The organism is Rhodonellum sp. (genome assembly GCF_030656585.1).
In the GTDB taxonomy this organism is placed as follows: domain Bacteria; phylum Bacteroidota; class Bacteroidia; order Cytophagales; family Cyclobacteriaceae; genus Rhodonellum; species Rhodonellum psychrophilum.
On sequence record NZ_JAUSPP010000066.1, the window covers coordinates 57,672 to 166,437 of the forward strand.

99 protein-coding genes, 1 tRNA gene, 1 other RNA gene and 1 pseudogene (1 of these 102 running past the window's edge) are annotated in these 108,766 nt (G+C 43.0%); 44 read left to right on the forward strand and 58 right to left on the reverse strand.

Annotated elements, in window-relative coordinates; all coding sequences use genetic code 11:
* The 4 genes from Q7J63_RS16620 to Q7J63_RS16630 all read right to left on the reverse strand — a co-directional run.
* Positions 1 to 611 carry the 5' end (the start) of an ABC transporter permease gene (locus tag Q7J63_RS16620; protein WP_304887751.1) on the reverse strand. Its footprint begins 1,687 nt before the window's first position, so 611 of the gene's 2,298 nt are visible here — the first part of the coding sequence; the start codon lies at positions 609 to 611; the stop codon falls past the left edge of the window.
* Between the two features lie 169 nt (positions 612 to 780).
* A complete protein-coding gene (locus tag Q7J63_RS16625) occupies positions 781 to 1,479 on the reverse strand; it encodes an ABC transporter ATP-binding protein (protein ID WP_019597707.1) in 699 nt (232 codons plus the stop codon).
* A gap of 150 nt (positions 1,480 to 1,629) precedes the next feature.
* Positions 1,630 to 1,983, reverse strand: coding sequence for a four helix bundle protein (locus Q7J63_RS20900; protein WP_019597708.1), 354 nt, complete (start codon positions 1,981 to 1,983; stop codon positions 1,630 to 1,632).
* A 260-nt stretch (positions 1,984 to 2,243) separates the two neighbouring features.
* The gene (locus Q7J63_RS16630; RefSeq protein WP_026333619.1) at positions 2,244 to 3,494 is read right to left on the reverse strand and encodes an efflux RND transporter periplasmic adaptor subunit; all 1,251 of its coding nucleotides are present in this window, start codon (positions 3,492 to 3,494) and stop codon (positions 2,244 to 2,246) included.
* A 588-nt stretch (positions 3,495 to 4,082) separates the two neighbouring features.
* On the opposite strand from Q7J63_RS16630, the gene Q7J63_RS16635 reads away from it, so the two are divergent.
* From Q7J63_RS16635 to Q7J63_RS16645, 3 genes are all read left to right on the forward strand, one after another.
* A complete protein-coding gene (locus tag Q7J63_RS16635) occupies positions 4,083 to 5,471 on the forward strand; it encodes a sigma-54 dependent transcriptional regulator (RefSeq protein WP_304887754.1) in 1,389 nt (462 codons plus the stop codon).
* Positions 5,389 to 6,813, forward strand: a complete 1,425-nt coding sequence (locus tag Q7J63_RS16640; RefSeq protein ID WP_304887756.1) for a PAS domain-containing sensor histidine kinase — start codon at positions 5,389 to 5,391, stop codon at positions 6,811 to 6,813. Before Q7J63_RS16635 ends, Q7J63_RS16640 begins: the two co-directional genes overlap by 83 nt.
* 645 nt (positions 6,814 to 7,458) lie before the next feature.
* A complete protein-coding gene (locus Q7J63_RS16645; protein ID WP_019597717.1) occupies positions 7,459 to 8,010 on the forward strand; it encodes an N-acetyltransferase in 552 nt (183 codons plus the stop codon).
* Between the two features lie 44 nt (positions 8,011 to 8,054).
* Here the strand turns inward: Q7J63_RS16645 and hisIE are convergent, their stop codons facing one another.
* From hisIE to Q7J63_RS16710, 13 genes are all read right to left on the reverse strand, one after another.
* Positions 8,055 to 8,663, reverse strand: a complete 609-nt coding sequence (hisIE, locus tag Q7J63_RS16650; RefSeq protein ID WP_304887758.1) for a bifunctional phosphoribosyl-AMP cyclohydrolase/phosphoribosyl-ATP diphosphatase HisIE — start codon at positions 8,661 to 8,663, stop codon at positions 8,055 to 8,057.
* Between the two features lie 272 nt (positions 8,664 to 8,935).
* Complete coding sequence (gene hisF / locus Q7J63_RS16655) at positions 8,936 to 9,694, reverse strand: imidazole glycerol phosphate synthase subunit HisF (RefSeq protein ID WP_304887760.1); 759 nt, start codon at positions 9,692 to 9,694, stop codon at positions 8,936 to 8,938.
* Between the two features lie 85 nt (positions 9,695 to 9,779).
* Positions 9,780 to 10,505 carry a 1-(5-phosphoribosyl)-5-[(5-phosphoribosylamino)methylideneamino]imidazole-4-carboxamide isomerase gene (gene hisA / locus Q7J63_RS16660; RefSeq protein WP_019597720.1) on the reverse strand — a complete coding sequence of 242 codons (726 nt, stop codon included), beginning with the start codon at positions 10,503 to 10,505 and terminating at the stop codon, positions 9,780 to 9,782.
* A 96-nt stretch (positions 10,506 to 10,601) separates the two neighbouring features.
* Positions 10,602 to 11,195: an imidazole glycerol phosphate synthase subunit HisH gene (hisH, locus tag Q7J63_RS16665; protein ID WP_304887762.1), complete on the reverse strand. Its 594-nt coding sequence runs from the start codon at positions 11,193 to 11,195 to the stop codon at positions 10,602 to 10,604.
* Positions 11,196 to 11,332: 137 nt separating this feature from the next.
* Positions 11,333 to 12,130, reverse strand: a complete 798-nt coding sequence (locus Q7J63_RS16670; protein ID WP_304887764.1) for a phenylalanine 4-monooxygenase — start codon at positions 12,128 to 12,130, stop codon at positions 11,333 to 11,335.
* A gap of 363 nt (positions 12,131 to 12,493) precedes the next feature.
* Entirely contained in the window at positions 12,494 to 13,513 is a 1,020-nt protein-coding gene (aroF, locus tag Q7J63_RS16675) for a 3-deoxy-7-phosphoheptulonate synthase (RefSeq protein WP_019597723.1), read from the reverse strand.
* Between the two features lie 4 nt (positions 13,514 to 13,517).
* Entirely contained in the window at positions 13,518 to 14,291 is a 774-nt protein-coding gene (gene trpA, locus Q7J63_RS16680) for a tryptophan synthase subunit alpha (protein ID WP_019597724.1), read from the reverse strand.
* Between the two features lie 60 nt (positions 14,292 to 14,351).
* Complete coding sequence (trpB, locus tag Q7J63_RS16685; RefSeq protein WP_304887880.1) at positions 14,352 to 15,530, reverse strand: tryptophan synthase subunit beta; 1,179 nt, start codon at positions 15,528 to 15,530, stop codon at positions 14,352 to 14,354.
* Positions 15,531 to 15,680: 150 nt separating this feature from the next.
* A complete protein-coding gene (locus Q7J63_RS16690) occupies positions 15,681 to 16,301 on the reverse strand; it encodes a phosphoribosylanthranilate isomerase (protein WP_304887767.1) in 621 nt (206 codons plus the stop codon).
* Positions 16,298 to 17,122 (reverse strand): indole-3-glycerol phosphate synthase TrpC, encoded by an 825-nt coding sequence (gene trpC, locus Q7J63_RS16695; RefSeq protein ID WP_304887768.1) that lies wholly within the window; start codon positions 17,120 to 17,122, stop codon positions 16,298 to 16,300. Before trpC ends, Q7J63_RS16690 begins: the two co-directional genes overlap by 4 nt.
* A 13-nt stretch (positions 17,123 to 17,135) precedes the next feature.
* Positions 17,136 to 18,146 (reverse strand): anthranilate phosphoribosyltransferase, encoded by a 1,011-nt coding sequence (gene trpD, locus Q7J63_RS16700; RefSeq protein ID WP_304887770.1) that lies wholly within the window; start codon positions 18,144 to 18,146, stop codon positions 17,136 to 17,138.
* Between the two features lie 102 nt (positions 18,147 to 18,248).
* Positions 18,249 to 18,815 carry an aminodeoxychorismate/anthranilate synthase component II gene (locus Q7J63_RS16705; RefSeq protein WP_019597730.1) on the reverse strand — a complete coding sequence of 189 codons (567 nt, stop codon included), beginning with the start codon at positions 18,813 to 18,815 and terminating at the stop codon, positions 18,249 to 18,251.
* Positions 18,816 to 18,870: 55 nt separating this feature from the next.
* Positions 18,871 to 20,286 carry an anthranilate synthase component I family protein gene (locus Q7J63_RS16710; RefSeq protein WP_304887773.1) on the reverse strand — a complete coding sequence of 472 codons (1,416 nt, stop codon included), beginning with the start codon at positions 20,284 to 20,286 and terminating at the stop codon, positions 18,871 to 18,873.
* A gap of 256 nt (positions 20,287 to 20,542) precedes the next feature.
* On the opposite strand from Q7J63_RS16710, the gene Q7J63_RS16715 reads away from it, so the two are divergent.
* Positions 20,543 to 20,773 (forward strand): hypothetical protein, encoded by a 231-nt coding sequence (locus tag Q7J63_RS16715; protein WP_304887774.1) that lies wholly within the window; start codon positions 20,543 to 20,545, stop codon positions 20,771 to 20,773.
* A gap of 131 nt (positions 20,774 to 20,904) precedes the next feature.
* Here the strand turns inward: Q7J63_RS16715 and Q7J63_RS16720 are convergent, their stop codons facing one another.
* The gene (locus Q7J63_RS16720; protein WP_304887776.1) at positions 20,905 to 21,228 is read right to left on the reverse strand and encodes a hypothetical protein; all 324 of its coding nucleotides are present in this window, start codon (positions 21,226 to 21,228) and stop codon (positions 20,905 to 20,907) included.
* Positions 21,229 to 21,369: 141 nt separating this feature from the next.
* On the opposite strand from Q7J63_RS16720, the gene ffs reads away from it, so the two are divergent.
* From ffs to Q7J63_RS16760, 8 genes are all read left to right on the forward strand, one after another.
* Positions 21,370 to 21,456: signal recognition particle sRNA small type (ffs, locus tag Q7J63_RS16725), an RNA gene on the forward strand.
* Positions 21,457 to 21,621: 165 nt separating this feature from the next.
* Positions 21,622 to 22,281 carry a fructose-6-phosphate aldolase gene (gene fsa, locus Q7J63_RS16730; protein WP_019597736.1) on the forward strand — a complete coding sequence of 220 codons (660 nt, stop codon included), beginning with the start codon at positions 21,622 to 21,624 and terminating at the stop codon, positions 22,279 to 22,281.
* Positions 22,282 to 22,392: 111 nt separating this feature from the next.
* Positions 22,393 to 22,596 (forward strand): hypothetical protein, encoded by a 204-nt coding sequence (locus tag Q7J63_RS16735; RefSeq protein ID WP_019597738.1) that lies wholly within the window; start codon positions 22,393 to 22,395, stop codon positions 22,594 to 22,596.
* Position 22,597: 1 nt separating this feature from the next.
* Entirely contained in the window at positions 22,598 to 23,308 is a 711-nt protein-coding gene (locus Q7J63_RS16740) for a cell division ATP-binding protein FtsE (protein WP_019597739.1), read from the forward strand.
* Between the two features lie 568 nt (positions 23,309 to 23,876).
* Positions 23,877 to 25,289 (forward strand): S41 family peptidase, encoded by a 1,413-nt coding sequence (locus Q7J63_RS16745; RefSeq protein ID WP_304887779.1) that lies wholly within the window; start codon positions 23,877 to 23,879, stop codon positions 25,287 to 25,289.
* A 515-nt stretch (positions 25,290 to 25,804) separates the two neighbouring features.
* Positions 25,805 to 28,357 (forward strand): TonB-dependent receptor, encoded by a 2,553-nt coding sequence (locus Q7J63_RS16750; RefSeq protein WP_304887781.1) that lies wholly within the window; start codon positions 25,805 to 25,807, stop codon positions 28,355 to 28,357.
* Positions 28,358 to 28,867: 510 nt separating this feature from the next.
* Complete coding sequence (locus Q7J63_RS16755; protein ID WP_304887783.1) at positions 28,868 to 29,317, forward strand: GNAT family N-acetyltransferase; 450 nt, start codon at positions 28,868 to 28,870, stop codon at positions 29,315 to 29,317.
* Positions 29,318 to 29,943: 626 nt separating this feature from the next.
* Positions 29,944 to 30,453, forward strand: a complete 510-nt coding sequence (locus Q7J63_RS16760) for a flavodoxin domain-containing protein (protein ID WP_304887785.1) — start codon at positions 29,944 to 29,946, stop codon at positions 30,451 to 30,453.
* Positions 30,454 to 30,532: 79 nt separating this feature from the next.
* Here Q7J63_RS16760 and Q7J63_RS16765 read toward each other — a convergent pair whose 3' ends face one another.
* Genes Q7J63_RS16765 through Q7J63_RS16775 form a run of 3 tightly spaced genes read right to left on the reverse strand, consistent with a single transcriptional unit; the run spans position 30,533 to position 33,138 of the window.
* Positions 30,533 to 31,231 carry a tetratricopeptide repeat protein gene (locus Q7J63_RS16765; RefSeq protein WP_370691925.1) on the reverse strand — a complete coding sequence of 233 codons (699 nt, stop codon included), beginning with the start codon at positions 31,229 to 31,231 and terminating at the stop codon, positions 30,533 to 30,535.
* A 27-nt stretch (positions 31,232 to 31,258) separates the two neighbouring features.
* Positions 31,259 to 32,668 carry a CCA tRNA nucleotidyltransferase gene (locus Q7J63_RS16770; protein ID WP_304887787.1) on the reverse strand — a complete coding sequence of 470 codons (1,410 nt, stop codon included), beginning with the start codon at positions 32,666 to 32,668 and terminating at the stop codon, positions 31,259 to 31,261.
* Entirely contained in the window at positions 32,665 to 33,138 is a 474-nt protein-coding gene (locus Q7J63_RS16775; protein ID WP_304887789.1) for a hypothetical protein, read from the reverse strand. The genes Q7J63_RS16770 and Q7J63_RS16775 overlap by 4 nt, the downstream gene beginning before the upstream one ends.
* 634 nt (positions 33,139 to 33,772) lie before the next feature.
* On the opposite strand from Q7J63_RS16775, the gene Q7J63_RS16780 reads away from it, so the two are divergent.
* From Q7J63_RS16780 to lepB, 9 genes are all read left to right on the forward strand, one after another.
* Positions 33,773 to 35,221: a M48 family metalloprotease gene (locus Q7J63_RS16780; protein WP_304887790.1), complete on the forward strand. Its 1,449-nt coding sequence runs from the start codon at positions 33,773 to 33,775 to the stop codon at positions 35,219 to 35,221.
* 357 nt (positions 35,222 to 35,578) lie between these two features.
* Positions 35,579 to 37,198: a CTP synthase gene (locus Q7J63_RS16785; protein ID WP_019597754.1), complete on the forward strand. Its 1,620-nt coding sequence runs from the start codon at positions 35,579 to 35,581 to the stop codon at positions 37,196 to 37,198.
* 112 nt (positions 37,199 to 37,310) lie between these two features.
* Positions 37,311 to 39,110 carry a membrane protein insertase YidC gene (gene yidC, locus Q7J63_RS16790; RefSeq protein WP_019597755.1) on the forward strand — a complete coding sequence of 600 codons (1,800 nt, stop codon included), beginning with the start codon at positions 37,311 to 37,313 and terminating at the stop codon, positions 39,108 to 39,110.
* 186 nt (positions 39,111 to 39,296) lie between these two features.
* Positions 39,297 to 39,980, forward strand: coding sequence for a metal-dependent hydrolase (locus Q7J63_RS16795; protein WP_304887792.1), 684 nt, complete (start codon positions 39,297 to 39,299; stop codon positions 39,978 to 39,980).
* Between the two features lie 9 nt (positions 39,981 to 39,989).
* The gene (locus Q7J63_RS16800; protein ID WP_019597757.1) at positions 39,990 to 40,769 is read left to right on the forward strand and encodes a ParA family protein; all 780 of its coding nucleotides are present in this window, start codon (positions 39,990 to 39,992) and stop codon (positions 40,767 to 40,769) included.
* Between the two features lie 10 nt (positions 40,770 to 40,779).
* Positions 40,780 to 41,697 (forward strand): ParB/RepB/Spo0J family partition protein, encoded by a 918-nt coding sequence (locus tag Q7J63_RS16805; RefSeq protein ID WP_304887795.1) that lies wholly within the window; start codon positions 40,780 to 40,782, stop codon positions 41,695 to 41,697.
* Between the two features lie 54 nt (positions 41,698 to 41,751).
* Positions 41,752 to 42,303 carry a DUF5683 domain-containing protein gene (locus tag Q7J63_RS16810; protein WP_304887796.1) on the forward strand — a complete coding sequence of 184 codons (552 nt, stop codon included), beginning with the start codon at positions 41,752 to 41,754 and terminating at the stop codon, positions 42,301 to 42,303.
* A 3-nt stretch (positions 42,304 to 42,306) separates the two neighbouring features.
* Positions 42,307 to 43,038: a 4-hydroxy-tetrahydrodipicolinate reductase gene (gene dapB / locus Q7J63_RS16815; protein ID WP_304887798.1), complete on the forward strand. Its 732-nt coding sequence runs from the start codon at positions 42,307 to 42,309 to the stop codon at positions 43,036 to 43,038.
* Positions 43,039 to 43,043: 5 nt separating this feature from the next.
* A complete protein-coding gene (gene lepB, locus Q7J63_RS16820; protein ID WP_019597761.1) occupies positions 43,044 to 44,120 on the forward strand; it encodes a signal peptidase I in 1,077 nt (358 codons plus the stop codon).
* Between the two features lie 159 nt (positions 44,121 to 44,279).
* Here lepB and Q7J63_RS16825 read toward each other — a convergent pair whose 3' ends face one another.
* Positions 44,280 to 45,077: a TerB family tellurite resistance protein gene (locus Q7J63_RS16825; protein ID WP_304887800.1), complete on the reverse strand. Its 798-nt coding sequence runs from the start codon at positions 45,075 to 45,077 to the stop codon at positions 44,280 to 44,282.
* 320 nt (positions 45,078 to 45,397) lie between these two features.
* Positions 45,398 to 46,060 (reverse strand): uracil-DNA glycosylase, encoded by a 663-nt coding sequence (gene ung / locus Q7J63_RS16830; RefSeq protein WP_304887802.1) that lies wholly within the window; start codon positions 46,058 to 46,060, stop codon positions 45,398 to 45,400.
* A gap of 75 nt (positions 46,061 to 46,135) precedes the next feature.
* On the opposite strand from ung, the gene apaG reads away from it, so the two are divergent.
* Together apaG and Q7J63_RS16840 are read left to right on the forward strand one after the other, a co-directional pair.
* Complete coding sequence (gene apaG / locus Q7J63_RS16835) at positions 46,136 to 46,522, forward strand: Co2+/Mg2+ efflux protein ApaG (protein ID WP_304887804.1); 387 nt, start codon at positions 46,136 to 46,138, stop codon at positions 46,520 to 46,522.
* A gap of 1 nt (position 46,523) precedes the next feature.
* A complete protein-coding gene (locus Q7J63_RS16840; protein WP_304887806.1) occupies positions 46,524 to 47,303 on the forward strand; it encodes an O-methyltransferase in 780 nt (259 codons plus the stop codon).
* Here the strand turns inward: Q7J63_RS16840 and Q7J63_RS16845 are convergent.
* Positions 47,297 to 47,896, reverse strand: a complete 600-nt coding sequence (locus Q7J63_RS16845) for a methyltransferase domain-containing protein (RefSeq protein WP_304887808.1) — start codon at positions 47,894 to 47,896, stop codon at positions 47,297 to 47,299. The two genes, Q7J63_RS16840 and Q7J63_RS16845, sit on opposite strands and share 7 nt — an antisense overlap.
* A gap of 30 nt (positions 47,897 to 47,926) precedes the next feature.
* On the opposite strand from Q7J63_RS16845, the gene Q7J63_RS16850 reads away from it, so the two are divergent.
* From Q7J63_RS16850 to rplI, 4 genes are all read left to right on the forward strand, one after another.
* Complete coding sequence (locus Q7J63_RS16850) at positions 47,927 to 48,847, forward strand: hypothetical protein (protein WP_026333624.1); 921 nt, start codon at positions 47,927 to 47,929, stop codon at positions 48,845 to 48,847.
* 102 nt (positions 48,848 to 48,949) lie between these two features.
* A complete protein-coding gene (rpsF, locus tag Q7J63_RS16855) occupies positions 48,950 to 49,321 on the forward strand; it encodes a 30S ribosomal protein S6 (RefSeq protein WP_019597770.1) in 372 nt (123 codons plus the stop codon).
* A complete protein-coding gene (gene rpsR / locus Q7J63_RS16860; RefSeq protein ID WP_019597771.1) occupies positions 49,318 to 49,569 on the forward strand; it encodes a 30S ribosomal protein S18 in 252 nt (83 codons plus the stop codon). Before rpsF ends, rpsR begins: the two co-directional genes overlap by 4 nt.
* A gap of 41 nt (positions 49,570 to 49,610) precedes the next feature.
* Positions 49,611 to 50,054, forward strand: a complete 444-nt coding sequence (gene rplI, locus Q7J63_RS16865) for a 50S ribosomal protein L9 (protein ID WP_019597772.1) — start codon at positions 49,611 to 49,613, stop codon at positions 50,052 to 50,054.
* 69 nt (positions 50,055 to 50,123) lie between these two features.
* Here rplI and Q7J63_RS16870 read toward each other — a convergent pair whose 3' ends face one another.
* Positions 50,124 to 50,372 carry a hypothetical protein gene (locus tag Q7J63_RS16870; RefSeq protein WP_019597773.1) on the reverse strand — a complete coding sequence of 83 codons (249 nt, stop codon included), beginning with the start codon at positions 50,370 to 50,372 and terminating at the stop codon, positions 50,124 to 50,126.
* Positions 50,373 to 50,563: 191 nt separating this feature from the next.
* On the opposite strand from Q7J63_RS16870, the gene Q7J63_RS16875 reads away from it, so the two are divergent.
* On the forward strand, positions 50,564 to 51,202 hold the full coding sequence (locus Q7J63_RS16875; RefSeq protein WP_019597774.1) for a hemolysin III family protein: 639 nt from the start codon (positions 50,564 to 50,566) through the stop codon (positions 51,200 to 51,202).
* A 165-nt stretch (positions 51,203 to 51,367) separates the two neighbouring features.
* A tRNA-Gln gene (locus Q7J63_RS16880) sits at positions 51,368 to 51,440 on the forward strand.
* A 641-nt stretch (positions 51,441 to 52,081) separates the two neighbouring features.
* Here Q7J63_RS16880 and Q7J63_RS16885 read toward each other — a convergent pair.
* The gene (locus Q7J63_RS16885; RefSeq protein ID WP_304887813.1) at positions 52,082 to 53,551 is read right to left on the reverse strand and encodes a cryptochrome/deoxyribodipyrimidine photo-lyase family protein; all 1,470 of its coding nucleotides are present in this window, start codon (positions 53,549 to 53,551) and stop codon (positions 52,082 to 52,084) included.
* 41 nt (positions 53,552 to 53,592) lie between these two features.
* Between Q7J63_RS16885 and Q7J63_RS16890 the strand changes: the two genes are divergently transcribed.
* The gene (locus Q7J63_RS16890) at positions 53,593 to 53,880 is read left to right on the forward strand and encodes a TIGR03643 family protein (RefSeq protein ID WP_304887815.1); all 288 of its coding nucleotides are present in this window, start codon (positions 53,593 to 53,595) and stop codon (positions 53,878 to 53,880) included.
* A 158-nt stretch (positions 53,881 to 54,038) separates the two neighbouring features.
* On the opposite strand, the gene Q7J63_RS16895 is transcribed toward Q7J63_RS16890, so the two are convergent.
* From Q7J63_RS16895 to Q7J63_RS16905, 3 genes are all read right to left on the reverse strand, one after another.
* Positions 54,039 to 54,374, reverse strand: a complete 336-nt coding sequence (locus tag Q7J63_RS16895) for a rhodanese-like domain-containing protein (protein ID WP_019597779.1) — start codon at positions 54,372 to 54,374, stop codon at positions 54,039 to 54,041.
* A gap of 82 nt (positions 54,375 to 54,456) precedes the next feature.
* Positions 54,457 to 54,699, reverse strand: coding sequence for a hypothetical protein (locus Q7J63_RS16900; protein WP_033405290.1), 243 nt, complete (start codon positions 54,697 to 54,699; stop codon positions 54,457 to 54,459).
* 167 nt (positions 54,700 to 54,866) lie between these two features.
* Positions 54,867 to 56,306, reverse strand: a complete 1,440-nt coding sequence (locus tag Q7J63_RS16905; protein ID WP_304887818.1) for an MBL fold metallo-hydrolase — start codon at positions 56,304 to 56,306, stop codon at positions 54,867 to 54,869.
* Positions 56,307 to 56,474: 168 nt separating this feature from the next.
* On the opposite strand from Q7J63_RS16905, the gene Q7J63_RS16910 reads away from it, so the two are divergent.
* Together Q7J63_RS16910 and Q7J63_RS16915 are read left to right on the forward strand one after the other, a co-directional pair.
* Positions 56,475 to 57,071 (forward strand): class I SAM-dependent methyltransferase, encoded by a 597-nt coding sequence (locus tag Q7J63_RS16910; RefSeq protein ID WP_304887820.1) that lies wholly within the window; start codon positions 56,475 to 56,477, stop codon positions 57,069 to 57,071.
* Between the two features lie 84 nt (positions 57,072 to 57,155).
* The gene (locus Q7J63_RS16915; protein ID WP_304887822.1) at positions 57,156 to 57,968 is read left to right on the forward strand and encodes a universal stress protein; all 813 of its coding nucleotides are present in this window, start codon (positions 57,156 to 57,158) and stop codon (positions 57,966 to 57,968) included.
* Here Q7J63_RS16915 and Q7J63_RS16920 read toward each other — a convergent pair.
* Entirely contained in the window at positions 57,965 to 58,804 is an 840-nt protein-coding gene (locus Q7J63_RS16920) for an alpha/beta hydrolase (RefSeq protein ID WP_304887824.1), read from the reverse strand. The two genes, Q7J63_RS16915 and Q7J63_RS16920, sit on opposite strands and share 4 nt — an antisense overlap.
* A 482-nt stretch (positions 58,805 to 59,286) precedes the next feature.
* Entirely contained in the window at positions 59,287 to 60,120 is an 834-nt protein-coding gene (locus Q7J63_RS16925; RefSeq protein WP_019597787.1) for a 1,4-dihydroxy-2-naphthoyl-CoA synthase, read from the reverse strand.
* 168 nt (positions 60,121 to 60,288) lie between these two features.
* On the opposite strand from Q7J63_RS16925, the gene Q7J63_RS16930 reads away from it, so the two are divergent.
* Both Q7J63_RS16930 and Q7J63_RS16935 read left to right on the forward strand, forming a co-directional pair.
* Positions 60,289 to 61,365 carry an AMP-binding protein gene (locus Q7J63_RS16930; protein ID WP_304887827.1) on the forward strand — a complete coding sequence of 359 codons (1,077 nt, stop codon included), beginning with the start codon at positions 60,289 to 60,291 and terminating at the stop codon, positions 61,363 to 61,365.
* Complete coding sequence (locus tag Q7J63_RS16935) at positions 61,362 to 61,778, forward strand: DUF2141 domain-containing protein (RefSeq protein WP_304887828.1); 417 nt, start codon at positions 61,362 to 61,364, stop codon at positions 61,776 to 61,778. The genes Q7J63_RS16930 and Q7J63_RS16935 overlap by 4 nt, the downstream gene beginning before the upstream one ends.
* Before the next feature lie 500 nt (positions 61,779 to 62,278).
* Here the strand turns inward: Q7J63_RS16935 and Q7J63_RS16940 are convergent, their stop codons facing one another.
* The 17 genes from Q7J63_RS16940 to Q7J63_RS17020 form a co-directional block, all read right to left on the reverse strand.
* Positions 62,279 to 63,040 (reverse strand): hypothetical protein, encoded by a 762-nt coding sequence (locus Q7J63_RS16940; protein ID WP_304887830.1) that lies wholly within the window; start codon positions 63,038 to 63,040, stop codon positions 62,279 to 62,281.
* Positions 63,041 to 63,045: 5 nt separating this feature from the next.
* Complete coding sequence (locus Q7J63_RS16945; protein WP_019597795.1) at positions 63,046 to 63,699, reverse strand: glycosyltransferase family A protein; 654 nt, start codon at positions 63,697 to 63,699, stop codon at positions 63,046 to 63,048.
* Positions 63,700 to 64,470: 771 nt separating this feature from the next.
* A complete protein-coding gene (locus tag Q7J63_RS16950) occupies positions 64,471 to 65,211 on the reverse strand; it encodes an SDR family NAD(P)-dependent oxidoreductase (protein ID WP_019597797.1) in 741 nt (246 codons plus the stop codon).
* A gap of 520 nt (positions 65,212 to 65,731) precedes the next feature.
* Positions 65,732 to 66,163: a hypothetical protein gene (locus Q7J63_RS16955; protein WP_304887832.1), complete on the reverse strand. Its 432-nt coding sequence runs from the start codon at positions 66,161 to 66,163 to the stop codon at positions 65,732 to 65,734.
* 120 nt (positions 66,164 to 66,283) lie between these two features.
* Positions 66,284 to 67,039, reverse strand: coding sequence for an SDR family oxidoreductase (locus Q7J63_RS16960; RefSeq protein ID WP_304887834.1), 756 nt, complete (start codon positions 67,037 to 67,039; stop codon positions 66,284 to 66,286).
* A gap of 196 nt (positions 67,040 to 67,235) precedes the next feature.
* Complete coding sequence (locus tag Q7J63_RS16965; RefSeq protein ID WP_019597801.1) at positions 67,236 to 67,481, reverse strand: acyl carrier protein; 246 nt, start codon at positions 67,479 to 67,481, stop codon at positions 67,236 to 67,238.
* On the reverse strand, positions 67,478 to 68,764 hold the full coding sequence (locus Q7J63_RS16970; protein ID WP_304887837.1) for a dihydrolipoamide acetyltransferase family protein: 1,287 nt from the start codon (positions 68,762 to 68,764) through the stop codon (positions 67,478 to 67,480). The genes Q7J63_RS16965 and Q7J63_RS16970 overlap by 4 nt, the downstream gene beginning before the upstream one ends.
* Entirely contained in the window at positions 68,761 to 69,753 is a 993-nt protein-coding gene (locus tag Q7J63_RS16975) for an alpha-ketoacid dehydrogenase subunit beta (RefSeq protein WP_304887839.1), read from the reverse strand. Before Q7J63_RS16975 ends, Q7J63_RS16970 begins: the two co-directional genes overlap by 4 nt.
* 12 nt (positions 69,754 to 69,765) lie before the next feature.
* Positions 69,766 to 69,987, reverse strand: coding sequence for a hypothetical protein (locus tag Q7J63_RS16980; protein WP_304887841.1), 222 nt, complete (start codon positions 69,985 to 69,987; stop codon positions 69,766 to 69,768).
* 45 nt (positions 69,988 to 70,032) lie between these two features.
* Positions 70,033 to 71,022 (reverse strand): pyruvate dehydrogenase (acetyl-transferring) E1 component subunit alpha, encoded by a 990-nt coding sequence (gene pdhA, locus Q7J63_RS16985; protein ID WP_304887843.1) that lies wholly within the window; start codon positions 71,020 to 71,022, stop codon positions 70,033 to 70,035.
* A 29-nt stretch (positions 71,023 to 71,051) separates the two neighbouring features.
* A complete protein-coding gene (locus tag Q7J63_RS16990) occupies positions 71,052 to 72,575 on the reverse strand; it encodes a trypsin-like peptidase domain-containing protein (protein WP_304887845.1) in 1,524 nt (507 codons plus the stop codon).
* A 53-nt stretch (positions 72,576 to 72,628) separates the two neighbouring features.
* Entirely contained in the window at positions 72,629 to 74,362 is a 1,734-nt protein-coding gene (acsA, locus tag Q7J63_RS16995; protein WP_304887846.1) for an acetate--CoA ligase, read from the reverse strand.
* Positions 74,363 to 74,365: 3 nt separating this feature from the next.
* A complete protein-coding gene (ppsA, locus tag Q7J63_RS17000) occupies positions 74,366 to 76,771 on the reverse strand; it encodes a phosphoenolpyruvate synthase (RefSeq protein ID WP_051107558.1) in 2,406 nt (801 codons plus the stop codon).
* A 90-nt stretch (positions 76,772 to 76,861) separates the two neighbouring features.
* Entirely contained in the window at positions 76,862 to 77,323 is a 462-nt protein-coding gene (locus Q7J63_RS17005; protein ID WP_019597809.1) for a DUF2267 domain-containing protein, read from the reverse strand.
* A 36-nt stretch (positions 77,324 to 77,359) separates the two neighbouring features.
* Positions 77,360 to 79,681, reverse strand: coding sequence for a glycosyltransferase (locus tag Q7J63_RS17010; RefSeq protein WP_304887848.1), 2,322 nt, complete (start codon positions 79,679 to 79,681; stop codon positions 77,360 to 77,362).
* The gene (locus Q7J63_RS17015; RefSeq protein WP_304887884.1) at positions 79,656 to 79,871 is read right to left on the reverse strand and encodes a hypothetical protein; all 216 of its coding nucleotides are present in this window, start codon (positions 79,869 to 79,871) and stop codon (positions 79,656 to 79,658) included. The genes Q7J63_RS17010 and Q7J63_RS17015 overlap by 26 nt, the downstream gene beginning before the upstream one ends.
* Before the next feature lie 12 nt (positions 79,872 to 79,883).
* Positions 79,884 to 80,195, reverse strand: a complete 312-nt coding sequence (locus tag Q7J63_RS17020; protein ID WP_304887850.1) for a hypothetical protein — start codon at positions 80,193 to 80,195, stop codon at positions 79,884 to 79,886.
* A 235-nt stretch (positions 80,196 to 80,430) separates the two neighbouring features.
* Between Q7J63_RS17020 and rluF the strand changes: the two genes are divergently transcribed.
* The 4 genes from rluF (at position 80,431) to Q7J63_RS17040 (ending at position 83,937) form a co-directional block, all read left to right on the forward strand.
* Positions 80,431 to 81,171, forward strand: coding sequence for a 23S rRNA pseudouridine(2604) synthase RluF (gene rluF / locus Q7J63_RS17025; protein WP_019597813.1), 741 nt, complete (start codon positions 80,431 to 80,433; stop codon positions 81,169 to 81,171).
* Positions 81,172 to 81,282: 111 nt separating this feature from the next.
* Positions 81,283 to 82,047, forward strand: a complete 765-nt coding sequence (locus Q7J63_RS17030; protein ID WP_019597814.1) for a hypothetical protein — start codon at positions 81,283 to 81,285, stop codon at positions 82,045 to 82,047.
* A 240-nt stretch (positions 82,048 to 82,287) separates the two neighbouring features.
* On the forward strand, positions 82,288 to 82,962 hold the full coding sequence (locus Q7J63_RS17035) for an OmpA family protein (RefSeq protein ID WP_139189778.1): 675 nt from the start codon (positions 82,288 to 82,290) through the stop codon (positions 82,960 to 82,962).
* Positions 82,963 to 83,334: 372 nt separating this feature from the next.
* Positions 83,335 to 83,937, forward strand: a complete 603-nt coding sequence (locus Q7J63_RS17040) for a hypothetical protein (protein ID WP_304887855.1) — start codon at positions 83,335 to 83,337, stop codon at positions 83,935 to 83,937.
* A gap of 184 nt (positions 83,938 to 84,121) precedes the next feature.
* On the opposite strand, the gene Q7J63_RS17045 is transcribed toward Q7J63_RS17040, so the two are convergent.
* From Q7J63_RS17045 to Q7J63_RS17055, 3 genes are all read right to left on the reverse strand, one after another.
* Positions 84,122 to 84,889 carry a LexA family transcriptional regulator gene (locus Q7J63_RS17045; protein WP_019597819.1) on the reverse strand — a complete coding sequence of 256 codons (768 nt, stop codon included), beginning with the start codon at positions 84,887 to 84,889 and terminating at the stop codon, positions 84,122 to 84,124.
* A gap of 9 nt (positions 84,890 to 84,898) precedes the next feature.
* The gene (locus Q7J63_RS17050; RefSeq protein WP_304887857.1) at positions 84,899 to 85,156 is read right to left on the reverse strand and encodes a hypothetical protein; all 258 of its coding nucleotides are present in this window, start codon (positions 85,154 to 85,156) and stop codon (positions 84,899 to 84,901) included.
* 649 nt (positions 85,157 to 85,805) lie between these two features.
* On the reverse strand, positions 85,806 to 88,049 hold the full coding sequence (locus Q7J63_RS17055; protein WP_304887859.1) for a Tex family protein: 2,244 nt from the start codon (positions 88,047 to 88,049) through the stop codon (positions 85,806 to 85,808).
* Positions 88,050 to 88,464: 415 nt separating this feature from the next.
* On the opposite strand from Q7J63_RS17055, the gene Q7J63_RS17060 reads away from it, so the two are divergent.
* The 3 genes from Q7J63_RS17060 to Q7J63_RS17070 all read left to right on the forward strand — a co-directional run bounded on the left by Q7J63_RS17060 (position 88,465) and on the right by Q7J63_RS17070 (position 92,106).
* A complete protein-coding gene (locus tag Q7J63_RS17060; RefSeq protein ID WP_019597823.1) occupies positions 88,465 to 89,040 on the forward strand; it encodes a TlpA disulfide reductase family protein in 576 nt (191 codons plus the stop codon).
* Positions 89,041 to 89,138: 98 nt separating this feature from the next.
* Positions 89,139 to 89,681 carry a GNAT family N-acetyltransferase gene (locus Q7J63_RS17065; RefSeq protein ID WP_304887861.1) on the forward strand — a complete coding sequence of 181 codons (543 nt, stop codon included), beginning with the start codon at positions 89,139 to 89,141 and terminating at the stop codon, positions 89,679 to 89,681.
* A gap of 82 nt (positions 89,682 to 89,763) precedes the next feature.
* Entirely contained in the window at positions 89,764 to 92,106 is a 2,343-nt protein-coding gene (locus Q7J63_RS17070; RefSeq protein WP_304887863.1) for a glycoside hydrolase family 95 protein, read from the forward strand.
* A gap of 487 nt (positions 92,107 to 92,593) precedes the next feature.
* On the opposite strand, the gene Q7J63_RS17075 is transcribed toward Q7J63_RS17070, so the two are convergent.
* From Q7J63_RS17075 to Q7J63_RS17105, 7 genes are all read right to left on the reverse strand, one after another.
* On the reverse strand, positions 92,594 to 94,690 hold the full coding sequence (locus Q7J63_RS17075) for a prolyl oligopeptidase family serine peptidase (RefSeq protein ID WP_304887865.1): 2,097 nt from the start codon (positions 94,688 to 94,690) through the stop codon (positions 92,594 to 92,596).
* Positions 94,687 to 95,595, reverse strand: a complete 909-nt coding sequence (locus tag Q7J63_RS17080; protein ID WP_304887867.1) for a serine hydrolase — start codon at positions 95,593 to 95,595, stop codon at positions 94,687 to 94,689. The genes Q7J63_RS17075 and Q7J63_RS17080 overlap by 4 nt, the downstream gene beginning before the upstream one ends.
* A 140-nt stretch (positions 95,596 to 95,735) precedes the next feature.
* Positions 95,736 to 97,040: a D-alanyl-D-alanine carboxypeptidase gene (locus Q7J63_RS17085; protein ID WP_304887869.1), complete on the reverse strand. Its 1,305-nt coding sequence runs from the start codon at positions 97,038 to 97,040 to the stop codon at positions 95,736 to 95,738.
* Positions 97,041 to 97,295: 255 nt separating this feature from the next.
* The gene (locus Q7J63_RS17090; protein ID WP_019597830.1) at positions 97,296 to 98,708 is read right to left on the reverse strand and encodes a SusD/RagB family nutrient-binding outer membrane lipoprotein; all 1,413 of its coding nucleotides are present in this window, start codon (positions 98,706 to 98,708) and stop codon (positions 97,296 to 97,298) included.
* A 15-nt stretch (positions 98,709 to 98,723) separates the two neighbouring features.
* On the reverse strand, positions 98,724 to 101,831 hold the full coding sequence (locus tag Q7J63_RS17095) for a SusC/RagA family TonB-linked outer membrane protein (RefSeq protein WP_304887871.1): 3,108 nt from the start codon (positions 101,829 to 101,831) through the stop codon (positions 98,724 to 98,726).
* A gap of 602 nt (positions 101,832 to 102,433) precedes the next feature.
* Positions 102,434 to 104,653, reverse strand: a complete 2,220-nt coding sequence (locus Q7J63_RS17100) for a sodium-translocating pyrophosphatase (protein ID WP_304887873.1) — start codon at positions 104,651 to 104,653, stop codon at positions 102,434 to 102,436.
* A gap of 130 nt (positions 104,654 to 104,783) precedes the next feature.
* Positions 104,784 to 105,788, reverse strand: coding sequence for a Gfo/Idh/MocA family protein (locus Q7J63_RS17105; protein ID WP_304887875.1), 1,005 nt, complete (start codon positions 105,786 to 105,788; stop codon positions 104,784 to 104,786).
* A 323-nt stretch (positions 105,789 to 106,111) separates the two neighbouring features.
* Here Q7J63_RS17105 and Q7J63_RS17110 point away from each other — a divergent pair.
* The 3 genes and pseudogenes from Q7J63_RS17110 to Q7J63_RS17120 all read left to right on the forward strand — a co-directional run.
* Positions 106,112 to 106,249: pseudogene (locus tag Q7J63_RS17110) on the forward strand (tyrosine-type recombinase/integrase); the annotation flags it as partial.
* Positions 106,250 to 106,498: 249 nt separating this feature from the next.
* Positions 106,499 to 107,308: a tyrosine-type recombinase/integrase gene (locus tag Q7J63_RS17115; RefSeq protein WP_019598316.1), complete on the forward strand. Its 810-nt coding sequence runs from the start codon at positions 106,499 to 106,501 to the stop codon at positions 107,306 to 107,308.
* Positions 107,308 to 108,480 (forward strand): IS91 family transposase, encoded by a 1,173-nt coding sequence (locus Q7J63_RS17120; protein WP_304887877.1) that lies wholly within the window; start codon positions 107,308 to 107,310, stop codon positions 108,478 to 108,480. Before Q7J63_RS17115 ends, Q7J63_RS17120 begins: the two co-directional genes overlap by 1 nt.
* The last annotated feature ends 286 nt before the right edge of the window (positions 108,481 to 108,766 follow it).

Here is a 108,766-nt window from a genome sequence, read left to right on the forward strand (position 1 = left end):
AGATAGGTTTCTGTATTGTGGTTGTCCCAATGGATCCCCTGACCAAGCATTTTTCTGAAGTAGTCAAAAGGAAGCAAAAACCCAGGTTTATGGATCGATTGATTTGAAAAGTCTTTGTAAACTGCATCCACCTGCACATAATTGGTAAAGTCAAACACTTTCCAATCTAGTGATTTCCCCAACGCTGCCGAAACAGACCCAAATAATTGGACTGCCATTGATTCCGAAAGAGCAATGGAATTGATGTCAGTAAGAGGATGTTCATTGCCTTCCAAAACCTCCAAACTGAAGATTTCAAAGTAATTGGGATCAACAAATTTTCCGCTTTGGATTATTTCCTTTTCATCTAATTTGAATGAAACGTCCGGTATAAAGGATGATGCAGCAGCCGCCATTTTCACTTGCGAAAAATTCTTTTCCAACGATTCGGGAAGCAAACCAGGACCTGAATCCCAAGTTACCATACCACCGGAATTGTCGTGGTTGGTCATGATCTGCACGATTTCCGATCCATTTGGAAAACCCCGGTTGACCTGCCATTCATCCGCTACCCAAAGGAGAATAAGAATCAAAGAAGCCATTCCAAAAGCCAAACCAAATAAATTGATCAAAAAGATGTGCTTTTGCCTCTTAAAGCCCCTTAATGCGATTTTTAGATAGTTGGTGAACATAGTGGTCTGGAAACGGTGAAGAAATGACAGATGTAAATTAAAAGACAGATGACCGATGGGGAATTTGGAAAAAACCTATTCCCCCTCATTTGCCATTTGTCTATCTCAATCAAATATGAAATTGCTCCCTGATATTTTCCGTCACCACTTTCCCATCAAACAGGTTGATGATGCGGTGGGCATAGTTGGCGTCGTGGGGAGAATGGGTCACCATCACGATGGTGGTCCCTTCGTTGTTCAGTTCCTCCAAAAGCCTCATCACTTCTTCGCCGTTTGCAGAATCCAGGTTACCCGTAGGTTCATCGGCCAGGATTACGGAAGGTTTGGCCACAATGGCACGGGCAATGGCAACTCTTTGCTGCTGTCCGCCGGATAGTTGCTGGGGAAAATGGTCCTTCCGATGCATGATGTTCATGCGGGTGAGGACTGCTTCCACCTTTTGCTTCCTTTCGTCAGCCGGAACTTTCAGGTAGAGAAGCGGAAGTTCCACATTTTCGAAGCAGGTCAGTTCATCGATCAGGTTAAAGCTCTGGAACACAAATCCGATATTGCCTTTTCGGAGTTGAGACCGTTGTCTTTCTGAAAACCGGGCCACTTCCTTTTCAAGGAAATAATACTCCCCCGAATCCGGGTTGTCGAGTAAACCAATGATGTTGAGCAAAGTTGATTTGCCACAACCCGAGGGTCCCATAATGGCCACAAATTCCCCTTTTTTGATTTCGATTTGGATATCATCCAAAGCTGTGGTTTCTACTTCCTCAGTGGTGTAGAGCTTACGGAGATTGACGGTTTTGATGATGTTTTGCATGGAATGCTGATTTAGGATTTTAATTGTTTAGGACGGAAGACAGGAGACGGAAGACGGAATAACATTGCCTGATTTTAGTTGACACTTTTTGTCTCGTTCCAGTTTAAATTGGCGTTTTGATAACATTTATTCTTCCAAGGAATTGATTATTTATTTGATACTTCTTTTAAAACTTACCATCATATTCATGAGATTAAAGGCTTCCTCATAAATGCATTCAAATTCATCCTCAGTAATATAATTTCGCCTTTTGGACTTGTGTAAACATGTGATTACTTCAGCCAATGACCTAATGGAATATGCCACAAATCTTTTTTGTTCGGGATTAGACTGATCAATGGAACCTTCCGCAAGATTCAAAGCAATGGAATCTGCGGCACGCCGTGATTGAGATGATAATCCGAACATTTCATAATTCGGAAATTTCAGCACCAATTGATGGATATGCTCCCCGAAATCCATGGCCTTCTGCCAAATGATTAATTTCTCAAATTTAAATTTCATAAGTATCAGCTTGTTGTTTTGAAAATGGTTTTAGATAATCAATCTACCATTTACTACAAACTCTTTATGCTGAAGCAATTAACTTAAACGTTTATTTATATATAAACTGTAATCAGAATTCTAAAATGAAAACACCACTTATTCCATGTACAATCCCTTATTCAGTAACTCGGTCATCCCAAATTCATCACCTATCTCCCGTCTCCCGTTTCCAGTCTTCCGTCTCCAGTCTTCCGTCTTCCAACTCCCGTCTCCCCCCCCTACTTCAAATTCAACACCTCATTCTTCCCGAAATTCTCATAGCCTGAGACGATCACTTTTTCTCCTGCGCTGAGTCCTTCTAGGACTTCATAGTGTTCGGGGTTTTTGCGGCCGAGTCTGATGTTTCTTCTTTCCGCTTTTCCGGTTTGGGGATTGACTACGAAAACCCAATTCCCCCCTGTGTCTTTGTAAAATCCTCCGGTCGGCAAGAGCAATGCCTGCTCGCTTTCACCAAGTTCCAAGCGGATCCTAACGGTCTGTCCCCTTCTGATTCCTGTCGGGACATCTCCTGTAAATATCATGTCGACTTCGAATCTCCCGGCACTTACGGTTGGATAGATTTTGTTGATTTCAAGTTCATAATTGTTTCCGGAAAAGGTGAAAGTGCCCCTCAGACCCAAATTGATCCGAGGCAAGTACAGTTCGTCGATTGGAACGCGGACTTTAAACCGATCCAAAATATCAATTTGTCCATACCGCTGTCCTGCACTGATGGATTGTCCTACTTCGATCTGCTCGGTTGAAAGTTGTCCATTAATCGGCGCCCTAACCACCAAATTATCCAAAATATGCCCCACTCCGGAAAGGGATTGTTCCATTCTTGCCTCAGAATCCCGCAGTTGTCGCTTCTGGATGGACCGAGCCATGGAATCATTTCTGAAGGATTCATAGGTAAGTTTTTGCCTTTTCACATTGTATTCATATTGCTCCTTTACCTCTTCCAATTCCCGATCTGAAATCAATTTTTTCGAATGAAGGGTTTTAAAACGTTCATATTGGGGTTTCAGCAGGTTGATTTGGTAATCGATTTCCGCCAATTGCCCTTGTTGTTGGAGATTGTTTTGGTCCAAAAGCAATCTGGTTTGCCTAAGGTTGTTGATCTGAAAATAAAGGTCGGTTTCGCGCTGCATCACGTCCAGTTGAAGATTGGAATTGTTCATGATCAAAATGGTATCTCCAATGTTGACCATGGCTCCAGACTCTCTTACCACTTTCTGGATATTCCCACCTTCCAGTGCATCCAGGAAAAAAACCTCACCAGGTTCTATGTTCCCGCTCACCGGAATATAATCCGTGAACTCAGATTCAATTACTGTCGCAATCGTGATCCTCTCCATGCTTACGTTCATGGATGACCGGCCATCTGCAAAAACCAATTGGTACACGACAAAACCCAGCAGAAGGAAACCCGCTGCGACCAAGGCGATGAATTTAGGTGTCCAAATCTTCTTCTCTATTTTTCGATCCATTTTATTCAAGCTGATTAATTCAGATGATATCCCATTGCCAATTAATATGCCATGCCAAAAACCATGAATTTGACCTGAATAAGAACTATTTCCATATTTAGCCCCGTTTTTTTCGAACAAATTTGTCCGCCAGCGACCAAAATTTTGTTTACATGGACAATTCAAAAATCGGGGCGTCCAATATTTAGCACCAAAAAAGGGTTAAATTAAGCCTCTTGGCGTCATTTGGTATTATTTTCTCCAATTGGATCATTTCGGTATAGGAATTGGCAAAATGAAGGGAGAATGGTAAAAGAAATCTTTCCATCAAGCAAATCAAAAAGCAGTATCCATAATGACCGATGCAAGGAATCCGAAAACATTAAACCCGTATATGCATAACCAATTCTATTCCATCCAAAAATTGATTAAAAACCAGTCCGTTATCTACAAGTATTTCCTTCACCACATCGGTGAAATGCGTTATTCTCCAAATAGTCTGATTTTCTTTCAACTTCAAACCTATTTGGAAACCCATTGCCTATTTCGGGTTAATTCAAGGAACATTTTCGGTCTAAGGTCTTCCATTTCCCCCTTTTCAATGCACCTATGAAAGAACAAAAATCAGGTAAAATACTTGTTGTCGATGACAATGAGGACTTGTTGAAAGCTGCCAAAATCTTTTTGAAAAGGCATTTTGGCCAAGTCGATACGGAGACGAATCCGGATTTATTGCCCATCCTGATGGTGAATGAGCAATATGATGTAATCCTGTTGGATATGAATTTTACCAAGGATGTCAGCAGCGGTCAGGAAGGTTTCTATTGGCTGGACAGAATATTGACCTTGGATTCGTCCGCCGTCGTTGTGCTGATCACGGCATATGGCGACGTCAATACAGCGGTAAAAGCAATCAAGGAAGGGGCCACTGACTTTGTGCTCAAGCCTTGGGAAAACGAAAAGCTTTTGGCCACCTTGAATGCTGCCTTGCAGTTGCGGCAATCCAAAATGGAGGTCCATGAGTTGAGAAACCAGAACCAACAACTGTATCAAGACATTGACCGCAAGTTCAAAGACATCATCGGGCAAAGTGCCGTCATGCAAAAGGTTTTCGAAACCATTGAACGCGTTGCAGGAACGGATGCCAATGTATTGATTTTGGGAGAAAACGGAACAGGAAAGGAACTCATTGCCAGGGCAATCCACAGACATTCCAAAAGGCACCGAGAAGCATTCGTCGGCGTGGATTTGGGATCTATCACAAGCACTTTGTTTGAATCCGAACTTTTTGGACATAAAAAAGGGGCCTTTACCGATGCCAAAGAAGACCGTACAGGTCGATTTGAACAGGCCAACAAAGGAACCTTGTTCCTGGATGAAATAGGGAATTTACCCTTGCCCCTGCAGGCAAAACTTTTGGCAGCGCTCCAAAACAGAGAAGTGACACGGGTAGGATCCAACAAACCCGTGCAGATAAATATCAGGCTGATTTCGGCCACCAATATGCCTATCAATAGTATGATCTTTGAAAACACTTTTAGGCAGGATCTTCTCTATAGGATCAACACGATTGAAATCCGTTTGCCTTCGCTCAAAGAACGCTTGGAAGACATTCCATTATTGGCCAATCATTTTATTGAGCTCTATTCAAAAAAATACAACAAGGACATTCGAAAGGCAAGTGAAGCCCTGATCAAAAGAATGCAAAAATACCATTGGCCCGGGAATATCAGGGAGCTGCAGCACAGCATAGAGCGTGCAGTCATCATGACCAACCACAGTGTACTCCAGCCGGAGGATCTTTTTATCCAAAAAGCAATAATGATGGAGAAACAGGAGGATTTGGTCAGCCTGGACCATCTGAATATAGAGGACGTGGAAAAGATCCTGATTCGAAAGGCACTTCACAAACACAATGGACATATCACACGTGCCGCAGAAGAATTGGGACTTACACGGTCATCATTGTACCGAAGACTGGAAAGATATGGGCTTTAAGTCGTTTGCTTTTGGTATCATTTCACGGATCATTCTGATCTGCGCCATGGTATATATCGGAATGTATTTTTTTATCAAAGAGCAATCCATTGTTCAGGCGACACTTTTTTCTGTTATTGTCATTTTCCAGGTGATCAATTTGATCTCCTACGGAAATACCACCAACAGAAAAATCACCAGGTTTTTGGAATCCATTCGCTACTCTGATTTTTCTTCCTCCTTTACAAAGGACAGCAAACTCGGAAGTTCCTTCAAGGAGATGAATGTGTCCTTCAATGAGGTGATCGAGGCTTTCAAAAAAACGCGGGCAGAAAAGGAGGAAAATATGCTTTTCCTCCAAATCATGATCCAACATATCAATACTGGAATCCTTTCATTTGATAGTGAAGGGAAAATCGGCGTCATCAACGGGGCAGCCAAGCAGCTGTTGCAGATCCATCAATTCAAGGACATTGGGGATTTGGGGAAATTGTCTGTGGACTTGTTGAACAGTGTCTTGCAACTCAAGCCCGAGGGTTCATTTTCCATGAAAATCAATTCTGATCTCCATCTCAATGTCCAATCTGCAGCCTTCAAAAAAGAGGGTACAAGTTGGACGCTCCTCTCCTTTCAGAACATCAAATCTGAATTGCAGAAAAACGAATTACAGGCCTGGCAAAACCTGACGAAGGTATTGCGTCACGAGATCATGAACTCCATGACCCCCATTGCCAGTCTGGCCAATTCTTTGGGAACCATATTGGAAGAAGATGTGGTCGAGGAAGAAGATGCTTTGAAACTGAACAAAGAGAGTTATTTAGACCTCAGTGAAGGTCTGGAAACCATCTCCAAAAGAAGTGCGGGACTCGTTGATTTTGTAAATGCTTACCGGGATTACACGAATATTCCAGTGCCTATCTTAGCGAAATTCCGGGCAAAGGCGCTCTTTGAAAAGCTTTATGTATTGCTGAAAGAAGATCTGGCAAATGCCAATATCAAATTAAGTTGTACGGTAAATCCCGCCGAATTGGAAATAATGGCAGATTTGGAACTTATACAGATGATCTTGATCAACCTCATCAAGAATGCCAAGGAAGCAATGGAAAAGGCCGAAAACAGAAATATCATGCTAATCGCTGGGATTGACAACCATTCCATTCCATATATCCAGGTCATCGACCATGGAGAAGGAATCGTACCTGAGGCTTTGGAAAGAATTTTTGTTCCATTTTACACCACCAAAAAATCCGGTAGCGGCATTGGACTTGCCATTTCCAGACAAATCATGAACCTGCACAAAGGAAACCTTGAAGTGGTTTCAGAGCCCAACGTAAAAACTGTTTTTGTGCTGAAGTTTGGCTAGAATCGAATATTCAATTTATTTGCCTGAAACAGGACAATGGATGTCCGCTACCTTGCCAATAAACCAATGGACCTTTGAAAACTCAGAATCTTGGATTTCTTCAGCCTGCCGGCCCATTTCTTTGAAAAAAATATCACTTCCACAATTGGGCATAATTAAAAACAGGTTTTTTTTAAAGAACATTTATGTCCATCAATTCCAAACAGGTATCGCTTTAGTACTCGTAATGAAAAGATCCTTAAACCCGTTTTATGCAATATCAATTCTATTCCGGTCTGAGATTGCTTAATAATCAGTCGGTTGTTTTCTGTTTTTGACTTCACCATATTGGATGATACATTTTTACCACAATATTCTGATTTTCTTTTAGTTACAATCCTAACAGGAAGTCTAATGCATGTTTCGGGTTAAACGGTCCTCTCCTTTTGCCCAATACTGGGGAATTTGGTCTTTCAACCCAATTCTTACAAAATCAATACTGCTTGTACAAAATCGGGAAATCATAATTCTGAAATTTCAGCCCTGTGGTAAATCGGCTTTTTTATAAAAAATAAAATTCAATTCCACCCCTCAAATGACAGAATAAAATTCCAAATTTATCTGCTAAATTGGACAGTAGAAACCTCATTGATCGATTACACTTTCATGGATCCCATCAACTTCAAAACCGCCCTGTCCGATTCAGATTTGTTGGGCATCCTGAAACTCCAGCAGGAAAACCATATCCACAGTCTAAATTCCCTGGATCAGGGATTCCTCTATGTCTTGCACAGTTTCGAAGACCTCAAGAAAATGAATGATTTTGCCCCGCATGTCATCGGTATGGGTGGTGATGCTGTGGCCGCATATGTGTTGGCGATGACCGTAGATTGTAAGGAAGATGTCCCAGTCCTTATCCCGATGTTTGATCTTTTTGAAAAAATTGATTTCAAAGGTAAAAAAATCTCCGAATACCAATATCTGGTTGTAGGACAAGTTTGTGTAGGCCAACACTACCGGGGCAATGGGATCTTTGACAAGGGTTACCAATACTATCGGGATACCTTCAAACAGGACTATGATTTTGCCATTACCGAAGTCAGTACCCGCAACCACCGTTCACTCAAAGCCCATCAGCGGGTAGGTTTCACTGAAATCCATCGCTACACCGATCCCCTGAGTGAAGAATGGAGCATTGTCCTTTGGGATTGGAAATGATTTGGTGAATTCTATCCAGCTAGCGGAAATCCAATCCCTGATTTCTATTTCTTTTTGTGCCGCTCAATCAATACTTCCATCACCTCATCCAGTTCAATATTCTTGGCTTCCAGCAGAATCAGGTAGTGAAACATCAAGTCTGCCGCTTCACCGAGAAACAAATCTTTGTTGTCGTCCTTGGCTTCAATGACAATTTCCACCGCTTCCTCCCCCACTTTCTGGGCGATTTTGTTGATGCCTTTGGCAAAAAGCGAAGCGGTATAAGATTTGTCTGTGGGATTGTTTTTCCTGTCCTTGATGATGGTTCTCAAATCATCGATGAAAAAGGTCTTGGAACGATTGGTCTCCTCAAAACAGGTATCGTCACCTTTGTGACAAACCGGTCCCAGTGGCTCCGCTTTGATCAAAAGGGTATCCTGATCACAGTCGATTTTGATGGATTTCACCATCAGGAAATTCCCGGAAGTCTCTCCCTTGGTCCAAATCCGCTGTTTGGTCCTGCTGAAAAAAGTCACTTTTCCGGTTTCTATCGTTTTGTCGATGGCTTCTTGGTTCATGTACCCAAGCATCAAGACCTTTTGGGAGGACTCATCTTGGATGATACAAGGCACGAGGCCGTCTACTTTTTTGAAATCTATCGTTAAATTATTCATTCGGATTGTAAGAAGAAATGCGTCTATTGATACTATTTGCTTTTGGCATGAATTATAGGGATTGTGCCTTCGGCAAATATTGAATTGTGGTTTTGCTCCGCAAGATAGAAATGAATCAGAATACGAAGGTCAATTCCGGTTGTTTTTCAGGGTATTTTTGCGGTGACTATTTTCAATTTGTTGGTTTGGGTTAAGAAATCCAGAAATTAATTTCCCTATTCAAACCTTCACCAACTGAAAAAGCCGTCCCGAAAACCGGGGAAAGCGCCAACCTATTGGCTTCTGATGGGCAGACCTTCTTTGTCGAGGTATTTTTTCAACTCCGGTATCGGGATTTCCTTGAAATGGAAAATGCTGGCAGCCAAGGCGGCATCTGCTTTTCCAAAGGTAAATACATCCTTGAAGTCGGCCATATTGCCCGCGCCTCCGGAAGCGATGACGGGAATGGACAGCATCGCCGAAATCTCGGCAGTGATTTCATTGGCAAAACCTGACTTGGTTCCGTCATGATCCATGGATGTCAAAAGGATCTCTCCTGCTCCCCGATCACAAACTTCCTGCGCCCATTTCTGGGTGACCAGAAGAGTTGGCGTTCTTCCTCCATGGGTATGGACAAAGTCGATCCCATCTACATTTCGGGTATCGATGGCAACCACAATACACTGACTGCCGAACTCCCGCGCCATTTCATTGATGATTCCCGGGTTTTTGACAGCGGCTGAGTTGATCGATATTTTGTCCGCGCCGGCGTTGAGCAAAACCTTGACATCCTCCACGGTGGAAATTCCTCCGCCAACTGTAAACGGAATGTTGATGGCCTTGGCCACTTTCGTCACCAGCTCCACCAATGTTTTCCGCTTGTCCACTGTAGCGGTGATGTCCAGGAAAACCAACTCATCTGCTCCTTCGTCGGAGTAGATTTTGGCCAACTCGACCGGATCCCCCGCATCCCTCAATTGGATGAAATTGACTCCTTTTACGGTTCTGCCTTCCTTGATATCCAAGCAGGGGATGATTCTTTTTGTCAACATATTTTTGTAAATGCAAAATCTGAACAAAGGGTACAAAGTCTTAAGTACAAGATCCTAAGAGGGAACTGGACTTATTTTGTGCTTTTTAATTGTTTTTCTGAAAGGATGCCAATTCTTCCAAACTTATGCGGCCTTCATAGTAGGCTTTTCCCACAATGGTTCCGAAAACGCCCATTTTTTCCAATTCCTCCAAATCCGAAACACTGGCAACTCCTCCACTGGCGATGAGTTTGATCCCGGGAATTTCCTGAAGAATGTCCCTGTAGAGTTCCATAGAGGGCCCTTGAAGCAAGCCATCCTTGGCAACATCTGTGCAGATCACATATTGAATCCCCTTGGCATGGTAGGCTTTGATGAAATCGATCAGGTCCTCCTGTGTCGTCTCTTCCCAACCGGAAATGGCTATTTTTCGGTCCTTGGCATCTGCCCCGAGAATGATTTTATCGCCGCCATGAACGCTGATCCATGAATTGAACAATTCGGGATTCTTCACCGCGACACTTCCACCCGTGACTTGTTTGGCACCAAGCTGAAAAGCCAATGCGATATCCACATCGGACTGAACGCCACCGCCAAAATCAATCTGAAGGCTGGTATTCTCCGCAATTGTTTTTAGAACTTCCCGGTTGATGATTTTTTTGGCTTTGGCCCCATCGAGGTCCACGAGGTGTAGTCTTTTGATCCCGACATCCTCAAACCTTCTGGCCATAAGCAGAGGACTATCCGAATATTCCTTTTTCTGTAAATAATCTCCTTGCGTAAGACGGACACATTTGCCGTCGATGATATCTATTGCGGGTATGATTTCCATTGAGTAGAATGTATGTTTTTTCGAAAGACAGACAAGTCAAAACGCCGAGGATTCCCCCAGCCTTTAAATGGGTCCTTCTGATTTTCGAATGTTCTGTTATAGTTTTAGAAAGTTGCTCAGAATCTTTTCTCCCACCAAGCCACTTTTCTCGGGGTGTGCCTGCATGGCATAGAAATTATCCCGATGAAGCAATGCCGAGAAATCTTTGATATAGTGGGTTTGGGCAATGGTAAATTCACTCAGTTCTGCATAAAAACTATGGACATAATACACAAAGGATTCGTCATCCAAGCCCTTCAACAAAGGTGACTTCAAGTCAAAAAGATTGTTCCAGCCGACGTGAGGCACTTTGGATTCTGCATAGCTTTCGGGAAGGAATTTTTTGACCTTCACCGGAAATACTCCCAGACATGGGGTATTGTTTTCCTCCGAATGCGAACAAAGCAATTGAAGTCCCAGACAAACCCCGAAAAAAGGTTGTTTCAAATTAGGGATAAGTTTGTCAAGGTTCCTTTCCTTGAGATAATGCATCGCGGTGCTGGCTTCTCCCTGACCGGGAAAAATGACCTTGTCTGCCTTGGTGATCTCATCCACCTCATCGGTAAGTACAGCTTCTGCCCCCAAACGTTCCAAAGCATATAGGACGGATTGCACATTCCCTGAATTGTATTTTATGACTGCTACTTTCATTTAATCGGGCAAGTATTGATAAATATCAAAGGAGAAAATCTCCTGTCTGTTAAAGTTTAAGTTGTATTGGTAAAATAAATCGTTTGGAATTTTCAATCCAAACGATTTATTTTTGAAAAACCCATAGGTTGCTTGACTCAATTGATTTTCTGTTCCTTGTTTGTCAACTCTTCCAGCATTTCCTCCAACGCAGATTCTATTTCGGGCAATGAGGCAAACAATTGCTCATAGCTTTCTATGATGAAATATTTGTCTTGGAATTTATTTTTCCAATAAGGTGTATTCAATATTTTTCGGACATCGTACTGATAATGGGCGGGCTCCTCCGAAAGACTGAATTTGGTTTCTCCAGCAGAACTCAAAATTCCGGCACCGTAGATTTTCAATTCCCCCTCTTCTCTGATCAAGCCAAACTCAATGGTAAACCAGTAAATCCTGGAGATCAATTCGATTGCCATTTTATTGTCAATGTGCTTCAATGCTATTCCACTCAATTGCTGGAGAAAATCAACATAAGGCTGATTGGTAAGCATGGGCATATGGGCAAAAGCATCATGAAACATGTCCGGCTCTTCCAGATAATCCAACTGCTCCATTTTCCTCAACCAAGTGGAAGAAGGGAAACGCTTGTTGAACATCAAGCCAAAAAACAGGTCATCATCGATCAAACCAGGGACAACCTGTATGGCCCAACCCGTAGTATTGGCCAATTTTTGGTTCACCTCCTCAAAATCAGCGATACGATCCGAAGAAAAATTGATTTCTTTGATCCCTTCCAGATAGGCTTTTGTTGCTGCGTCGGGAAGATTGACAATCTGTCTTTCAAACAAAATTTTCCAGACTTTAAAATCCTCTTCCGTGTAGGCCTCGTATTCCTGTTTCATTTCTTTTAGTCTTGGGTCACTGAAGACCCAGTCATTTGGTTTTGCTATCATTACTATTTGGGTTTAATTCTTTCAATAGTCAAACGAGGTGAAGGAGGTCGGGTTCGTCATTCCCCAGAATCCATCGGAACACCCAAGCAAATCTCAGGAATTCATTTTCACACTCTAAAACAAAAAAGCCTAATCCAAAAATGGGTTAGGCTTTTTTGTAAGCATATACATACAACAGCGACCTATCCCTTAGGAAATTAAATGATAATGGAAATAGGAAATGCTGCTTTTGCTTTGATTCATGTTGCTAAGATACTATTTACTTGGCGACTTGCCAATTTATTTTTCTTGCGGAAATCCAGTGTTTCACATTGGAATTGGATATGAATTGCTAGAAAATCATCCAGCAGGTCAATTCGGTTTTTACAACAGGGAAAATGTTTTCCTTAAGGCAAAAGTTTTGCGGATCTGATCTGCCAATAGTGCACTTTGAGCAAAATCCAAGGTTTGTTGACCGTCAGAATATGCCAATTCAGGTACTTGGTGCGTTTCATAAATGATGCCGTCAGCACCGGCCATCACTCCAGCAAGGGCCATTTGAGGGACATAAGCCCGTATGCCCATCCCATGTGAAGGATCCACAATCACTGGCAAATGTGATTTGGCTTTCAATATTGGTACTGCATTCAAATCCAAGGTATTCCTGCTGGCCCTTTCATACGTTCTGATTCCTCGTTCGCAAAGGATCAGTTTTTCATTGCCCCCTGAAAACACATATTCGGCAGATTGCAGCAATTCCTCTATGGTGCCAGAAATCCCTCTTTTGATCATAACGGCCTTGTCCACTTTACCCAATTCATCCAAAAGATTGAAATTTTGGGTGTTTCGCGCACCTACTTGGTAGATGTCTACATAAGGGTACATTTCCTCGATCTGGGAAACCTGCATCACTTCGGTTACGATTTTGATACCCGCTTCTCTTGCGAGGTTGTACCACAATATCAAGCCTTCCAAACCAAGTCCCCTAAAGGCGTAAGGACTGCTTCTGGGTTTGAAAACCCCTCCACGCATCATGGTAATCCCATTGTCCTTCAAGTGTTGGATCACGCTTTTGATCTGTTCTTCTGATTCAATCGAGCAGGGCCCTGCAATAATGGCCATGTCTCCATCTTTGATCAAAATCCCATCTCCCAAATCAATGGAAGTAGGCTTGGCTTTCCATTTTTTGGAAACCATTTTGTACTCGTCGGAAACAATATGGATATCCTGAATCCCTTCCTTGTGACCAATGCGCCTGATGTCAATTTCCTTGGATCCGATGCCTACCAAATATTCGCCCAATTGGGTTTTAACTTCGGTAATTTTATAGCCCATCTGATTGATTTCCAATATGATGGATTCTTTTTGTGGCTCGGTAATGTCTAACTTAAGTTGAATGATCATATCCTTATCGAATTACTTCCTGAATGTAGGTCTTGATGTCCTCCTTCAGGTTTTTACTGTCCTTGATTTTTTTGATGAATGAACTGCCAATAATGGCTCCATTGCTGTATTGGGAAACTTTGGAGAAAGACTCGGCATCCGAGATGCCAAAACCGATCAATCTGGGATTTTTCAAATCCATGGCAGCCACCCTTTCAAAGTACGTTACCTGCTCATCCGAAATCCCTGTTTTGGCGCCTGTGATGCTGTGGGAGGAAACCATGTAGATAAAGCCATTGGAATGTTGATCGATTTCCCGGATTCTTTTTTCGCTGGTCTGAGGAGAAATCAAAAATGTATTTCTCAACTCATATTTGTCGAAAAGACCCTTGAACTCATCCAGGAATTGCTGCATCGGAAGGTCGGGTAAAATCAGTCCATCGACACCAACTTCCTTGCACTTCGCACAAAAATTCTCCATTCCATATTGAATGATAGGGTTCAAATACCCCATAAAAACGACAGGTATGGAAACCGTCTTTCGCATTTCTTTGAGTTGCTCAAAAAGAACCTTTAGACTCATGCCATTCTCTAAAGCGATCATATTGCTGTCCTGAATCGTGGGACCATCAGCAATCGGATCTGAATAAGGAATCCCAATCTCAATGATATCCGCCCCCGCTGCTTCGATTGCTTCCATGATAGGCAAGGTGTCCTCTAGCTTGGGAAAGCCCGCCGTAAAATAAATGGACAGTACCCGTTCTTTTTTTTGTTGAAATAATTGATCTATTCGGTTCATGAATGCTGGTTGGTTTTTGGTTTGATTGGAATTTTTCTGAACAAACGAGGAATATTGCGATCAATATCCCCCCCACTTGATGTAGGTGTCCAGATCCTTGTCCCCTCTACCGGATAGATTGATCACGATCACATCGTCTTTTTTGAATTCAATCATACTCAGCGCGTGCAAGGCGTGGGCCGTCTCTATGGCTGGAATAATCCCTTCCGTTCGACTCAAGGCTATTCCTGCATTCATGGCATCTTCATCTTCCACGGCCACGAATTCGGCCCTTCCGATGTCGAACAAATGTGCATGCACGGGACCGATGCCCGGATAATCCAGTCCCGCAGAAATGGAGTGCGGTTCGATTACCTGACCATCCGCAGTCTGCATCAGCAAGGTTTTACTGCCGTGCAAAATCCCTGAAGTGCCCAAAACAGTTGTTGCTGCTGATTTTCCGGAACTGATGCCCAATCCTGCTGCTTCTACCGCAACCAATCTCACTTTGGGAACATTGTAATAATGGTAAAATGCCCCAGCCGCATTGCTACCGCCACCGACACAAGCCACGACGATATCAGGATTTTCATTGCCTTCTTTTTCCAGCAACTGCCATTTCATTTCTTCACTGATCACGGATTGGAACCTTGCCACCATTTCCGGATAAGGATGCGGTCCTACGACCGATCCTATGATATAATGCGTGTCAACAGGATTGTTGATCCACTGCCGCATGGCTTCGTTGGTTGCATCTTTGAGCGTTTGGCTTCCTGAAGTAGCAGGAACCACTTTTGCTCCGAGAATCCTCATTCTTTCTACATTGGGGCGCTGACGCTGAATGTCGATGGATCCCATGTAAATGGTACAATCCATTCCCATCAACGCACAGACCGTGGCTGTGGCGACACCATGTTGGCCTGCTCCGGTTTCGGCAATGATCCGCTTTTTGCCCAGTTTCTTGGCCAAAATGATCTGACCGATCGTGTTGTTGATCTTATGGGCTCCCGTGTGGCAAAGGTCTTCCCTTTTCAGGTAAATTTTGGCGCCGAATTTTTCCGAAAGCCTTGTTGCAAAATAGAGCGGGGTTGGCCTTCCGACATAATCTTTTAGCAACAACTTGAATTCCTTTTGAAATTCTTCCGTTGCCACTATGCTTTCGTAATTTTCCCTCAATTCTTCAATATTGGGATGAAGCATCTCGGGGATATAAGCTCCTCCAAATTTTCCGTAAAATCCTTTTTCGTCAACTCTTATCATCATTTTATGAGACATGAAACCCATCACTCCTGTCATTTCCAAAAGGAAAGGGTCTCGGCTATTGTTCTTGTTTTTGAGGGATAAAATTGAATTGCCTAAAATTTTATCCTACCAATCTTTTTTTTGTATTCCTAAGAAGGAATCTTTCTTTTAAATATCCCTTCTGAACCTACTGATCAAATCCAAATTTTTCATTCCGGGTTCCATTTCAAACTTTGAATTGATATCCACACCTGCCATTTGGGGGATTTTCGAATCCAATGCCTTGATGGCAGCGATGTTTTCCAAACCGAGGCCCCCACTCAGAAGAAATGGTTTTTCAAAAGGATAATCCAATAAGATTTCCCAGTTGAACGTCTTCCCAGATCCTCCATAGGCTTCGGTAAAGGTGTCAAAGAGGAAATAATCAATGTTTTCCAAATAGGGCTCCATGGATTTCCAGTCGATTTCTTCATTGACCGAAAAGACTTTGAAGATGAGAACATTGGTTTTCTGCCTCAATTCCTCAACAAATGCTACACTTTCCCCACCATGAAGCTGGACGGCTTTCAAACCGAAAAGCACAATTTTATGCAAGATTTCAGTCAAAGAGGCATTTACGAAAACGCCCACTTTATCCACTGGTAGGGCTTTGATGGCAGGAGCAGAATGGTCATCCACAAACCTTGGTGACTTTGGGTAGAAGATCAAACCCATCCAATCGGGATGGATTCCTTCGACCATTTCCCTTGCGTTGTCCGGGTCACGCATCCCACAGACTTTCAGTTTCATTTTTCCAGCACCAAGCCTTTGGACTCCCTCAAGAGTTTTCTGTATTCATTCATAAAATTATAGGCTGCCTGATGGGGACGACTGGATTTCATGAAGGTTTCCCCGATCAGAAAACCGTCAAATCCTGCGTTTTTCAATTCCACCAAAGTCTCCGGTTTGGAAATGCCGCTTTCTGATATTTTCACAAATTCATTGGGGATGCTATTGACCAAGTCAAAAGAAGTTTTCAAGTCAACCTCAAAAGTCTTCAAACTTCTGTTGTTGATCCCGACCAGATCCAAGTGTTCATTCAGCGATTCATCCAACTCTTGGGCATCATGGACTTCCATCAAAACCTCCATCCCAAGAGATTTGGCAAATGCCGCCAATTCCTTCAAACGTTTGGGATCCAAAGCTGCCGCTATCAGAAGGATACAATCCGCTCCGATGGATTTTGACTCCAATATTTGGTATTCGTCCACGATAAAATCTTTCCTTAGGATAGGACAGAAATTGAACTTTCTGGCCATTTTAAGGTCTTCGATACTTCCTCCAAAAAACTCTTTATCTGTCAAAACAGAAAGTGCTGACGCACCCGCTTGCATGTAACCAATACTTGTTTTTTCAATGGAAGCGGTCACATTGATGGCGCCTTTGGAAGGTGATTTCCGTTTGAATTCGGCAATGATGCCAGTTTTCTCAGGATCGGCCACGTACTTTTTCATCGAGACCACTTTGCTTTGAAAATAAATGCTTTGCTCCAATAATTTTACCGGAACCAAGCTACTTTTCTCTGCAACCTCAATATGTTTGAATGCAATTATTTTTTCTAGAATATTCATATCAATCTACACTTTAAGCGAATGAAACTGTTGTTTTGGGTTTTACCAAGGCATCAAAGACCTGAAGGGCCTTACCACTCATCAAGGCTTCCTCTGCCTCAGCGATAGCTTCCACAAAGGTCAATGAAGATTTGGCTGTTTGTAAGGCAGCTGCAGCATTTGCGATCACCACTGAGTTTTGGGCAAGAGTCCCTTTTCCCCTCAAAATATTCTCAAATATCGCTGCAGATTCTTTCACAGTTTCTCCGCCTGTAATTTCGGAAGCATTGATCTTCGGCAATCCAAGATCCCCGGGACTGACCAACTTTTCTCCCTGATTGGAAATCATTTTGAAATCCCCGGTGAGGGAGATCTCATCATAGCCCCCGAGGGAATGGAGAATGGTAAAGTCAATTTTTTGCTCTTGGTAAAGGTACGCGTATAGCCTTGCCAACTCAAGACTAAAAACACCCACCAATTGTTTCTTTGGAAAGCTGGGATTTACCATGGGGCCGAGCATGTTGAAGAAGGTTTTTACGCCCAAATCCTTTCTGATGGGACCCACATTTTTCATGGCTGGATGAAACAAGGGCGCATGGAGAAAAGAAATACCCGCTTCGTCCATACTCCTTCTGATTTTGTCGATGTCATTCGTGAATTCATAACCAAAATAAGCCAAGAGATTTGAAGAGCCACAAATCGAAGAAACTCCTGTATTGCCATGCTTGGCAACTGGCTGGCCTGCCGCGGCCACGATAAAAGAGGCTAGCGTGGAAATATTGAAAGTATCCTTACCGTCTCCACCTGTACCGCATAGGTCAATGGCATCGTATTCAGATATTTCCACGGGGATACAAAGTTCAAGCATGGCCTCCCTAAATCCGCTCAACTCCTCCACCGTAATGCTCCGCATCAGATAGACAGTAAGAAAGGCAGCGATCTGGCTTTGGTTATATTGACCTGTGGTTATTTTTTTAAGCACTTCCTTTGCCTGATCCTTGTTCAGGGTCCGGTGTTCAAAAAGTTGATTGAGAATATCTTTCATGGTTGGATGAATAGTTGGTGTGTAAATGGTCTATCAGTGGGGGTTGTGGTTCGATAGTCTAAGATTTTTTTTAATGTTAAGCTTTGGCGTGAAACATTGGGATTAGCTTTCAAGCCAGTTTTTCATCATCTGCTCTCCATGTTCGGTGAGCACACTTTCAGGATGAAATTGTAATCCACGGACCTTTTGGTCCTTGTGCCTGACACCCATGATCTGTCCATCCGGCGTCCTTGCAATGACTTCAAGATTAGGAGACAAGGTCTGCTCGTTGATCACCCAAGAATGATATCGGCCAATTTTAAATTTATCGGGAAGTCCTTGAAAAAGCAAGTCTTCCTCCACTTTCACTTCTGAGGCCAGGCCATGGACCACTTCTTTTAAGTTGATCAAATCTCCTCCAAAAGCCTCTCCTATGGCTTGGTGTCCCAGGCATATTCCCAAAATATCCTTTGTTTCAGAATATGTTTTCAGCAAATCGGGCATCACGCCTGCCTCTGCCGGCAAACCAGGCCCTGGGGACAGCAGGATTTTATCATACTCCTTTATTTTTTCCAGGGAGATCATGTCATTCCTGAAAATATCCATTTGTGGACCATAGCCAAGTTTTCGAATGATGTAAACAAGATTATAGGTAAAGGAATCGTAATTGTCGAGTACCAGTATTTTCATTTTTTTGAAAGATTCGTGTTTTTGATAGCAAAGGATTCAAGATTCCGTGTCTTGCTTAAATATTTTCTGCCGTCTTGAGTGCCACCCGTAGGGCTTCAAGTTTGTTGGTGACTTCTTGGAGCTCAGAGGCAATCGAAGATTTGGCAACAACGCCAGCACCAGCTTGAAAACGAAGTTGGTTTCCTTCCGAAACAAAGGATCGGATCAAGATGGCATGGTTGAAATCCCCATTGAAACCCAGGTACCCGATTGCTCCTCCGTAGAATCCCCTTGAAGTATTTTCAAGTCCATCGATCAATTCCATTGCCCTGTATTTGGGCGCTCCAGAAAGCGTCCCTGCTGGAAACGTATCCGCCACCAATTGGAGCGGATTGGTATTTTCCGGCAAGATTCCCGTCACTTTGGATACCAAATGGATGACGTGGGAATAGTATTGGATTTCTTTGAATACCTCTACCTCCACTTTTTCCGAGGAGCGGCTCAAATCGTTTCGAGCCAAATCCACGAGCATTACATGTTCTGAATTTTCTTTGGGATCATCATACAATGCCGTGGCCAGTTTGGCATCTGCCAAATCGTTACCCGTTCTCTTGAAAGTCCCTGCAATCGGGAAAATTGTCGCTTTTTGGTCCTTGATGACAATTTGGGCTTCGGGTGAACTCCCAAAAACCTTGAAAGAGCCATAATCGAAATAGAACAAATAAGGCGATGGGTTCACCGATCTCAGCGCCCTGTACACATTGAATTCATCCCCCTTAAAACGTGTGGTATAATTTCTGGAAAGCACAATTTGGAATACATCTCCCCTAAAGCAATGTTCCTGGCCCTTTTTCAGGATTTCCAAAAACTCCTCATCACTATAATTGGAAGATTCGTTTCCTTCCTGCCTGAAGGAATAGGCAGGGATATTTTTATTGTTCAGCAAGGTTTCAAGCTGGGACAATGTTTCCTCTGAAGCATCACCTTCCAAAAAGTGCTCGAAAAGGTACATTTCATTCTTGAAATGATCCACCACGATCACGTTCTTATAAACGGAATATTGCATGATGGGAATTGCAGACGATTTGGTTTTAGACAAGTGAATATCCTCAAAATACGCCAAGGTATCATATTGCATGTACCCAAAAAGGCCATTGCTGATGAATTTGAATTTACTGTCCTCGTCTTTGAACCTCTTGGAAAAATCGCGAAGTGCATCTATCAGCTTTAGGTTGTCATCAACCGGGTAGGATTGGATTTCTCCAGATGGCAATTCTTCTTTCACCTCACCATTGTTAAAGGAAAAAGAGGCCAATGGATTAAAACAAATGTAGGAGTAACTGTTTTCCTGACCATGGTAATCCGAGCTTTCCAACAGTATGGGATTGGCGAATCGATCCCTGATTTGTAAATAAATACTAACAGGAGTAATCGTATCGGCCAACAATTTTTTGTATCGGGTGATGATTTTAAATTTGTCTTTGGTGTTCATGGTTTGGGTTAGATTTTTTATATAAAAAAAGGCCTACCAGGGAAAACCGGTAAGCCTTTATGTATATTTTACACAACCTATAAATTAGGCAACAGCAAACGGTCTTTTCCCGGAAAGAAAATGATTTTGCCACCACCAATATTGATTCTGTATTTTTTCCATATTTCTATTGGGACAAATATAAAGATGCATTCCTTGTAACAAAAAATTATTGTGAAAAAATTCCATTAATTTTGTGACCTAAACATTGACAAATATGAAATCAGCATTGCCACAATATTTCAAGAAGATTTTTGATGATTATAAAGTCTTGGTAAAAGTAGATCCTACAGATTATACAGGAATTGAATTGATCATCCATCCGGATGGAAAGGTCGAGAAAACGGAAATTGAATTTGATGAGGAAATTTTTGAAGACCTTGAAGAAGATGCATTCGAAAACTGCAGCCCTTTGGAATTCAACCTGCATCTCAATGGAATTGGGTAGTCCATTGCTTTAGGTTTTCAGGTCTTCGTTCAATTCCGGAAAAACCAAAGCTGGCTGCTTCACAGTAGGCAAAAAAAATCTTGGCACTTTTAGGTGCCAAGAAGTCAAATTTTTCTATTCAACAACCCGAATTATTTATCTAATGGGATGTTGTTGTTGTTGTTGTTGTTTTGAATTGGCATCTGAGGCTGGTTAGGCATCCAGGCAGGAGCCAATTCTCTTTCCTCCAATTTCACCAAAACTCCTTTCTCGAAAGTAGCCAAAACATAAAATTTATTGTCCCTTACCACTCTATAGGTTACGATCCCTCCATCGAGACCACTCAGGACAGCTTCTTTATTCTGTCTTAAAAACTTCTTCTCTGTCATTCCTTGTGAATATTCTGGGTTTGGACCAAACAAAGTGCAAGAGCCAAGCAATAAAAGGGTGAATAAAACAATCGAAGATTTTTTCATAATAATATTTTTATTTGTACTTGAAAGTTACGCAAAAATTTTGCCAAAAAATATGCCTCTGATCAACAGGGACTTAAAAAAACACCTTCGAAAAAACATCGATTTTTTTGCAATGGATAGATTTTCCAGTACATTTGTGACCTAGCGGCACGACCAGCTCCTGCTTAATCCCCCAGGTCCGGAAGGAAGCAAGGGTAGGCAGTCGTAGCGGTGCGATGCCGCTTCTTTTTTTTTTATTATTGCTAGATTAATTTATCAAGGCCACATCAAGGCCTTTTTTTTGTTTTATCACCTATGTTCTTTTTACATTTCGTAATCTTTCGTTTTTTAAAACTTCCAATTTCTGATTAATCGTTTAACTTTGTCCAATCTTTAAACCATAAACCAACTTAGATGAAATTCTTTATTGACACTGCAAATCTTGACGAAATCAGGGAAGCGTATGACCTGGGCATATTGGATGGTGTAACCACCAATCCTTCATTGATGGCCAAAGAAGGCATCACCGGAGAAGAAAATGTAAGGGCCCATTACAAAACAATCTGTGATATTGTCGATGACAAAGTGAGTGCGGAAGTCATTTCCACTGACTACGAAGGCATGATCAGAGAAGGAAAAGAACTTGCGAAGATCGATGATAAAATCGTCGTTAAAATACCGATGACAAAAGATGGCATCAAAGCCATCAAGTATTTTAGCAATGCCGGAATCAGAACGAACTGCACCTTGGTGTTTTCCGCGGGACAAGCAATTTTAGCAGCAAAAGCCGGAGCAACCTACCTCTCTCCCTTTGTTGGAAGATTGGATGACATTTCCTTCGACGGCTTGCAATTGATTGAGCAAATTGTACATATCTATCGCACATATGAATTTGAGACACAAGTGCTAGCCGCTTCGGTGAGACATTCCATGCACCTGATCAAATGTGCCGAAATCGGTGCGGATGTGGTGACCTGTCCACTAAAAGTCATCACGGGTTTATTGAATCACCCCTTGACCGATTCGGGATTGGCTCAGTTTCTTGCCGACCATGCCAAAGCTGCAGGCAAATAAACCATTCATGCAACTTTGATCATTTTGGGAAATCCTTTGGGGTTTCCCAAATTTGTGAGATCAAAAATACTTCTCTGACTTACCTTGCGTTCATCTCTAAACACCTTTCCAATGTACATCATCAAAGTAAAGGGCAAAGCTAAAATACCAAACTACATCCAGATCAGGGACGAAAACTTTGTATTGGTTGCTTATTTCCGAGCGGATAGGCCGATGAAAAACATGGAGAAATTTGGTCTGGAAGGAAAAGAAGAGGCTTTGGAAGCGTTGATACTTGGCCTTCCATTTGGTAAACTTCAAAAACTAGAACTTTAAAATGGATTTTTCCAGCGAACCCGTAATCCGTGTTAAAGATGCCTGCATCTTTCAGGGATTCAACGCCATACTTCAAAACGTTAATTTCTCCATAGCCAAAGATGAGTTTGTCTTCCTTATCGGAAGAACCGGAAGCGGAAAAAGCTCCTTGCTCAAAACCTTGTATGCAGACCTTGACCTTAAAATGGGCGAGGCAGAAATCGTAGGCTTCAACCTACAGAAAATCAAAAAAAACGAAGTCCCCTACCTGAGGAGAAAACTAGGCATCGTTTTTCAGGACTTTCAACTCTTTCCGGATCGATCCATCGCTGAAAACATCTTCTTTGTCATGAAAGCTACTGGCTGGAAAGACAAAATGAAAATGAAAAGCCGAATGGCAGAAGTCCTGATGCAAGTCAATCTAGGCGACTCTGCCACCAAAATGCCACACCAGCTTTCGGGCGGTGAACAACAAAGGGTTGTGATCGCACGGGCTTTGATCAACCAACCTTCAATTCTGCTGGCCGATGAGCCTACGGGAAATCTGGATCCGGAGGTAGCAGATGGGGTTTTCAAGCTTTTTCAGGAAATTAACAGTCAAGGTACTGCGATCCTCATGGCCACACACAACCATGACCTATTGCGGAAGTACCCTTACCGGGTATTGAAATGCGAAAAAGGGCAACTTCTTGACAGCAAGACTTCAGATATCACCATCAACACCTCTTTTTGAGGTGTTTTTTTTTACGGTTATACCCATTCCCTTTTTTTATCCAGAATTCTAAGACATCGAAAAAGTTACGTGAAGCATCAAACTTGATTAAGTTAGATGGAATATACAGTTGATTTCCCAATAGGATTGAAACTTTAAGAAAATCAGGTTGCTTGGAAAATAAGCCATTCTACCTATTCGGTGATGTCAAAACCAATCTTCAAATGACTGATTATTATTCATTTATATCCTGAAATTGAATTGACATTGCACAATACGGGTTTGATCTAATGGTGAGGTTTCACCAAATATCCATAAACCTAAAATATGCATCCCGTTTCCCAAGAGGATCGAAATTTCAGGAAAATCAGACTATTTGAAGGATGTGGCATAGTACCGATATGAAGAAATCAAAAATAGGGCACACCAGACTGATGATCAGGCAATAATTAAGTGGGAATGGAATTGGTTGCGCATAAAACAGGATAAAGATTTAATTAATAAAAATTCATTTATTTTTTTGTAAGATTTCGTTAATATTAAACCCTGGTTATGAAAAATTGGTTGAATAGAAAAATGGAATAAGAATATGAAAGTTTACTTTAGAAATTCCCTAAAAGCGCTGGTTTTGCTCAGCATTATTTTCAGCTTAAATTCCTGTAAGGACAAGGAAGAAGTGGAGCCGCCGATCGTTGCAGAAGATTCCCCGAATGTGGCCGTCAATAAATGGATAAAAGATGTAATGGACGAAGTCTATTTCTGGTTGGACGATATGAAAACCCCAATTGCATCGAGCTCCGATCCAGAAGATTATTACGAATCCCTACTCTTTAGACCCACGGATAGGTTTTCGGCAATCTACCCTGATTATCAGGAGTTGATCAATAGCCTACAAGGAATCAACAAGGAAGCTGGGTATGAGTTTTCCTTGGTAAGGGAAAGCAATGAAAATGAAAATGTTTTGGCTTTTGTCACCTACATCAAAAAAGGCAGTCCGGCTGCTTCAAAAGATGTCAGACGCGGTGATGTGATCAACCAGATCAATGGCCAATCCATGAACCTCAACAATTACCGAACGCTACTTGGACAGATTGGAGATTCCCACAGCATCACTTTCCTGAGATACAACGCCGTTACCGGACAGTATTCAGCCCAGGCTCCGGTTTCTTTAGAGACGGTTTCTCTTGCTGAAAACCCTAATTTTCTGGATACGGTTTATACCATCAACAATCAAAAAATAGGCTATGCGGTGTACCATTTCTTTGCACCAGGCATCGATGGACAACCCACTCGATATGATGACCAGGCCGACGAAATTTTCGCGAAATTCAAAGCAGAAGGAATCAACCATTTGATCTTGGATTTCAGATACAACGGAGGTGGATTTGTATCCAGCGCTGTGAACTTGGCAAGTCTTATTGCGCCCAATGTGAAATCAACAGATGTTTTTTCCAAGACGAAATACAACAGCTTTCTGATGAGCTTTTCCCAATTTCAAAACAACAACACTCCTTTCAAAAACAAATCCCAAAATTTGGGGCCAATTTTATCCGGAAACAAAATTTACATCATCACCTCAAGCCGAACTGCTTCAGCCAGTGAATTGATCATCAATGGATTGAAACCTTACATGGACGTGGTTGTGATCGGTGGAAGGACTGTTGGGAAAAACGTAGGATCAATAGCACTGGAGGATGAGGAAAACCCAAAAAACAACTACGGGATCTTACCGATTGTCACCAGAAGTTTCAACAGCCTTGACCAATCTGATTATGGAAACGGATTTCCTGCCGATGTAGAAGGAAACGAATTGAGCCAGCCTGTACTCCTACCTCTTGGCGACACCAATGAATACTTGTTGAAGTTGGCCATTGGAAAAATCACCGCGCAACCTAGTGGCAGGATGAATTTGGTGGACAGACTGGATATCGGAAGTTCAATGGAATCAAAAGTGAGGTTTGGAAGGATGATCGAAGAGAACATCGAGCTTTTCGACAAATAATCAGAAGCAAGTTATTATTTTTCTCCCGTCGTAAAGAAATTTATGGCGGGAGTTTTTTTTTGTCACTTCAAACCGTTTTTATACAATGCCAATTCAATTCCAGCCTTAAATCCGAAATATGCATTGGCCTTTTTTAGGATATTGAAACCGAAAGAAAATCAGACAATTGGGAGACTAATTCCTGACACCGATATGGTGAAGCCTATAAAAGCCGACAACTAACTAATCAACAGATAAATACAGTATTGATTGGCATTCGTAATGCATAAAACGGGTTGTAGCACGTAATAATCAGTCTTTGTTTGCTACTTTTAACTTTGCCATATCAGGCCTCTACCCTATTATCCAAATAGTCTTATTTTCTTGCCGTTTCATTTTCATTGGAGAATCTGATGCAGATTTCCGATTTTAATCCTCCAATATCATTTCCTTTTCATTAATTTTCGACGATAATTCTACGTCTTTGCCTCAACTTGATTGAGTGTCTGATTGTAATAAAAATTTTACCTCCGTTTATGAAAATTCACTTTGCTGCATTCCTCATTTTTTTGTTTGGCATTGGGTTTTCTTCCGCGGCTCAAAATCATGGCGGCATCAGTGGTTCCATAAAAGACAAAAATGGGGACAGTGTTGCCGGAGCAACGATAGCAATTGCCCAATCTAAGAAAGGAACCATAAGCGATGCCAAAGGACATTTTTCAATCCAAAACATTGCGCCAGGTTCCCACGAAATCTCCATTAGGTATATTGGGTTCCAAACTCAAGCCATCTCATTTACAGCCGTTCCAGGAAAATCAATCACTATTGAAGTGATTTTGGAAGAATCCGTTTACTCTTTGGAGGGAACGACTGTCACAGCCCAACGAAGAGAACAATCCATCTTAAATGTCCCTATTGCTGTTTCATCCACTGAGGGTAAATTTTTTGATGATTTAAACATTAGAGACCTTGATGCCTTTGCTGAATTTGTCCCCGGGCTTCAAGTCCAATTACAGAGCCCAAACAATCCCGGTTTTGTCATCAGAGGAATCACTTCGGATAATGGGGATTCAAGAGTCGAGCCGAGGGTCTCCGTTTTTCAGGATGGGGTTTCCATTTCCAAATCCCGAGGATCGGTTATCGAGTTATTTGACATGGAAAGAGTCGAGGTCCTCAAAGGTCCACAGGGAACCCTCTTTGGGCGAGGGGCACAAATTGGGGCCGTCCATTTTATCCAAAACAAACCAACGAATGATTTTGGTGGTAAGATTACCGCTGGATATGGCAATTTCAATCAAAATCTGATTTCGGGATACCTCAATTTTCCTGTTTCCGAAAAGGCTTTTTTCCGAGCCTCCGGCCAATACAACAAAAGGGACGGCTATGTAGAAAATCTTGCCGGCGGAACACTCAACGGCAAAAATACCACCGCCTTGAGGGGAGCATTCCGGTATTTGCCCTCGGGTAAAACCACTATTGACATCATCACCAATTGGCAAAAGGATGATTATCCAGGAACTGGATTTGTGAGTGGTAGCTTGATTTCTCCAAACGAAAACATAAGCCCATTTGGTCCGGCCCATCTTGAAAAGGGAAGGGATCTTTTCTCCCTTCGGACAGTTTGGGGAAGCACGGTATTGATCGAGCATTCGCTTGGAAACGGCTGGTCTTTTAATAGCACAAGTGCATTTAGGGAGTTTTCTACCCAGGAAAGTCTTGATGCAGATGGGTCAGATATACCCGCTCTATTTTTTGGAGAGAATGCCTATGGCCGCCAGTTCAGTCAGGAAATCCGATTCAGTACCGATGCTTCGCAAAAGCTTACTGGTTTTTTGGGCGGTAGTTTTTTCCATGAAAAAGGCAATCAGATGCTGAATTTTCAGACCAATGAAAATGCCATGATCGCCTTGCTGAGCCCTTTGGTCAGGGTCGCATCGGGAGGTAAATTTCCGACAATCCCTCTTTATGGACCAGATGGAAAGCCGTTTTTAGGCGCAAATGAAATGCTCTCTACCAATTTATCCGCTCTCGGACTTCCTCCTTTCAAATCATTTCATGAGGAAAATTTTCAAAACTATGGACAAGTAAACGCCCTTGAAATCTTCGGTGATGGCACTTATCAAATCACCGATAAATTATCTCTGACAGCTGGTCTTCGGGGGACTTTTGAAAGCGTGAAAAATGGCTATGCGGGCAGGTATCTGGGAAGCCCTTCCACAGTAGGCTTACTCCTCGATGGGGCATTTGGTTCAGCGCCAAACCTGCTCATCGCCCCTACCGATGGAAGAATCGTCGGAGAGGGTGAATTTCTATCCTGGGTGGGAAGATTCATTGCTGGATACAAGATCAATGCATTCTCAAATGGCTACCTGTCGGTGTCCAGAGGGAGAAGACCCAATGTCATCCAGGTGACTGCAGAGGGCTCGGAAGAACTGGAGCAGGAAATTGTCGTTTCCTATGAAATGGGCTATAAATTGATGAGCGATAACCAAAGATTACAGTTTGATATCGCTGGTTTCCGGTATCACTATAGCAATTTCCAAACGCAGGTGATAGAAATCCAAGATGGAACGCTGCGTGCACTCGTCCGGGATGGGGGAAATGCCAGCGCACTGGGACTTGAAACTTCCGTTAAATTCGCTTTAACAGAAAAAATTGGTCTTTTTTCCAATTATGGGTGGATCGATGCGGCTTTCGACGAAAAAGATTCAGAAGGAAGACCACAAATATTGGCCGGAAACAGGTTCAGATTGACACCCAAACACAGCTTTTCATTAGGGGGTGCCGTGGAAATCCCAATTTGGAAAAATCACCATTTCTTTTTTAGACCCTCCTATACTTACAAGTCTCAAGTGTTTTTTGAAGAGGAAAATCAACCTGGAATCGAGCAAAAAGCTTTTGGTTTATTGAATTGCCGGTTGGGGCTGAACTTGGAAAATGGGAAATATGAAATCGCCCTTTACGGAAACAATCTCTTGGGAGAACAATATCTGATTGATGCCGGAAACACCGGATTGGCTTTTGGTTTTCCGACATTTATTTCTGGTCCCCCTCGATTCCTTGGAGGACAGTTTACCGTTCGCTTTTGATTTTTTGACAAAGTATACACCCCGATTTAATTGTCCCGAAGTCAATATTTGACAAAAAAAAGGGCTCGATAGAGGTTAGTATTACCATTTCGTTAAGCCTTTATTATGAATCATTTATGCTTTTAATCTATCTTCCTATCTTGGACTATTTGTCATATTTTTGACTATCCCTACTTAATCCAATGAAATGGAATCTTTCTTCAGCCTGTTGTTTCTTATTGGCGCTTATTTCCTGACCTCTCTTGCTTTGGTTCAGGGATATATTCCATTTACAAATAGAATGGAACTGACAAGAGCCAAAAAAAGCTATCCCCTTTCATATCTAAGAAAAATCATGGGAATCAGCATATTGATTGCGTCATTCCTAGCTTTGATCATGTTTTATTTTTTCATTTATTCATCTGAAGCAATTTCTTAGAAGTTTTTCACCAACAATTTTTAGAGAAATCATTTTTTTTGGCCTAATTTCAGGCTTTAACAACTATTGACAAACCTCAAGCCGAAAACACTATGGATTATTTGATCAGACCTTGTGAAGAAAAAGACTTACCCGAATTGGTGCAACTTTGCGCAGCCCATGCGGCCCATGAAAAAGCCCAGTATTCTCCAGAAGGGAAATTGGAAGGACTGAGGAAAGCCATTTTTGGGGAAAATAAAAAATTGAATTGTTGGGTAGTGGACATCAAGGGAAAACTGGAAGGTTTCACCACCTACACCATTGATTTTTCCACTTGGGATGCCGCACCCTTTTTGTACATGGATTGTCTTTATCTCAATGAAAACTGCAGGGGAAAGGGAATTGGGCAAGAGATCATGAGGCGCATCCAAAAAATCGCCAGAGAAGAAAAATGCGTGAATATCCAATGGCAGACCCCCGAATTCAATGTCCGAGCGATCAAATTCTATGTGGGTTTGGGAAGTACCGGAAAACAAAAAATGAGATTCTTTTTAAAGCCTTAACGCAATTCAGTTATTTAAATAATTCTCAATAAAAACATAAAGCCACATTGGGTTTATATCAAGAATTCACTCCCCTAAAATTTAGAAGGAGTGATTTTTTTTTTATGGTTGAGAAGGAGTGACTACACAAAATCAGATTTTAACCCAAAATAGGGATTCATATTCCTAATGGGGATTGAAACTGCTTAAAAACCGACTATTTGGAGAAAAATCTATTGTCCAATGTTATGAAGTCAAAAACAATAAACAACCAATTGATAATTGGCCAATTTCAGGCTGGGATAAAATGAGCTTTGCATAAAATGGGTTTAAACACAAATTGAAAGCGAAGGAAAAATAAAAAATGTCCTCCCAAAATATTTTTGAGCAATAAATCAATAGATTCAATTGAATTGAAAGCTTCTTAGCAAAAAATTTACCTTCAAAACAATACTTGAATCATTCATATTCATTGAAGAAAAACCAGAATATTGACTTTTTTGATTGACAAAATTCCCTGCAAATTCAAATTGTTCGGATAGCCATCCTTTGTGTGTATTTTTTATTGATTTTTTTTGAAAAGCTGATAGGAATCATTCCTAAAACGCTGCTAAATCCCCAGATTCAACCTACCAAATAAACAGACGATGAAGACACTACTCATTTTTGGCTCCAAAACAGGTGGCACCACCAAGATCGTCAAGACCATTCAAAAAAAGATCGGAATGGAAAATTGTGACCTGGTGGATTTGAATGACAACCCAAAACCAAGCCTTGAAAAATACAATATCATTGTCATCGGAGGTCCAATCTATGCCGGTAAACTTTTGGCTTCGGTCCAAAAATACATCTCCGAAAACTCAAGGGAGCTGTTGACCAAACCTTTGGCCTTATTTACCTGCGGAATGAATGAACCCAATTATCAATCGCAATTGGAAAATGCTTTTCCCGAGAATCTAAAAAGCCATAGCTTTTACCGCGGGACTCTTGGCGGAGAATATGATTTTGAAAAATTGAATTGGTTCGAACGTTTTATGGTCAAGAGCATAAGCGGTACCAAAACATCCATGCAACATTATAAAATGGAGGAAATCGACCGTCTGGTGAATCAAATTTCTGAAATTGAAAAATCCCACAAAAACATTGAGAACACCTAGTTTCATCACGAAACCATCTGATCAGCATGTATTTGTGGGAATTGAAAATCTTTGGACATCCTTGGAAGTCAGCCCAGAATTATAATCCCTTCAGGTTTAATACTGCCAATTCAAAATCCGGGCTAAGCTCCAATGCCTGTTCAAAAGCCGTCTTGGCCTCCGCCTTGCTGCCTTGATCCAAATACACCAAACCCTTTAAATTCAAAGCTGCAGCTTTGACAGACACCTCTTGGGTGGAATCATCCTCTTTGGGGAAGCCCAATTTCTGCTCATTGGATTTTGTGTTTTTGACCAACATGTTGATGGAATTCAAAGCCTCCTCATATCTTTTTAGGGAATACTGCAAATAGGCAGTTTTGTAAAGGCTGAAAATATCATCATTCAAAAGATACAATCTTTCAAACTGTGGCAAGGCGCGGTCCAATGCCCCCAATTGTTCCAAGGAATAAGCAGCCACTTCCAATGCCGGAATGCTTTTGTCATTTTTCTCCAAGGCATCCAATGCCGCCACTGCTGCGGAACCATATTGGTTGGTTTCGAAATAGAGAGAAGCCAGCAATTCAGGGTAGCGGGCATTCGTTGGATTTCTATCCATCAACTCAAACAACTTCACTCTCGCGACCACAATATCATTGTAACGGAGCGCCATTTGGTAGATTTTCTGGTCTGTTTCATTGCGCTTGCGCGATGACTCCGGCTCATCAGCCGGGACTTGTTGTGCCATTACAGTTGATCCTGTTATGAAAAACAACAGGATCAAGGTTTTCATTGTATTCATCGGGTTTCGGTTTAGCATTTGTTAATCTTATTTCAGTTTTTTCAGAACGGCTAATTTATGCAATAAGTCCATTGCTTCCTCTTTATTATTTTGGATTTGCCCCTCCAAAATGGCTTCTTTTATTTCTTCTTTAAGTTCACCCACGATTTTGGAAGGTTCCAAGCCAAACATCTGCATGATTTCTTCTCCGGAGACTGGAGGTTGGAAATTCCGGACGTGATCCGAGGACTCCACTTCGATGATCTTCTGCTCTACTTTATCAAAATTCGCCAGGTATTTGACGACCTTATTGTTGTTTTTGGAAGTCACATCAGCGCGGCACAATTTCATCAGGTCATCGATGTCATCTCCCGCATCGAAAAGCAATCTGCGGATGGCAGAATCGGTCACTTTATCACTGACCAAAGCGATGGGTCTGAGGTGTAACCTGACCAACTTTTGGACGTACTTCATCCGTTCATCCATTGGCAATTTCATTCTTCTGAAAATTCCCGGGGTCAATCTGGCGCCTTTGTCTTCGTGTCCATGAAAAGTCCATCCCACTTTTTCGTTGAAACGTTTGGTAGCAGGCTTGGCGATATCGTGCATGATGGCCGCCCACCTGAGCCAGAGGTTGTCCGTGGTGGTGGAGATATTGTCCAGCACTTGGAGGGTATGGTAGAAATTGTCCTTATGGGATTTATCCCCTACTGAATCCACACCTTGGAGCGCCACCATTTCCGGGAAAAACTGGTGCAGCAAGTTACTGGCAAAAAGCAATTTAAATCCATAGGACGGCTTGTCCACCAGGATCATTTTATTCAACTCATCGATGATTCGCTCTGCCGAAATAATGGAAAGCCTTTCCGCATTTTTAATGATGCTGTCGAAGGTATCAGGATCAATGTCAAAATTCAATTGGGAGGCAAATCTTATCGCCCGCATCATCCGCAAGGGATCATCCGAAAAAGTGACGTTGGGATCCGTAGGGGTTTTAATCACTTTCCTTTTGATGTCTTTCATCCCCTCAAAAGGATCGATCATTTCCCCGAAATTATGTGCGTTGACCGAAATGGCCATGGCGTTGATCGTGAAATCCCTACGTTCCTGATCCTCCTGAAGTGTCCCATCCTCAACAAGAGGCTTTCTTGAATCGGCTCTGTAGGATTCCTTTCGGGCTCCGACAAATTCAACCTCCCAATCATCCAATTTGATCATGGCAGTGCCGAAGTTCTTGAAAACCGACAGGGGAACATGTTGCTCAAAGCTTTCAGCAACCTTGGTAGCCAGTGCGATTCCGCTGCCAACACAGACAAAATCGATGTCCTTGCTTTCCCTTTTGAGGATCAAATCCCGAACATACCCGCCCACTACATAAGTCTCCAGACCCAATTCATCCGCACATCTTCCGACGCGATGAAAAATATCAACCTGGTCCAGCTTGTCTTTTAAATTCATCCTTTCAATATTTTGATATCCCCATCAGGGCTCAAAAAAATCTCCTTGGTCCCACCGCTCAGGAGCGGAAAATATTCCTCGGTTTCAAAATCAAATTCCTTTGCCTTCGATTTCTGAACGACCATAGGTTGGCCAAAAGCAAATAGCAATTTGTTCCAGTAGGATTGCTTGATCATTGAAAACTTTACTTTCCCATCCTTTATGGGTCCATTTTTCAAAACCCTATTGACAGGGGTGTGGTAGATGGTGGGTTTGCTGGCAAATTCTATCACATCTAAGGAAACCTCCGAAAACTGTTCTGCCAAAGTCCTGATCTGGAAAAGATCAAAAATAAGAAAAGTACCATCCGTCTGATCCAGGTCTTCCTTCCACTGCGATGGGACAATCAGTTCAATACCTTCTCCGTGACCTTCCTTGATGGTGACACGACCCTTTTCCTTCAATACTTTGACAACTGCGCTAATTTCCACTTTTCTGATTTTTTGCCAAAAATACGGGAGATAATCGAGAGGATCGCATTTTTGGGAAGATAGTTATCGATAAGATGGTTTTTTTTCATGTTGCAAAGTCTTTTAAAGGGGCTTGTCTTTCACTTTAAAAAAATAAATTGACTAAGCCGCAAAGGAAAAATTGTTGTTGGCGAAAAATTTGAAATCTTTAACTGATACTGGGCGCAGTATTCCACCACGCCTTCCTATCCTTCGGATTTGTAATTCGAATCTCAAAAACATTCTCTTGAAGTCGTTATTCGATTTTGCCTTAACCATTGGAAATGGCTTATTGCATGAAGCATTCCAGGATGAATTCACCAATATTTGGGTGTAGTAGAAACCATACCCAGCGGCGGATTAAAAGAAATTGGTTTTGGGAATTGTCCGACAGGCCTAGGTCAACTTTCTTTTTTAGAACAACTTTTATGTTCTGGACCAAAAATTGTAACGCACCTGATAAGGAATCAAAATAATAATAAACCATCCCGTAGCAATCATTGGTAAATTGAGTGAAATTAGCAAGATTCCTTCCTCATTGGGAAGTCCCTTTTTCAAAAACCTACGACCCGAAAACCTTTTGCAAGAAACTGAAAACCTTATTTATGAAAATCATATGAAAACGCATACCCTCAAAATTTCATTTACCATGCTTTTGGGCTTGGTCCTCATCTCTGGATGTGCGCGTAATCCTGTCACGGGCAAGCGGCAAATCGTCTTGATGTCCGAGGCACAGGAAATCAGTATGGGGCAGCAATCCGATCCTGAAATCGTTGCTTTCTTTGGTGTCTACAATGACCCCGAATTGCAAAAATTCATCACCGAAAAAGGCTTGGAAATGGCGGCAGTTTCACACCGTCCCAATCTGGCCTATGAGTTTAAAATCGTGGATTCTCCGGTAATCAATGCCTTTGCGGTCCCAGGAGGATTTGTTTATTTTACCCGGGGCATCATGGCCCATTTCAACAATGAGGCTGAATTTGCAGGGGTATTGGGACATGAAATTGGTCATATTACCGCCCGCCATTCCGTTATTCAGCAAAGAAACACCCTTTTGGGACAAATTGGAATGATGGCAGGCATCATTTTCATTCCCCAATTGGGTGAATTCATCGAGCCGATGTCGCAAGGAATGCAAATCGCCTTACTGAGTTTTGGAAGAGATGCTGAGCGACAATCGGATAAGCTTGGCGTAGAATATTCCTCGCGTATCGGATATGATGCGACCGAAATGGCTGGCTTTTTTGAGACCCTTGAGCGGAAACAAGCTGAAGGTGGCGGAAGCGAAATCCCTGAGTTTTTGTCGACACACCCCTCTCCGGTAGAGCGTAACGCAACAGTTGCCAAACTGGCCGAGGATTGGAAGAAAAAACTGGATTTGGAAGACCCAAAAATCAATCGTGAAAGCTACTTAAGAAGAATTGAAGGCTTGGTCTTTGGAGAAGACCCAAAGCAGGGTTTTGTGGAAGCAAACGTTTTTTATCATCCTGTCTTGAAATTCCAATTCCCGATCCCAACAGGCTGGAATCACCAAAACACACCCCAACAAGTACAGATGGCACCAAAAAGCGGTGATGCCATCATGATGCTAAGCCTCGCGGCAGGAAAATCACTGGATGAAGCAGCAAGACAAATATTGGAACAATACAAACTGGAAGTGGTGGAATCGAAAAAAGAAACCGTCAATGGACTTTCCGCAATCACAATGATTGCGGATCAAAAACAAGAAGATGGCAACACCATAAGAGTGCTTTCCTATTTGATCCAATTTGAAAATTACATCTACAACATCATGGGCGTATCCGAACTTGGGAAATTCTCAAATTACCAGCAGGCCTTTACCGGCACGATGCGTAACTTCAAAGAACTGAAGGATTCGGAAAAATTAAACAGAAAACCAGATGTGGTGAGAATCAAAACAGTAGTCAATCCAATGACTTTGGAAGCGGCTTTGCTCAGCTTCAGAATGCCAAAAGAAAAGTTAAACGAGCTGGCTATTCTGAATGGAATGGATCTGAATGACAGATTGACAAAAGGAACTTTGATCAAGGTAATTGATAAATAAGATTGTATAAAGAATCATCAGAAATAAAATCAGCCTCCTTCTAATCTTATTAGAAGGAGGTATTTTTTTTAAATGAATCCTTGTTTTACGCCAAATGTGTGGTCTATCAACCAAATCACTCTTCATTTTCACTGGCAGGAAATTCGATCGATAAAATTCAAAGGAAAGAAAACCATCAAATTTCAGCCATCAATACTTCAATAATAAGAGCTAAACTTCAAGAATCTTTGGAACTTGAAAACTAGACCTTTGCCATGGCAAACAAAATTTTAATCCAAATCACCGACCTCAAACCAATAATTTTACCTAATTTTGTATCCCATAAGAATTTAAACAAAATCTTATCTCTCCATTCTTATGGCATCATCCACCAAATACATCTTTATTACCGGAGGCGTAACCTCCTCACTTGGAAAAGGCATAATTGCCGCTTCTTTGGCCAAATTACTACAAGCCAAAGGTTTTCGGGTAACCATCCAGAAATTCGATCCGTATCTGAACATCGACCCGGGAACACTCAATCCTTATGAACATGGGGAATGTTATGTCACCGAAGATGGCGCTGAAACCGATTTGGATTTGGGCCACTACGAAAGATTCCTAAATACCCCAACTTCCCAGGCGAACAACGTCACCACGGGGAAGATCTACAACAATGTCATCACCAAGGAAAGAAAAGGTGAATATTTGGGCAAAACCGTTCAAGTAATCCCTCATATCACAGACGAAATCAAACATAATTTTTTCAAATTGGGTGAAGAGGGCAAATACGATGTCATCCTTACCGAAATCGGTGGATGTGTAGGAGATATCGAATCCCTTCCATTCATCGAGGCCGTAAGACAAGCGAAATGGGAATTGGGCCCCAGTAATTTTTTGGTCGTCCACCTGACGCTAATCCCCTATTTGTCTGCGGCAAAAGAACTCAAAACCAAACCAACCCAGCATTCAGTAAAACAACTGTTGGAAGCGGGCATTCAGCCCGACATCTTGGTGTGCAGGACAGAACATCATTTGCCACTTGAAGTCAAAAAGAAACTTTCGCTTTTCTGCAACGTGCAGTTGAATTGCGTGATAGAAGCGATGGATGCCGAAACCATCTACGATGTTCCTCTTTTGATGAAAAAAGAGAAATTGGATGAGAGGGTGATGACCAAATTGAAACTCACCTCCAAGACCAATACGGATCTGGAACAATGGAAAGATTTCTTGGGGAGACTAAAAAACCCAACGCAGGAAGTCACTATTGGCTTGGTGGGGAAATATGTTTCCTTGCCGGATGCTTACAAATCCATCATCGAATCCTTCGTGCATGCAGGTGCTGCTTGCGAATGCAAAGTGAATTTGGTCTTGATTTCCTCTGAAGAAATCCATCCGGAAACCATTGAAAAAAGATTTGAAGAACTGGATGGAATACTGGTTGCCCCAGGTTTTGGAGAGCGGGGACTTGAAGGTAAGATAGAAACTGTTAGATTTGCCCGCGAAAACAAAATTCCATTCTTTGGGATTTGTCTGGGAATGCAAGTTGCCGTCATTGAATTTGCCAGAAATGTATTGGGTTTAAAGGAAGCCAGCAGCACAGAAATGGACCCTTACAATCCATATCCTGTGATTGCCTTGATGGAAGAACAAAAAAATGTTGATCAATTGGGTGGAACCATGCGTTTAGGTTCTTATCCTTGTGAACTCAAAAAAGGCAGTAAAGCAGAAAAGGCTTACGGAAAGACCAAAATTCAGGAAAGACATAGGCATCGTTATGAGTTCAATAATAAATTCCTGAAAGATTTTCAGGAAAAGGGAATGATGGCTTCGGGCATTAACCCCGACACTGATTTAGTTGAAATTATGGAATTGAAGGACCATCCCTGGTTTGTAGGTACCCAATTTCATCCCGAATACAAAAGTACCGTATTGAATCCACACCCTTTGTTTGTGAGATTCATCAAGTCAACCATTGAAAATAAAAAGTTAAAATAAACCGTTTTTGCCAATCCAATTGGAAAGTAACAAAGTGAATTGCCGAATATTAATTTCTTCAGTATTCACGGAATCGCCTTCTGATTGGGATTGTCAGTATTAATTTAATATTATGGATAGAAACCAAGCGACAGGACTGATTCTCTTCGCAGCAGTACTTCTGGTGTATTCTTTTTTCTTTGCCAGCTCGCCTGAGCCACAACTTCAGGATACGACCGATCAAACCACCCAATCCAGTCCAATTGGACAAACCAGTACGGATGTGGTTTTGGAAATTCAAGAACCTGACAGTCTCATGGACATTCGGGCCCAAAATCAATTCGGTGTTTTCGCAGGATTGACAAGGGGAAATGAGGAAGAGGTAATCCTTGAAAATGACAAGATGATTGTTACTTTTTCATCAAAGGGAGCAGAGATCAAAAAAGTAATCTTGAAAGATTACTTGACCTGGGACAAAAAGCCTTTGGTGATTTTGGACGAAAACAGCTCCGAAATCAATTATCAGATTCAAACTGGAAAGGGTCTTTTGAGCCTGAATGATTTCTATTTTGTCCCCAAAACAAGCAGCCAAGATTCAGCAGGTGTAAAAACAACCAAGCTGGAATTTGTGGCCCAAGCTGGGTCTGGGAAGATTTCCAGAACCTATTCCATCAAGGATGGTACTTATTTGGTGGACAAAGCCTTGGATTTTTCAGGCCTTTCCGGACAGATAGTCGATTCCAAAGTGAATATACTTTGGGAAGATCGACTGGTCAAACAAGAAGAGGATATCGAAGAATCGAGAAGAAAAACCAATATAAATTTCTATACCGTCGCTGGCGATTATGATTATCTCAGTCTGACAAGTGATTCGGCTGAGGACAGGGTAACAGACCCCGTCAAATGGGTCAGCTTTAGCCAGCGGTTTTTCACCTCAAGTATCATTGCCGATAGTCAATTCAACGAAGCTGACTTGAACCAGGTAACGCCAAAAGACACCTTGTCTGTCAAAAATGTGAAAGCCGCGTTGGTTCTTCCATTGGAAAACGGTCAGGCCAATGTTACTTATTTCTTCGGTCCCAACAATTACAAACTCCTGAAAACGATCACTCCCGGTTTTGAGAAAAACGTGGACATGGGTTATTTCTTTGTAAGCTGGGTCAACAAATACATTATTGTGAATCTTTTCCAATTTTTGGAGCAATATTTCACCAATTACGGTATCATCATCATTTTGATCGTTCTGATTATCAAGATATTCCTTTTCCCATTGACCTACAAATCCTACGTGGGCATGGCAAAAATGAGGGTGATCAAACCTGAAATCGATGAGTTGAAGGAGAAATACAAGGATGATCCCACCAAGCAACAACAAGAGCAAATGAAACTCTTTGGTCAATTGGGGGTAAGTCCGATCAGTGGCTGTTTGCCAATGGTTCTGCAAATGCCTTTCCTGTTTGCGATGTTCTTTTTCTTCCCCAATTCCATTGAATTGAGACAGGAGTCCTTCCTTTGGGCACATGATCTTTCGACCTATGACTCCATCATCAGATTGCCTTTCACCATCCCATTCTATGGATCGCATGTGAGTTTATTTACCTTGTTGATGACAGTTTCGCAGATCGCCTACACCCGATTCAACAATCAGCTGACTGCGGCCACTGGACCGATGAAAAACCTTGGCTACATTATGCCGATCGGCTTTATGTTTGTGCTGAACTCTTTCCCGGCAGCACTAAGTTTCTACTATTTTGTCTCCAATATGGTCACTTTCGGTCAGCAGGCATTGATAAAATTGTTCGTGGACGATGCCAAAATCAGGGAGAAAGTAGAAAAAAGCAAAATCAAAAATGTCAACAAAAAGAAATCCACTTTCCAACAAAAATTGGAAGATGCGATGAAGTCGGCAGAAGCAAGCAAAAAGAAAAAATAAACAGCCAAAGGGACCTCAAAAGGGTCCCTTTTTTTATAGGCTATAGGCGGATTTCCGAGGCAAAAACCCCGTTGGAACGGTGAGGTTTTCAGTCTATCCACAACGGACTGTGGAAAACATTTTGTTTACGCTAAAATTATAAATGATATATTTGCCAATAAGCAAAATCAGGAATACCAAAGGACCATGATCAAAATCACTTATTATGGACATTCTTCTTTTTTGTTGGAGATCGGGGATAAAAGAATAGTTTTCGACCCTTTTTTCCGTTCTAACCCAAAAGCGTCCCATATTGATATCAATGAAATCAGGCCGGATTACGTTCTGGTTTCCCATGGACACAATGACCATGTGGAAGACGTGGAATTTCTTGTCAATTCTACAGATGCAGTATTGGTTTCCAATTTTGAGATCGTGAATTGGTTTGCCGAAAAAGGCGTCAAAAACCATCACTCCATGAACCATGGAGGAAGTAAGGTTTTTGATTTTGGGAAAGTAAAATATGTGAATGCTATTCACAGCAGTACACTTCCCGATGGAACTTCGGGTGGAAATCCGGGAGGATTTGTAATAAAATCCGAAAAGGGCTGTTTTTACTTTGCAGGAGATACTGCCCTGAGTTATGACATGAAATTGATCAAAGAAGAATTCGATTTGGATTTTGCTTTTTTGCCGATTGGAGACAATTACACGATGGGAATGGAAGATGCGATAAAAGCCGCTGATTTTGTAGGCACGGACAAAATAATTGGGATGCATTACAATACCTTTCCTGACATTGAAATCGACCTTGAGAATGCAAAAAAAGTGGCATTACAGGCCGGAAAAGAGTTGATTTTGATTAATATTGGAGAAACTATTACCCTTTGATTGGAAATAATGGGAAAAATAATTGCAATAGCCAACCAAAAAGGAGGCGTAGGAAAAACGACAACAGCAATGAACCTAGCAGCCAGTTTGGCTGTATTGGAATACAAAACGCTGGTGATCGATGCCGACCCTCAGGCCAATACCACCTCCGGTCTTGGACACGACCCAAAGGAAATAGAAGTCAGCATATATGAATGCATGGTGGATGGAATTGATATTTCCACCATCATCCGCAAAACCTCCATGGATCACCTAGACCTTGTTCCTTCCCATATTGATTTGGTGGGTGCAGAAGTCGAGATGATCAATTTGGACAACAGGGAGGAGAAGATGAAAGCGGTCATCTCAAAAATAAAAGACCTTTATGATTTCATCATCATTGATTGCTCACCCTCATTGGGATTGATCACGATCAATGCCTTGACGGCTGCCAACTCGGTGATAATACCAGTTCAATGTGAATATTTTGCCTTGGAAGGATTGGGGAAATTACTCAATACCATCAAAATCATTCAGACGCGTCTCAATCCAGACTTGGAAATTGAAGGGATTTTATTGACCATGTACGATGTCCGACTGAGACTTTCCAACCAAGTTGTGGAAGAAGTCCGGATGCATTTCAAGAATTTGGTATTCAACACGATCATTCCCCGGAACGTCAGGTTGAGCGAAGCGCCAAGTTTTGGACTTCCAGCCATCGCCTTTGATGCAGATGGAAAAGGGGCTATTGCCTATCTCAATCTTGCCGGCGAAATCGCAGCCAAGAACAGTATAGAAAAAGTTAAATAAATCGATTCGTATGGCTGACAAAAAACCGATGCAAAGAAAGAGCGCGCTTGGAAGAGGCTTGGGAGCTTTGTTGGAGGATTCTCCGTTAAAAAACAAACCGCAGGAGCTTTTGCCCAGCAATCCCATGGCAGGGGTTTTTGAGATTGACTTGTCAAATATTCAAGTCAATCCCTATCAGCCTAGGATGTATTTTGACAAAGATTCCCTTCAGGAACTTGCAGACTCCATAAAAATACAAGGCATTATCCAACCCATTACCGTCAGAAGACTGAGTGAAGGTGAATATCAGTTGATCTCGGGAGAGCGCCGTTTTCAAGCCTGTAAAATGGCTGGATTGGAAAAAATTCCAGCTTATGTCAGACTTGCCAACGATCAGCAAATGCTGGAAATGGCCCTTATCGAAAATATTCAACGTGAAAACCTGAATGCACTCGAAATTGCCCATTCCTACCAGCGCTTGTTGGCTGAATGCAACCTGAAACAGGAAGAATTGGGAGAACGTGTTGGGAAAAACAGGACGACTGTCAACAACTACCTTCGCTTGCTGAAACTCCCACCGGATATCCAGGCGGGAATACGGGACCAGAAAATAACGATGGGCCACGCGAGGGCCTTGATCAATATCGAAGACATTGACAAACAGCTGGAACTATACAAACGGACGATTGAAGAGGAATTGAGTGTGAGAAAAGTGGAAGCACTTGTCAAAAACCTCAATGAAGGACCGAACGAAAAGCCGAAAGAGAAGGAACCTGCTATAGACCCTGTAAGGAAATATGAAATCGGGAAAATCCAACACCGTTTGGCCAGTCATTTCGGATCTAAGGTCCAATTGAAATCCGATGCCAAAAACAAAGGTGAAATCAAAATCCCATTTCGGTCCACCGAAGATCTAAATAGAATTTTGGAAATTCTTGAAATTATCTAAGAAGTGAAATCCTTCAATTCCACCCCATTCCCATTTGACAATCCCAAATCAAAGATGAGCTCTCTCCTCCTTGCTTTCCTGTTGTTTATGGGAATTTTTTTTTGCCACAGCTCCTTTGCACAGGAAGCCGCTGAAGAAGACCCCATAATATTGCGGGATAGGAGTATCAAAGACCCAAAAACGGCCACCATCCTATCGGCAGTATTACCGGGAGCGGGGCAGGTTTATAATGAAAAGGTATGGAAAGTCCCCATCATTTATGGAGGGATCATCACCAATGCTTATTTTGCGGAGTTCAACAACAGGCGATACAAAGTGTTCAGAAAGGCTTTGTTTGCCTTGGACCGGCAGGAACCAAACCCTGCATTCCCAAATCTAAACAGGGATGCATTGGTGAGAAATGTCAACTATTGGCGGAAAAACAGGGACCTGGTCTTTGTTTTCTTTGGCGTTATTTACGCACTCAATATCATTGATGCCCAAGTAGATGCCCATTTATCTGGATTTGACATCAGTGATGACCTGACATTGAAACTGGAACCTTCTTTTGAATCCCATTCGGCTGGGGGAAATACATTTGGAATGTCATTAAAATTAAAATTTTAGAATATGAAAATATTGTTGCTGGGGTATGGGAAAATGGGCAAGATCATAGAAGAAATTGGTGTGTCCCGTGGTCACCAAATTATAGGAAAAATTAACATCGACAACCGGGCAGAACTGGAACAGATCCAACCGCAAAACGTAGATGTAATCATTGAGTTCAGTCAACCGGAAGCTGCCATTTCCAATATTCGCTGGGGCTTGGAACGGGGAATCCCTGTTGTTTCAGGCACAACAGGTTGGATGGAAAAGAAACCGGAAATTGAAAAGTTGACAGCTGACAAGGAAGGGACATTTTTTTATGCCTCCAACTTCAGTATTGGTGTCAATGTGTTTTTCAAGGTCAATCAATACTTGGCGCAGTTAATGGATGAACAGTCGGACTACAAAGTAAGCATTGAGGAAATCCACCATACTGAGAAAAAAGATGCTCCAAGTGGCACTGCGATCACACTTGCAGAGGATATCGTCAAGAACATCGACAGACTGAGCCAATGGGAATTGACTGAGGAAAAACCAATGCCGAAGGATGCCTTGCCGATCACTTCCAAAAGGATTGATCCAGCTCCTGGAACCCACATCATCCGCTATCAATCTGAAATCGATGATATCGAAATCACCCATACCGCCCATAGCCGAAAAGGATTTGCCCTAGGGGCAGTTTTGGTGGCAGAGTGGATTAAAGACAAAAAAGGAGTACTTACAATGGATGATTTCCTATCTTTCCGAAATTTTTGAAGAAAATGACAAAAGAAAAAAAGAAAAAATCGGCTTCCCGTGAATGGGTAGATGCCTTGATTTTTGCAGTAGTCGCTGCCAGTTTGATCAGATGGCTCTTGCTTGAGCCTTTTACCATTCCCACGGCTTCCATGGAAAAATCCCTTTTGGTAGGGGATTTCCTTTTTGTAAGTAAAATGCATTATGGGACACGTGTCCCTAGGACCATTCTCCAAGTCCCACTGACCCATCAGAAAATTTGGGGAACAGATTTGAAATCCTATTCTGAATTGATCAAATTGCCTTACTACAGACTTCCTGGATTTACCTCGGTAAAAAGAGACGATGTGGTGGTTTTCAACTGGCCTGCGGAATTTGAATTTCCCGTAGACCTGAAGACCAATTATATCAAGAGAGCGGTGGCCATTCCTGGAGACATCATCGAAATCAGAAAATCACAGTTGTACATCAACGGGGAAATTGGAGCCAATCCAGAGGAAATGCAGTTTTCTTACGACGTACTTTCCAATAGGACATTGACCATTGATTTTTTTAAGGAGTACGGTATCAATCAGGATAGTTTTTATCCCTTTGCCAATAATTCAGGATACATGGTCTTTGCCACTGAGGAAATGGTATCCAGATTGAAAAGCTCACCCGCCGTATCTTCCATCACAAAAAGGTTGGATTTGGAAGATTATGGAGACCCGAGGGTTTTTCCTGATGGCGCATATTTTGGATGGAACAAGGACTTCTATGGTCCTTTGGAAATTCCTGCCAAAGGATGGACAATCGAATTGACGAAAGACAATATTGCCAAATATGCATTTACCATCGAAAAATACGAGGGGCATGAATCCGTCACCATACAGGACAATGAAATCCTCATCGATGGCCAAAAAGTGGATACTTACACCTTCCGACAGGATTATTATTTCATGATGGGTGACAATAGACATGACTCACTCGATTCTAGGTATTGGGGATTTGTCCCCGAAGACCATATCGTAGGCAAAGCGTGGTTCCTCTGGTTGTCCTTGGACAAACATGAATCTATGTTTAACAAAATCCGATGGAGCAGGTTTTTTAACGCTATAAATTAACGTCTATTGAAATCTTTGTCAAAAAAAACACCCTTGGTTACTTCCAAGGGTGTTTTTTTTGTAATTCTTTGTCTCAAAACCCAAAACCTTCCGGGTTTAAACCAATCAAATTCTAAATATTCCAAATTCAGGCTGGAGTAAAGCAAAAAGAACTCCCCCTTATTTTTTATTGCCACCAAGAATATTGCCTAAAATCGACCCAAGCCCACCAGAACCCATACCGGTATAGCCGCTTTTTCCGCTGAGACCACCAAGTGTGGAAAGTATGGAGCCAAGCCCCCCACCACTTGTACTCATGCCACTTCCTCCTCCCATCAATCCTCGACTCAAAGCCCCAGCCAGAAGACCACCGATCAACCCACCCCCCATCCCGCCAGACGAGCCCTTGCGCTTTCGCCCACCACTGAGCATCCCTGCAATAACCAATGGAGCAGCTACACCTAACATTCCTTTCGCCATCTTAGGTGAAATCCCCACTTTTTGAAACAAATCGTCCATCCCGGATTTACTGAAGAAAGACTGTGAAGTTGGATCCTCACCATGCTGCTGCGCAGCGTTGGCTTTATCCACAAACGTATCCAAGATGCTGAATTGCTCTCTGTTGATATTCAAAAAGTCAGCAATCCCCTTGATTTTTTCGGTCTCCTCCTCCGTATATTTTCCATCTGACTTTGCAAAACTGATGATGTCCGTCACAAAGGAGAACCGAAGTTCGCTTTTCTTCAAGACTTCCAGACATTTTTGCAAACTGATCATGTCCGGTTTGTTTGCTATTTGGACGATCTCGTTTTGAGCCTTTTCCGGGAGTTCTGCTGCTTCACCCATTATCCTCAAAAATTCAAGTTCTTCCGGGGAAGCATGTCCATCGACAGAGGCAACTACGGCCAATGCGCCAAAATAAGCTGCCTTTTCCTCATTTGAATAGTCTTTCAATAAAATTTGATCCTCGCTTTCCATATTAAAAATTGAATTGGTTTACAGATTGAAACGTTATTTTCTGTCAGATATTGAAATCGACTTTGGCTTTGATTTATTTAATGATGTCCAAATATTTTTTTGGACATCTGCAAGTTTCACTTCTCCATCAAAACCGAATTATGCATTGGGTTTCCTGAAAGGGGTTGGAAATAAAAGAAAATCAGTCTATTTGGAGAATAAGGTCTGGCCCCAAGATGCTGAAGTCAGATACAGCAAACAAAGACTTGATTTTAAGGCAAATTCAGGATGGAATTGAATTGATCTTGCACAAAATGAGTAAAAATGGGCAATGAAAAAAGTCACCACTTAATTTCCTCTAGTCCTTTTTCTCTTAAATATGCATTGGCTTTGGAGAAATGACCACTCCCCAAAAAGCCCCTATATGCTGATAATGGACTAGGATGTGGTGCCTCCAGTTTCAGATGTTTTTCGGAGGAAATCAATGCCCCCTTCTTTTGTGCATACGCACCCCAGAGCATGAAAACGGTATGTTGATGATGTGCTGCAATGCGTCCGATCACCGCATCTGTGAATTTCTCCCAGCCTTTATTCTGATGGGACCCTGCCTGATTGGCCTTTACCGTCAAAGTTGCGTTGAGCAACAGAACACCTTGATCCGCCCATTTGGTGAGGTTTCCATGTGCGGGAATGGAAGTCCCCAAATCCCGTTTTATTTCCTTAAAAATATTCAACAGACTTGGAGGGAAAGGAATACCCTCTTGTACCGAAAATGACAGCCCATGTGCTTGATCGAGGCCATGGTAAGGATCTTGGCCCAGAATTACGACCTTCACTTTTTCGAAGGGACAGTGCCAGAAAGCATTGAAAATATCATTCCCTTTCGGAAAGATTTCTTGATTTTTGTACTCATTTTTTATGAAATCCACCAGCTCAATAAAATAGGGCTTGGAAAATTCAGCCTCCATTATATTTTTCCAACTTGGTTCAATTTTAACATCCATATCATTTGAAATTCGTAAACAATCCTTAAATTTATTAGATTTTGCGTACTTTTAATTCTTTAAAATAAAGATATTATGATCACTGCCATTACTGAGGGAATCGTCGTCACTGTGGAGGTTACCTACCAAGCCGAATTTTCCAGTCCCCATCAGCACCATTTTGTCTTTACCTATAAAGTGAGTATTGAGAACAAAAGCCCTTACACCATCCAGTTGTTGCGGAGAAAATGGGAGATTTCAGATGCTGGAGATATCCCCAAGATCGTTGAAGGAGATGGTGTCATCGGTCAGCAACCCATCTTGGAACCTGGAGATTCCCATCATTATGTGTCGGGCTGCAATCTAAAATCAGGATTAGGCAAAATGAAAGGTTTATATTACATGGAGAAAGTGTTGGATGGAAAGATCATTGAAGTTGCCATTCCAGAATTCCATTTGATCTCTCCTATTTTTAACAATTGATTTGGGCCTTAGCTTTTACGCCGTCAAAGCATTTCTGAAGCATTGGCTTGTCAATGAAGAAAGGCATTCGATTCAATCCCCATTGGCGTTTGAGATTTACAACGGTCTTTTGAATTATTCGAAGAATGCGGTCGACAAAGACCTGGATCTTGAAGAGTTCAGACATTTACTTTTGAAAGATGACCAAGTATTGGAAATAGAGGATTTTGGTGCAGGATCCAAAAAACTAAAAACCAACACAAGAATTGCCTCCGATATCACCAAGTTCAGTACGAGTACGAGGAAATTCTCCCAGCTTTACCAATACTTTTGTGGCATCACTCCCGCTGAAAAAGTATTGGAATTGGGGACTTGTGTAGGCATCAATGCCCGTTATCTGGCTAGGGAAGTAAAAGGGAATTTATATTCTTTTGAAGGAGCTGAAGCTTTGTTTCAAAAAGCACAGGAAAACAATCCTCCAAAAAACATCCACTATGTCTTGGGACAAATCCAAGACACCTTGCCTTCAATATTAAGTGATAACGGGCAAGTTGATTTTGTGCTGATCGATGCTACACATACCTACAAGGGGACGAAGGCCTATTTCGAGTTGATTTTGCCCTACTTGGGGGCAACAAGTATCGTGGCGATAGCCGATATTCATTGGTCAAGAGAAATGAATAAAGCTTGGGAAGAGATCAAGAGCCATCCAAATATCAGTATCAGCATGGATTTTTATGAATGCGGCATCTTGATTTTTAAAAAGGGAATTGCAAAAAACCATTATGTTCTTCACTATTGAGGTTTTTGCAAAACGAAGAAAAATTCGGACCCCTGACGGGCAGGAATGGAATTCTTGCAGGCTTCCATTTTCAAAACATGAAATAAGCCCTGGAAATACCCGAGGTATTCCGATTCTGAGCCACCAAAGGGTGGGCCTTGGAGCTGAAAATCCCGATTGAACAAAACGCCAACCAATTTACCCCCGGGTTTTAGGAGCGCGTGCATTTTTGCCGCATACTGGGATCTCATTTCGGGAGGAAGCGCACAGAAGAAGGTTTGTTCCAAAATCAAGTCATATTGGCCATCATGAGCAAAGAAATTTTCGTGGTGGCATTGGCTTTTAGGGAAATCCGGATTGGCTAGCAAAAATTCACCAAGAGGAACCGGAGAAATATCGAGAATATGGAGGTTTTCGAACCCGATTTGAAAAGCATAGGAAGCTTCATGTCCATTTCCGGCTCCAGGGACCAGAATAGACAATTGAAAATTAAGAATTTGGTCCAAATATTGCTTAAGCGGCGTGGAGATGCTGCCGAGGTCCCATCCAGTCTCTTTATTGAGATACCGGGTAGACCAATAAAGTTCCTCTAAGGATATAAGCATAAAATTCATTATTTTTGATAAAAATACAATAATATGGCCATGGACAGCAATTACGAATATGAAAAACCAAAAAGAGGTGATAAGGGGAAAAATATCCTGATCATCGTATTGATCATACTAATCATCCTCAGTGGTGTAAAATTATATACTGACAATCTGGACAAGAACCGAAAAACAGAAGAAATACTGATCCTATCAGTGGACAACAATGAGCTGAACAAAAGACTGGATTCAGTGACTTTTCAGTTGGATCTCAGGATTCAGGAGATCGAAAAATTGGGTGGGGATATCGCCTCTCTCGAGGAAATAAGGGAACAACTTGTCATGGAACGTAATTCCAATGCCAAAAGATCTGCAGGAGAAATAGCGGCCCTGAACAAAAAAATCAACAGCTTCACCCAGGTTTTTAAGGAAAAAGACGAGGAAATCCTACGGCTAAGGGAGGTAAACGAGCAGTTGTTTTCGGAAAATGAGACACTCAAATCCACCCAAGCGGTGATTGAAGAGCAAGTGGTCAAGCTCAACATCAAACAACAGGAGCTTCAAGATAAAGTAAACATCGCGGCAAGGTTGAAGGCTGAAAACATTTTGGTTGCTGCGGTGAATTCCCGTGGAAAAGAGCGGGAAGATGGATTCAAGAACAGACAGATCGAAAAGCTGAAAGTAAGTTTTAACCTGGCAGACAATAAAGTGGCCGAGTTTGGAACACGTGACATCTACGTCCAGATCATTGCGCCCAACAACCAACCGATTTTTGATGTGGCCAGAGGTTCCGGAACCTTTGCCATTGATGGAAGGGAAGAATTCTATACCGTTCACAAAGACATTCTTTTTGACAACAGCAAGCAAGAATTGACTTATTTCTACGAAAGGGGCTCTAATTATACCCCCGGAAAATATGTCGTGCGGATATATGCAGATGGTTACGAAATCGGGACCAAGAATTTTGAGGTGAAATAAGCCAAATGATTCCCATCATTTATGGATGTGGATTTGGACAAAACAAAATATTAGTCTAAATTTGCGGTCTGTTTAAATAATACATCATTAAACGATTAAAAAATGTTCCAAAAAAATTATGAAACGGTATTCATACTAACTCCCGTTTTGTCTGAGATTCAGACAAAGGATACCGTAGACAAGTTTATAAACTTGTTAAAAGTAGAGGGGGCAGATGTCATCAATGTTGAAAGTTGGGGTCTTAAGAAGATGGCTTACCCAATTCAGAAAAAAAGCACTGGATTTTACGTATTGGTTGAGTTCAAAAGTCAGCCTACGTTAATCAAAAAGTTTGAACTTGAACTCAGAAGAGACGAAAAAGTACTTCGCTTCTTGACTACTGTCTTGGACAAACATTCTTTACTCTATGCAGATAGAAGAAGAAAAGGTGAATTTAACAAAAAAACTGAAGCCAAGGAGGAGCAAGCAAAATGACACTTAAGAACGAACCGATCAACAGAGTAGAAAACAGAAAAAAATACTGTCGTTTCAAAAAACACGGCATTAAGTATATTGACTACAAAGATCCTAACTTCTTATTGAAGTTTGTAAATGAGCAAGGTAAAATTCTTCCTAGAAGATTAAGCGGAAACTCTGCAAAGTTCCAGAGAAAAGTGGCAAATGCCATTAAAAAGGCAAGACACTTGGCACTATTGCCTTACGTGGCTGATGGTTTGAAATAATACCAGCTGTTCTATCCCAAACATTAATAAATTTTACAACAATGGAAGTTATTTTAAAGACAGACATAAAAGGACTTGGCTATAAGAATGACCTTGTGCCTGTAAAGGCAGGATACGGTAGAAATTACCTTATCCCACAAGGCTTCGCTGTATTGGCTACAGATTCCAATAGAAGGATTCTTGCTGAAAACATCAAGCAGGCTGCTCACAAAGCAGAAAAAATCAAAACTGAAGCAGAAACTATTTCTGCACAACTTGCTGAGATCACTTTGGAAATCAAAGCGAAAATCGGTGAGTCCGGAAAACTTTTCGGAAAAGTGACTACGCTTCAAATTTCAGATGCATTGGCAGCACAAGGGATCATGATTGACAGAAAGAAAATTTCTATCAACACTCCTGTTCAAGGTGCCGGTGAATTTGAAGCTGAGGTTGATCTTCACAGAGAAGTGAAACAAAACGTAAAATTCGTTGTAGTAGCTGAGTAATACGGCCTACAATGAAACAAAAAAAGGCTTTCCTTAATCGGGAAAGCCTTTTTTTGTTTACTACTCCATTTAAAGCGCTGCAATTTTCTCGAGGTCTTCTATCAGTTTTTTCGAAACAGCCTTATTGTTTTCATTTCTTTTAGCCTTCAAAAGTTCGAGCGCCTCTCCACTTTTCTCGATTACCCCCTTAGGATTGTTGTCATGTTTGTAGCTATTCCAGCACCAAGACAATTCCGCATGAAGTTTTCCATCGATTTTCAATTTCTCAAGTTTCTCCAAAGTAGAAACCACTGTTTTCTCTAAATTTTTTGCTGACATGATAAAATAAGTTTTGTTAAAAAAAGGATTTTGAAGTTGATTATCTCAAGCAAAATTCCATATTTTTTCTGCAAATACAAAACAATCAAATATTTAGGCCCTATATATTGCCAAACAATCGATTTCAAAGCCTCATTTGGCTATATATTTATTCTTGCTGATTTTGGTATATTTACCCAAACCCCTATAAAATGATCAGAAAGCAAAGCCAACAGGAAGAATTTGCCAACAGCATCACCCATGGATTTGGGATCTTGTTCAGCATCATTGCCATTTCACTTCTGGTGACTTTTTCGGTTTTGGATGGATCGGCGATCGACATCATCAGCTGCAGTCTTTTTGGGGGCTCCATATTGCTTCTCTATACCTTTTCCACACTTTACCATGCCACTCCTGAAGGACCCATCAAAACATGGCTCAGGACCTTTGACCATATCGGGATATATTTTCTGATTGCAGGCACCTATACCCCATTTCTATTGAGCGGGATTCAGGGGCAAACTGGTTGGTTATTTTTCGGGATTGTCTGGACACTGGCACTTTTGGGTGTCATCTTCAAGATTTTCTACACCCACCGCTTCCAAAAAGCCTCTTTGATCTTGTATTTAGGCATGGGCTGGATGGCACTTTTCATTGCCAAACCTTTACTCGAAAACCTCAGCATCCCCTCTCTTTCATTGATCGCCGCAGGTGGAATTAGCTATACGTTGGGCACCATCTTTTATACCAGAACCACCATGCGATTCGCACACACCATTTGGCATCTATTCGTTTTGGCGGGCACCATCCTTCATTTTATTGCCATTCTGTACATGATCCAGGGACATTAGGAGAAAAAGTAGGAAGCCCTTTAAAATCCATGAAAATTTTATTGCTTGAAATTTAGTCAATTAGCTAACAAACCATAAAATTCTTTTGGGTCGGACTTGCATCAAAAAAAAAGTCGCCCTACATTTGTGTCACCATAAAGAAAAGCAATTTATTTATGTTTGAATTGGCCGATGGTGTAACTGGCAACACGTCTGGTTTTGGTCCAGAAGAGTCCAGGTTCGAGCCCTGGTCGGCCAACAAAAGCAGCTCAATGAGCTGCTTTTTTTTTGCCCTTTTGGGTAAACAATACTTTTTCAAAATTAATCTCCTCTCCAATTTCTCTTCTTAAACCCGAAATATGCATCAGGTTTCCATATGAGATCGAAACTGCAAGAAAATCAGAATATAATGAGACTAATTCATTACTCCAATAGGGTGATGTCAAAAAAATCAACAAATATTTGAACATCAGTTAATTTTACTATCGAATTGAGTTCGCTATGCATAAAACGGGTTAAATTGCTTCCACATCATCCCCAAAAGGACTACACATTTTCTTACTACAAAAATTTCTGTTGTTTCCAAAATCGGAGCTGGGCGGATTCAACCAGAAATATGCATTAGGCTTCCTAGCGGGACTGTAACTACAGGAAAATCAGATTATTTGGATAATAATGAATAGCCCAATTTGCTGAAGTAAAAAAAATAGTAAACAACCGACTGATTATCAGGAAACTTCAGACCGGGACAACATTGATAATGCATAAAACGGGATTAATGATCAGACTATTCGTTTGAAATGGGTTTTTCCCCAAACAAAAAAAGAAAAGATTCCTTCCTTCAAAAAAACCCAAAACCAATAAAGGCTGGACGAAACACAGCGCAGTTGCCGAAGAGCCTTATGGCCAGCGGTTGGGCACTGTGTGGGTGTTCAGAATCCTGAAGGCATCATTTATCACTTCTTCGGTTTTTTGCGCTTTCCAGATATGCTCCCGGGCATATTTCCCCGCTGATTCCAGATCCACGATGGGATAGGGATAGTCCTCCCCCAAAACAAACCCCATCATCTGCTGTTCTATGGCTGTAATCTTCCAAGGTTCATGCAGAAAGGCAAGGGGAATTTTACCCAATTCCGGAACCCATTTCCTAATAAATACACCATCGGGATCATGGTCTTGGGATTGTTTGACTGGATTGTATATCCGCACCGTATTGATCCCTGTGACGCCAGCCTGCATCTGCAACTGGGGATAATGGATACCGGGCTCAAAATCCAGAAACATTCTTGCCAAATGGTCTTTCCCCACCCTCCAATCCTGCCATAAGTGATGGGTCAGGAAAGAAACCAGCATGGCCCGCATCCTGAAATTCAGATACCCTGTCTCGATCAGGCAACGCATGCAGGCATCCACAAGGGGAAAGCCTGTTCTCCCCTCCTTCCAAGCTTCGATTCCCAATAATTTCTTTTCTTCCCGAAGTCCATCAAATCCCCTGTTCACGTTTTCAAATTCCATCCGACATTCCATTTCGAATTTTTGGATGAAATGGCAATGCCAGCGTAGCCTGGATTGGAAATTGGTCAAATTCTTTATCTGAAAACCCTCTTTCTTTCGCTTTTCTGCTGCCTGAAAGACTTGCCTGATGGACAAATTCCCCCATGCCAGATAGGGTGAAAGACGGCTGCAGCCTTTTCTGCTCAATTCGGGTTTGCTGATGTGCTTGTTGTAATTTTTGGCCCTTTCGGACAAAAAGGAATTGAAATACTTCCAAGCAGTGCTTTCTCCACCCTTTTGCATCTGGGGATTGAGGCTCTTCCAGTTTTCGGGAATTGGAAGGGTTTTGAGTTCAGCCTCAAATAATTTCGAAAGCGTGTAAAACCTTCCTTTGGTAAGGTCTGGATCAAAGCTTTTTGAAGACATCATTTTCTCCCAATCCTTGCTCCAATTCGACCTGTTTTTTCGTCCTCTTTTCACTCCCTGCTGACTGTATTCGTTCCAAAGGATATTCCTATCCCTAAAAAACCTTTTCATGCGCTTGTCTCTTTCGAAGGTCACAGCGATACCCGTTTCTTGGTGGGAAAAAACCTGCTTGATTTCAAAATGGTGGGTCAATGCAGAAAAAAAATCTTCAACTTCCATCTGATAATAATGAACCCTGCCATCAAATGGGGAAAGCTGAGCATTGAGGTCAACCAAACTTTGGTGGACGAACCGCCAATGGCGCTCATCGCTCTGTTTGGCTGCGACAAGGCTAGGCTCGAACAGGTAGACCAAAATCAAGGGCAGTCCATCTGAAATGGCGCTGTGCAATGCTTCATGGTCCCTGATTCTCAAATCCCTTTTTAACCAAACGACGTTTACCTTCTCCATGTGATGCCTAAACAATTGTGACTGTCCATGGTTTTGAAAATATGGGAAATATTTCAGAACTGACCGATCAGGATATTGATAGGGTCATCGAAATGGCTTGGGAAGACCGTACGGCTTTTGATGCCATCGAAAGGCAATTTAATCTTGTCGAAAAAGAAGTGATCACCATCATGAGAAGGGAGATGAAACCAAGTTCCTTCAGGATGTGGCGCGAAAGGGTTCAGGGAAGAAAAACCAAACATGCCGCCAAAGCCACCGAAGATATCAATCATTTCAAATCGAAGATGCAAAAAGGAATTGCCTTGAACAAAATGAGCAAAAGAAACTAATCTACCTTCACCGAGCCGGCAATTGCCCAAATAGTGCTGTTTATTTTTTATTGAGCAGGTTTCCTTCTACCAAAAAAACAAAACAATTCCTAAGAGCACAAAAAAAGCATGACCTACCTGGCCATGCTTTTTCCAATTTCCCAAACCTACATTTATTCTTACACCAATTCGAATGGCCAGTCCATTACTCCACCGGCAAGATTATATACTTTTTCAAATCCATTTTTCCCCATTACATCAGCCGCTTGGCCACTTCTGTTGCCACTGCGACAGTAAAGGTAATAGGACTTGTCCTTTGGAAGATTCTGGATCTGAGCCAAAAATCCTGGACCCATGATGTCAATATTCCTGGCTCCTTTTATTTTCCCAGAATTGAATTCTCCCGCCGACCTTACATCAATAAGCACGGCATCTTTTGCAGTTAGACCTTTGTTGAAATCTTCTGACTTCAAGTCTATATAGTTTTTTGGTTTTGATCTAAAGAAATCAAACATAGTTTTTTATGGTTTTATCAATACAAAATTACGCCCCGGAACATCTCTAAACCGTAACCTTTATCACAATCATTGTTTTTTTTTACGCCACTTCCTTTTTGACAATAAATTTTGTATTCACCTTCAGCACGACCAACCTGAGCAAAAGTACCCATGGAAGACCATGATAGACGAAGTCGAACCAATCCAACAGCTGCATTCCAACGCCCCCTCCGGCGATCCATTTGATTTTCCCCCAGATGTGTGGCTCAGGAAAAAAAGGTGCCAGACCGAGTGTCAAACAGAAGATGATCACCAGACGCCAGTTATTTATAGTTGATTTCATTTTTTTCGCTCCTTTATTTTGTACATCATTGGGATCCAGCTTTTGTCAACAAAGCCCCCCAAATCCGCAATATGGATCATTTTATCTCTATTGTGCTGTTCCAAAAGCAATTAGGACAACCTCTTGATTCTCCATTTTGCCTATAAAACAGGGGGTTTTATCAATTCTTATTTCTTGTATTCCAAAATTGCACCACTCATATCGAGTACTTTTGTGGTCTTAAGGGCATTCTTCACAATACTGCTACCCGCCGCGGAGCGATATCCGGTACCACAGTGGATCACCACTGGCTTTCCAGTTGGAATTTCCCCGGCACGTTCCATCAGCTCTGGAAGGGGGATATTGATGGCATTTTCAAACACCTTACCCTCGGCCACCTCTCCTGCGTTTCTGATATCAATGATTGTAAAAGCATCTTTGTTTTGATCAAAGAGGTCTTGATCGAAAGTATCGGATTGTATACCATCCTTGGCATCAAACACAAATGCACCCTGAATAAAGGTTTCATACCCGATTTTGGCGGTTTTGGAGATGAGTGCTTGAAGATGCACTTCATCTTTGCCTATCAAATAGAAGCTGTCTCCTGGCGCCACAATACTTCCCAACCAGGTTTCGAACTTGGCGCCATCCATGATGTTAACAGCATCCTCCAGATGCGTAGCTTTGTATTCCTCTTCATGTCGACCATCGATAATGATGCTCCCAGGTCCTGGTTGGTAATTCCTTTCCAGTATAGTGACCTTTTCTACCGAGGCCACAAAGGGTTCCGCTCCGATTTTATTGACATCCACATTGAAAGGGAAATATTTCGGAATAAAAGGTTGGTCCTCCAAAAGAAGGGAAACAAATTCCGCTTCCGTCATTTCTTGCAAAGCATAATTGGTTGCCTTTTCGGCTCCGATGGTGCTGCTTTTTTCTTGACTCATGGATTTCCCACAAAGTGAGCCCGCCCCATGGGCTGGAAAGACGGCCACTTCATCATCCAGTGTCATGAGTTTCTCGCGCGTACTTTTGTACATCATCTTGGCCAATTCTTCTCTTTTTGCCATGATGCTACCTGCGGATTCTCTGAGGTCGGGACGGCCTACGTCACCAATGAAAAGCGTGTCACCCGTAAAAACAGCAACATCTTCACCATTCTCTTCCACCACAATGGAAATCCCGTCCGGAGAATGCCCGGGAGTGAAAACAGCCCTCAATTTTACGTTCGGTGAAAGCACTATTTCGTCCCCTTCATCAAAGGCTTGGTGCGGGTAATTGGCTCCGACCAATTTGCTGACATAAATCGTAGCGCCTGTGGTTTGATAAATCTCCAAATGGGAACTGACAAAATCCGCATGGGGATGCGTTTCGATCACCCCGATAATTTTGGCGTTTTTGGACGCTGCGTAATCATAATACGGCTGAGGATCACGTCCCGGATCCACCAAAACCATTCCTCCATCCACACTGACTGCATAGCTGAAATGTGCCAATCCATCGTCTTCGAATTGTTTGATTTCCACATTTTCCAACGATTTTGCTTTGATCAACTGTTCAAATTGAAAGGCGTCTGCATTGGAAAAAAATACAAGAAACAAGAGTAAATAAATGGGGATTTTTTTCATATTACTGATTCAAGTTATTTAACAAAATTAGCATTTTTGACAGGCAACATCTGTGATGTTTGTTACAAGCCCCATAAAACCACAACTTGTGAAAATGAGCGTCTGTATCCAATGTTACGCAATTCGTCCCTCCTAGTCCCGAAATTAGCGGCATAAAAAACAAAATGCATGGAAAATTTCTGGAATGAAAAATTTAAAAACCAACCAAATTTATATGGTGATGCACCCAATTTGTATTTCAAAGAAAAGCTAGAAGAAACCTTACCTGGTAAAATAATGCTCCCCGGCGAGGGTGAAGGCCGAAACGCAATCTACGCCGCATCCAAAGGCTGGAAGGTCACTGCATTTGATCAGAGTGCAATCGGAAAAACCCGTGCGGTCCAGCGGGCAGAATCCTTAGGACTCCAGATAGATTTTCAGATCTGCGATGCCAATGACTTCCCGACCACACCGAACGAGTTTGACATGTTGGCCTTGATTTATTTTCATTTACCACCTCCCCTGTCTGTCTCCATCTACCAAAAATTGCTGAAGGCGCTCAAACCCGGGGGCACTTTGGTCATTGAGGGATTTGGTAAGGATCAGTTGAATTACCCATCGGGTGGCCCCAAAGACATAGAAATGCTCTATGCCATGAATGAGTTGAAAGGTGTTTTTCCTGGGGTCAAGTGGATTGAGGAATTTGATGGAATTCTCACGCTTCGGGAAGGAGAAGGGCATCTGGGAGATGGACATATCATCCGATTGAAAGGGATAAAGAAATAAACATTTTATTTAAAAGTGATGATTTTAATCACCTTTTAGTTTAATTTAATATTCGTAAATTAGTAGAACAAAAATCCCGAAACCATGAAAATCCTTGTTCCCACTGATTTTTCCGACAATGCCAATAATGCTTTGGAATTTGCCAAAAAAATAGCCCTTATGCATGGCGCTTCCATTACCTTATTGTTTACTTTTTATGCGATTTATGATTTTGCGGCGCAAGCTGCCGAAATCGTCGACCAAATAGAAAAGGATGCAAAAAAAGCGATGAAAGAAGAAGTGAAGGAGGGAGAAAAAGAAGGACTGAAAGTGGATTATAAAATCCTGCAAGGAGCCATTTCCACTGTCATCACGGCCACGGCATTTAGAGAAGGCTATGACCTCATCGTGATGGGTACCCAAGGCGCGAGTGGCATGAAAAAAGCATTGATGGGTTCCAATACCGGAAATGTCATCAAAGAAAGTAAAGTCCCCGTATTGGCGGTACCTAGCAATGCCACTTGGAAAAAGATAAACAAAATCAGTGTTTCCGTCGAATTGGCGAAGGAAGAGGAACTGAATTACAAAAAATTGATGATGCTCACGGCACCATTCAAGGTTCCCTATGAGTTTCTCCATGTGGAAAAAACCCATGCTTTCGAAAAAGACATCACACTCAAGGGATTGGAGTCCTATTTGAAGGAAAACTATCCGAAGCAATCCATCTCTTTTATAGTCAAAACGGCCGAGGAAGTGACCACAGGCATTGACAAATATTTGAAAAAAAACAAAGGCACACTCTTGGTCATGTTCTACAAAAACAAGTCATTCTTTGAATACCTCTTCAACAAGAGCCAAACCGTGGAAATGGTCTACCACACCCATGTCCCCCTTTTGGTATTAAAGACCAACCCTTAATTCAACCTTTTTTCGATCCAAATCAAGATCTCATCCATGATCTGCTCCTTTTCAAATTCATTGAGCAGTTCATGGTAGAGACCAGGATATTTGATGAGGTTCTTGTCTCGGGAAGAAATTTTTCCATACAAAAGATCACTTCCTTTTGGGTTGATCAACTTGTCATCGGTACCATGCAGGATGAGTATTGGCAAGGTAAATGAAGGCATCTTTTCTTCCACCTGCCCCATCATCCTCAAAATTTCGTACGCTGTTCTTGCAGCAACAGCCTGATGGTAGACCAGCGGATCTTCATCGTATTTCCTGACTTCCTCTTGGTCTCTTGAAACCATTTTACTGTCCAATTTCAATACCTTTAATTTGGGGGCAAGCTTGCTGATCCAAGCAGAGGCCGCGATTAAAATCTTGGACACATTTTCCGCAGGCATCAAAGCTGCGGCACTCAATACAATACCTCTCGCATCTGGCTGATAGTTGACCACGTAGCTCGTCACCAAGCCCCCGCCCATGCTGTGGCCGAATATAAAAGATGGAATACTTCCCGCAAAACCCTTGACCTTCCCAAAAAGAGCATCAATATCCTTTAGGTAATCCTCATAGTTTTCAAAATAGGCTGTTGGAGATGGCAAAGAGGATTTCCCGTGGCCCCTTCCATCAAAAGTGAAAACCGAAATATGACGGGACGCCAATTTTTCGGCAAAATGCATGTACCTACCACTATGCTCCCCCAAGCCATGAACAATCAATACTGCTGCCTTGGGAACTTCTGGCAACCACGCTTGAAGATAAAGTTTGATCCCGTCATGAGTGGTATATTCGGTTTCCAGATGTTTCATGTATAATTTTTTAGTTTGCAACCATGCAATTTTTTTCCTTCCAAAGGGTATCGTCAATCCCAACCAAGGAATCGCAACAATATCATTTAATCCACTGCAAAAGGGCCAAGCAATCCAAAACTCAATTCAACTGCCTTAATGATTCTTCTTCCGCCAAAGGACAGAATCCCGAGGGCTTCACCCCAAGCACTGATGAAATCATTACACCCAAAATGACACTATTCAAAAATAATCACAAGTAGAATGATAAAAAACCTGTTTATATAAATATGGTTCTAGGTTTCACCGAATTTACTAAAATCCACTTATACAGAACATTGTATCCAAAATAAATATGTCTGAGAAGTTTTATCCTAAAAGGAAAAATCCAGTCTTTGGAAATCCATTAAGACAACAAGCTTAAGCTTGTTCCCAAACCTGGGAAAGTTAAGGATTGGGAAAAATTGGGTTTTGAAGAGATTCCTCCAAAACCCAAAAAATCATTAAGGAATCCACTTGACATCCTTGAAATCAGGTTTTCTTTTCTCCAGAAAAGCATCTCTTCCCTCTTTCGCTTCTTCGGTCATATAGGCCAAACGCGTGGCTTCTCCTGCAAATATCTGCTGCCCCACCATTCCGTCATCCGTCAGGTTAAAGGCAAACTTTAGCATCCTGATGGAAGTCGGAGATTTCTCCAGAATTTCTGTGGCCCATTGATAGGCAGTTTCTTCCAATTCTGCATGGGGAATTACGGCATTGACCATACCCATTTCAAAAGCCTCCTGAGCGGAATAATTCCTGCCTAAAAAGAAGATTTCCCTTGCTCTTTTTTGCCCGATCATTTTGGCCAGATAAGCAGATCCATATCCTCCGTCAAAACTGGTCACGTCTGCATCCGTCTGCTTGAAAATCGCATGTTCCTTGCTTGCCAAGGTCAAATCGCAGACAACATGGAGACTGTGTCCCCCACCGACTGCCCATCCTGGCACCACCGCAATGACGACTTTGGGCATAAAGCGGATCAACCTCTGTACTTCCAGAATATTCAAGCGATGCATTCCATCATCTCCTACATATCCCTGATGTCCACGGGCTTTTTGATCTCCACCTGAACAAAAAGAATAGACACCATCTTTCGGAGAAGGTCCTTCTGCCGATAACAAAACCACCCCAATGGAAGTATCCTCCCTTGCATCCAAAAATGCCTCATAAAGTTCGCTGGTCGTTCTGGGTCGAAAAGCATTTCTGACTTCAGGACGATTGAAGGCAATCCTTGCCACTCCCCCGCTTTTTTTATATGTGATGTCTTGATATTCTTTTACCGTTATCCAATTCATGGTATTCTTGATTTGATTGAGCAATAAATTTTATGCAAGATAACAGGCTTCACCAAAATTCTACGGTTTTTTAGTTCCCTTCTTTTGCTGAAATTAAAACTCCTGAATTGGATGAAAATTCGAATTTTGTTCCAGTTATCATTATTTTGCGTTCCATTAATTTGAACCATGGGGAAAATCATTTTACAAATCGGGAGTCTTTCATTTGAGGAAATCAAGAATAGCCTTTGGACTGAGAAAGACCCCTACTTGGAATCTTCCCTGCGGTTTTGTAGGGATTGGCTGAGGGGAGAAATGCTCTTCGAACTTTCAACTTCCGGATCTACTGGTACTCCCAAAACCATCACCGTCCATCGCCGGCAGATGGAGATCAGCGCCAAGGCCACCAAGGATTTCTTTGGCATTCAGCCCAATTCGCTTTTGTTGTGCTGCCTGAGTACAGACATGATCGCAGGGAAAATGATGTTGGTCAGGGCCTTGGAGTGGGATGCAGATGTTGTATTGGTTGCACCAAAGGAGAATCCGCTCTTGGAACTAAGTATGAATCGGGAATTCGATTTTGCCGCGATGGTACCCATGCAGGTAGCGGCGTGTCTGGACAGTACAAAAACCGCCGGCGAGCTGAAAAAAATCAAACAACTGATCATTGGAGGTGCTCCAATATCCCCCGCCCTTTTGGAGAAAATAGGGATGGAAAAATTGAATGCTTACCAAACCTACGGCATGACCGAGACGGTTTCCCATGTGGCCTTGGCTAAAATCAACGGACAAAAACCCATCTATACCGCTCTGCCCAAGGTTGGCATCGGAACGGATGCGTCGGGGCGCTTGTGGTTGGAAGCGCCGATGGCTCAGGAAAAACACTTACAGACCAATGATTTGGTGGAATTGATCGGAAACAATCAGTTTGTCTGGCTTGGAAGAGCCGATTTTACGATCAATTCAGGAGGGATCAAAATCCAACCGGAAATCCTTGAACCCCAGCTGGCAGCGATTGTTTCTGAATTTTTTCCAAAAAGTGATTTTTTCCTTTCCGCCCTTGAAGATTCCAAGTTTGGCCAAAAATTGGTTTTGGTCATTGAAAATGCACAGCCAGAACAAAAAAGGGCAAAAGATTTGCTAATGGAGATCCGGAAAAACTTCCATAAACATCTTGTTCCCAAAACAGTTTTATTCGTTTCGGATTTCATGAGAACTCCTTCCGGAAAGATTAACCGAAGGGCCAACCTTAACATTGCCAAATGAAATTATTGATCCTCTTCTTTTCAGTTTTTATCATGATGCAAGATCAACCCTGTGCCGAAATCAAGTTAGAGGTCACAAATGTAAAAAACAGCCAGGGGGTGGTTAGAGTTTTGCTATTCGATGGGGAGAATGGTTTCCCAAATGACCCCAAAAAAGCGTTCAAAAGTGCCTCAGGAGAAATTATCAACAACAAGGTTACTTTCACTTTTAAAGGAATCCCCAAAGGAGCTTATGCGATTTCGGTTTTCCATGACAGCCAAAACCTGGGATATTTGCGCACAAATATTCTGGGAATCCCAAAGGATGATTATGGTTTTTCCAACAATGCCTCAGGGCACTTTGGTCCACCTTCGTTTGAAAAAGCAAAGTTTCGGGTAAATAAAGAGCAAGTTGACGTTCGTGTCCGATTTTAGACAATTCACCCAAACAGCAACCCAATGCTTTCTTAAAAATCTGATTGTAACATTTTGGGAAAAATCCTGTTTTCCTTCTCCCAATACACACCTTGGATTTGCAAATTTTCCCTTGTGATCTCTTGGCTACTGTTGATATTGGCTAGTATGTCAGGTCTCCAAGCTCCTTATTTAAGCCGAATAATGCATTCCCATTTCAGCCTGAAATTGCTTGACAATCGATCAACTGTTTACTTTTTTGACCTCAGCCTATCATAAAAAAACTTAGTCTCCATATAGGCTGATTTTCTTTCAGTTTCGATCTCGTATGGAAACCCATTGCATATGTCGGGTTTAACCCCACTTGGAAATCTAATGCATATTCCATCTAACTTATCAAGTTAGCTGCTTTACGATACTTTTTCGATTTCCTAGAATTCGGATTGAACCGGTCAAGCTAAAACCAAAGTTGACCTCCTTTCAGTGATAAAAACCAAGACATAAAGATTTCTACCGTAAGGTTATTTGTGCCTAAACCAACAGCCTTTTCTCTCCGTCTGATATTCCTTGAAAACCGTATTGACGGGAGGTCCATGAATGACCCGATCATTGAATTCTGTTCTGACCAGATAATTAAAAGCGCCCATATCTCCTGTGTATGCGGTTTTATTGTCGCTGTTGTATTTTTCATGGAGTGAACAGAGTTGGCTGAGAAACAACTGCATCACTTGAACATTCCCGCCGATGATGCCACAATTGAGCAAAGTTGCCTCTTTGAATTCCTCTTCGTAGCCTTGATAGTCGGAAATTTTACTCCGTAAATGTGCCGCATGCAATAGCATCCAATCATCCAGCAGCGGCTTTGGTTCGTCTCCACAAAAAATCGCTTGGGGATTTCCTGTGAAAATTGGCTCTTGGAAAGGATCTTTGAGGACCACCACGTCCGTAATGTCTGTCACAAAAACATTTAGAAGTTCATCGAAATGTTTTTGGATAAAATCCCTGTAGAGAAAATAACGATACACATTTGGGGTAAATCTTGTATCGTGATTCACCTTGATGAACTGTATATGTTGTCCCTGGATTTCGGCGCAGGTTTGATCCGAAAAATTATTGTGAAACACAATCCCTTTGAGGTTCAAATCGATGATGGAATCCGCCCAATCCTTGATCAACGCATAAGCATCATCTGGCAAAACGGTATTTCGATTTACATCAAATATCCCCGTCATGTGACATGCCATGATCACATTTCCCTTCCCGATATTCAAAAAATCATCCATTTCTACTAATTCATTATGGATATATTTTCCACTTTCAGGCGGGAACAAATGCTGTTGGGTGTATTTCGATAATAAATGTATGTTCTTAAATCGACCTTTTTCACCTTGTATTTCCTTGCTGCCCTTTCATAAAAGTCCGCATCGGCTGCGTAAAAATCCTTAAAATCGATTTCTTGAAAAACCTCTTTTTTTCCAAATAATGTCGCAAACAAAACACAATCATCCACATGAATCATCTTAGAGGGATCTCTTTTGTCAGGAACATAATAATCCTCTTCCTTGTCTACGATGGTTTTGGTCGTGGAAGCGATCAAATCGACCGATTGCAATTCTTTTAGACAAGCGCTAAGGTGATGGCTTTCAAATTCGTCGTCCGCATCCAAAATGGTGATGTATTTTCCGCGGCTGTTCAAAATACCACGGTTTATGGATTTGGATTGCCCTCGATTTTTATGTCTTAGATAGGTGATTCTGTCCTCGTGCCCAATGATATATTGCAGCAATAAATTTTGAGGATCGTTGTCACTGCCATCATCGATGACAATCAATTCAAAATTTGGGAAATCTTGGGCCAATACCGAATCAATGGCTCTTTTCACCAAACCAAATTCTGTATTGTAAACAGACATCAGTACGGAGATTTCTACTTTCTCTTTCATTATTCTTTTACTTCTTGAATCACTTCGCCTTCCCAAACTTCCTGAAGATCCGACCTCACAAATATAAGCATCGTTTTATTGGGATTTTAAAAGATTGAAAATCAAACACCTCATTCAATTGACCCCTGGAAAATTGGCATATCACTTTATTGGACATCAACTTTAATAGAGGTTTATCTTCCAATTTACTTAGGTACATTCAACACACCAATTCATTTTAACAATGAAAAAGCGATTGGGTTCAAAACAAAATGAAATTTTTGTCTCGATTTGGGGCTGGGACTCAAAAAAATCATGGCAAAAGGGAAGATATCCATTGGATCAGGGCTTGAATCAAATTTAATCCGTTTCATGCATTCCCAATTCAATGCAATCCTATAATAGCTTAATAATCATTCAGTTGGTTACTTTTTTTTACTTCACCATTTCGGTACTTCACCCTATTCTTGAATTGGTCTGATTTTCTTACAATTTCAACACCCAATAGGAAACCGAATGCATATTTCGGGTTTAAGTCTTTGACCTACTCCACCAATCCAATGGGTATTTCATCCACTTCAACCCGTTTTATGCATTACGAACTCCATTTAATATTTTAATGTACTGATAATCAATTAGGTGTTAACTATTTTTAACTTCACCCTATCGATGTCAGGAATTGTTCTCCCAATAGTCTGATTTTCTTTCAGTTTCAATCCCATTTGGAAACCTATTGCATATTTCGGGTTCAAGCATGATTACTCAAAACCAAAATTCGCCTGCAGGAATGATTTACCTGGCCAAATACCCTCCATCTACAGGATGATAACTTCCCGTCACAAAGGAGGCCTTGTCGCTACCGAGCCAAAATATCAATTCTGCCACCTCCTCACTTCTCCCCAAGCGACCTATCGGATGAAGCGCGACCAATTGACTTTTCATTTCACTATCCAATGCTTCCAATAGAGGAGTTTCGATAAATCCAGGACCCACGGAATTTACACGGATGTTTTGGGAAGAATATTCCATCGCTGCGGTTTGGGTAAGACCAAGGACGCCATGTTTGGCAGAGGCATACCCGGCAGAACCTGCAAAACCCACGGAACCCAAGATGGAAGAAATATTGACGATGCTTCCGCCTCCACTTTTCAGCATGGCCTGGATCTGATATTTCAGTCCATAAAAAAGGCTGTTTAGGTTTACCCCAATCACCTTGTGCCAACCTTCAATACTCATATCTGCGATCGGGTTGATTTCTCCTCCTATTCCTGCATTATTGACAGCAATATCAAGTTTGCCATAGGTCTTAACAGCAAAATCCACTAATTTTTCCATCTCCTCTGGCATGGACACATCTGTTTTGATGAAGACCGCCTTACCACCATTGGAAACGATGTCTTCTGCGACGACTCTTGCTGCGGTCTCATTGATATCTGAAACCACTACGTTGGCTCCTTCTTTGGCAAATAATTCTGCTGTCGCTTTCCCTATTCCCGACGCAGCACCGGTGATGATGACGGTTTTTCCTTTCATGATTCTGTGATTTAAACTTAAAAATTGAATTTATTTTCCAACTACAATTTAGCGGGATTTCCCTAGAAATTTCATGACAAGAATCAGTTGCACTTCCCGAATAAATCATTTTCAGTAAAACTGAAATCTTTCCCCCATTGCGTTCCAATCAAAAAAAGAACCAGGAGAGATTTCCTGGTTCTTAGATCAAGTGCCAACAGTTTCGCCTTTAAGGTTTAACCCATTTTATGCATTGCCAATTGAATTATAGCCTAAAATGCTTCATAATCAGCCGATTGTTTACTGTTTTTGACTTCACCATACTTGGTACTACTTCTTATTCTCCAAATAGTCTGATTTACTTGAAGTTTCAACCCTATTCGGAGACCGAATGCATATTTCGGATTTAAGGCAGCTTCAATTTCAATTTGATTTTATTGCAATTAATTCAAAAAAATAAAGCCAAATCCCTGAGCACTTTAGATTTCGAGGCTTTCGGGAAATTGGCTCTATTGCATACTTTCAAGCAATTATTCAGGAATCAACTCTTGAAGAAATCGCGCACGAAGGCCAGCAGTTGATTTTCTGACAACTTATCGCTGCTCTGCACGGAAACCCATTTCCCATCAAAGGATTTATTTCCCGAAAGTCTGTTGATCAATTGATCTTTTGCCGTACTGGGACCAAACAATAAAATATCTTCGTAGTTTTTGAGTTTTCCTTCGAGGATTTTAAAATATTCATTGATTTCGTTTTGGGTAATGTTGTGCTTCTTGTTCTCATTGTTAGAGGACATAAAGGGATCGGAGCCGAACCTAGAGTGGTCGCTTACCTCTCCTTCTTCCCTTTTAATTCTTTCGTAAGGAGAATCGACGGATTCAATCAAAAATGCCTTGCCATCTTTGTGTCCGACTATATGCGCCTTTGAATGATCCAGCCACACTCCGATTTGTTTTGTTGATACAGTCTCCATAATTATTTATTGATTTTATAGATGATAAAAGCTGTTTACACCCCATTAATTTAGGGTTTAAAGTGAACAAAAGCACCTTTTCCGGCCTCTAATTTTCATTAGAACGGATAATTTAGCTAATTATTGGGCAAGCCAACCCCCATCCACCCCAAGAGATTGGCCGGTAATAAAGGAGGCCCCGTCCGAACAAAGGAACAATACCGCTGCAGCCACCTCCTCTGGTTCACCAAATCTTCCAATGGGTTCGCTCGCTGCCATGTTTTTCTCGACTGTTTTGTCTTTTCCCGTGAAGCGATCGATCATCGGTGTTTTGATTACCCCTGGGCACACGACATTTACCCGGATTCCCTGTTTTACATATTCCAAGGCTGCATTTTTGGAAAGACCAATCATGCCATGCTTCGAAGCCACATAGGCGGGAATACCCGGAAAACCCACCAATCCTGCGACGGAAGAATTGTTGACAATGGCTCCTTTTCCAGCTTTGAGCATCAATGGGATTTCGTATTTCATGCAAAGCCAGGTGCCTTTTAGATTGATTGCTAAAGTTTGGTCCCAGTTTTCATCCGTGCACTCGTGCGTGATGCCTTTGTGGCCTTCAATACCTGCATTGTTGAAGGCAAAATCCAGTCCTCCGAAATGTGCAAAGGTTTTCTCCACCATGTTTTTGACTTCTTCTTCCTTTGAAACATCACACTTGATAAAGATCGCCTCTCCCCCCTCCTTCTCGATCTGATCAACTGTACCCTCGTCCTCCACCCAATCCGAAACAACAACTTTTGCACCCTTTCGCGCAAAGGCAATCGCCGTTGCTTTGCCTATCCCAAAACTCCCTCCGGTGACAATGGCTACTTTATTTTCAAATTCCCTGTTCATGATCTGTTTGGTTTAAAAGTTGAACTTCATCCCGTGACATGCATTACCCATTCAATTCCAGCCTAAAATTGCTTAATAGTCAGCCTGCTGCTTCCTGTTTTTGAACGCATCCTTTCGGTACTGGCCTTATTCTCCAAACAGTCTGATTTTCTTTCGGTCTCAACCCCTATTTGGAAATCTAATGCATGTTTCGGGTTCAAATTATTTTCTTTTCCAAATACGTAAGCAGACTTTTGATCGTAGCCGTTTTTCCATAATCCTGCTCGGGGATATCGATCTTTAATTTTTCACACAAGGCCACAATAAACTGCAAGGCATCATAGGAGTCAATATTGAGTGCCTCACGAATATTTTCCTCCTGACCCAGCAGCGTTGGATCCATTTCTGGCGCAATATTTTTCAGCAATTCATGAATGGTATTTAAAATTTCGGATTTGTTCATAGCGTTTCAGGATTTTGTAGGTACTTGTTCAATGCCCCCAAAAACCGGCTTCCAGTCAGACCATCCGTCGCCCGGTGATCCCCTGCCAAGGTGACATGGACAATAGGACGGATACCCAACAAGCCATTTTCCGCAAAGGGTTCTTCAGAAATCCCCCCAAAACCGATAATGGCCACTTGTGGTGGGTAAATCACCCCGAAAACCTTGTCTGCACTTCCTTCACCGATATTGGTGATGGTGATCGTGGAATCACTGAGTTCCGAGCTTCTGAGTTTCAATGCCCTTGCCCTTGGGATGACATCATTCAGCACTTCCATGATTTCATCCACACTTTTTGCATCTGCCTGGTGGATTGCTGGGACCATTATTCCGCCTGTGCGCAGCGAAACTACAAAGCCAATATTGATCTCGTTTTTCAGCTGCAAACCATTTTCCCAAACCGCATTCAGCGCCGGGACTTCATCCACGGCAAGTGCCACTGCCTTGATGAGCAATGCCGCAGGGAGGAGACGTTTTTGGACCGGGCGCTCGCTGTTCGCTTCTTTTAGCCAGGAAAGCGACTTGGACATGTCTATTTTTTTCTCCAGATAATAGTGCGGAATTTCACGGTTGGATTTGCTCATCGCCGCAGCGACTGCCGATCGAATGGCCTCCACTGGCGGAACAGTCCCCATTGGTTTTTTTTCGGGAACAGCTTCTTTAAGCTGTTCCATTCCCGCCTGCTCCGTACCCGCTTTGCCTTTTTCAGGCTCTCCCGCTATCTCCATTTTAATTCCTTTGGGTTTTTCCATTTCAGCTACCCCTTCCCGACTGGCGATGGCATTTTCAACATCCTCCTTGGTGATGGCGCCATTTTCTCCAGTTCCGGAAATGCTCGAAAGATCAATACGCTCTGCTTCGGCGATTCTCTTTGCCAAGGGCGAGGCTTTTATCCTTTTCGATTCTGAATTTTGCTCTTCAAAAGAAACTGGCCGCTTTTCTTCAATCGGCTGCTGTACCGGGACTTTTTCATCCATGGGTTGATCCTTTGATTTTTTCCCTGCAATCCCATCGGTATTAATTAGGGCCAAAATCGTCCCTACTGGCACTTTCACACCTTCTTCCACCAGTAGTTTTTCAAGGACCCCTTCTTCAAAAACCTCGATTTCTATCAATCCTTTCTGCGTATCCACATCGGCAATGATATCTCCTCGGCTTAAAAAATCACCCGGTTTTTTCCTCCATTCCACTAGGGTCCCATCTTCCATATCTGCTCCCAAACTGGGCATCAAAAATTCTATCATGGCTTTAAAGTTTTCTGAACACTATTGACAATATCTTTTACTTGAGGAACCGAAGCCTCCTCGAGATGTAAGGGATAGGGAATGGGCACCTCCACGCCGCACAATCTTTTTACGGGAGCATCCAATTCATAAAAAGCCTTTTCCATAATCCGCGAAATTATTTCCGCAGAAAAACCAACTGAACACCAAGCATCTTCCACGACCAATGCCTGATGGGTCTTGGCCACGGAAGCCAAAAAAGTCTCCTCATCCAAGGGACGCAATACCCGCAAATCAATAACTTCGGCATCGATGCCTCCCCTTGCCAATTCAGCTGCTGCTTCCATACATTTATGCACGCCTGTTCCATAGGTGATGATGGAAATGTCATTGCCTTCCCGTCTCACCTTGGCTTTGTTTATCCCTAGCTCGGGGACATCCTTGGCTATTTCCATTTCCATGTTGAGCATGGAAGTATATTCGAAAATGATGACAGGGTCTGGACTTTCAAGGGCAGCAGCGAGCATTCCCCTTGCATCTTCATGGGTGCCCACCGACAGCACCACCAATCCCGGGACATGGGCATAAAAAGGTTCCCAACTATGGGAATGCTGAGCTGCCAATTGCCGCCCAATGCCACATCCCATCCGAATCACCACGGGCACATTCAACTGACCTCCGGACATGTGCAGTAAAGTAGCGGCATTGTTGATGATCTGGTCCATGGGCAATAGTCCAAAGTTAATGGTCATCACTTCGACTATGGGCTTCATTCCAGCCATTGCCGCCCCGATGCCAGCCCCCACAAACCCAGATTCGGAAAGCGGTACATCCATAATCCTCTCTTCTCCAAACTCTTCCAAAAGCCCCTTACTCACTGCAAAAGCACCGCCGTAACGGCCTACATCCTCCCCTATCAAAAAAACCCTGTCGTCTTTTTGAAGTGCTTCTCGGAGACTCTGCTTGAGTGCCTCCCGGTAAGTGATTTTGATCGTATTGCTCGCTTCCATCGGAAAAAAAAATCAATTGGGTTTCATATCAGGTTCCTTTTCAGGTTCTGTGTCGGGGTCAATCTCCGGCCAATCCTCCGGCTCGATTTCCGGTATTGGGAATTCTTTGGGATTTTCTTCCGGGTGGGGAATTCCCGGGTATTCCGGGTCGATTGCCGGTAAGGGAAAATCAGGGTTCGGCGTGATGCCGGGGATTTTGGGCAGAATCGGAAATTCTTCTGGTTTCTTTTGCATGTCTTTTGGCTTTTGCATTTCAATAGTCAATGGAAAATCAATCCTTTACTTTTCACTGTAAACAAACTTTGTCAAATCTTCTAATGGCTCCCATGTTCCGGCTTCCGCAAAATCGCTCGCCTCCTGAACTTCTTTGTCCACGCGCGCGGAAATTTTTTCCAGCTCAGTTTTCGTTATCAATTTTTGTTTCAACAAGTAGTCCTGAAATGCTGGAATAGGATCTGCTTTTTTCCATTCCTCCACTTCCTTTTTATCCCTGTACAATTCCGCATCAAACATGGAATGTGCCCTAAATCGATAGGTATTACAAACCAAAAAATAGGGTTTTCCGGTTTTCCTGATTTTATCGACAGCTTTATCTGTGGCATCCATCACCGCCATTAGATCCATGCCATTCACAGCGGTAGATTCAATCCCATAGGCAGCGCCTTTTTTTTCGATTTCCAGTACTGCGTGTGAATATTGAATGGCCGTCCCCATCGCATACTGATTGTTTTCACAGACAAACAAAACCGGAACCTCCCACAAAGCCGCCAGGTTCATGGCTTCATGGAATTCCCCCTCGGCCGCTGCCCCCTCTCCAAAAAAGCAGCAGGTAATCTGGTTTTTTTTCTGTTTTTTGGAGGCCAAAGCCATTCCAACAGCCATCGGAAGATGACTGCAAACAATCGCGTTTCCTCCGAAAAACCTTCTGGAAGCATCAAAAAGATGCATTGAGCCTCCTCTTCCCCTGCTGCAACCTTCCTGTTTGCCATACATTTCCGCCATGATGCCTCCGGGTTCCATTCCCCTGGCCAAAGCATGTCCATGTTCCCGATAAGTGCTTAAAATATTATCCTCCTCGGTCAAGGCTTGGATCACCCCGACCGCCACGGCTTCCTCTCCAACATAAAGGTGTAAAAAACCCCTTATTTTGCCTTTGGTATATTGTTCAGCGGACTTGTCCTCAAACCGTCGAATGAGCAGCATTTGGTAAAAAAGGTGCTGTCCTTTTTCGGAGTCCAAGGTTTTCGATTTTTTTGAGGAGCTTGACATTTTGATTCTTCATTTATATAAAACTTCTTTTACAACCCAAAAGCATAATAATAATAGGTGGGATCACCGGCATATTTTCCTTCGAGCATGATGCCGCCTTTTTGCCCTTCAATGTCAATGGCCTGTAGGAATGATTGTAAAGTGGTTACCGCTTTGTTGTTGATGGATGTGATGACAAACCCTTCCCGGATACTGGTGTTTCTTTTCAGTTTCCCTTCAAAGAGCTTGATGATTTTCAATCCGCTTTTCACATCGTACCGCTTTCGGTCCTCCTCATTGATTTCGGCAAGCTCCACCCCCAGATCCTTTAGCAAATTGACATTCTTCAAGATGGCGGTTTCGGTTGTTCTCTCCTGCTCCTTGAGTGTGGCCACGAGTTCGATGTGTTCAACACCGTTTCTGATCAGGGATATTTTCACTTTCTCACCGGGCCGTTTGCGCATGATGAGCTCTTGAAGGCTGGCAGCTGAAAGTGTTTCCACACCGTCAATCCCGATGATAACATCCTTTTCTTTCAATCCGGCATTCTTGGCAGCGCTGTTCAGCATCACACTGTCGATATATACCCCATTGGCCCTATCCATATTCAATTCTCTGGCCAGTGTACTGTTCATATTCCGGATCATGATCCCCAAAACCCCTCTTTTTACAGTGCCATAATTCATCAAATCGTTGGCGACCTTCTTCACAATATCTACAGGAATCGCAAACGCATATCCTGCATAAACGCCTGTGGGTGTGGCGATCGCGGTATTGATCCCTACAAGTTTTCCATCCAATGTCACCAAGGCACCGCCACTGTTTCCCCGATTCACGGCGGCGTCCGTTTGGATAAAAGATTCAACAGCCCCTTGATCGGTTAGGATATTGATGTTCCTGGCCTTGGCGCTGACGATTCCAGCCGTGACAGTCGAGGCGAGATTGAAGGGATTGCCTACTGCAACGACCCATTCTCCAACTTCCAAAATATCACTTTCCCCATACCGAATAAAGGAAAGCCCCTTTTCCTCAATTTTCAGCAAGGAGAGATCCGTTTGTGGGTCATTGCCAATCACAGAGGCCGTATAGCTGCGCCCGTCAAATAGGGTAATGTTGATCTCATCGGCATTTTTCACCACATGATGATTCGTGATGATGTATCCATCAGGTGTCAGAATCACGCCGGAACCACTCCCAATCAGGGTGTCCGGATTGAACCTTGGGGACTCTGGAAACTGAAACCTGAATTCCCGGAAAAAAGGATCGTCTTTGAAAAAATCCCTAAAAGGATCCGGAATATTGTAAAACCTGTCTTCTTCCCTAGATCCCTGCTTTTGAGGATTAAAAGTACTCCTGATGTTCACGACACCCGGTGTGGCTATTTTTGCAGCCATTCTGAAATCAACAATTCCTGAATAATTGACTTTCTCCGTGACGATTTCGGCACTTTTCTGAATGGCCTCTATGTCTTTTTCATTTTTATTTTCCTGTGCTTGGCAAGCCTGAAAAACAAAAAATAAGAGAAACAAAGAAACTATTAGCGCTAAAAAATTTATTTTCCTAAATCGTCTCATGACCAAAAATGATTTAAATGAAAATTACGGTTTACTCTCCAAGCGTTTCGTCCTCACTCCAAAGTGGAAGTATCCCCTTCGGGCAAACCAAGTTCGCGTGCCTTCAAAAGTCTTCTTAAAATCTTTCCACTGCGGGTTTTGGGAATGCTCTCCACAAATTCAATCTCTTTGGGTGCTACTGCCGGCCCCATTTCCTTTCTGGCATAACCCATGATGTTCCTCCTCATCTCCTCACCTGCCTCAGTCCCGGATTTCAGGACTACAAATGCTTTCACCAATTCCCCAATCGACGGCTCCGGCTTCCCAATCACCGCAGCTTCTGCAATAGAGGGATGCCGCATCAATGTGCTTTCCACCTCAAATGGCCCCACCATATGGCCTGACGTTTTGATGATGTCATCGGCCCGACCAATAAACCAGAAATAACCATCCTCATCCATCTTCGCCAAGTCGCCTGTGATGTACCAATCCCCCACAAAGCATTTTTGAAATCTTTCGGCATCATGCAGATATCCCCGAAAAAGTGACGGAAAGCCTTTTTTCAATACCAAATGACCTTGATCGCCAGGATTGGTTAAGAGTGTCAATTCATTGTCCTTGATCTCGGCAATGGCTGCTTCCACTCCGGGAAGGGGTTTTCCCATCGAACCGGGTTTTACCTTCATCGATCGATAATTGGCGATCATGATCCCGCCGGTTTCGGTTTGCCACCAGTTATCCAAGATGGGAAAACCGAAGTTTTTCTCTCCCCAGATCACCGCTTCGGCATAAAGCGGCTCGCCGACGCTCAAAATCAACCGAAGCTTGTCCAGCTGATAGGCTTCCTTTGGGCAGATATCCATCCGCATCAATCTTCTGATGGCAGTGGGGGCGGTGTACCAAACATTGACTTTTTGCTCTTCGAGAATGCTGTACCACCGCATCGCATCGAATTCCTCTTCGTCGATGATGCTCGTCACACCGTTTACCAGGGGAGCGATTATCCCGTAAGAAGTTCCCGTAACCCAACCAGGATCTGCTGTACACCAAAAAATATCCCCCTTGTGAAAATCAAGCACATATTTACCCGTACTGTAATGCGTCAGCACCGCCTGATGCACATGCAAGGCCCCTTTTGGCATGCCCGTCGTCCCGCTGGTAAAATGCAACAATGCCGGATCTTCCGGATCGGTTGGACCAATGACCCAATCCGTTGATGCCTCTTCCATTGCTTTTGAAAACGAAAGCACATTATCAGCGAGGTGCTCTTGAGAATCGGTAAGCAGGATATACCGCAATGATGGAAGTCGTTCCAGTTGGGACTTGATTTTCTTTTCAAAAAAAGCGGTATTGGTCACCAAAACCCGAGCATCCCCCCTACTCAATCTTTGGAAAATGGGTTCTGGGCCAAAAACGGAAAACAAAGGACAAAAAACCGCCCTGTACTTCAGTGCCCCCAATCCCGAAACATACAATTCGGGAACCCTTCCAAGAAGCGTAAAAACTGTTTCTCCCTTTCCAATTCCTATTTTTTCCAGGACGTTGGCAAACTTGGATGTTTGCTTCCTCAGCTCTGAGTAGGAAAAATCGACCGTGCTTCTTTCAGTATTGATAAACCGCAAAGCGATTGTGTTTTTCAACTCACTTTCTGCATGTCGATCAACGGCTTCGTGTGCGATGTTCAATCCTTTTCCTGAGGGGAGACCATCAAGATGTATTCTCTCTTCGTTCCACTCAAAACCCGAATACAAAGCATCGTATTCTGAAAGATTGGGCATAACCGATTTTATGGGATGGACTGATTTCATAATTCAGGATTTTAGGTTGATAGGATCCAAAACTTTTTCCATTGCCACTTCTGCCAACTGGATGTTTTCAATGCCCTTGAGCAAAGCATCCGGATTGAAAGAAATACTGTCAATACCCAGTTCTACAAGAAATTTTGCGAATTCGGGATAATCGCTCGGGGCTTGTCCGCAAAGCCCTATTTTTCTTCCTGATTTTTTTGCGGAGAGGATCACAGATTTCAGCAATTGCTTGACCGCGGCATCGTTTTCATCAAACAAATCACTGATGATGGCAGAATCGCGGTCTATTCCCAATGTGAGCTGGGTGAGGTCATTGGACCCGATGGAGAAGCCATCGAAAATCTCTCCAAATGCTTCTGCAAGAATGACATTGCTGGGGAGTTCGGCCATCACATAGACTTCCAAACCATTTTTCCCGCGTTCCAAACCAAACTCCTTCATGGTTTCCAGTACCCGCTTCCCTTCCTCCACGGTTCGGCAAAAGGGGATCATGATCTTCACATTGGTCAATCCCATTTCATCCCGTATCACCCGTATTGCTTCGCATTCCAATCCAAATCCTTCCCGATACCGCTCATGGTAATAGCGTGATGCTCCTCGGAAGCCCAGCATGGGATTCTCCTCTTTTGGCTCAAATATTTTCCCGCCGATCAATTGCGCATATTCATTGGTCTTGAAATCGCTCATCCGCACAATGACCTCTTTGGGATAAAATGCTGCCGCCACCATTGCGAGTGCCTCCGATAGCCGATCCACAAAGTATTTCTTCTTGTCTGCATACTGATGGGTAATCGCTTCTATGGCTTTTTTGTCATTGCTCTCTTCCAGTTCCTTGTATTTCACCAAAGCCATGGGATGAATGCGGATGGAGTTGGCAATGATGAATTCCATTCGAAGAAGTCCCACCCCTTGATTAGGATAAAATGAAAGCCGGAATGCTTTATAAGGGTCCGCCAATATCAACATGGGCTTGGTTTTGGTGGTGCCGATATGTTCTATGCTGATTTCTTTCTCCTCCCAATCCAACTGCCCATCATAGACCAATCCATCGTCTCCTTCGATACAGGAAACCGTAATCATCTGGCCATCCTTGAGTTTTTCGGTGGCATCACCTGCTCCTACGATGGCATGAATACCAAGTTCCCGAGCCACAATGGACGCATGGCTGGTTCTTCCTCCTTTGTTGGTGACGATGCTCACGGCTTTCCGCAACATGGCATTCCAATCGGGATTGGTCATGTCTGCCACGATTATATCCCCTTTTTGCACTTTCCCGGCATCTGCGATTGAATGCACGATCCTTGCTATTCCAGAGGTAATGGAGCGACCTACAGCCTTGCCTTTACAAACCGGTTCTGTTTTGGAGAGCAGTGTATATTCTTTGATCGAAATGTTTTCCTTTCTACCGTGAACAGTTTCCGGTCTTGCTTGTACGATGAACAATTCCCCTGTCAAGCCATCTTTGGCCCACTCCACGTCCATGGCCAATTGATAATGCTTTTCAATTTTATAGCACCATTCTGCGAGGATGACCACGTCTTTGTCTGAAAGAGAAAAAACAGTTCTTTCCGAGGGAAGTGTTTGGATGTTCACAATGGGCTTTTCCGTCCCTTTACCATTGGAATACACCATCTTGTTTTCCTTTTCACCCAATTTCCGGTGAATGATGCTCTGCTGATGTTTAGAAATGGCGGGTTTGAAAACATAGAATTCATCTGGATTGACGGCTCCCTGAACCACATTTTCGCCCAAACCCCAAGCGGATGTAATGTAAATTACATTCTCGAAACCGCTTTCGGGATCCAGCGTAAAAGCCACGCCGGCACTACCGATATCCGAACGGACCATGCGTTGAACTCCAACTGAAAGTGCCACAATCAGGTGTTCGAATCCATTGTCGATCCTGTACTTGATGGCCCGGTCATTGAAAATCGAAACATAACATTTTTTTATGGCCAACAGAAGGTTTTCATTTCCCTGAACATTCAAAAAACTATCGTGTTGCCCGGCAAAGCTTGCGGTAGGTAAATCTTCGGCGGTAGCACTGCTTCTTACGGCTACCGAAATCCCCGTCCCGGCATCCAAATTTGCAGCCGATTCGAGTATCTCTTTTTTTACTGCTTCGGGAAGATGACCGCTGTTCATAATTTCCCGGCAATTTGCTCCGACCGTGTCTAGATTGCTAAGTCCTTCCACATCCAATTGATCAAGTTCCTTTCGTAGTTTTTCTTCCAGCTGGTTGTGTTGGATAAAAAAACGATAGGCCTCGGCCGTGATTGCAAAGCCATCGGGGATTTTAATCCCAAAACCGCTCAACTCATGGATCATTTCACCCAAGGATGCATTTTTACCTCCCACCTTGGGTAGGTCTGTATTTCGGAGTTGATTGAATGGCAGGGAATATTTCATTGTTTCAGACTTGTTTTTATCCATCAATTTATTTGATCAAGAGCCGAGAAAATCTCTGACACCCTATTCTTTCCTTCCTTTTGAGACGGTTTATTTTTTTTGGGAAACATTGTTTTCCCTTAGCAATTGTTTTAAATCTTCGGGGAGAACGGCTTCCACATCCTTCATCTGGCCTTCAGAGGCGAATTTCCCAAGGGTCCTGAACACGGCTTTGACAGCCGCATATATTTCATCTTCATTCGAGAAATCCTTCCAGGAAGCAATTCCTTCTTCATGGATGACTTCCGCCAAAAAACCTTTTATTTTTTTACTCTCCCCCTTTTTTTTGGCTGACGGGGACCAGCCATCCACATAAACACCTTTAATGGCCACAGGTAACTGGGCGAGCAATTGGAAATTCTCCTCCATGGTCAGGTAGTTTCTCAGCGTCCTCAATACAGCCCTGAGGATTCTTTGGGCAGATTCTTTTGTCGAATTTTCTCCCAACTCCACCAGGAGTTGGTTTAGGAATTGATTTCCTTTTTGTGCGTGTTGATCGAAGTTCAATGGCATGGCTAATTTTTTTAAGAGTTCATTTTTACATCAAAATCAATGTTTGTTTTTCTGGTAAAACTTGGAATTCCGCCCTATCAGTCGCCGCTCCAAATCCTGGTATTCAACAAGAGAAGCGTCTTGCAAAAAGGGTATTCCTTTGCCTGCTTTTTCCATGGTCAATATCGCCATCAAATAACTGATGGTGGATTCAGCCCCTTGGTTGAGGTGGACATTTTCTTTTTCAAGGCTATCATGGCAACCGCCAGTGAGGGGGTTATAGATCAATTGGTGCAAATGATTATTGCCTAAAAACCAACTGAAAGCAATCTCCATTTTCTCACGATATCCCTCCTCATCGAAAACCTGATGAAAAAGCTGTAACGACTGAATGGTATTTGAGACCTCTATGGGCTGTCCGCCTCCTTCTTGTCTAGGGTCCTCTCCCTTTTGAGGCCATCCTTTGTTGGATATAACTTTTATGCTTTTGCCCTCGAAAGTTTTCGAAAGAAGAAAATCAAAAGTCGTCTTTGCGATGCTGCTGTACTTTTCCTTTCCGTCCAAAAAGTTGGCATACAGCAGGGATTCTGGAAGGATACTATTGCCGTAGGTCATGTACTCCTCAAACCATTGCCATTCTGCATCGCTGACGGCATGGTATTTTTCTACCAAGACATCTGCAAGTGAAAGGATCAACTCTCGAATATGTCGGTATTGGTGGGACTGATTGTATAAATAGAGACCCTTGATCGCAAAGGCAATGGCGCGTGGGGATTCCAATTCCTTTACCCAATAGACTGCCCGATGGATACACATTTCGGCCCTGATGATAAAATTAGCGGGAAGGTGTTCCCGGTGTGCGACCAAAGTTCCCAATGCCCAGATTGCACCACCATTGGCATCCTCCAGATTTTCCCCTGCGTTTTGGAGATGCTCATTCCCTTCAGAATCGATAGAGTTGAGGAAAACACCATCCTCCCTTTGACAGGATTCCATCAGGGACAAATATTTATCCATCAGCAAAAAAGTCATGGGATCTTTTTTGAATTCCAGGTGCATGCACATCGCGATAAGTGCCCTGGCATTGTCATCCAGGGTGTAGCCCGATGAAATATCAGGGGTTCCCATTTTGGAAAACCGAAGGATGCCAAACCGATCGGTCAGCTTAAGGATATGTTTCAGCGAAATTTCCGGCAAGTCGAAAATGAGTTCCTGTCCCGGAACATGGCTTTGCAGGACATGGGCATGTTTTACCGCCACATTCCCCCATTCACTTGCCTTTGCTTGATAGATCGCATTTTTGCCCATCCGATCCCGCAATTCGTCGTCTTCCAACAACCGTGTCAAAGCAGTTGCCAACTGATCCGGATCTTCAAAATCCACCAAAATACCGATATCTTCGGACAGCAATTCCTTGGCCTGTGGATTTACCGAGGCAATGACCGCACAGCCACATGCCCTTGCAACAGCAAGAGTGCCATTGACGGCCTGATCCCAGTCTTTTGAGGTGGACAGGTAAATATCCGTCAGCTGAAGAAATTCAAGCAACTCAGGGGTTTCCAAATATCGGTTGACAAAGGAAATATGATTTTCCAATCCCAATTGCTTCATCTTCCGCTGGAGATGTTTTCGGTACACTTCCTCTTCCATTTTGATCACTTCGGGTTGTGTCTTTCCCAAGATGACAAACATCAAATCCGGAAATCCGGCAATGACTTTAGGTAGGGCTTCCAGTGCAGTCTCCACGCTTTTATCCGAACTGAGGAGTCCAAAAGTGGAGATGATCTTTTTGTTCTCATAGCCATGAGCTTTATGCAGGCTGGCTTTCTCTTTGGATTCAATCGGATGGATTCCATGGGGAATAATGGTGATTTTCGAATCGGAGAGCCCATAGTCCTCCACCAAAATCCGAACGGAATTTTTGTTCATGACGATCGTTTTCTCTGCGATCGTGACCATGCTTCTGACGATCAATAGTCTCTTTTCCTCAGGAGAGGGAATGACGGTGTGAAAAGTGACATACACCGGTTTGTTCAGTGAATACAAAAAGTACATCAGGTACTCACCAAATTCACCTCCATACATTCCGAACTCATGTTGGATGAAAACTGCCTGGATCTTCTTCTCCCTATTGATCCTCTCTGCCAAGTGGATATAAGCGGATTGATCGGTTACGTCCAAGACATACTTCACTTCAGAAGGGTAACTTTCTCTTGATTTTCCATTTTCCAAGGCACAGATAGAAACCGAAAAAGTGCGGCTCATGCCATCCGCCAACGCATCGAACAAATCCTTGCTGTAGGTGGCAATCTCGCATTCTCGCGGTGGATAGGATGTAAGTACCAGGATTTCCTTATCTGTATTGAAGTTTTCTCTCATGGCTATTGCTTTTTATTTCAGTGATCAGTTCTTTTAAATCAAGGGAAACAGTGCCTATTCGATTGTGCGCAGCACCATAGTAGATGTATAGGGATTCATCCTTCAGGATGGCTCCCGTGAGAAACACCAGGCTGTTGACCAGACCCATTTTTTCCCAATCATGCGCTGTCCAAAAAAGGGAGTTTCCAATCCCCCAACTTCCTTAGTCGGATCCTCCAGACCCAAAAGTGAGGCCCCGGTATGGTACACATATCCAAGGCGAGGATCCTCGATTCCTTGTAGCGCACAAAACTCCTGCGGAATCAATAGGAGATTCCACACTCCGCTCCCCTATTCCCCTTGGGGTTTTCAAAGCAGCATTCCCAACCTTGACGAAATTTGCTTTGTTGGTCGCACGGTGAAGCAAGTACATCTTCCCATGCGCTTCCACTGCAGCAGGATTGAATACGCCATGGCTTTCAAACTTATGTCCTGAGGGATCGAATAACACTACTTCTTTTTTTATTAAAAACATATCCTATTTTTTTTATTTTTTTAGGATAATAAATCTATAAATTATAATTATTTAATCAAATGATTAATGTCATTAAAAATGCTGAATATTATCAGAAAAAAGAATTTCATCGATTTTACCCCCTGCTTTATCCCCTTGCAAATGGACTCACTTTCATTTTAAATCTGGACGAAAGGGCCCGATAAACAATTTTATTTCCCTTAAATTTGAATTTTGGAAGAACAAGACAAAGGAGATGGAAGAAGTGCATTCAACCCGAATCAATAAGTACCTGAGTGAAGTTGGATTCTGCTCGCGAAGGGCAGCGGATAAGCTGATCGCTGAAGGCCGTGTAACCATCAACGGCAATGTGCCAGAAATGGGGACCAAGCTTCTTCCCGAGGACGAAGTACGGGTAGATGGAAAACTGATTTCCACCCCTGAGGAAAAACCTGTTTACATCGCCTTCAACAAACCCGTAGGGATCGTTTGCACCACTGACACGGAAGGGGAAAAAGACAACATCATTGATTACATCAAGCATCCCAAGCGGATTTTCCCAATCGGCCGATTGGATAAACCCAGCGAGGGATTGATTTTTTTGACCAATGACGGGGACATTGTGAATAAAATTTTAAGGGCCAAAAACAACCACGAAAAAGAATACCTCGTCACCGTCAACAAACCCATCACCTTGGATTTCATCAAAAAAATGGGCCAAGGGGTACCGATTCTCGGCGTAGTCACCCGGAAATGCGAGGTAGAACAACTCAGTAAATTCAAGTTCCGCATCATCTTGACACAAGGGATAAATCGACAAATCCGGAGAATGTGTGATCACCTGGGTTTTGGGGTGGTCATCCTCAAACGTATCAGGATCATGAACGTCAGGCTGGACATCCCCATCGGACAATGGAGGGATCTGACGGAGGAAGAAATGGGTGAAATCCATCGATTGGTTTCCTCCTCGTCCAAGACACATGAAGACCAAGTCTAAAACCCCATCAGGTAATTGCAAAAGCATTCGATTATTGTTGATAAAAAACTAATTTTGCCTTTCGATTATTTTCATTGAAAATTTTTACCTCTGACTATAAATTTTAGCGATATGCATTTGAAAACAGAAGACCTCACTAGGCTGGAGATAGAATTCGATTCCGGATCCATCCCAGCCCCATACAGCCACACATTTAAGCTCCGAATCAGCTTTGAAAAGAATTTTCTCAATACCCAATTGGACCTCCACTATACCGGAAGGGAAGATTTGGAGGATGAGGAGATCCTGGAAGAGGGATTTTCGCTGAGCGATGACTATTCCTTTTTGGGAGAAATCCCCAAAGTTTGGGAAAAACCACTCAAGGACCTTTATTCCGAGTCCAAATGGACCAGCAAAAAATTTGACGAAGAAGAAGGTGGTGTCAAGATATTAGCCAAGGATATCCATGGCAAAATCTCCAGGACCATCCCCATCAATCAAAATGACTGGCAACTATTGGCACAGGATTACCTTCAAGCCATCTATGAAATCAGCAAAAAAGAAGCTCCATTGACCATCAAGTTCTATGCACAGGACCAAAATGGCATCCATGATTTTTCCTTCACCGTCAAATTTTCCATAAGAAAAATTGATGCTTTGGTCGATGGGAAAAGCAGAGAATCAGATTGGGCTGAAACCAAAACGTTATTGTCCAATATATTCCTTCCCGATTACGATTATAGCCAAGCCAAAACTTCCAAGCCGACAAAAAGAGGATATTATATTGAATGTGGAGATGGATATTGGCACGAACTGGAAAAGGGCGTGGTCAACATTGACAACTCATTTGATGCGGTTTCCAAAATAAAAGAAGGTTTTTTGAAAATGTTGGATTAAACGTAACATGATCAATTATTTTTTAAACTATTTTCTTTTCACCCATTCAATTTTTTTAGCCAAAACCATAACAGACAAGACTTTTCAAAAAATTTAAAATTGTTGGTCATATTATCGCGAAAGCATTTTTCTCAATACAATAAGTCTGGCATGAATTTAGAACCATGACATTTAATGTTTTCATCTTGATCTAAATTGATAAAATCAAGATGAAACAAAAACCAAAAAAACACCCTGATTATGATCTTTAAATTCAAACGAAGCATTTTTTACCAAATTGTAGGCGCATCCATGTTATTTGGCTGTGCAAGCTGGAACAATACCGAAAAAGGTGTCGCCGTCGGCGGTGGAACTGGTGCTGCCATCGGAGCAGTACTTGGCAACAAAAGTGGACAGGCTGGAAAAGGTGCTGCCATTGGTGCAGTTGTAGGTGGTGCAGCGGGTGCAGCTGTTGGTATCTACATGGACAAACAAGCCAAAAAAATGGAAGACATTAAAGATGCTGAAGTGGAACGTGTCGGAGAAGCCATTAAATTGACTTTCGATTCTGGAATTCTTTTCGGATTCGATTCATTTTCCTTGACCCCAGATGCGCAGGAAAGCATTTTGAAATTGTCTGAAATCCTGAACGAATACCCAGACACCAACATTTCCATTGAAGGACATACTGATAACAAAGGCGCTTATGATTATAACCAAAAGTTATCTGTACAAAGAGCCCAGTCGGTCAGGAATTACTTAAAGATGAAAGGTGTGGAAGACAGCAGATTGTTTACCATTGGTCATTCATTTGACAAACCTATCGCTACCAACGATACCGACGAAGGCAGAGCCAAAAACAGAAGAGTTGAAGTATTGATCACTGCCACCGATGTATTGATCGAAAAAGCAGAAAAAGGAGAAATCGAGAATTAATACCTCGAAAATCTCTAAAAGCCAATCTCAGAAATGGGATTGGCTTTTTTTTATTTTTTCACTCCCTTTTTCGCCTGTTCAAAAAACGATCGTGAAGCCCCAATTTTGATTTAAAAACCAAAAAAACACAATTGGATGATTTTAGGCCTTTTGAAACGAATCCAAAAAGAGCACTCCTCAGTTTATACACTATTACAATCCAATAACAGTCTCCAAAAAATGATAAAAGCATTCATCACAGTTTTGATAGTTTCGTCTTCTTTTCTTTCCTGTAACACTTCAAATGAAAATGAAACTTTTGTCAATAGGATTGAAGAGGCACATCAAAAAAAATCTTTTCTTTCAAAGAACGCCATTCAATTTGATATAAAATTGGAGTTTGGGGGAAAAGAGAGGCTTGATGCCAAAATCACCTTGCTCACCAATTCCAGCAAAGGGTTAATTGCTTTTGATAACGGTTCAAAAATTATTTTTGACGGCCAAAAGGTCCACTATTCCCCTGATATCCCAAATGAAGCATTGGTTCGTTTTGATGCGTATACATGGGCATATTTTTTCCTCTTCCCATATAAATTAAGTGATACAGGTACAAAGTGGGATAACTATGAAAATACAGAAGTTGACAAATTGGGATATCAGACTCACAAGCTAACATTTGAACCAGGTACAGGAGATGCGCCTGATGATTGGTATGTTGTTTATGCGGATAAATCAAACAACTTAATTGAAAAAGTGGCTTATATCGTCACTGTCAGGGGAAATAAAGAAGACGCAGAAAAAGACCCCCATGCCATTCAATATTTGGACTATGTGGAATCCAATGGTATACCGATAGCAACGAAATGGGTGTTTTGGGAGTGGGAAGCACAGCAGGGATTGACCAATAGCATTGGTAATGCTTCACTTTCCGAGATTGGATTTATTACAACAAAACCAGATTTTTTCACTCCTGGGAGCAATTTTAAAAGTAATTGAAGGTTTTTAATGCCATCAGCCTTCCTTTTTATTTGTATCGAATAAAAAGGAAGGCTGATCCGGAAAAATCTGAAGAGGTACTTGAATGTACTTTTTCAATATTCGTTGGACTTAGGAATTCTTGAATTTGGAAACACCAACCGACTTTTTTCCATTGCAAATGGCATTGAAGAAAAAACCATTCCTACCGCAATTTGATGATGTCCCGCCTCAGCTCCATGATCATTTCGGAGATGTCTTCCAAGGTTGCAGGTGCGGCTTTGTCTTTGGGATTGGGAAAATCAGTACTGATAAATGCACGGGCTTCCCATATTTCCATCACATCCTCCCCCTTGATTTCATAAGGTTTGTATTGTTGGTTGTCGGAAACCAAGTACAGCTTCCCATTTTCTTCCAGATAGTTGAAAACCCGTTTGTACACAACGCCTTCGGATGAGGTGACCAGGACATAGGTCTTGCCACTTTTGATTTCCTGGAGCTGTTCAATGTAGGCTCCGATGATCAATGTGCCCGAAACCAGGGGCAACATGCTGTCTCCGGAAATCTCGAAGGCCCTATAGGTCTTGTTTGTAGCCAAATTGGGGAGGTGGAATTGGGGCAAGGATTCCATGTATTCAGGATCAGCGAAACCGTTCAAGTAGCCTGCAGAAGCTTTTTGCCCCACCATTGTGATGTTCTCCCGATCATTTTCATCCACTGCGATGGTCAGGATTTTAATGTCCTTGTTTTGGAGGGGTTTTCTTCCCATTTCCTGAATATCGTGGTACAGCAATTCATCGATGGAGACATGGAAAGTCTCCGAAAGAATGCTCAAGGTAGCCAGCTTGGGTTCTGATCTCCCATCCTCATAGGCGGAAATCATGGTTCTTTGCAAACCCAATTTCTCGGAAAGTTCCGCTTGGGTAAGTCCCAATTCCGTTCTTAAAAATTTCAGATTCTTGTGGAGCTTCATGGCCTTGGGTTATGCTGAGTAAAGGTAAAAATTATGGTCGTCCTTTACCTGGGTTTTTACCGAAAACGGATTCAATCCAGACATCGCCATTCTTCGCTGTGCCATTCTTTCCTTGATTTCCGCTATGATCTCCCCCACCGGCTTGGGTTCATTGACCAACAAATAACCATATTGGGGCCTTTGTTCATCCTCAATAAAAAATTTCACCTGGCAATTCCCTGAAGGCAATTGCTTGCTGGTTACGCTGATTTTTGTTTGATCTTCCATAGCTTCCTCGTTTTAACAACAGCTAATTTAAAAATGTTTGTTTAATAAACTATCACAAGTTCATAAAATAAACCAATGCCTGACAGCTATTGTCACAATTTTTGATTTTGACTGAGTTTTTAGAAGGATTGGTTGCCAAAACTGCTGTTTTTTGGTGTTTAAAACCCAATTAAATGAGGGAAGGAAAATCGGTTACACCTAAATGTACTTGTAATAATAAAAGGAAAAATCCTGCTGTAAGCTCATCCCCTTCAGGGCTGCTGGAATGCTCAAAAATAGTTTGAAGATCAGATTGCATGCAGGCGGATCGAATTCATTCCCTTCTTGAATGTTGGTCATATGAACATTTCCCGCTCTTTCGAGACCGCATTAACCCGTTTTATGCATTACGAACTCAATTCAATTGGGTGTTGATTGATTTTGACTTCACCCTATTGGTGTCAGGGATTAGTCTCCCAATAGTCTGATTTTCCTGCCGTTTCGATCTCATTTGGAAACGGAATGCATATTTCGGGTTGAAGAAAAAGAAGAAACACTTTCAGTGCTTTATTCTTCTGGAATTCATGATGAGCATTCAAGCCCCTAAAACAAAAAAACCATTGGAAATCTTTAATTTCCAATGGTTTTTACACTGCCATGCTTTTACTGGCTACCTAAACATCCCTTTCAAAAGGGCCAGTTTTGCGGCCATATCTCCTTCTTCCTCCACTTTGGGTTTGGGCTTTTGCTTGGTTTTGGCACTTCCCCTCTCGGCAAAAGGATCGGATTTCATGCTCAGCGCAATTCTCTTTCTTTGGGTATCCACTTCCATGACGGTTACTTCCACTTTTTGGTTGACCGAAACCACATCTGTCGGTTCGGTCACGAACTTATCGGCCAAATGACTCAAATGAACCAGTCCGTCCTGATGCACCCCAATGTCCACAAAGGCGCCGAATTTGGTAATGTTGGTCACCAAACCCGGCAATTTCATTCCCACTTTCAGATCAGAGATTTTGTTTACGCCTTCCTGAAAACTGAATACCTCAAATCGTTCGCGAGGATCACGCCCTGGCTTGGAAATCTCTTCCATGATGTCCTGGAGTGTCGGCAAACCAACCGTCTCGGAGATGTAATTCTTCAAGACAATTTTCGCTCTCAGCTCCTCACTTGTCATCAAATCACTCACTTTGGCACCGATATCCTTTGCCATTTTCTCTACCAATCCATAGCGCTCCGGATGCACGGCACTGGCGTCCAAAGGATGGCTTGCATTCCGGATTCTCAAGAATCCAGCCGCCTGCTCAAATGCCTTGTCGCCCAACCTTGGCACTTTTTTGATTTCGTCCCTGCTTTTGAAAGGTCCTTTTTCATTTCTGTATGTGATGATGTTCTGTGCCAAAACCGGACCCAGTCCAGAAACGTAGGTCAGCAACTGTTTGGAGGCAGTGTTCACCTCGACGCCAACGCCATTGACACTGCTCATCACCGTATCGTCCAAGGCATTTTTGAGTGCCGTTGGGTCTACATCGTGTTGGTATTGACCGACGCCGATGGATTTGGGATCTATTTTTACCAATTCTGCCAAAGGATCCATCAGCCTTCGTCCGATGGATACCGCTCCCCTTACCGTCAAATCCTGATCGGGAAACTCCTCTCTGGCCACATCCGATGCCGAATAAATCGACGCTCCACTTTCATTCACCATGATCACCACCACGTTTTTGGGCAATCCAATGGATTTTACAAAAGCTTCCGTTTCCCTTCCCGCCGTACCGTTTCCGATCGCGATGGCTTCGATTTTGTGCAAATCGACCAAATGCTTGATCAGAGCAGCGGTTTCAGCGGTTTTGCGTTGGGGTTCGTTTGGATAGATGGTGTCATAACTCAAAAACTGTCCCTGCGGTCCCAGGCAAACTGTCTTGCATCCTGTCCTGAAACCCGGATCGATGGCCATGACGGATTTCTCACCCAATGGGGCCGCCAGGAGCAATTGTCTCAGGTTTTCGGCAAAAACCTTAATGGCTTCCTCATCTGCCTTTTTCTTGGAATATAGCCTTACCTCGGTCTCCATAGAAGGTTTCAAAAGGCGTTTGTAACAATCTTTGATCGCCATACCCACTTGCTCTACGGCAGTGTTTGCTGCTTTTTTCAGTACTGTTTCTTCCATCAGGGCCGTTGCCTGAATCTCGGCAGGACAACTGTCCAACATCAAGAACATCTCCTTTTCGCCTCTTCTCATGGCCAAAATGCGATGCGATGGTGTTTTCTTGATCGGCTCAGACCAATCGAAATAATCCTTGTATTTTTCGGCTTCTGCTTCTTTTCCCGGAATGACTTTGCTGGTAAAAATCCCTTCCTCAATGAAAAGGGCACGCATTTTCTTTCTCAATTCCGCATTTTCATTGATCCATTCAGCTAGAATATCCCTGGCCCCTTGCAAGGCTTCCTCGGGTGTATTCACTTCTTTTTCCGGATCGACATATCCCTGCGCTTCCGCTTTCAGGTCAAATGATTCCTGTTCGAATATTTTTGTTGCCAAGGGTTCCAATCCCTTTTCCCGGGCGATGGTGGCCTTGGTTCTTCTTTTGGGCTTGTAAGGAAGGTAAATATCCTCCAAAATGGACATCGTTTCCGCTCCATTGATCTTTTTCTCCAGTTCGGGCGTCAATTTCCCCTGTTCCTGAATTGACTTGAGGACAGCCTCTCTTCTCTTGTCCAAGTCACGCAATTGCTGGACCCTGTCCCGTATGGCCGCAACCTGAACTTCATCCAAACTGCCCGTCACTTCTTTTCGATACCTTGATATAAAGGGAATCGTCGCGCCTTCATCCAATAAATCTACAGTGTCCGAAACCTGTTTCTGCCTGATATTGAGTTCCTCGGCAATTTTAGTATAGTGAATCGTATTCATAAAGCTTTGTCCTTAGTCAAATTAAGACTTGCAATTTAAAGGTTTCAACCCGCGAAACATAAAGTAAAAATGTATTCTTGTGCTTTATGTTACCAAGCAATTGAATATCTGATGGTAAATTTGTGTTCAGGATGAGGAATATTATGGCTGGGAAATCCGTAATTCAGCTGCCCATTCTTTCTCTTTTGTTTAGGATATAAAGGGATTGGAAAAGGAAGAAGGTTACTGTTATTGTCGGGTCAAATTAAAAACAGTCTGATCATCTGCTATCGTGCCTGTAAAACATATTTTATTATAAGGAAAGAATCGGAAGACCGAAGCTGAAAGACAGAAGAAGCCAATTAAGATTTCAGGCAAAAATCTTCTGGTTCCTCGCGTCAAGTGATATTATTGCTGATTTATAAAAAAACAAACAATGAATTGGAAGAAAGAAATTAAGAGCTGGGGATTGATGCTGTCGGTATTTGCATTTCTATATTTTACGGGATTGATGACACCGATCATGGGTGGCGTGCAATCGGTATTGTTGTCCACCGGATTGATCAAGCCCAAAATCACCTTGACCAATAAAGAAACGCAGAATTTTGATTACCGCGGGAAATTCACGGATATGCAAGGGAAGGAAGTTTTCTTGGAAGATTATAAAGGAAAAACCGTCTTCATCAACCTTTGGGCGACTTGGTGTCCTCCATGTAGGGCGGAAATGCCCCATATCGAATCCCTCTACGGGAAAGTGAAAGACAATGAAAACATTGAATTCCTGATGATTGCCTTGGACAAAGAGGCTAAAAAAAGCAAGGATTTCATCGACCAAAAGGAGTTTACCTTTCCGGTAGTCCATGCAGGGTTTGGCTTGAACAATTCCCTTCAGAGTGAATCCATTCCAACAACTTTGGTGGTCAGTCCCGAGGGGAAAATCGTCTTCTATCAGGAAGGCATGAGCAATTTCGACACGAAGGAATTTATGGATTTTCTGACGGGGGAGTTTTAAAATCCCATTTTAAGGGTTAAATTGAATTTGGAAAACCACTGTCTTTACCGGCAGTGGTTTTCTCCATTAAAAGAGCCTCACCGTACAACTCACAAACTTTGGATCCTTACATTTTCACTTCCCAACGCCTCGGATTCCGTGGTTATCTTCCAAAAGACCTTGATGAAATCGCCTCCATGAATGCGGATCCGGAAGTGATGCGATTTTTTGAAAAGCCCTTGTCCATTAAGGAAAGTGAGGAATTCATCCAAAGGCAAAATGACCACTTGGGATTATTTGGGTTTTGTTTTTTTGTGGCAGAAGCCCTTGCCAACCAAGAATTGATTGGCATCATCGGATTGGGAAACAGGACCTATGAAAGCCCCATGAGTCCATTTATAGATGTGGGCTGGAGGTTAAAGAAATCAGCTTGGGGAAAAGGATTTGCGACTGAAGGGGCAAAAGCCTGTTTGGATTTTGGGTTTAAAAAAGGAATACAAGAAATTTTCGCGATCACTCCCCTGATCAATCACCCATCGGAAAATGTGATGGTTAAGCTGGGAATGGAAAAAGTGGGTACCTTCATTTATCCCTTCCTGCCCGCAGACCATCGACTCAATCCACACCTTTATTATAGGATTCAAAATCCGAACAAATTCTGATACGATTTTTGCAGGAAACCTTATCCAGCTTGTAAGAAGAGTTAAAATTCAGGAACTTGAGGCGATCAAACCTGAGATCACCATGACCGCAAATACCCGATTCGTTTTTATAAGTGTGGCTGTATTGTTCTTTTGCCTCACTTCCTCATTTGCCCAAAAATCCCTTTGGTACCAACAACCCGCAGAAAAATGGGAAGATGCCTTGCCCATCGGAAATGGAAGATTGGGAGCCATGGTATTTGGCAAAACGGATACAGAGCGGATTCAGCTCAATGAAGATTCCCTTTGGCCGGGAGGCCCTGATGATTGGGGACCTGCGCCTGGCAAAAGATCAGATTTGGAAGAAATCAGGAAAATGCTCCTCTTGGGAGAAAACAAAAAGGCCGATTCCCTCCTTGTGGAAAGATTTTCCAGGAAGGGAGTGCTCCGCTCCCATCAAACCTTGGGAGATCTTTGGCTGGATCTGGGACATACCGATATCAGTGCGTACACCAGAGAACTCGATCTGGAGACTGCCTCAGTCACCGTCCGCTACAAAACCGATGGATTTCAGGTTACCCAGAAAATCTTTTCCTCCGCTCCAGACCAAGCCCTTGTCGTGGAAATCACCACCGAACACCCGGATGGATTGAATGGCCACATCCGACTTTCCCGGCCTGATGACGAGGGATTCCCAACGGTATCGGTCCAGACCGTCACTCCCCAAATTCTGGAAATGAGTGGGGAAGTCACCCAAAGAAAGGGGGAGGTTGATTCGAAACCCGCACCGATTCTGCATGGGGTAAGGTTTCAGAGTTTGCTTTTTGCGGAAAACAAAGAAGGAACGCTCAGAGCCGAAAAAGATCGTTTTTCCATGCGTGGCGTTCAAAAACTCACCCTAAAATTGGTCACCAACACCTCATTTTACCACCGTGATTTCAGGGGTGAAAACCAAAAGCAGCTGTTGGCCATCAAGGGGATGGATTTTGACTCGCTGTATGCAAGGCACCTAAAAGACTATGGCGAATTGTTCAACAGGGTTTCCCTGCGATTGGGCGATGTGGTGAAAAATGACATTCCAACCGATCTCAGGATCAAACAGGTGCAAGAAGGGGAAACTGATCTTTTCCTTGAATCCCTGCTTTTTGATTTCGGAAGATATTTGCTGATTGCTTCCTCCCGTCCCGGAACCCTTCCCGCCAATCTTCAGGGGATTTGGAATCCCCATATTTCCGCCCCGTGGAATGCAGATTACCACATGAATATCAACATGCAGATGAACTATTGGCCGGCGGAAGTGACCAATCTGAGCGAATTGCATGACCCATTTTTTGATTTTACCGATGGAATAGTCAACAGCGGCAAGATCACGGCAAGGGAAAGTTATGGAATGCGGGGCGCTGCCTTTGGGCACACCACTGACATTTGGAAACCCACTTTCTTGCAGGCTGCCACGGCGTATTGGGGCGGATGGATCGGTGCGGGAGGCTGGATGGCGCAGCATTATTGGGAAAGGTTTGCCTTTACCCAAGACAGGCGGTTTCTCCAAGAACGCCTCTATCCAGCCTTGACCGAAGTCGCTGCCTTTTATGCGGATTGGTTGGTCGAAGACCCAAAAGACGGGAAGTTGGTTTCAGCCCCCTCCACTTCTCCCGAAAACAGTTTTATCAATGCAAAAGGGGAATCCGTTGCCACCACCATGGGTGCGGCCATGGACCAACAGATCATTGCCGAAGTATTTGACCACTTTATCGCGGCCTGTGAAATTCTCAACCTTCAAACGGCACTTTTGGATGAAATCAAGGAAAAAAGGGGAAAGTTAAGGTCAGGTTTGCAAGTGGGAAAAGAGGGTAGGCTCTTGGAATGGGATCAAGAATATGCCGAACCCGAGAAAGGCCACCGACACATGTCACACCTCTATGCTTTCCATCCTGGCAATGCGGTGACAAAATCGACTACTCCAGAACTTTTTGACGCCGTAAAAAAAACATTGGATTACCGGTTGGCCAATGGGGGTGCGGGCACAGGTTGGTCGCGGGCTTGGCTGATCAATTTTTCAGCAAGGCTACAGGAAGGTGAAATGGCTCATGAACACATCCAAAAACTCATCACACAATCCCTCTATTCCAATTTATTTGACGCCCATCCTCCGTTTCAGATCGACGGGAACTTTGGTTACACTGCTGGAGTCGCCGAGATGCTGCTCCAATCCCATGAGGGCAATGCCATTCACTTGCTTCCTGCCTTACCGGGCGCTTGGGCAAGCGGTGAAGTCAAGGGATTGAAAGCACGTGGGAATTATTCAGTGGACATTTCCTGGGAAAATGGGGTATTGAAATCGGCACTCATTACATCCCTTTTAGGAGGAAAAGGAAAAGTGAACTATCAAGGGAAAGAAAAACAATTTGACCTGCAGAAAGGGGCAGTTTTGGAACTCGTTTTTTAATTCAACCCATGTTTTCCAAGCAATACCAATTCCATTCCAACTTAAAATTGCTTGATAATCAGTCTTTGTTTCCTGTAGTTGCCTTCACCAAATCAGTACCACACGTGATTCTCCAAATGGTCTGATTGTCTTGTTATTTCAACCCGAAATATGCAAGAGGTTTCCAAATGGGATTGAAACTGAAAGAAAATCGGACTATTGGGAGAATAATTCCTGACCTCAATAGGATGAAGTCAAAAATAGTCAACACCTAATTGATCATCAGTAAATTAAAACATTAAATGGAGTTCGTAATGCATAAAACAGGTTCAACACCATTGGGAAACTATTGCATATTTTAGATTCAATTCAGATAGTTTCTGTTTTGATTTCCTCACATCGGCACTACTCCTTATTCTATTCTTCAAATACCCTGATTTTCTTGTAGTTATAACCCCATTAGAGAGCCTACAGCATTTTTCGGGTGAAGTGTGGGCGCTTTCAAAAATCACTCTGGCATCAGATGTTTTTTCAAGAATTCCACCGTGGCTTTGTTGACTTTGACCATGTTGGCGTATTTCATCCAATGATGGGTGTCTCCGGGAATCATCAGGGATTCGAAGGGCATTTTTCTTTCTTCAAATCTCCTGACCAAATCCGTGGTTTGGCTGAAATTTACATTTCTATCGTCATCGGAATGGATAAAAAGGACAGGCGATTTCCATGTATCCAAATAGGCCATCGGAGAGGAAAGCCAGGCCGTCTTGACTGCTTGGTCAAAATCAGGCGCTTTTTCATAGCCGTCCGGCATTTCCAACCTACCGGAAAGATCATGTACGCCGTGAATGTCAACACCGACCTTAAACAAATCGGAATCCTTGCCCAATGCCATTGCGGTGAGATAACCGCCGTAAGAACCTCCGTAAACACCAATTCTTTGCGCATCCACTTGGGTCAATTTCGCCAAATATTCGCCCGCAGCCTTGACGTCCAAGTATTCTTCCCCACCCTGTGTCCAAGTTCTGGCGGGTTTGTGAAATTCATAACCATAGCCAATTCCGAGGCGGAAATTGACCGAAAGGACGACGAAACCCATTTCAGCCAATTGCTGGTTGACTGCATAGGTATTGGAATAATAATCCATATAAGACCAACCCAATAGCATCTGCCGCTGTGGACCGCCATGGACAAAGACTACCGCAGGTTTCTTGACAGGGCCTCCCTCCTTTTCAAACAGCTGACCATACACCGTGAAACCATCGGGAGATTGGAATTTGACTTGCTTGGGCACCACCAACCTGTCTTGGGGAAAATCATTGGGAATCAGGTTTTCTGCCAGCAGCTTGATTTCCTTTGTTTCTGAATGCACGAGTGCGGGCAACAAGGATCTTTTTGCGGTAGCGCTGAAAAAAGCGATTTGTTTTTCATCGGCAAGTGGTACTGGAATGGCTTCGATTCCTTCCCCTTCGGTCAGCAGTTCCATTTTTCCACCATTGATGGAAACCCTGCCGATATGTCTGCGATCGATATCCTCTGGTAAATTCCCAGTGTTTGCAGAGAAAACCAATGATTTCCCATCCTTGGCCAGTTTTATGTGTTCGACCATATATTCCCCCGGTGTCAAAAGAGAAGAAGGACCAGCATTGGCATCCATCGCATAGAGATGTGGCCAGCCATCTTCGTAAGACAGATAAACGATTTTATTGTCGGCTGCCCAGTGGAGATTGAATCCACCGTTGGTGCTGGGCACGGAACCCCTTAATGTCTCAGGCGCTTTCCACCTTTTGACTGCCGATCCGCTTTCGACGGTTGCAACCCAGATTTCCCAAGGTTGATGCCGCTGCTCTAATAATGGCAAAGCGGCTCCGGATCCACCAGGAGTCCTCACGAAAACCACCTGGCTTCCATCACGAGACCATTTTGGACTTAGGTCGCGGCTGAATGAAGGCGCCAGCCATTGAAGCACTGGATTTTCATTGGAGAATACCCCGATCAAGGCATGCGTGCCTCTGTTGACGACAAACAGCAGTTGGCTTCCATCAGGCGACCAACTGTGGGAATGCACATTTCCCTTGGCCTGAAAGAGCTGCTTTGGTTCACCCTTAGAAATCGAAACGCTCCAAACCTGGCCGTTTTTTAGGAAAGCGACAGTTTTGCTATCTGGAGAAACCATGGGTTCGTCCCCTTCCGCGACCACCTCTGTTTGGCCTCCGGCAAATGGGACTTTCCAAATCTCTACTTTTGGCATCACAGTGGCATGTGTGACATTTACGGGAACATTGGCATTTCCTCCACCATGGTCCCCGCCACGGACGAAGATCAACCAGTTTCCATCGGGGGAAAATTGGAGACCACTGATTTCCTGGCCATCGTCTTCGATAAAAGCGGTGATTTTTCGGGGGGAAAATTCCGGACCTTCTGCAACATAGACATTGCGCAGTCCCTTTTCATTCATGGCCCATGCGATTTTGTTTCCACTGGCTGAAGCTGTCAATTCCGAAGGAAAGGAGAAACTCGAAATCTGCTCGACGGAAAACGACTGCGCTGCCAACTCGGTCAGCAGAAAAATATAGCTGAAAAATACCAGTATTAACTTTTTCATCATTTGTCTGTTGAAATCACATACTCATAAATAATTTTGGAAATCTGGGCGATTTGCGATTTCCCTTTTTCGACATCCTCCAAATTCTTACTCAGGATGACCAAAACATAAGCCCTTCCATCAGGCAATTTCACGATGGCCGCATCATGCTCGACACCGGAAATGGCTCCTGTTTTGTGTGCAACGACCACGTCTTTGGGCAAAAGTTCTGGAATCATTTCATTGAACTTTTGATCGATCAAAATGTCCATCATTTCTTCAGAGGAGGCGGAATCAACGGTTTCACCCTTGGCAATGGCCTCCATGATCAGCATCAAATCGTAGGCAGTCGTGGTATTGTTGAGACCTGCATCAAAGGCCTTCAAATCCTCCACGCCCCTCAATACCTGGTTGTCCAAAACGCCCATTTCCCGCATGGTGGCATTGATGTTCTCTGCCCCGATTTTTTCGATCAGGATATTGGTGGCAAGATTGCTGCTCATGGTCACCATTTCGTACATCAACTCATAATAAGTGGCTTGCTGGCCTATTCTTTCGTAGAGGTTCTCCTGGCTGTCCACGCCCAAGTCCATGCTGAAAAGGCTGCTGTCCACAATACTCCTGAATTCATTGATGATGGGGATAGAATCCTTCATCGAAAATTTCCCTTGCCCAGCTTGCTTGTACATTTCGATCATCACCGGAACTTTCATGGTACTGGCGGCATGAAAGACTTCTTTTTCATTGATCAATACCATTTGAGAAGGATCGTCGAGAGTTTTGAAAGCGATTGCAAAATCTCCCTGTGCATTTTCCAATTCAGCAAGCAGGGCAGATTCCAGTTCAGGAAATTCATTTTCAGGAGCTTTCGATGCACAATGCCAAAGGAAGAGACTGAGGAACAATAGCGTTAAGGATTGTCTTTGCATGATTTGATGAATTTTAAGAGTGCTTTGGATTTACCATTTAATGGTCAAATCAAAATTTTAATTTTGTAAATACGGATTAACAGGTGTGAGAAGGAATCGATTTGGGAAAATCCTGAATGGACAGCTTTTAAGATCTTCCATCAATATTTTTTATGGATCTGGTACAATACCTTCTCCATTTCCTTTTTCAATTCACCCGATGGGATTGCGTAATTGTTCAGGAGAAAACTAAACAACAAGGTTTTTCCACTTTTGGTGATCAAATATCCGCTGAGCGCATTGCTCATGCTCAGGGAACCTGTTTTCGCATAAATATAGGGCGTTTGTCCGGGATCTGCTTTGTACCAATTGCGGATCGTCCCGGAATCCCCTCCCGCTGGGAAATAAGCCTGGATTTTTTCCATGGGGATTTCTTCCTTGATTTTTTCCAACAAAGCGATGATGGTTCTCGGGGTAAACATATTCTTGGCCGAAAGTCCCGAACCGTCAACCCAAATGGGTTCATCCGGAAGATCCTTCAGCAGATTCTCCTTGGCATAAGCGATCGCGGAGGAGATATTCAGAGAATCGAATAAATGATCGGATACCAAAAGCAGCAATTGCTCCGCCAAGAAATTATCGCTGATTTTCATCATTTGGGAATAGACGGAGTCAGCTTTTGCCGTGGATAATTTTTGGTGGATTCGGTGTTGGTAATTTTGGTTGGGAATGAGCGTAATATTTTTCCCAACCTTCAAACAAAGCATGTCCGCGGTCAATTGGGCAGAGGTGATATAAGGCTTGTCGCTTTCAAAACCGAGTTCTTTCTCAAGCTGTTTGTTTATACCATAATGGAAAATATTTTGGTCTTCTTCTCTCAAAATGCTGTACCGTTCCGAAGGAATGTCCTCAAATGACTGACTTTGGAAATAATCAGGAGAAAAACCAACCTTATCATCGGGCTTTTTGGAAAAGCGAACCACATTGCCATAAATAGGCAAGGAAGACCTTTCGGTCGCATAATAATAATTGTACCAATCCCATGACCAACCCGAACCAAAAGCGGTTACCTGATCAAAAGTATTGACCATGTATAGCGTTTGCGGTGCATTTTTTAAGAAATCCACCACAGTACTGTCCCTGAAATCAGGGTGAAGTAAGGTGGGATCACCTGTTCCCCAAAAGATAAGAGAATCCTCTTTTTGGATGTAATTTAGTCCATTGACCCGCTCCTCGCCCAAGAGTTTATAACTGGTGTAAAAAGTAAAGAGCTTGGTATTGGACGCAGGGATAAAATATTTCTCCTCATTGAGGGCAAAGAGCGTTTTTTTCTTTTCCGGATCCACCAACATAAATCCAATATGGCCTTTTCCAAAAACTTCGGAATCCCGAACTGATTTTTTGATCTTCTGAACCGTACAGGACCCCAATGAGAGCAGGATCAGGAATGCTAAAATTTTCTTCATCTTTCCAAGTTAAATTTGAAATAGGTATGTCTGGCGTTTTGACTGAAGCATTTCCATTCTAAGAAAAACTGCCTGGAGAAAATACGCACTGTCCAATTTTGAATTGTGTATACTATAGGTGGATGTTTATGATCCGATGATAGAATTGTGGAAAATGGCTATGTGAAATATCTCACCATGAATCGCAATATCAGGAAGAAATGAGCCTGTCAGAGATTTTCTGACAGGCTTTTATTTATTGAATACCGGTTGATTTTATTGATCCCACCATATTCTGTCCAACAAGGTTACCTCAGGGACATTCTTCCCATTTCTACTCACTTCACTGTCCGGATAGGCGAGTCTTCGGATAAACTGACCGTTCAATGCTGGATTTAGATTCTGCGGCGTGGTCATGTCTTTGTAGCCATAATCAAATCTCCGGGCATCATTCCAGGTTTCGGGATGTAAGAAAAGAGCCACCCATTTTTCCTTGAAAACTGCATCGATGGTAAAATTGGCTTCACCCATGCTGACACTCGGGTCTTGCAGATAGGCTTGTTGGGCAACACTGCTCACGCCTAGCATTTGCATGTGGGCGGAGATTCCATCCAAATATGCTTGGTAGGCACGCCCTTTGTCCGAGGCAAAAGCAGCCTCAGCCTCAATAAATTTTTGCTCTGCAAAGGTGGCAATCAGCACTGGAGACTGTGTGCTGGTATAAAATTGGCCCGGGATCAAAGTGGATCTTGCGCCGGATTCAGGTGCATTGCCCCTACCCGCTCCATTTTCGACACCTACAAATTGCCCGGCGTTGGTCCTACCGACCATCAGGGGAAGCCGTGGATCACTGGCTGGATAGGAGGTCCCATCCAATGCCTCGATAAATTGGGTAGAAATCCAACCTCCAAGCAACAGATTTTGATTGTTGATCGCAATTTGCGCCCAAGGATTGAACCTTTGCTCAAAGAAGTCAACTTTTGCATCATCCGCATTGGCAGTAAATCCATTGCTGAGCGCAGTCAGGACCTCATTGGGATTGTAGGAAGCTGATCCACTGGTATGCAAAAGATTTCTTGCCTTCAGCATATTTGCAAATTTGATCCACTTGGATACATTCCCATTGAAAATGAAATCATCACCGCCAATGGAAATGGAAGTGGGACCGGATAGATTGGCGATGGCTTGGTCCAATAAAGATAGGATTTCTGTGTATAACTGTTGGTCATTGTCATAAACAGGAGTCACGGAGGTGAAATTAAAACCTTCTGAATAGGGTACGCTTCCCCAAATATCAACGGTCATGCCCAAGTTAAGGGCCATCAGGACCTTTCCAGCACCCAGATGGTGATTGGCGCCGCTTTCTTCTGCTTTTCGGATAAGGTCCGTCAAGTCTGTCATCACGTCATACAGTGAAAACCATGTCCCGCTATAATTGATCGGCTCCATGATATCGGAAGAAGTTCCTGGATTGGGAGATGCCAAATACTGAACATAGTTGGAGGTAATGCTTCCGATCCTGTACACATTGAGAGAGGTCTCATAGGTGGCATTGGTCATCAAACCTGAAATCGGTGCATCCTGTGGATTGTTCGGGTTTTCATTGACGTCCAGATAGGTTTCACAGGAAGTAGCCATGGAAATGATGGCAACACCCAGGGATATTTTAAATATATTGATCAGTTTCATGTTGTCTTCTTTTGATTAAAGGCCCAAATTCAAGGTAAAAAACACACTTTGCACGCCTGGAAAACCAAGACCGGTGAAGCCTATGGCATTTCCTCCGGCACCTGCGCTAAATGATTCTGGATCGAAACCGTCCCAAGGGGTATAAAGAATGATATTGTTGGCTGCGACGGAAAATCTCGCGGTTCGGAAGGGCGTTTTTTCTAATAAATCAGGACTGAGGTTATAGGCCAGCGTGATGTTTCTCAACTTGATAAAACTCGCATCTTGCACGAAATTCTCACTCACACCCCGATAGGTGTTTCTATAAAATCCAGCGCCGTAGTTTCTTCCGTCTGGACCCACTCCCTGTCCCAGCCAAACTTCCTGATTATTGGCAGATCCATCGGCCAAGACACCGTCAAAAACAATGGATTCTTCCCTGTTCTCGGTATATTTTGCAATACCAAATGCGGAAAGGAAATTGTCAAACTGGTTGTACTGCTCGACATTGGTCCTGAAATCAATCAACATGGACAGATCAAAACTCTTGTAGGAGAATTGATTTCGCAGTCCGCCAAACCATTTTGGAACGGCATTTCCCAAAATCAACTGGTTTGCATTTCTGAGGGGAAAACCATTTGCGCCGATTATCTGAGGTCGGTTTCGGTCCAAAACCTGTAGTCCTTCCGGAGTTCCGTTGGCATAATACCGTTGGTAACTGCTGCCATAGATATTGCCGTAGGCTTGCCCTTCCACCAATTTCATGGTGACGGTACTTCCCACATATCCAAACTGGCTTCCCAAGACAATCTCGTCGATTCCCTCCCGGATGGATTTGATCTCATTGTTGTTCATGGAAAGATTTGCGGTCACATCCCATCTGAAATCACCTCTTTTAATTGGCGTGGCATTCAACACGATTTCGATCCCGTCATTTTGGATTTCCCCTGCATTGGTCACGTAAGAAGAAAAACCTGTTGCGTCGGAAACCGGCACCGGTATGATTTGGTCTTTGGCGTTTGATTTGTAATAGGTGACATCCAATCCAATTTTGTTGTCAAAAAAGGCCAATTGGGTACCAAATTCCAATGAAGTGGTTTGCTCCGGTCTCAGCATAGGATCCCCGAATCGGCTGAATCTAGTGAAACCCACCTGTCCGTTGAGCGGAAAAACATTAGGCGAAGAATACGTTGCACCCAAGATGTGTGGATTGGTATCTTTTCCTACCTGTGCCCAAGATGCCCTTAACTTGCCAAAGGTGATCCAAGAAGGAAGAGATACACTTTCACTGAACACATAGCCAAGATTCACCGATGGGTAAAAGAAGGAATTGTTGTCCTTTGGAAGTGTGGAAGAGATGTCATTCCTTCCGGTAATGTTCAGGAACAATAGATTCTTATAATCCACCATCAGATCCCCATAAAAACCCACGAGCCTTCTGATGCTTTTCCCCTGATTGGCAAAAATCTGAGAAGTATTGCTGAGGTTATAGAATTCGGGAATGACAAAATTCTCACCTCTTGAGGTTAAGCGATCGAATTTTCTTTCGAAAACATCATTTCCAAATCTCAATGTGGTATTCCAATCGTCATTGAATTGTTTTTTGAGAGTCACATAAAAATTGGAGGTCAAGTCACGGCTGTTGATCCTGGTTTCCTCCAGGAATCCTGTGGCGCTCAATGCTTGTTCCCCGTCTATTCCTTTTGGACCCGGTGTGATTTCTGTTCTGCTGTCACTGTAGAAATCATTTCCCAATCGATAGCTAAAGGTCACCCAATCGGCAGGACTGTAATTGAAGGAAATATTCCCAATGACCCTATTGACATCATCCTCATAGGTAGCAAACCGAGCATCATAAAGTGGGTTGGTATTGCTCCCGACAGAGACCATCGTGCCATCCGGTTTGATATAATCGTTGATGTCCGTGGTCTCGGACCAATACACCAATCTTTCCATAAACCTATCATGGGGAACCCTTTTCCCTCCTGAGTTGGAAAAATTGATGGAACCGGCGAAGTTGAATTTTTCACTCACTTTGATTTGCCCTGAGAGCTTGGCCGTGGTTCTGTCCCAATCACTGAAGGGAATCACGCCTTCCTGATCCAATCTGCCGAAGGAGCCATAAAATGTCGCTTTTTCACTTCCTCCCGAAATGGAAACAGAATTGTCTATTTGTACACCTGTTTGCATCGCACCTCTCCAATTGTCTTGGTATCGATGGCCATCCACCGTCTGGGCCACTTCGGAAATCGGGGCTCCCCAAGCGGGCCAGAAACTGTTTGGATCATATACTCCGGAAAATCCCTGACCATATTTGTTTTGGAATCCGGGATATTGATTGATCTCGTCGAAACCCACCGAACTTGCAAAATCAACGCGCACTTGCCCTTCTTTCCCTTTTTTGGTGGTAATGATCACGGCGCCGTTTGCCGCTCTAACCCCATAAAGTGCCGTGGCAGCAGCACCTTTCAAGACTGACATGGATTCAATGTCATTGGGATTGATGTCCGCCACCCGGTTGGTAAGCCCTCTTGGCGTACCACTGGATTCGATGGTGGAATTGTCCACAGGGACGCCATCCACCACAAAAAGCGGTTGATTATCGGCGCTCGGATCAAGGGAGTTGATTCCCCTGATGATGATCCTGGCACTTTGGCCGGGAGCGCCACCCGAATTGGTGACCTGAACACCTGCAACTTGGCCTTGTAAGGAATTGACCAAATTGGCTTGTTTGGTTCTGCTGATGGCCTCGGCGCCGATACTTTGGGCGGCATAGCCCAAGGCTTTTTTGTCCTGTTCGATACCGAATGCTGTGACGACCACTTCGGAAAGCTGTGAAATGTCCTGTCGCATCACCACATTGATGGTGGACCTGTTTCCTACAGCGATATTTTGTGTTTCAAAACCGATAAATGAAAAGCTGAGTGTTTCATTTCCCGTGGGCAAATTGAGGCTAAAATTGCCATCAATGTCAGATACCGTTCCCGTTGTGGTGTTCCGGATCAAGACGCTGACGCCGGGCAAAGGCCCACCATCTTCCTGTGTGATTACTTTTCCTTTCACTGTAAATTGCTGTGCATTCACGGGAATTGCCAGCACAAACAGGGTGAAAAAAAGGACCAGATTCGTAAATCTTCTCTTCATAATATGATTTTTAGGGGTTAAAAATGATTTGATTTTGTTTTCACCCAATGCACAGAAGGCATTGGACCGATGGCAGGTGATGAAATCAATTCTTATTCTTCACCGAATTTTTCCAAGTGGAGAATGGGGAGTAATTGATTTTTTTAATGATTTCGACAAGAGCAAACAAATGAAAAAAACATAATCGGCTGGTTTAAGGGTTATAAAATTCTCTTTTATTTTATAACCCATTGGCATTATATCACATATTGATCAAAAAACAAACTGATTTTATTCTAAAAAACAACGATTGGTTTATTGTTTGGTTTTTTTATCGATTGGGTATTGATATTGATTGTGTTCTGGATGCAATCGATCCTTTTTTACTGTTGGGGAAAGAATATATTTTATGAATATCCGCTACTTTTCCACCAGACCCAATGGACCAGTGGAAAAACCTGAAAAATACAGCATTTGGGATTTGGAAAGGAAACGCCGACGACAAAAAACCCCAAGGAGGGATAATACTTCTACACCCTTCGGCTCAAACTGTTTTTGAAATCCCCACAAAAAAAGCCACCCTTTCCAAAGGTGGCTTTTCCATTGTCATCCATTTTCGGAAATCAATCGTTTTTATTGATCACCAATACTTTTTCTACATCGACTTTTTCGACTTGCTCAAATTGGATTTCTTTTTTGATTTCTTGTTTCTCCATTCCGATGGTTTCTGTACGCTCTCTTTCGGAAATGTGCGGAGCAATGACCAGGGCCACGATGGACATCAATTTGATCAAAATATTCATCGATGGTCCTGAGGTATCCTTGAAGGGATCTCCCACGGTATCTCCCGTCACGGAAGCCTTGTGTGCCTCAGATCCTTTGTAATGCATTTCTCCATTGATCATGACACCTTGCTCAAAGGATTTCTTGGCATTGTCCCAAGCTCCTCCAGCATTGGACTGGAAGAGTCCCATCAACACACCGGAAACGGTAACTCCCGCCAACAAACCTCCCAAAACCTCGGGGCCAAACGTGAAGCCAACGATAATCGGAACCAGCAAGGCGATTGCTCCCGGAAGGAGCATTTCCCTGAGGGATGCCTTCGTGGAGATTTCCACGCACTTCTCGTATTCCGGCTTGGCCTTGTATTCCATGATGCCTGGGATTTCCCGGAATTGTCTTCTCACCTCATTGACCATGTCCATGGCGGCACGGCCTACGGCAGCGATACAGAGGGAGGAGAAAATATAAGGAATCATGCCACCCACGAACAATCCCGCCAACACATTGGCCTTGTAAATATCAATGGAATCAATCCCGGCGATGCCCACAAAAGCGGCGAACAGCGCCAAGGAGGTCAATGCCGCCGAAGCGATCGCAAATCCTTTTCCCGAAGCAGCGGTGGTATTCCCCACTGCATCCAAAATATCCGTTCGCGTTCTCACATCTTTCGGCAATTGGCTCATCTCGGCGATACCGCCTGCATTGTCTGCGATAGGACCAAAAGCATCGATGGCCAATTGCATCGCAGTGGTCGCCATCATGCCGGCAGCGGCAATGGCCACGCCATACAATCCCGCAAATTCATACGCTCCATAAATACCCCCGGCCAAGACCAGAATCGGCAACACCGTACTTTCCATTCCCACGGAAAGTCCGCCAATGATATTCGTAGCATGTCCTGTTCCGGATTGTTGGATGATGGAGTTCACAGGTCTCCGCCCGATGGCGGTATAATATTCTGTGATGATGCTCATCAGAGTACCCACGACAAGCCCCAAGATAATGGCATAATACACATCCATGTTGGAGAAAGCGTACCCCCTGATGATCATCGTTTCGGGAAGCATATAACTCACGATGAAGTAAGATGCTATTCCAGTAAAAACAATCGAGGACCAATTGCCCATGTTGAGCGCTTTCTGAACGTCGCCTTGGTCATCGCTGATCCGGACAAACAGCATGCCCATGATCGAAAAAATGATACCCAAACCTGCGAGGACCATTGGCAATAAAATCGGTGCAATGCCGCCAAATTGATCTTCGGAAATGATTTCCCTTCCCAAGACCATGGTGGCCAAAATCGTGGCGACATAGGAACCGAACAAATCGGCGCCCATTCCTGCCACATCCCCAACGTTGTCCCCGACATTGTCGGCGATGGTTGCGGGGTTTCTGACATCGTCTTCCGGGATGCCTGCTTCCACTTTCCCGACCAAGTCAGCCCCTACATCGGCAGCCTTGGTGTAGATGCCACCCCCTACCCTTGCGAATAGCGCGATGGATTCCGCACCGAGGGAAAATCCTGCGAGTACGTCAAGTGCCTTTTCCATTTCAAGACCATTCACGCCCGCTCCGGCGCTCACTACATATACCTGATAGAAGATGATGAACAAGGATCCTAAACCCAAAACAGCCAATCCTGCCACGCCGAGGCCCATCACGGAACCACCGGTAAAGGATACCTGAAGGGCTTTTTTAAGACTTGTTCGGGCAGCTTGTGTCGTGCGGACATTGGCTTTGGTGGCGATGTTCATGCCGATATAGCCTGCCAAAGCGGACAAAACCGCTCCGATGACGAAGGAAATGGCGATCACCGGACTGGAAGTCTCCACGGTGGTACCGGACCAAGCCAAAAGAATTCCAGCAATAATGACAAAATACGTCAAAACTTTCCACTCTGCCCTTAAAAATGCCATGGCTCCCTGGGCGATGTAACCGGCCAATTCGACCATGGTTCCATCACCTGTTTCCTGTTTGGTTACCCAGGCGGATTTAATGGCCATTGCAAGAAGCCCGATGATCCCCAGTGCGGGGATTAAGTAAGTAATTGCTTGTTCCATATTTATTGATTGGTTTATTGTTAATACTACATACCAACAAATATATTATTATTCACCAACCAAGCAATTAAAAGTATCGATTTAAGCAGGAATTGTAAACAGAATATTATGCTGTTTCAAAAAATCCCGATCAGACATCCCGATCGGCAATGATTTGCTCCATGACCCAGTTGGTTCGTGCAGCCGATACGCCCGTGCTCAAGGCTACTCCCACTCCCATCAAGTCCTCCACGATGTTTTCAATCAGGAAATGTTGGATGTTTTTGGGGAGTTCCAATTGGAAGCGTTCCAAGCCCATCTGCTCTGTATCCAGGATAAATCCTCCTGAGCCAAAGGTTTCGTATTCGATTGTCCCTTTGCTGCCATAAATGACGGTCCGGTCGGATTCGGTATCAGCAGCAGTGGTAAAACACCAATTCCCCGTCCCTAAAACTCCATTTTCAAACCTAAAGGCTGCCGTCACCAAATCTTCCGCAGGGTATTGTTGCCCTTGGTTGGTACAAAAGCCCTTGACCTGGGCGATGGGCCCGAGGAGAAAATCCAGGTAGTCGAATTGATGCGAAGCGAGGTCGTAAAAATAACCACCACCGGCGATTTCGGGATTGACGCGCCAATTGCTTTCCAAGACCTCCTTTTTCTGATGCCTTTGGGGTTTTTTCATGTCTATATGCAGTGTCCTGACTTCCCCGATAGCACCGGACTGGATTAGTTCCTTAATCCTGACAAAATGGGGCAGGGATCTTCGGTAATACGCCACGTACAAGGGCACTCCGGCCTTTTCGCAGACCTCGATCATTTCCAGGCATTCGGCATGGGTCCTGGCCATGGGCTTCTCTACATAAACCGGTTTCCCCGCTTCGGCAGCCATTTTGGTCAATTCGAGATGGGCATCCGGCGGCGTGGCAATATAGATGGCATTGACTTCCGGATCATTGACTAGGGCTTGGGCATCGGTGTACCATTTTTCCACCCCATGCCTCTGGGCGTAGTCTTTGACCTTTTCCTCGTCGCGGCGCATGACAGCCACCAATCGACTGTTGGGCACCAGGTTCATGGCAGGTGCGGATTTGAGTTCACATACAGCACCCGCTCCGAGTATACCCCAGCGGACTTCATTGTCTTTTATTTTTTTCATTGTCAGCAAATTAAAAACAAATTTCCCAAAGGTCGGAAGAAATGGGTTTGTGGGAAAATAAAAGTGATGGGATTTTAAACGTTTAAATCCGTTCGGTTTTTGTTCGGATACTGTAAATTGGCAGCATATCGGCGGGGAAAGCCAATAATTTTACAAAATCTTTTTAAAATGGACAGAAAAGCGCTCCAAATAGAAGTCATAGGCAGAAAAATCATCTTGAGACTGCCTAAAAATGAAACCGACATCCAGTTTATCCGGAGTTTCCGGTTCTTTTCAATCCTTAAAAAATACAATAATTAAGGAAAAAGTGACTGTTCACTAACTTGGAAAATGGTACAGATCTGAGATATATTCAGGCTTTATTGGGTCATGAAAGCCCAAAAACCACCCAAATTTACACCCATATTACTACGAAGGGTTTTGACCAAATAAAAAGTCCGATGGACGGATTGGATATTTAAAGATTAGTTTTACTTTTAGCTAATTGGAAAATAACCGCAACCATTGCGCCATGTAAGTCTAATGGATTACATGGCGCAATGGTTGCGGAAAGCAAAACGTTGAACAAAACCTCCTGCGTCGGTAGTTATTTCGGTAGTTAGTTATGATTTTTATCTTTATCCTTCTGATTTTTAGACAGATGGGTTATTTTTATAGCATGTTTAATCTAAATTCCTTTCAATCATGGAAAAAAAAGCCTTCGCCAAAGGATGGTGGAAGAGATGCAGATCAGAAACTATGCTGCAAGAACCATCCGGAACTACACCGAATCCATCTCACGTCTCGCACTGCATTTCAGGCAGTCTCCCGAGCTGTTGGAAACTCAGCAGATCAAGGATTTCATCCACCATTCCTACTATAACCAAAAACTGTCCGTTTCCTCAGTCAACCAACTCATCAGTGCTTTAAAAATACTTTTTTTAGGAGTGTTGGGCAGGGAATGGGATAACATAAGTATCAAAAGACCTAAAAGAGAGAAAAAGCTTCCCAATATCCTTTCAAGGGAAGAGCTGACCCGGATCCTCAGCCTTACCCAAAACCGGAAACATTACTGTATTTTCTCACTTACATATTCCGCCGGACTCAGACTCAATGAAGTCACCAACATCCGTTTCCCAGATATTGATGCAGCAAGGATGCAACTTAAGGTAAGGTACGGAAAAGGCAGCAAAGACAGATTCACGCTTTTGTCCAACAGGGTCCTGAAAGAACTCAGGGACTATTACAGGGAGTTTCATCCCAGAAACTATCTCTTTGAAGGAGCCAAACGTGGGGAACCGATTAGCCATCGAACTGTCCAGACAGTTTTCAAACAGGCGACCAAACGTGCCGGCATCACCAAGGACGTGTCGTTTCACAGCCTGAGACACTCCTTTGCCACCCACCTGCTGGAGCAGGGAACCAACCTGAGGATGATTCAGCAGCTGATGGGGCACACCTCTCTCAAGACTACCACTGTATATCTTCACGTGAGCCATATTGAGCCTTCCCAGATCAAAAGTCCTCTGGACAACCTGTAATGGAAGCCGTCAATGCCCGGAATTCAGGCGCAGAGCTTTCGGATATCCTTCTTTTGAACAAAAATGCCTTCTTTTCCCATAACAAGCTTTGTGTGGACCAGATCAAGGCATATGAAGCCATCATCGGATGCAGGACCTCCAAAATGGGGAGCCACACGCTGGTCTGTGACAACTGCGAACACAAAAAGACCTGCTATAACAGCTGTAGAAACCGCCACTGTCCCAAATGCCAATATGTCAAACAGGTAGTCTGGGTGGAGAAACTCAAGGCAAGACTGTTGCCCGTGAGATACTTCCATATCGTTTTCACAGTCCCGGAGTTTCTCAACAGCATATTTTACATCAACCAGCGGGAATGTTACGACATGCTTTTCTCATCTTCGGCCCAGGCAATGAAAAAGGCAGCAGCAAATCCGGAATTTCTCGGTGCTGAAACGGGCTGCCTTTCCGTATTGCACACTTGGGGACAATCCCTGAATTACCATCCCCATATCCACATGCTTGTACCTGCGGGCGGACTGGATCCAGATGGAATGGAATGGGTAAAGGCAAACCGAAAATTCTTTGTTCCGGTAAAGGCCATATCGAAAATCTTCAGAGGTGTTTTCATGGACAGGCTCAGGAAAGCGATTGCGGCAGGTTCACTCAACATCCCGCAAAAACAGTCGGCACTGTATGCAAACCCGAAGAAACTTAATTGTTTGGCATATGAAAAATACTGGCACATACATATCAAAAAAACTTTCCGGGGAGCAAACCAAGTCGTCAGCTATCTTGGCAGGTACACACATAGGGTCGCCATCAGCAACAGCAGGATACTGGATACAGACGGGAAAACCGTTAGCTTCAGATGGAAAGACTACCGTGACAACCGGCACAAGGTCATGGAGCTGCCCTGCGGGGAATTCATCAGACGATTTATGCAACACATACTACCAAACGGGTTTTACAAAATCAGGTACTTCGGTATATTGGCACCAGCCAACAGCAGGACCAAAATGAATGATTGCCATTGTCTTTTAAACCAAAAAAGACAGGTCTCTCACTATGAAGGGCTAACGACGTATGAAGTTCTCAGAAAGCTTTTGGATGAAAATATCTTCAGATGTACCTGCTGCGGTAAAGGAACAATGGGTTTTGGAAAACCACAACCAGATAATGGAATACCCTGAAAAGGATAAGGTTGAAAGTTCTTTGACATCTTGAAGCAAACAACCAAGGCAGGGCGCTGCGGGGAAAAGGTATGCCCAAAAACAATCAACAAGTGTCCAAAAGCATGTCAAACACAACAAAAAAGAACATCCCCAAGGAATTTTCCGTCATCTTCGTCCAAAACCAAGGCAAATAAATGCCCATAATCCCGGAGGCTCCGTCCAACTATGTTTTAACCGCAATTTTGGATTATCGAATAAAATAGTTATTTTTTTGCCTGAATTGCGTTTAAAACACTTTACGTTA

What these genes read in the sequence shown, in the direction of transcription:
- hisF (WP_304887760.1), bottom strand. Translation starts at nt 9,694, where the DNA reads ATGTTGACAAAAAGAATCATCCCCTGCTTGGATATCAAGGAAGGCAGA.
- Q7J63_RS16940 (WP_304887830.1), bottom strand. Translation starts at nt 63,040, where the DNA reads ATGGATGATTTTTTGAATATCGGGAAGGGAAATGTGATCATGGCATGT.
- Q7J63_RS17105 (WP_304887875.1), bottom strand. Translation starts at nt 105,788, where the DNA reads ATGAAAAAAATAAAAGACAATGAAGTCCGCTGGGGTATACTCGGAGCG.
- Q7J63_RS16805 (WP_304887795.1), top strand. Translation starts at nt 40,780, where the DNA reads ATGGCTGACAAAAAACCGATGCAAAGAAAGAGCGCGCTTGGAAGAGGC.
- Q7J63_RS16800 (WP_019597757.1), top strand. Translation starts at nt 39,990, where the DNA reads ATGGGAAAAATAATTGCAATAGCCAACCAAAAAGGAGGCGTAGGAAAA.
- rpsF (WP_019597770.1), top strand. Translation starts at nt 48,950, where the DNA reads ATGTTCCAAAAAAATTATGAAACGGTATTCATACTAACTCCCGTTTTG.
- Q7J63_RS16625 (WP_019597707.1), bottom strand. Translation starts at nt 1,479, where the DNA reads ATGCAAAACATCATCAAAACCGTCAATCTCCGTAAGCTCTACACCACT.
- dapB (WP_304887798.1), top strand. Translation starts at nt 42,307, where the DNA reads ATGAAAATATTGTTGCTGGGGTATGGGAAAATGGGCAAGATCATAGAA.
- fsa (WP_019597736.1), top strand. Translation starts at nt 21,622, where the DNA reads ATGAAATTCTTTATTGACACTGCAAATCTTGACGAAATCAGGGAAGCG.
- Q7J63_RS16710 (WP_304887773.1), bottom strand. Translation starts at nt 20,286, where the DNA reads ATGAACACCAAAGACAAATTTAAAATCATCACCCGATACAAAAAATTG.
- Q7J63_RS16895 (WP_019597779.1), bottom strand. Translation starts at nt 54,374, where the DNA reads ATGTTTGATTTCTTTAGATCAAAACCAAAAAACTATATAGACTTGAAG.
- Q7J63_RS17085 (WP_304887869.1), bottom strand. Translation starts at nt 97,040, where the DNA reads ATGAAGAAAATTTTAGCATTCCTGATCCTGCTCTCATTGGGGTCCTGT.
- Q7J63_RS16635 (WP_304887754.1), top strand. Translation starts at nt 4,083, where the DNA reads ATGAAAGAACAAAAATCAGGTAAAATACTTGTTGTCGATGACAATGAG.
- Q7J63_RS16745 (WP_304887779.1), top strand. Translation starts at nt 23,877, where the DNA reads ATGAAAGTTTACTTTAGAAATTCCCTAAAAGCGCTGGTTTTGCTCAGC.
- Q7J63_RS16795 (WP_304887792.1), top strand. Translation starts at nt 39,297, where the DNA reads ATGATCAAAATCACTTATTATGGACATTCTTCTTTTTTGTTGGAGATC.
- Q7J63_RS17050 (WP_304887857.1), bottom strand. Translation starts at nt 85,156, where the DNA reads ATGGAAGATCAAACAAAAATCAGCGTAACCAGCAAGCAATTGCCTTCA.
- Q7J63_RS16705 (WP_019597730.1), bottom strand. Translation starts at nt 18,815, where the DNA reads ATGAAAATACTGGTACTCGACAATTACGATTCCTTTACCTATAATCTT.
- Q7J63_RS16770 (WP_304887787.1), bottom strand. Translation starts at nt 32,668, where the DNA reads ATGAATTTAAAAGACAAGCTGGACCAGGTTGATATTTTTCATCGCGTC.
- Q7J63_RS16670 (WP_304887764.1), bottom strand. Translation starts at nt 12,130, where the DNA reads ATGATAGCAAAACCAAATGACTGGGTCTTCAGTGACCCAAGACTAAAA.
- Q7J63_RS16850 (WP_026333624.1), top strand. Translation starts at nt 47,927, where the DNA reads ATGGACAGCAATTACGAATATGAAAAACCAAAAAGAGGTGATAAGGGG.
- Q7J63_RS17070 (WP_304887863.1), top strand. Translation starts at nt 89,764, where the DNA reads ATGACCGCAAATACCCGATTCGTTTTTATAAGTGTGGCTGTATTGTTC.
- hisH (WP_304887762.1), bottom strand. Translation starts at nt 11,195, where the DNA reads ATGAAAGTAGCAGTCATAAAATACAATTCAGGGAATGTGCAATCCGTC.
- Q7J63_RS16755 (WP_304887783.1), top strand. Translation starts at nt 28,868, where the DNA reads ATGGATTATTTGATCAGACCTTGTGAAGAAAAAGACTTACCCGAATTG.
- Q7J63_RS16870 (WP_019597773.1), bottom strand. Translation starts at nt 50,372, where the DNA reads ATGTCAGCAAAAAATTTAGAGAAAACAGTGGTTTCTACTTTGGAGAAA.
- Q7J63_RS16925 (WP_019597787.1), bottom strand. Translation starts at nt 60,120, where the DNA reads ATGAATTGGATAACGGTAAAAGAATATCAAGACATCACATATAAAAAA.
- Q7J63_RS16765 (WP_370691925.1), bottom strand. Translation starts at nt 31,231, where the DNA reads ATGAATACAATGAAAACCTTGATCCTGTTGTTTTTCATAACAGGATCA.
- Q7J63_RS16760 (WP_304887785.1), top strand. Translation starts at nt 29,944, where the DNA reads ATGAAGACACTACTCATTTTTGGCTCCAAAACAGGTGGCACCACCAAG.
- Q7J63_RS16970 (WP_304887837.1), bottom strand. Translation starts at nt 68,764, where the DNA reads ATGATAGAATTTTTGATGCCCAGTTTGGGAGCAGATATGGAAGATGGG.
- Q7J63_RS16910 (WP_304887820.1), top strand. Translation starts at nt 56,475, where the DNA reads ATGGAAAATTTCTGGAATGAAAAATTTAAAAACCAACCAAATTTATAT.
- Q7J63_RS17090 (WP_019597830.1), bottom strand. Translation starts at nt 98,708, where the DNA reads ATGAAACTGATCAATATATTTAAAATATCCCTGGGTGTTGCCATCATT.
- Q7J63_RS16890 (WP_304887815.1), top strand. Translation starts at nt 53,593, where the DNA reads ATGGGAAATATTTCAGAACTGACCGATCAGGATATTGATAGGGTCATC.
- acsA (WP_304887846.1), bottom strand. Translation starts at nt 74,362, where the DNA reads ATGAAATCAGTCCATCCCATAAAATCGGTTATGCCCAATCTTTCAGAA.
- Q7J63_RS16810 (WP_304887796.1), top strand. Translation starts at nt 41,752, where the DNA reads ATGAGCTCTCTCCTCCTTGCTTTCCTGTTGTTTATGGGAATTTTTTTT.
- ung (WP_304887802.1), bottom strand. Translation starts at nt 46,060, where the DNA reads ATGGATGTTAAAATTGAACCAAGTTGGAAAAATATAATGGAGGCTGAA.
- Q7J63_RS16920 (WP_304887824.1), bottom strand. Translation starts at nt 58,804, where the DNA reads ATGAAACATCTGGAAACCGAATATACCACTCATGACGGGATCAAACTT.
- Q7J63_RS17005 (WP_019597809.1), bottom strand. Translation starts at nt 77,323, where the DNA reads ATGCCATTGAACTTCGATCAACACGCACAAAAAGGAAATCAATTCCTA.
- Q7J63_RS20900 (WP_019597708.1), bottom strand. Translation starts at nt 1,983, where the DNA reads ATGAAATTTAAATTTGAGAAATTAATCATTTGGCAGAAGGCCATGGAT.
- Q7J63_RS17020 (WP_304887850.1), bottom strand. Translation starts at nt 80,195, where the DNA reads ATGTTTTTAATAAAAAAAGAAGTAGTGTTATTCGATCCCTCAGGACAT.
- Q7J63_RS16900 (WP_033405290.1), bottom strand. Translation starts at nt 54,699, where the DNA reads ATGAAATCAACTATAAATAACTGGCGTCTGGTGATCATCTTCTGTTTG.
- Q7J63_RS16930 (WP_304887827.1), top strand. Translation starts at nt 60,289, where the DNA reads ATGGGGAAAATCATTTTACAAATCGGGAGTCTTTCATTTGAGGAAATC.
- Q7J63_RS16645 (WP_019597717.1), top strand. Translation starts at nt 7,459, where the DNA reads ATGGATCCCATCAACTTCAAAACCGCCCTGTCCGATTCAGATTTGTTG.
- Q7J63_RS17010 (WP_304887848.1), bottom strand. Translation starts at nt 79,681, where the DNA reads ATGAGAGAAAACTTCAATACAGATAAGGAAATCCTGGTACTTACATCC.
- Q7J63_RS16780 (WP_304887790.1), top strand. Translation starts at nt 33,773, where the DNA reads ATGAAAACGCATACCCTCAAAATTTCATTTACCATGCTTTTGGGCTTG.
- Q7J63_RS16975 (WP_304887839.1), bottom strand. Translation starts at nt 69,753, where the DNA reads ATGGAAGCGAGCAATACGATCAAAATCACTTACCGGGAGGCACTCAAG.
- lepB (WP_019597761.1), top strand. Translation starts at nt 43,044, where the DNA reads ATGACAAAAGAAAAAAAGAAAAAATCGGCTTCCCGTGAATGGGTAGAT.
- rplI (WP_019597772.1), top strand. Translation starts at nt 49,611, where the DNA reads ATGGAAGTTATTTTAAAGACAGACATAAAAGGACTTGGCTATAAGAAT.
- Q7J63_RS16690 (WP_304887767.1), bottom strand. Translation starts at nt 16,301, where the DNA reads ATGAAACTGAAAGTCTGTGGGATGCGTGACCCGGACAACGCAAGGGAA.
- rluF (WP_019597813.1), top strand. Translation starts at nt 80,431, where the DNA reads ATGGAAGAAGTGCATTCAACCCGAATCAATAAGTACCTGAGTGAAGTT.
- Q7J63_RS16915 (WP_304887822.1), top strand. Translation starts at nt 57,156, where the DNA reads ATGAAAATCCTTGTTCCCACTGATTTTTCCGACAATGCCAATAATGCT.
- trpA (WP_019597724.1), bottom strand. Translation starts at nt 14,291, where the DNA reads ATGAACCGAATAGATCAATTATTTCAACAAAAAAAAGAACGGGTACTG.
- Q7J63_RS16715 (WP_304887774.1), top strand. Translation starts at nt 20,543, where the DNA reads ATGAAATCAGCATTGCCACAATATTTCAAGAAGATTTTTGATGATTAT.
- hisIE (WP_304887758.1), bottom strand. Translation starts at nt 8,663, where the DNA reads ATGAATAATTTAACGATAGATTTCAAAAAAGTAGACGGCCTCGTGCCT.
- trpC (WP_304887768.1), bottom strand. Translation starts at nt 17,122, where the DNA reads ATGAATATTCTAGAAAAAATAATTGCATTCAAACATATTGAGGTTGCA.
- Q7J63_RS16785 (WP_019597754.1), top strand. Translation starts at nt 35,579, where the DNA reads ATGGCATCATCCACCAAATACATCTTTATTACCGGAGGCGTAACCTCC.
- aroF (WP_019597723.1), bottom strand. Translation starts at nt 13,513, where the DNA reads ATGATCATTCAACTTAAGTTAGACATTACCGAGCCACAAAAAGAATCC.
- Q7J63_RS16720 (WP_304887776.1), bottom strand. Translation starts at nt 21,228, where the DNA reads ATGAAAAAATCTTCGATTGTTTTATTCACCCTTTTATTGCTTGGCTCT.
- trpB (WP_304887880.1), bottom strand. Translation starts at nt 15,530, where the DNA reads ATGATAAGAGTTGACGAAAAAGGATTTTACGGAAAATTTGGAGGAGCT.
- Q7J63_RS17095 (WP_304887871.1), bottom strand. Translation starts at nt 101,831, where the DNA reads ATGAAGAGAAGATTTACGAATCTGGTCCTTTTTTTCACCCTGTTTGTG.
- Q7J63_RS16825 (WP_304887800.1), bottom strand. Translation starts at nt 45,077, where the DNA reads ATGGAAAGCGAGGATCAAATTTTATTGAAAGACTATTCAAATGAGGAA.
- Q7J63_RS17075 (WP_304887865.1), bottom strand. Translation starts at nt 94,690, where the DNA reads ATGATGAAAAAGTTAATACTGGTATTTTTCAGCTATATTTTTCTGCTG.
- pdhA (WP_304887843.1), bottom strand. Translation starts at nt 71,022, where the DNA reads ATGTCAAGCTCCTCAAAAAAATCGAAAACCTTGGACTCCGAAAAAGGA.
- Q7J63_RS16960 (WP_304887834.1), bottom strand. Translation starts at nt 67,039, where the DNA reads ATGAACAGGGAATTTGAAAATAAAGTAGCCATTGTCACCGGAGGGAGT.
- Q7J63_RS16945 (WP_019597795.1), bottom strand. Translation starts at nt 63,699, where the DNA reads ATGAAAGAGAAAGTAGAAATCTCCGTACTGATGTCTGTTTACAATACA.
- Q7J63_RS16935 (WP_304887828.1), top strand. Translation starts at nt 61,362, where the DNA reads ATGAAATTATTGATCCTCTTCTTTTCAGTTTTTATCATGATGCAAGAT.
- Q7J63_RS16905 (WP_304887818.1), bottom strand. Translation starts at nt 56,306, where the DNA reads ATGAAAAAAATCCCCATTTATTTACTCTTGTTTCTTGTATTTTTTTCC.
- Q7J63_RS16750 (WP_304887781.1), top strand. Translation starts at nt 25,805, where the DNA reads ATGAAAATTCACTTTGCTGCATTCCTCATTTTTTTGTTTGGCATTGGG.
- Q7J63_RS16950 (WP_019597797.1), bottom strand. Translation starts at nt 65,211, where the DNA reads ATGAAAGGAAAAACCGTCATCATCACCGGTGCTGCGTCGGGAATAGGG.
- rpsR (WP_019597771.1), top strand. Translation starts at nt 49,318, where the DNA reads ATGACACTTAAGAACGAACCGATCAACAGAGTAGAAAACAGAAAAAAA.
- Q7J63_RS17055 (WP_304887859.1), bottom strand. Translation starts at nt 88,049, where the DNA reads ATGAATACGATTCACTATACTAAAATTGCCGAGGAACTCAATATCAGG.
- Q7J63_RS17120 (WP_304887877.1), top strand. Translation starts at nt 107,308, where the DNA reads ATGGAAGCCGTCAATGCCCGGAATTCAGGCGCAGAGCTTTCGGATATC.
- Q7J63_RS16735 (WP_019597738.1), top strand. Translation starts at nt 22,393, where the DNA reads ATGTACATCATCAAAGTAAAGGGCAAAGCTAAAATACCAAACTACATC.
- Q7J63_RS16875 (WP_019597774.1), top strand. Translation starts at nt 50,564, where the DNA reads ATGATCAGAAAGCAAAGCCAACAGGAAGAATTTGCCAACAGCATCACC.
- Q7J63_RS17045 (WP_019597819.1), bottom strand. Translation starts at nt 84,889, where the DNA reads ATGAAGCTCCACAAGAATCTGAAATTTTTAAGAACGGAATTGGGACTT.
- trpD (WP_304887770.1), bottom strand. Translation starts at nt 18,146, where the DNA reads ATGAAAGATATTCTCAATCAACTTTTTGAACACCGGACCCTGAACAAG.
- Q7J63_RS16740 (WP_019597739.1), top strand. Translation starts at nt 22,598, where the DNA reads ATGGATTTTTCCAGCGAACCCGTAATCCGTGTTAAAGATGCCTGCATC.
- Q7J63_RS16640 (WP_304887756.1), top strand. Translation starts at nt 5,389, where the DNA reads ATGGACATATCACACGTGCCGCAGAAGAATTGGGACTTACACGGTCAT.
- apaG (WP_304887804.1), top strand. Translation starts at nt 46,136, where the DNA reads ATGATCACTGCCATTACTGAGGGAATCGTCGTCACTGTGGAGGTTACC.
- Q7J63_RS16980 (WP_304887841.1), bottom strand. Translation starts at nt 69,987, where the DNA reads ATGCAAAAGAAACCAGAAGAATTTCCGATTCTGCCCAAAATCCCCGGC.
- Q7J63_RS16630 (WP_026333619.1), bottom strand. Translation starts at nt 3,494, where the DNA reads ATGGATCGAAAAATAGAGAAGAAGATTTGGACACCTAAATTCATCGCC.
- Q7J63_RS17035 (WP_139189778.1), top strand. Translation starts at nt 82,288, where the DNA reads ATGATCTTTAAATTCAAACGAAGCATTTTTTACCAAATTGTAGGCGCA.
- hisA (WP_019597720.1), bottom strand. Translation starts at nt 10,505, where the DNA reads ATGGAAATCATACCCGCAATAGATATCATCGACGGCAAATGTGTCCGT.
- Q7J63_RS16845 (WP_304887808.1), bottom strand. Translation starts at nt 47,896, where the DNA reads ATGAATTTTATGCTTATATCCTTAGAGGAACTTTATTGGTCTACCCGG.
- yidC (WP_019597755.1), top strand. Translation starts at nt 37,311, where the DNA reads ATGGATAGAAACCAAGCGACAGGACTGATTCTCTTCGCAGCAGTACTT.
- Q7J63_RS17080 (WP_304887867.1), bottom strand. Translation starts at nt 95,595, where the DNA reads ATGCAAAGACAATCCTTAACGCTATTGTTCCTCAGTCTCTTCCTTTGG.
- Q7J63_RS17115 (WP_019598316.1), top strand. Translation starts at nt 106,499, where the DNA reads ATGGTGGAAGAGATGCAGATCAGAAACTATGCTGCAAGAACCATCCGG.
- Q7J63_RS17030 (WP_019597814.1), top strand. Translation starts at nt 81,283, where the DNA reads ATGCATTTGAAAACAGAAGACCTCACTAGGCTGGAGATAGAATTCGAT.
- Q7J63_RS16990 (WP_304887845.1), bottom strand. Translation starts at nt 72,575, where the DNA reads ATGAGACGATTTAGGAAAATAAATTTTTTAGCGCTAATAGTTTCTTTG.
- Q7J63_RS16885 (WP_304887813.1), bottom strand. Translation starts at nt 53,551, where the DNA reads ATGGAGAAGGTAAACGTCGTTTGGTTAAAAAGGGATTTGAGAATCAGG.
- Q7J63_RS17060 (WP_019597823.1), top strand. Translation starts at nt 88,465, where the DNA reads ATGAATTGGAAGAAAGAAATTAAGAGCTGGGGATTGATGCTGTCGGTA.
- Q7J63_RS16965 (WP_019597801.1), bottom strand. Translation starts at nt 67,481, where the DNA reads ATGAACAAATCCGAAATTTTAAATACCATTCATGAATTGCTGAAAAAT.
- Q7J63_RS16955 (WP_304887832.1), bottom strand. Translation starts at nt 66,163, where the DNA reads ATGGAGACTGTATCAACAAAACAAATCGGAGTGTGGCTGGATCATTCA.
- Q7J63_RS17100 (WP_304887873.1), bottom strand. Translation starts at nt 104,653, where the DNA reads ATGGAACAAGCAATTACTTACTTAATCCCCGCACTGGGGATCATCGGG.
- ppsA (WP_051107558.1), bottom strand. Translation starts at nt 76,771, where the DNA reads ATGAAATATTCCCTGCCATTCAATCAACTCCGAAATACAGACCTACCC.